Origin of the sequence: Lentisphaera araneosa HTCC2155 (assembly GCF_000170755.1) — a bacterium.
GTDB lineage: Bacteria > Verrucomicrobiota > Lentisphaeria > Lentisphaerales > Lentisphaeraceae > Lentisphaera > Lentisphaera araneosa.
In genome coordinates this window covers 230,687-342,512 of record NZ_ABCK01000004.1, presented here as the reverse complement: position 1 = coordinate 342,512, position 111,826 = coordinate 230,687, and the positions used below count along the sequence as shown (strand labels likewise).

The following is a 111,826-nucleotide window of genomic DNA, read 5'->3' as shown; positions in this document are numbered from 1 at the left end:
ATTGATGCTGATCATTGCTTGAGGCCTGACTAGCTGTCACTCTAGGGAGCTCAGTAATGTCGAGCTCTTTTTGAACTTCAGCGGGGCGTTCAAGAGCCTGATCGGTGATCTGCGCAACTTCATCCAATAATTGATCAATTTTCTGAATGGCCGAGTTTTGATTAACGCTGCCTTCCTGAATCAATGCTTCGAATTCATTGACTTTATCAATTCTCTCTTGAATAAAGTCTTTTTCTTCACGAGTAAGATTCACTTGCTGTTGATTAGTCGACATAAGCAGAATTATATACTTCCAATCAGAAATTTACTTTTGCGCTTTCCGCAAAAGAGCTAAGGATCAAAAGAGCAAAAATAAGAACAAATTTCATTTGAGACCAATAAGTTGTTTTTGATTAAGAGTTTGCTCAGAAGCTTTTTGCTTGAGAGCTTTATCCATTTGTTTGAGAACTTTTGCATATTCCGGATCCTTGACGAGATTATTATACTGCTTGGGATCCTTGTCCATGTTGTAGAGCTCTACGTCTCTATCGCTTCCCCAGTGCGCATAAACCCATGAACCCTTGCGAATAGCACGGCCCATAAGTTTGCCGCGAGTCACAACTGTATAAGCTTCGTTTCTTACCTGAAGACTTGTGTCCTTGGTTACGGGAACGAGGCTTTTTCCCTGAAGTTTATGACTGGGTTGTGGAAGCTTACAAAGATCGAGGAGAGTGGGGTAAACATCAATAAGTTCAGCTAGGCTATCGCTTTGTTTACCAGCACCTGGATTGCCTGGGTAGATGATGCCGAAAGGCACGCGAGCACATTCTTCGAAGAGAGTCACTTTACCGTACATGAAGTGTTCACCGATTTGGAAGCCGTGATCACTCATGAAGACAATAACGGTGTTGTCCATTTGGCCACTTTCTTTTAAGGCATCCATGAGGACTTTGACTTGAGCATCCATAAAACTGATGCAGCCGAGGTAGGACTGGAGATAATATTTGCGGTTTTCGCGATCATTCACACCCAATTCCCCTCTGAAGGCCTGATAGCGTTTAACACCGGCCACTTTTGGTTTGTTGTCCCAGTCATTCTCAGGGACGTCATCGAAAATAAGTTTGTCTTTGGGGTAGAGGTCGAGGTACTTTTTAGGTGCGTAAAAGGGGGTGTGGGGCTTAACTATGCCACAAGCCATAAAGAAGGGCTTTTCTCCAGCTGAATTATTTTTAATCCATTGAGCGACGCGGCGGGCATTGCGTCCATCGCCGTGCTGATTATCGCGGAGTTCAGTCCCGTAGCCGAGAACCAGGTCGGCTTGATCTTTGACTTTATTTTTGTTGAAATAGGCTTTGAAATCACCGGGCTTGCCTTCTTTGATCCAGCGTTTTTTGAGGAGTAGGAGTTGAGGGTTTTCAGCATTACTAAATTTTTCATACTCATCTAGGCTGGTGCCTTTTTCCATCATGCCATAAGTACTGTGGAAGATCTTGCCGGCTGCACCGGTCCAGTATCCGTTATTGCGAAAGTGTTCGAGCATATTATCGGCACTGGGATTAACATCGCGAAGGTACTGAGTGTTGGTTATGACCAAGCTGGATTCAGGATAAAGGCCGGAAAGAAATGATGCACGTGAAGGACCGCAAACGGGGTATTGACAGTAAGCCTTGTTAAACTGTGTGCTCATGGCCATGAATTTATCAAGATTAGGAGTGATTGCCTGGGGATCACCGTAGGATTTGATGTAGTGGTTTAGGTCGTCGGAAACGATCATCAAAACATTAAGTTTTTTGTTTTGGGCTTTTATGGCCATTTTTTGTGGAGCAGTGACGAGTTTGATGTCGGCGATTTTTGCAGTCCCATTTCTCGTGGAGAAACTTATATGATGCTGCTTGAATTCTTTGGCGAAATTCACATCGTCAAGTTGAACGGAATAAGACTTCCAGGTCTTGCTACCACGGCAAGAGATCATATCAACAGTTCTTTTTCGCAAAGGAGATGCCAGCATGGCGTAGAGCTCTTCGTTTGTGGAATAATCAATCGAAATGAGAGTTTTTTCATCGTCGAAGTAATCAAAAGTGAGTATTAGATCAGAGCCCTTTGGGAAAGCATTGGCTTTTACATTGAGGGAGAAGCTTTTTGCCTGGTGGGCATTGTTACGCTCTTGTAAATTTTTAACTTTGCCCTGTATAGAGAAATTATCTGCATAGAGGCCTAGAGAGAAAAAAAGTGCTAGTAAAAGTTTTTGCATAGTTTACCTAGTTTAAAATTAAAGGACCCGGCAATCAAATAGTTAAATTAGGAGTCCACCCAAAAGCCGGGAAAATGTTTTCTTACCTAGTTTATATGATTAAGTCGACAGATATTACTCTCAGCCACCAAGAAAACTGATTGTTTTCATGCATACTACTCACAGGGTGAAGTGTTTTTAAAATGCTGTTTTCTTTGAATTATTTCTTATTTAAAATTTTGTTTTAAAGCTATATCTGAGTGAATATATGCCCCATATGAATAACTGAAATCTAAAATGCTTCCGTCAATATATGAGCCAAAACTTTTCCCATTGTAATAGTACCCTATTCCTGTACGAGTATTTAGCTGATTGGAGGAATAGATAATAGCTGCTGTTGTTTCATTGGCCTGGCCACCACCAGGCGTCATAAAGGGCTCAATTTTTCCTAGGCCAGTCAAATTATTGAGTTTTGCTTGAGTGTCATTCTGAAAATATCGATTCATTGAGTAGTCGCCTTCGCCTGCAGCATTGTGAATAGTTTCGTCACGATTTTCTCTGACTATCGGGCAATTTAATAAATTATCGTAATTGGATACCGCCATTTCGTCGGCCGCACTTGGGTCTAATGAAAATTTAGTACCAGTCATGTCTTCATAAATTAGACGTCTCCAATGAACGAAACCAGCAGCAATTGGGTAGGGATTATTGATGGGGTAACAAATAGTGCCATCGTAGTTATCAGCATACATTAAAACACCAGTATAGAGTTGTTTTAAATTATTTTTTGATACCACTGTTTTTGATGTCTTTCTAGCTTTTCCAAGACTTGGTAATAGAAGTGAAGCAAGGATACCAATGATAGCAATGACGACGAGTAATTCAATCAATGTGAAATGTTTGTTTTTCATTATTTATAACCCATAATTTAGCGTTAATTCACAGACAGATATCAAGTCGTATTACAAACCTTAATGGATAAGTTACTTTTTTTCAATAATTTTTACTGCAGGGGGTAAATGACTGAGCGCGTCTTCGTTAAATTGGCCAGGTCTAATGATGGCCACATTAATATCTCTTGTGGATTCATGGGGGTGTAAATCGTAAACAGGGGTAAAACGTACATCAACACTTTCGACTTCCATTCCCCTTATGTTGCTAAGGGAATTGATTCCTGTATGCTTGAGATCGAGATGATTGATTTTGAGGAATCGTAAAAAACACAGCCGTGATGACCAAGGATCTTCATTGTTAAGCCGAGTTAATTTTTCTCCTCTTAATAGGAGAGTCATTTTTTCTAAATTATAATCTATCTTATTGAGGTCCCAGTTCGGATTCCATGTTTTTATAATTTGTTTGACGACGTTATGGCTCATGGTAATGGGTTTTTCGACATCGTTGCGATAACACACGGCTCTTTCCATGAATTGCTGTTTAAATTCCACAAAGTTATCTGGTAGCTTATTGACGGAATGTAGTAAGTTTATAAAATCCATGCGATCTTTAAGTAAGCCATCAGGTCTTTTGGGCATTTTATTAAATTGTTGAGCTATGCGTATGAGCTCGTACGGGGCCTTAATCTCTTCCTTTAAGATCGATTCAAAATCCTGTCTGATCATGTAGATCATAAATATTTCTTTATGGAAATATTTTGCAGATTTCTGACGCTTATAAATTTCCAAGGCCTGCTGAGATGACTGGGCGGGGGAGCTGAAGAAAACAGGGTAGAGCATAAGGTTTTTTGCAATGCTTAATTCCCTTTCCTTAAGTTCAGTATTAAGCCTTTTCTCTTTGTGTACTGAATCCTGTAGTTCTCTGCCGGTCTTTTCCAGTTTTAAAACCGCTTCAGCGAGAGAAATGTTCTTGTCTTTGAGGTTCATGAGCAGGTAGGAGGAAATGCCAGTTATGAGGAAAAAAGCGATAATAATTGTCCAGCAGAGCTGGAGATTACGACGAAAGAGTAATTTAAGTTCTTTCAGAAAGCCGGCATCTTCAGCAGCAGTTGCGAAGCCTCCCATAAAATTACTGATTTCGTTTTGGAGTTCTTGCACTTTGCTATAACGTAGGTTTGCTTCTTGAGCCATGGCTTTTTTAATGACTGCAGAAATGCTTTGCGGAATTTTGTCTTCCGGAGTTTTGGAGTACAGGAATTTCAGTAAGGTTCCGAGACTGTAAATATCAGTGGCAGGTCCTAGTAAAGCACCAATGCTCACCTGTTCAGGAGCCATGAAACCCGGTGTGCCTCTTTTGCTTTTACATTTTAGATTTGGTTCAATTTTTTTACTAAGTCCCCAATCACTGATGAGAACTTCACCGTGTGAGCCGACCTGGATATTAGCTGGTTTTAGATCCAGATGAATGACCCCTTTGGAATGAGCATAGGAAATTGCATCACAAATTTTGAGGAAAATCTCCAAGTTTTTGGGTGAGTTTTGCTGCTGCTTTTTTATATAATCATTAAGAGTACTATTCTGCATTAACTCCATAGTGAAATAGGGTGTGTCTTCTTTTCGTATACCGAAATCCAGGATTTTAATGATGTTTGGGTGCTGAAAAGAAGCGGTTAGAAAAATTTCATTAATGAAACTTTCGGCTTCTCGTTCTGGGATGTCTTCTTGTAGTTCAGCAAGAGCGACCTCTCTATCAAGTTTTGTGTCATGAGCCGAGTAAATGTTTTTTTGACCACCTGATGCAATTAGAATTACATCTGTGTAACGTGAATCATCTCTTTTGGATAGGGGATTTTTTTCTGCCCAATCATCCTGATCATCGAAAAGAAAGGTGTCGAGTGAATCTGGGAATTCCTGACTCAAAGTTCTAGGTGCCTACGAATATTTTCCACTTCTTTCTTAAAGGCTTTTTTAACGCGGCTGCGAAGTACAAAGACACTATCTTTAGTCAGCTCGAGTTCATCGGCAATGGTATCGCTGTCTTTGCCCTCAAGGCTTAGGAAAAAGACCTGAATGGAGCTTTCTGAAAAGGATTCACGCAGTCGTTCAAAAGCAAGTTTTGTGAGGTAGCCCTTCCATTCACTCTCAATAATTTCTTCAAGGCCATCGGCTGAGGTCTTATTATCGAGCTCATGATAAGCGTTTTCGCGTTGCTTAGTAGCGTTGATTTTATTGTAATGCCTTGCAATGGCATTGCGAATAATGGTGCTTAACCAAGTTCGAAAGCCGGCTTTTTCTTTATTGTAGCTGGGGATGGACTTCCATATCTGTAAAAGGATAACTTGAGATATATCGTCCTTGGCACTGTAGTCAACTCTATGTTTGTTGAGAACCATGCCAATGAAGGGCTCATAAAATCTTACGAACTCTTCCCAAGTTTCAATATCCTCGGGTTCGGTTTTGGCTCTTTCAATTAGAGTGAGCTTAGTTTTCCATTGATCAGTCATTCAGAACTTTAGCAGTTGGAGTTAAAAAGAGAAAATGAAATTTATAAACTTCCAGCAAATTAATATACTGTGCTATTCAAACTTGAATTTTTCCACCACAGCTCATTAAGTTTTCTAAAATGACTTTATATATGACGGAAAATTGCATATAAAAGGATCAATTATGATTAGTTAGCTCAAGAAATTTCAAATAAATGCCCTATTAAGTGATCCCGCAATATCAAATATTGCTAAATCTAAGGGCTTAAATTTAATTAGTGGCCCCATGTTGGGTGATATACAAGATGATGCTGTGAGCCTATGGTTCCTACGCCGATTACAATGTGGGGAGAGTCCTTAAAGCTCTGGAAGAATCACCCTATACAAAAAATACTATTGTCATCCTTTGGAGTGACCATGGCTGGCACCTGGGAGAAAAAGAGCACTGGCGCAAAATGTCCCTTTGGGAGCAGGGAACCAGAGTCCCTTTCATCATTAAAATGCCTGGGATGAAAGAAGCAAAACTTATCAATGATCCAGTGAGTTTACAAGACATCTACCCAAGCCTTGTTGATCTCTGTAACTTAGATTTATCTCAAGAATTAGATGGTAATAGTATAAGTCCTCTGCTGAAGGAGAAAGATGTCGCATGGGATAAACCTGTTCTGATCAGTTTCGGCCCGGGGAATTTTGCTGTGAGACAGAATCAATGGAAACTCATTCGCTATGCCGATGGTTCCGAAGAATTTTATGATATTAGCAAAGATCCAAAAGAATATACCAACTTAGCCAACAACCCGGAATTTGAGACGCAAATGGAAAAGCTCAGAAGTTCAATTCCCAAGACCTGGAAATATATCATATGTCCCCGAACCAAACCCTTCGAAGATACCTTGGCTAAACCAAAAAATTAATAAAAAAATACGCTAGTTTTAAAGAAAGGTACTAAACTCTTCAAATATAGAATGGTGACTTTATCTAATCGACCCTGAATGATCTATTTTTCTGGGTCTACTAATGAGTAAGCTCAAGAAAAGAGACTTCAATAATTGTGATCCATTAATCACTTCAACAGAAATGCTGACAATGTGGAAAATGCTTCAGGAATAGGTTTACAGAACGCATTGGCACAGCTGGTTTTTTAGTACGTTCTCTTAACTCATCAATGCGAAATTAGCAAAAACTTGTAAGCTTAATTTGAAAAAGAATTGAAAGTGAAAGTATTAATTTTCGATAAGTTTTAGGTTTTAAGCAAGATTATTTTCTTTGTATGATTTTTACGGCTGGTGGTAAATGATTGATGGATTCTTCGGGGAATTGACCTGGGTTTATAATCACAGTGGAAATATCTCTTGTTGCCTTGTGTGGGTGTAGATTTTGAACCTGAGTTTCTCTTATATCCAGGGTTTGTAAGTCCAGGCCATTGAGATGTCTCATTACTGCAATATTACTTTCTCTTAAATCCAATTTTTTAAACTTAAGAAAGCGTAGGAAGCTGTAGTGAGAAGAGTAAGGGGAGTTGTCTGAAAGTACACTCAGTTCATGGCCTCTAAGAGTTAGACTGGAGTTATGGATGCTGTAGAATAAATTATTCGTATCCCAGTCGGGGTTCCAGGTCTTTATCAGTTGTTTAATGATAAGGGGGCTCATGATGATGGGCTTTACAACATCATCACTATAGTAAACAGCCCTCTCCATATATGCCTTTTTTAAATTTGAAAAGGGTTTATTTGGCAAGTTATTCATCGTTTGAAGAAGCTCTACAAAATCCTTGAGTTCCTTTAAGACGCCATCAGCACTCTTAGGCTTTTGGGCGAATTTTTCTATAATTTCCATAAGCTCTTCAGGCGCTTTTAGCTCAAGCTCAAGGATTTTATCAAAATCCTGTCTTATTAACAAGATTATTAAGAGTTTTTTATTGAAGGTTTGGGTATTTTCCTGTCTTAGATAAATATCGAGTGCTTTTTGTGAAGAGCTTGCCGGTGAGCTAAAATAAAGTGGGTACTGCATTAAATTTTCAGCCACCTTGAGCTCACGATTCACTAATTCCGTATTCAACTGCTTTTCCAGAATAACCGATTTACTGAGTTTGCGACCGGTAATTTCCAGCTCTTCAATTGACTGAGCAAGATTTACATTTTTATCTTTAAGGTTAAGTAAAAAGTAAGCCGTTAAGCAAGTGATTAAGATAAGAGATGTAAATATGGTTATGCAGAGTTGGCTATTGCGACGAATGAGCAATTGCAGTTCTTTTATGAAACCGGCCTGCTGTGCATTGGTAGAATAACCCGCAATAAAATTGCTAATTTCATGTTTTAGGTCTTCAACTTTTTGGTATCGCTCTTCGGGGTCCTGAGCCATTGCTTTTTTAATTACCGCATGAATTCCCTGTGGGATTTCGTTTTCAGGAACTTTAGAGAATAGAAAGCTTAGAATTGCTCCTAAACTGTAGATGTCAGTAGCAGAACTTAATTCAGCCCCACTAGCTGTTTGTTCAGGGGCCATAAATCCCGGAGTGCCCTGACTTTTGCTATTTTTTAAGCCTGATCCTAGTTTTTTACTCAGTCCCCAATCACTAATTAGGACTTCACCAAAGGCTCCGATTTGAATATTATCGGGTTTTAAATCCAAGTGAATAACGCCCTTGGAATGAGCGTAGGCTATGGCATCGCAAATCTTTAGAAAGATTTCTAAATTTTGAGTAGCGGGAGTTTCATTCTTTTTTATATGATTTCTTAAATTACTATTGAGCATAAGCTCCATAGTAAAAAAGAGTGTATCCTCTTTGCGGATGCCAAAATCGAGAATTTTAATAATGTTTGGGTGTTGAAAAGACGCCGTTAAAAAAATCTCTTCAATAAAGCTCTCTGTTTCCTGGTCAGGAAGGTCGCTCTTTAGTTCAGCTAAAGCTACAGTTCGATGAAGTTTTGTGTCAAAAGCTGAAGAGATGTTTTTCTGCCCGCCTGAGGCAATATGCTTAATATAAGTGTAGCGGGCTTCCTGTTCTTCTTTTTTAGGAAGTTGATTCTCCTCTTCCCAGGGGTCATCTAGGTCATTCAGTAGACCCATGAGAGATTGTTTGGAGCCCTCTTTCACAGCTCGATATGCCGACGAATATTTTCGACTTCTTTTTTAAAGGCTGTTTTTACTTTGCTTCTCAATACAAAGACTGATTCTTTATTGAGCTCGAGTTTTTTAGCAATATCTTCTGTGTTATATCCTTCCAGACTCATTGTAAAGACTTTCATTGAGTTTTCGGAGAATTTTTTCTCCAGCCTTTCAAAGGCTAAATTGGTTAGATGCTCCTGCCATTCGCTTTCAATGCTTTCCTCGAGCTTAGTTTTATTGTTCGTGTCGAGCTTATCATATTCAAATTCTCTTTGGCGATCCTTGTTTGCTTTGTTTATATAGGTGACTATTTCATTGCGAATTAAAGTACTAAGCCAAGTTCTAAAGCGCGCTTTTTCCTTGGTGTAAGATGAAATAAACTTCCAAATTTTAAGCAGAATGATTTGGCATAAATCATCACGATTACTGATGTTTATTTTGTGTTTGTTGAGAAGCATAATGATGAAGGGTTCATAAAACTTAATAAACTCATCCCAGGTATCTATATCCTCGGGTTCAGCTTTAGCTCTTTCTATAAGAGTTAGTTTTGTTTTCCATTGATCATTCATGTAGGAATTTAACCTTTAGGGCTTTTAAATAAAACTTAGAATCATATAAATATTTTTTTATAATGACTTTATCGTAAAAAATGCTCTTATTTTATAATGCTAATAGATAAATTTCATGAAATTATTTAAGTAATCGACTGCTTTTTGCTTCGCGAATGGTATTGAATTCTTTCTCCAACTCCATGGCAATTTCGGGGTACTGCTTATATATGTTATTTGTCTCTAAAGGGTCTTTACTTAGATCAAACAACATTTTGTTGCCGCGTGTGTTTCCTTTCTTTTTACCATTCTCGGGAAAGTAATTATCTATCAGTTTCCATTTTCCTTTTCGAAAAGCCTGACGGCCAAGAGCATCGCGGTGAACAAGGGAAGGACGTACTTCAGATTCTGGGGAACCGATGAGCAGGTGAGCAAAACTAAAGCTATCCGGTGCAATTTGTGGAGCTTGGGGGAGTTGCCCAGTAATAATTTCTGAAAATGTACTAAAGAAATCAGCCGTTGTTACCAAGTGGTCTGATTCTTGTCCTTTTTTAACTTTTTTTGGCCAATGAATGATAAAGGGAACTTTAAGACCGCCTTCATATATTTGGTGTTTGTCACCACGAGTTTTGCCATTGTAATGAAAACCCATATCATAAGCCTGATACTCGGGCCAGTCTTTGTTGCTGGCAGGGATATCTCCGCCATTATCACTGGTGAAAATAAAGAGGGTATTTTCCATGAGACCTTCTTGTTCTAAAGCCTGGATAAATTGACCTACTGAATAATCTAAATCTTGGATGAAGTCGCCATATAAACCGGAGCCACTTTTACCTTTCATTCTTTTGGAAGGGGTGATAGGGTGGTGGACTGCAGCGGCTGCGTAATACATAAAAAAGGGCTTGGACTTATCTTTTTTGATCCAATCTAAAGCTTTCTGTGTCGTGTAGTCCATGACTTCTTCGCAAACTCTTTGCGGTGCATCGTAACCCTTGTAGGACTGACCACCATAAAAACTCGCTCCCCAGGCTTCAATTTTGTCTGAGCGCAGACCGTAGATACGATCATTTTCGATGTAGACTTTATGGAGGTCATCCAGGTTGTTGGGTACGCCAAAGTGATAATCAAAGCCCACGTCATTGGGCCCAGGGTAAATTTTCCCGAGTAGGTTATCAAACTTTTTATCAGTGTAACCTAAATGCCATTTGCCGACCGCTGCCGTTCTATAGCCTTGAGATTGAAGCATTTTACCCATGGTGATTGTTTCAGTCGAAATGATGAGGGGATCGTTATTATTAACCACACCTTTTTTGAGTCGTGTTTTCCAGGAATACTGACCTGTAAGCATTGTGTAACGGGTAGGGCTACAAACGGAGGCTGTGGTGAAAGCATTGGTGAATTTAATGCCGTTTTCTGTTAGTTTATTGAGGTTAGGAGTCTGTACAAATTTTTCATCGGCACCCAAAGCATTTATACTTGCGAGCCCAAAGTCATCGGCCACATAGAGAACAATATTGGGTTTTTCATTGGCCTGAAGGCCGAATAAGCCAGTGAGTAAAAATAGTCCTGTAAGAAAAGATTTGTGCAACATAAATGAGTTTCCTAAGTAATAATTTTACTTATGATACTAAGTCAAAAGGGAAAGCTTAATGCATTCATGAAAAAAAATGATTTAATTTGAGAATAACTGATCACGTTTATCACTCCTAGAGGAAACGGGGAACTGGGTAACTGGGGGATAGACTACTTATCCATGTCGCCGGAGGCGGCAAACGTGATTAGCTCCGGGGTTTAGCCCGGAGGAATGGATATAAAAATCCCTCGGTCGTCGAAGACGGCCAATATGTATGTGGGCTCATTTTAGTCTTTTTTAAAAGTTACTATCATTGATCATACAAGTGAAAAAATGAGTGTAATTATGTGGACACAAAATACTAATACCTAGTATTGATGAGATTTTTAATAAATATCTGCCTTAACTTATTAAGCTTTAGCAAAGGCTTCAGTATAGGTATGTTAAAACAAATTATTTAACACTATCTTTTCAGAACTAGTAGATATGCGCTACTTACGGAACGTTACCACTGGAGAAAGAGTAGTAGCTTGTCCGAATCAAAGGAGAAAAAATGAAAGTAAGAACAAGAACGCCCCTTAAACCAAGTAGATTTATTTTTAGTTTACTTTTGATTCTTCTTAGCGTGACATACTGCATGGCGGCTAGTGCCGACGGTGTGGAAATTCATTTTCCCAGTTCTAAGGACCCCAAGGTTACCTGTACCTTAACGGGATTGACGGGGTATAATTCAGCTGATGCCCAGAAGGCCATCAACAAGGGGAAATTTGGCGACTACTTGAAAGGTCTTAGCTCTGCAAAGCTTGGAGGAAAAAGAAACTACGGGGTTGGCGATTCTAATGTTGACGCCAACGAAGCTCTTGTATTGACGGTGACTGAGGTGAACATAGGCGAAGATGAGGCTCTGTTGTTTACAGGAGCCGCGACCCAGGGTTATGACGATGAAGATTCTTCGGATTTTATCTGTTATGACGTCAGTGATAATGAAGTCCTGCATTCTGAATTTGATCGAAAAGGGAAGAAAAATAAATGGTTTCGTTCCGCTCAGTTTCTTGAAAAAGGTGATGTCATTATCCTAGCTGCTGGCGCATCGGGCAAACCTCAATGGAGGTTTATGAAAGCTTATGCAAAAGTAACAGTGAAGAAGACTCCCGGGGGTAAATGGCGGGTGATTCCGGAAGATCCACGTTTTCCGACGGATGATGTTATAGTGGCGTTTTGCGATGTAAGCGATGCCAGATATAAACTACCTGCTAATACAGAGAAACAAGATTGCACAGCAGCGATTCAGGCTGCACTGGACGATGCTAGCGCTGCAGGAGGTGGAACCGTGTTCCTGCCCGAGGGGAAATATCGTGTTGAGGGAACCTTAAACTTTTATCCAAATGTGTTCCTCAGGGGACGATGGCGTAAAATAACAGCAGAGAATAACTTTGCAGGATCGCTTATTATTGTGCATAATAAAAGTGATCAGCCCACCATTCAACTCAAAGGGGGTGGATGTGGTCTCGGTGATTTATCATTTTGGCGTCCGGACCAGAAAGTAACCAAGGATACAGCATCAGAGCATCCGTTTATCATATCGAGTGCAGCTTCGCCTGTCACCCTTGAAAATATTAATTTAATTAACCCCTATAAGGGGATCGATCTATCACGATCCGGGACCTGCTGTATTCGCGGTCTTTACGGCTCTCCGCTAAATGTGGGCTTAACCGCAGACAGGAGTTTCGCTGTTTCGCGTTATGACTCAATTCATTTTTCACCAGATTATTGGACATGGTCCGGTCTGCCTGGGAGCCCCGGCAAAGATGGGGCACATCGCAGTTATATGAAAAATCATGGGACGGCTGTGAACATTAAGGAGATGGATGGGTTTTATTTTGGTTTCTCTAAAATATCAGGCTTCAAAAAAGGACTTCATTTTGAGAAAGGTGCTTCAGGGGATGATGCCAGTGGAGAGATATGTTATGTATCAGTTACAGATTGTTATGATGCTTTGTATGTTGATGATTCTAAGGGTTTTCTGATTGTAGGATCTACTTTTGAAGGCTCTAATTACGGCATATGGGGAAAAGACAATACCAAATACGAGCTCCTTTCTTGCACGCTTAAAGGGGGTAATAAAGCTATCTCAATTAAAAATGGCGCTGCAAAACTGTTGAATTGCAAGGTCTTAGGTGAAAAAAATATTACCGGTAGACGAACGTCTTTCAGTGAACACACTTATGCCGATAAAATACCGGTGTTTAATAATAAATACGATCGGGTGCGTAAGCCGGCAAAGACGACACTATTTAATGTGAAAGATTACGGTGCAAAAGGGAATCGTTCTTCAGATGACACGAAAGCTTTCCAGGCCGCTATTGCAGCAGCTAAAAAGAACCTTGGCGGTATTGTTTTAGTCCCGGGTGGTGAATACCGGGTAAGCGATAACCTGGATCTTGGTAAGGGGATTGAATTGCGGGGTAATTCCGGTGGGCGCTATATAACCAACGGCAAACCGGGCCAGCAGCTGGGCTCCCTTATTTTTATTGAAGTAGCTGAAGGCGATGAAAATGACACAGCATTTGTTACGATGGGTGATGGCAGTGGATTGCGCGGGATCGGGTTTTTCTATCCCAAGCAGGATTTTAAGAAATTCAAGAAATATCCATTTATGATACGAGCAAATGGGAAAAAGAACTATATCATTGACTGCTCAGGCGCTAACCCATACCTGGGAGCAGAACTCAATGGTGATGATCACCTGGTTGAATACAGTTTTTTGGGCGGGATGAGAAAGACATATCAGGCAAATAATTGCTCTGGAGGTCGGATACAAAATGTTCATATCAAGCCGGATTTCTGGCGTGGCGTCTGGTTGCCCGGCTGCCCGAAATCATCTGATCTGGAGCAGTTTAAATGGGAGGTTAATAAAATTTATGAAACCATCACGCTGAAAAATTGCGATAATTATTCACTCCTGAGTATTTTTAATCATTCATCTGGTACTTTTGCCACCATTGATAACTCCAGCGGACAGACCTTGATGATTGGCGGTGAGCAGCAAGTGCATGGGTATACATTTAAAAATGGCGCAAAGAGCTTTGATCTTATTGCTTCCAAGTGCAATATAAATGTCATTGGAGATAGAAAAGGGAGCTCTGGCATAAAGCTGCTTCCGAGCTTTAAAGGGCAGGTGCGATTATTGGCTTGTGAAACCATGGGGACTTCTGACGAAACCTGGCATGTCGATGGCGGTCATCTCTTTACGCAGCTTTCCTTCATAACCGGCCCCTGCGCTCGTGCTGCTGCCAATATTTTCTGCGGGCCTAAGGGCAAAATAACTATGCAGTCAAGCGGGGCAAGATCCCATTTTACCGCCTTTGAGAACAAAGGTCGTGTTTCAATGAAGGACTGTTTATTTTCGTTTGGTTTTTTGAACTCTGCCGCAGATGCCTACCGCACTGATAACAAGTTTGAAACTGTTTTTGCTCTTGCCGACCTTAATCAGAAAGATCCTAAAATGTACGGTCTTGAAATGGATATGAAGAATATCAAAAAGGAGGAAGCCATGAGTATTGTGGGAGGCAAAAACCCTAAAGACGGGCGCCGCATTGTTTCAGTGCGAAGCACCGATGGCTCATACCGTTTGAAGGTAACGGACCCGGATTTTAAAGCGGGGCTTAAGAAAGATCTCTCTATTGTGATGGAGTTTTACCTTGATACTGACTGCACGCTCAAAACGTACTACCGTACAAAAAGTGGCATAAAAGCCGGAAAGCCGAAGAAGTTTGTCCATGCTAAAAGCCCCAAATGGACGCGGCATACTATAAAGATCAATGACGCTCACTTCGGTTCAAAAGAAGACATTCGAATTGAATTCGACGGGAAAGTTCCACTTTTGGCGATGGTCGCCATTGTGAGTTCAGAACAGTAATCTTTTAGCAAATAAAGCACATGTACTTATAGCACTTTTTTCGTCTTTATTTTTTAGATACTACACAGTGGGGTGTAAAAACTCATCCTCAAAAAAACAAGCCAACAAATGAAATGAGTGCACGAAGTGGCATAATGCTTATCAAAAATGATCCCGTCTGCTCTTATTTTATCCATATCGCCGATGGTGGCAAATGTTATTAACTCAGGGGTTTAGCTCGGAGGAATGGATATATCCCCTCGGTCATCGAAGACGGCCAATACCTCCTCCAGTACGCCCTCTGCGAGGACGGATATATAGGCGTGTTATATCTCGGGGTTCACTGCGTCCACCCCAAGTTAATGACGTTTATCCCTCTCAGAGGGATACTGTGACCTGAAATTGTCTCCAAGTTACATTGCTTTTCGAGGGATTGATTTAGTCAGTTTATGTCGCCGAAGGCGGCAAACGTGATTAGCTCCGGGGTTTAGCCTGGAGGAATGGATATAAAACCCCCTCGGTCATCGAAGACGGCCAATACCTCCTCCAGTACGCCCTCTGCGAGGACGGAGCTGAGTTTGTAGATCACTCTCTGGCTTCACTGCTTTCGCCCCAAGTTGATCACGTATATCCCTCTTCGAGAGAATAATATTACTCTCTAACCCGAATATTGACTCTAAGTTTCCGATTTCTTTGATTTCTCGATTAGAGCCTTTATCCGATCTACGAACTGTTGGTCCCCTTCGATTGTGATCTTGAGAGAGGAGAATTCCTCAGAGAATTTTAATCGAACCTCTTGAATTCCGTTTTCAAAGGTGGCCTTAATGGTTTTTACCTCATTGAAGGAGGAACTGGATCGACTCAATGAGGTCATATTCTTGCCTAGTTCTTTTTCTAGAACGGAAAATTCGGTTTCCCGAAAGGCCGGATAAGTTTTTGTTTCAGCGATCAGTTCAAAACGGTTCAATGACAAGCTGACGCCGGTGATTTCATGAACTTTGGCGATCACCTTTTCGACAAAATCTTTTGTTCCCTTTATGTAGAAGTTGACCATTTCCGGAGTCTCTTCCGAAATAAAGACTGCCGAATTGCTTCCCGAGCCGGACACCTTGACCGTTTCTTTATCATTGACTTTTAAGTAGCTCCTACTTGCTCTGCTGTCTCCGACTGGGATCTTCTCCTTGATTTTTTCCATGTCTCCAGGAGACACGCTGACAACACCCTTTGCTGCATCTATTTTGATTATTCCATCCACGGGATTGGGATCACGGGAGCAGGACGTTCCAAAAGCGATTACTAAAGTCACCATGCAAGCAATGAAGTTTACAACTTTTACTGGTTTGTATTGTTTTATCATGAGGTTTGTTTTTATCTCCTATTTAGTCTTATCTTGAACTTAAAATTTAAGCTCTTTCATGACTCTCCTTCAGCCATTTTAATGTTTAACTTTTTCTACGACCTCTTTCAAGTAGACAAAGGTTGCTTTCTTGGGGTTGAAGCGATAAATCTTGTGGTGCCAAACTTCCGATCCCCATGAAGTAAGAAGCCATAAATCCTTATACCCATCTTCATCTAAATCTTTCATTTTTAGATAGCTTCCGTTTGCAAGCACGCCGGAGTCGATATGCAGGTTATCGGTATCTTCCTCCAAGGGAATGGTTTGAATTACCCTATTTGGAGCTGGAGTGGAAATACCATCATATACAAAATGCGACTTCTTTTTTATTATTGTCATGCTTGAAGTGCATTCATTGACCCAATTGATCTGCACAAGATATTCGTCAAAGTTAATTTGAGTAAGATGCCGGATCTTATTGTCCGTAGTTTGAACGGATAAGGGATCATTTTTAGGGTCGATCTTTTCAACCGTTGTTTTCCATTCCCCTTTTCCGTAATCATTTTCATTATGCTTATATCGGTCAGCAAAGGTTTTTGTCTTGGGGTTGAAGCGATAAACATTGTGATCATGTACTCCCGTTCCCCAATTAGTATAAAGCCATAAATCCTTGTGCCCATCTTCGTCTAAATCTTTCATTTTTAGATAGCTTCCGCTTGCAACCACCTCAGAATCGATCCACAGGCTGTTATCTCCCAAGGGAATAGTTTGAATAACCCTATGAGACTTCTTGTCGATTATTGTCATACTCGAAGTAGTTGCCGGCACCACGCCATTCTGAACCCAATTGATCTGCACAAGATACTCATCAAAGCTAACTTGAGTAAGGTGTCGGTTCTCTTTATCCTTGGCCTGTGCGGTAGTAAAGAGGTTTAAGAGAATCATTAAGCCAAGAATTATTTTCATTGAATTTTGCCCTATATTGTTATTGTCGAAATCTGTCTTCTAAGAAGTTATTATACTGTAACTGTGAAACATACTATCTGTAATAAAGTGAAATCTTTGTGAATATTTGATGATTTAGATACTAGGTTTTTAACAAGTTTGAAAAAGATTATAGCGTCTTTGCTAGTATTGACTTCATTATTTGAAATCACCAAGAATCCTAATGCCCGTATCATGAGAAGAACCTTTTGATATTTAAAGGAAAAGGTTTTTGCCATCAATTTAAGAGGAAGGTATTTTTGTCTTTATTAAATTGAGAGTTATGCAAGGTAGGTTTATCCCAGGCCTGGGTAACAATACATAATTTGTTTCTTATTTAATTTCACTGTCAAATCACCGATGGTGTTTTTGAGTTTATTTACTTCGTTTTTTAAACGTTGCTCTGCCTTATTTACACCACCATGAGCAAAGATTTTTGAGCCCTCAGAAAGGAGTTTATCTCTCCACTTATAATATTGTACTTGCGAGATCTGGTGACGATTGCAGAGTTCAGTGACAGTGCAGTCGGCTCGTAACCCTTCCATTACAATTTTGAGCTTCTCCTCTGGTGTCCATTGGCGTCGTTTCATATAGCACTCCATGTCTTAATATTGTCTAGTTGAAAGCTTCTGTGTTTGAGTGCTGTAAGCACAATTAGAAGCTTTGAAGACTTAAATTATATTTTTTATTTCCGTTCATTTTCGGCATAAAATGTCTTTAACAATGGTATACTGAGACATTTACTAATCTTTAATGCCTTAAGCGCTGATTTTTTAATTAAACGATGAATGTATCGAGTTGTTATTTCTTAACTGGTTAATCGTGTTAAAAAATATCAATTTCTTCTTCGCCTGTAGCGGCATCCTTTTGTTCTTTACCAGGCTTATAACCACCTGATTTTTTGATAACAGATGATGGTAGGTAACGGTAATAAACCGTTAACATCAAAGCACATTTTGTGGTTGAGTATACTTGATTATCAATTAACTGATTACCACAATGGTTTAATTCAAGTCGGGTGGGACTCAACCAGTAGCCATCAGGATGTTGATTATCAATTAATATTTTTTGGAATTTTTTATTCCATTCATTCCATCCATCTCCTCCACGTTGAAACAAGACCTGAGTTGTGTAGTACCAAAAATAAAGTGCTATTACTCCCTTATTATCTTTCCACTCAAGATGCTGGATATCGTGCATGGCAATATAATCGCCTACTCGTTTCGCTTCTTTACAATTAGGTTCGCCAAGTAATTGCAGACATAAAACGCCTACGCCACGCATTGCTGGCGCGCGTATATTTCTTGAATTGGTACGGTAATAAAAACCTGTATCAGTGGCATGTTTTTTAAGATGTGAAATAGCTTTATTAATAGCCACCGGGAGATCTTGTAGATCACAACCAGCTGCTATTGCCGCCTTTAAGGCTTGAAAATTATATGAGGCAGTAGAAAGGTTTGAATGACCATTATTTGCATATGCGTAATAAAATCCACCATTAGGATTCTGTTTATCACAGATATATTGAATGGTACGATTCAGGGGATTAATCAAATCATAACTACCTGTCATAGCGTAGGCTTCGGCAATTGCATAAGCCACAAGGCCATGGGTATAAGCCGTTCCTTTTTCTGGGTTTTTATTATGAATCCCAATAGGAAGTTTACTTTGCTTACCCCATTCTGCTAATTTCATAATACCCTTGCGAACATGGGTGCCATAAGTTTTTGATTTAGGTGTATCTCCATGGGCAAGAAAACTTAACACGGCAAGTGCGGTCATGGATTCCTTATTCGCAGCGCCCCAAGTTCCATCCGGGTTTTGATTCTTTGCCAGCCAATTCAGCGCTTTCCTCAGTGACTGTTGCGCCACAGCTGAACCACCATATTTACGAATGGCATTGGCTTTGGCATTCGGTGATCGAGAAGAAAACATTTTTGCAGAAGTGAGAGGTGAATTTGAGGGCTTTACATCAGACATGAGTTCTACGTCATCCAAAATCTCAGCCGCTGGGGGTTCATCACTTACTTCTTCAACCTCCGTGGCAATATCTTCCGTCACATCGACGGTCTCGGTTACATCAGGATTTATAGTTTCCGACTCAGTTTCGAGTTCCGGCTCGGGCGGAGGCGGAGGCGGAGGCGGCGGTGGTGGCTCTTCAAGAACTTCTTCCATTTTCTGAGTAACTTCAACGTTGGCATTGCCAGCCTTGGTTTCGCCCTTAAAAAGCGAGGCTAGAAGAATTAAAATGATGTGTACGCAGGTGGAAATAATCGGTCCAATTAAAGTCTCCTTTAATTTTTGCTTGCGGTACTGTTCCTGAATTTCTTTTAATTCCTCCTGGGTCAAAGCTCCAAACTCTTCTTCTTGGCTCTCTAATCCGAAATCTTCTTGCTCTTCACTCATTGCTTATTCACGATTCTATAGTTGACGATGTAATGATGTACTGAACGAAACTGTTAAATTTAATGGATTTATGAAAAAAATATCTCAGTTTTTGATATGGCCTACAATGTCGCCGTAGGTGTGATTAACCCCGGGTAAGGGCAGGGTCCGTAACCCGGAGGAATGAATAAAAAAAATCCGGTCATTTAAGATGGTTTAATGTGTGTTTTCCACCAAGGTGCTGCCAGCCCTCGAAAGAGTGGCTATTAAATAATTTTTTCCAATCTGAATCATCACATAAGCCCTGTGTGATGAAGAGTAAAGAAATAAGAATTATCTGTTTAAGCACCTTTAAATCTCCGTTAATTTATTTGACTACTTCCAAAGCTCAGCTGCTTCGTAAGGGCCTTTTTGGTCTTTGACTTCCTGGCGGACTTTCTTCACCTGTTCTTTAGATACGGCGGTTTTTCCACCACCCCAGCCTTTGCGAAGGAAGGTCGTAATAGAAGCGATTTCGCTATCTCCTAATGAGTCGCCAAAAGGAGGCATGGGAGCTTCGAAGTGCTGAACTTTACCGTTAATTTTAATATCGCCTTTTAGGCCTTTGAGTATGACTTTAATTAAGGTCTCTGGATTACCTTTTACCCAATCAGAATGAAGAGTGGGAGCGATATTAGTTAGACCTTTACCCTCAGGACCATGACAGCCCATACAGAACATTTTGAATAAACCTTCGCCTGCTTTGATTCGATCTGGAACAGTGAAAGCAGTTTTAGCACTTACTCCTTTGGTTCTTGTGCGCAGTTCAGCTGTAAGCTTTTTCTGAGCTGGTTGAGGCGAAGCAAAGCCCGCTTTAGCCTTGTCTAAATGGAGGAGTGTGGCAAAGGTATTGACTTCGACCTTTCCGTCAGACGTTTGGAAGTTACCGTAAATGTGAGTCTGCATTGCAGGTAAGATATCTGGGATTTCTAAAAAGATGGATTTTCCATCAGCTAGAACTTGAGCGCTTGTCACTTTTAATTGATCATGACCCTCTGAATCAGGATTTTTAATAGAGTACTCAAGTGAGCCATAGCCCGGTGAGTATTCATAGTTCCATTGCTGGACAAAGTAGTTCTTGGCAATGGAGAGAGCTTCGCCTTTTAATTTTGAACTGAATTTGAGTTCTACGCCATTTGCATAGCCATGGACTTGTTCAAGCATGGGAAGATCTTTACCTGTGTAGCGAACCCGCTCAAGTGAGCCATCATCTAAGGCATAATTACCCCAACCCTGCATGCCAGTTAGGTAGAGCATGCCATCTTTAGGATTAATTTGACTGTGAGTTACACCTGCTCGGAATTCACCTGGTAGTGGAACGATGGCTCCCTGAGCTCTACCGTAATCCTTGTAATTATCATTGCGAAGAACTTGGAACCAACTACCGTAACCATAGCTTAGGCCAATATTTTTTTCACTCAAGGGGCCAAAGCGTTCTGATATAGGAAAGCTAAAACCACCGGTCGAGTTATCGATGCCACGTGGGAGGTAAGCTAGGGAAGGGGCGATCTTGTGCCCTTTTGTACCTAAACCTTTACCATCTTCAGTGCTTTTTGCTCCCATGCCGTAGTAATCGCCTTTATGAATTTCTAGAACAGAAGATGATGGAGTCCAAACACCTTCCTGGGGACCTACAAGGAAGAGGCCATCTTGACTAGCTCCAACTGCCATGGCGTTGCGCAGGCCACTAGCTAATATTTTACCAGGCTTCTTCCAAGGCTTTACATAAGCAGTGCCGCCATTGACTAGGTAAAATGTTTTATCCTTATCCACGTGAAAACCAAAGCTTGTGGTGTGGCCAGTAGGGGCATAGCCGAAGCTGAAATGATTTTGATAGTAATCGGCTTCATCATCAGCATTGAGGTCATTTAGGCGAATGATATTACCGCGTGTAACAACAAAAGGTGAGCCATCAATGATGCGCAGACCAAAGGGCTGATCCAAGCCGGTTGCAAAGCGTTTCCATGTCGCCTCCGTCATGCCATCTCCCAAACCGGAAACTTTCCAGACATCGCCCATAAGAGTAGAAATATAAGCAGTGCCATCTTTGTCAAAATCGATGCCGCTTAAAAGCATCATAGATCCCCAGGGGTTTTCAATGGGTACACCAATGCGGTCGATAACGTAAGCTTGGTCATCCTGTGCTAAAGTTACTTTTTCTTTAAAAACTTGAGGCCAGTTAGCTTTTCCACCCCTGGTCCATTTCGCCAAAGAGTCGATTTTTTGATCGGAAGTGATTGATGAAACGACTTGTTTCGCTTGTGCTGCAGGGCCTTCCCATAGATAAAGTTTAAGTGCCTTAGTCTTTGCTGTCCATTTACCATTTTTCATTGAAGGTTTGACAAAAGATCCTTTACCATTATCAAAAGCTTTTGCGGCGGCAACGATGACTTTTTCACCTTTCTTTGCAATAATAAAGTTCTTAACAGTTTTGACTTCCCAATCATTAAGTTTTTTGAGATCAAAAGGAGCTGAAATCTCTTGGCTGTTATCCGTTTCGATAGTTCGAATATAGCAAGAATTATCCATACGAGCTACATTCTCTAGGATGAGGGCATCAGCTACTTTGTACTGCATGACGACTTTTTTACCATAGATGTAATGGCCATGGTAAGGACCAATGTTTTGACCACCTATAGAGATCGCAGAGAACCAAGGGCTCAAATCAAGAACCTTGGCCTTTGCATCTGGACCAGCACCTTTGATGAGGCCCCAGCGAAGGGGGTCAAATTTTGGACGACCATCCCAAGCACTAAAATAAGCAGCAGTTTTTTTGTTAAAGGAAATCGTTTGGCCGCTATCCAAAAGAATATTTAGGTTATGTCCCAATTTCTTTTTTTTATTCACTGAATATGTAGCTGTCATTGCAGGGCCATAATCCATAACATCCCAACGATAATCTTTGTGGCCATTCATGCTGTATTTACCCCAGTGGCCAAATTCACCGGCATCTAGGTCTGGGTAGGCAGGTAGTAATGATTGATTGTCATTAGCTTTTAAATGATACTGTGCCTGACGTTTATAAAAATCGTAAACTCGGTGAGAGTTTGTTGTTTCGCCTGCAAATTTGTAGCCTTCTCTACCTTCAGAGGTTTTCATGTAAGGATATGAGGAACTGTCAGTTTTTTTGTTGCCACCCACAAACTTAGCGTTGGGGTCATCTGCAAAACTTGTTGAGGCAAGCATCATAATGAGCGTTGAACTTAAGAGTGATTTCATTGATAATATTCCTTATTGACTTAAAAGGGTGTCAAAGTCGAATACCTGAACTTTGTCCCACTTGTCTTGGTGTTGGTTTATAAAAGTGTTGTGAGTTGGATCATCTTGATATTTGTTTTGATTTTCGATATCATCAAAAATCAATAAATTTGCGTAGCTGTAAGAGTCCTCAATGACAGATCTTTTTAATGTAGAGGCCGGTGGACCATAACTACCACTTTTCACAAGTGAAATTTCCTGGAGGCTTTGTAGGCTTTTTTCAAAACCCAAAAGTTCTTCTTTACTTAAGCTCGGTTTTAGCCAAAAATAGGCAGTGTGATATATCATAGAATTTTACTCTTTATGATCTTATTAAATTATTTGTTTTAACTTTAGTACTGAGACGATTTCATTTGTTTAATAAGTTTTTGAATAAAATTTATAAGTGGACTCAATGGGGGGCGGTCGGTTTTGGTTCACTATCTACAGAATTGGGGGGAGGGCGCAACAAATTCAAACTCAAGAACGCCTTTTTTTAGAATTGTTTTTCGTTTTTTATTAAGGTTCCTGTTATGCCTCAGTATTAGTTTTTATATGAATTAAATTTTTTTTAGATAATTAAAAAACATAGGGCTTTATAGATGGATATATATATGAACTTTGTCTTGTGGACAACACATGTTAGTGAGCAAGAATTTACGCTGTTTAAAGAATTAAAAGACATGGGCTACACAGGTGTGGAAATTCCCGTTTTTGGAGGAGAGAGGGAACACTATCAAAAAATGGGGAAGGCTATTAAAGAAGTGGGCTTAAAATGTATTGCAGTCACTTGCGTGGGTGCTGACAATGATCCCGCATCACATTTACCTGAAGTTCAAGAAGAGGGCCTCAATCAGCTAAAATGGGCGGTGGACATGTGTACTGAACTTGGTGCCACTTTACTTGTGGGTCCCTTCTACGCAGCGCACGGAAAATTTGATATTGTGGATGGCATCGACGAATGCCGTAAACGTTCGGCAAAAGTTGTTAAATCTGCGGCTCAATACGCCCAAACTAAAGGCATCACTTTCAGTCTGGAGTTCCTCAATCGCTTCGAGATCTTTTTGCTCAATTGTGCAAGTGATACAAGTGATTACCTTAAGCTTGTTGATGAAGAAAACGTTGGCATTCTTTACGATACCCATCATGCCAACATAGAAGAAAAATCCATTACAGAGACTTTTGCTAAGTATGGGCATCAATTTAATCATATCCATTTTAGTGAGAGCCATCGCGGTATCTTGGGGGATGGTCAGGTTAATTGGCAGGAAACTAAAGAAGCACTCGCGAAGATCGACTATAAGGGTGATGTCGCCATCGAAGCCTTTGCCCATGACCTTCCTGGTTTCTCCGAAGTTGCCCACGTTTGGCGAGCCCTGTTTGATTCCAAGCTGGATTTATGCAAAAGCTCAATCTCTTTTGTAAAAGAGACCTTTAAGTAATTTAGTAAATTTATAAAGAAAAGCAGTGTTATCTTGGGTCTAAATTTTAGGTCAATTCACTGCTTAAATAAAATCGTTTAAACAAGGACATTCGATGAGATTAATTGCCCTCTTAATATTTTTCTGTGGCACACTTTTAGCAGCAGATGCACCCCATGTGGTTTTTGTCGTAGGAACCCCACATTACAACCCCAAAGATTCAATGGCGGGCTTAGCCAAACAAATGCAGGAATTGGGCTGGAAAGCCACGGTTATAGACACCGATTATAATGCGGAAGATAACGAAGTTGGTATCGAGGGTTTAGAAGCCCTCAAAGATGCAGATTTAGCGGTTTTTTATCTTAGGTTTTTGAACTTAAAGCCTGAGCAATTTGCTCATATTGAGAATTACTTAAAATCAGGTAAACCAGTATTTTCCTTTAGAACGACGAATCATGGCTTTCGTTTTCCTCGTGATTCCCAATTATATCCCTGGGGGAAAGAGTTTGGCGTACGAGTGACGGGCTCAAGATATTATCCTCATAGTAATGGTAAGACGATGGTCTCTGTTGTTAATCAACATGAGATTCTTACTGGCGTTGAAATATCACCATCTCGTCAGGATCAAGGTAGTCTCTATGTGGTTGATGCTCCCAAGAATGCTACGGTCTTGTTAGAGGGAAAATCGTATTTTAATAACAAAAACAATAAGCATGCGAAAGTCAAAAAAGCCCTCAAGGAAATGGACGAGGAAGGAAATGGTAGAGATGATGTTTTTTGGACTTGGGAAAATGAATGGGGCGGCAAAGTCATCTATTCCAGTATTGGTCATCCGGTTTCCTTCCGCGATAGCAATTGGGTGCGTTTATTCGTTAATGGCTTTCACTGGTTGTTAGATAAACCTGTTCCATCGGTGGACACCAAGATTAAAGCCATTGATGCCGGCACGGTCATGAACACAGTTTATGAAAAGTAGCTTTTCTTACAAAATTTTAATAAAATAGACAGTAGTACACAAAAAGAGATACTTATGAGTTTGGGGTTTGGACTTGCGATGGCAAGTCAGGTCCAAGAGAAAATCAAAGTTGTAGATGTGTGTGCGTCAAATGTCTATAAAAACTATACCGTTGCAAAAGCGTACGATGGCAAAAACCTGATCAGTCACGCTGGATTGGAAAGACAGATAAAGGTGACACGCTTCGACTTAAGTTGAGCTTGGTAGACAGGCAGGAGTTTAGCGACGTACACCCCCATAGTTGCTATGGAAACAATGATGCCCCTTGTATGCTAAGCATCATGCTGTGGGTAATTGTGAAAAAATTTGCATTAACTCATTAAACTTCAATAAAGGGCTAAGTATATAAAAATTAAAGAGCCGTATTTACCTACTAAGATTTTTGTTCAAATAGGAAAAAAAATGAAACCATTAAATTTATTATTACTTACTTTTGCAGTACCTATATGCTGGCTTTCAGCAGATGCTAAGCCAAGATCCAATAATTTGCCATCCCTGTCAAATGCCAGAGAAGCAGGTCGCCTTAAGTCAAATCTACTTAATACAAAAGATCAGAAGATTACGGTTTCAAATTTGGAGCCGACAGCCAATCTTACTGAATTTAATGAAGGCATTGCACCATTATTTAAGAACAAATGCCACGCTTGTCACGGCCCGGAAAAAGTTAAAGGCAGGTTTCGTATCGATAAACTCGATCCCAACCTTTTAAAAGGTCAGGATATAGCCAAGTGGCTCGAAGTCTATGAGGTTTTAAGCCACTCGGAAATGCCCCCCGAAGATGAGCCGGATTATCACTTGAATGATGGCGATCGTAGTAAAATCATCGACTGGCTTGGAGATGAAATTGCCAAGGCTTCGCAGGTGCGCCGCAATGATAAAGGTCACTCATCATTTCGCCGTATGGCAAGGTACGAATATAACCACGCTCTGCAGGATCTACTGGGGTTGCCCTATGATTTTGTCGATCGTTTAGTGACTGAGACTGTTTCTGAAGATGGTTTCAAAAATAGTTCAGAACACCTCCAAATGACGGCGAAGCAGTTCCAAATTTATAGAGATATTGGCCTTCAGGCCCTCAAGAAAGCTACTGTTACGGGAGCGGAACCCAAGCCTTTATATTATAGGGTTCCCATGGCAGATGTCATAGAGCCGTGGCTTAACAAATCCAAGCATCCCAAATTCATCGATAAGGAAACAAAAAAATCTAAAATCGAAATATTCAATAAAAATGATACTGACTACAAAAATATTTCAAAGCAGATGCATGTTGTCAATCATCAAACCGGCGACCTTATTATTCTACATGAAAAAGGAAATAGGAATAAACCAAGCCTATCATTCTCACCAAAGCCAAAAACTGCAAGAGGGATCGATTCGCCTCAGCCTGTCTCCCTTGTCCTGAAAAATGGTCACGAATTTCAATTGAACTTCAGTAATAGCCTTCCGGATGAGGGTACTATGCGGGTTAGCATACGTGCCTCGCGTACGACAATGAACAAAAATGAGTATGTCAGTTTACGTCTTCTTTTTGGAGCCCATACCAGTAATAATGCAAATTTCATGGAGGTCATAAGTAAGGAAGATATGCCGGTAACAGCTTTGCCGGATAAGCCGCAGATGATTCATTTTGAAATTCCCCTTAGCGAAATTCGTCGTAACCCCTTCCGTAAAAATAAAGAAAAATTTCCCAGTCGCTCTGAACTTATGAGACTAAAGGTGATTTCAAATGATGATAAAGTCAATAACGATCAGGAAGCTCTTTCTGTGCTCATTGATCATATCGAAGTAAGTGCGCCTTATTATGAGCAATGGCCCCCAAAAAGTCATACGGCCCTTTTTATTGACAGTAAAAATAAAAATAATGAGCAAGTGTACAGTCGTGAAATCCTTTCAAAATTCATTCAACGCTGTTGGCGTCGTCCGGCAAATGCTGATGAAATAGACCGTTATGCTGCTTTATTTGACAATTATCGCCCCCAATTTGAAAGCTTCGAAGAAACAATGCTCGAAGTACTGGCCACAGTTTTGGCATCACCGGAATTTCTTTACCTGTCACAAACTAAAGAAACTGCCGTGGCGCGATCCGGAGGAAATATTAATGATCTTGAATTGGCCAACCGACTGTCTTTTTTCCTGTGGTCAAGTCTGCCGGATCAGACATTGCTAAAACTAGCTGATCAGGGGAAACTTAAAGATCCCAAAGTTTTAAACGCTCAGATAAAACGGCTATTAGCTGATAAACGTGGCGAACGTTTCTCAAGAAATTTTGTCCAGCAATGGCTCGGGCTCGATGGCATTCAAAATGTCAATCTGAGCAAAGATCTCAACGACGATCTGCGTCAGTCCATGCTCATGGAACCCATTGCTTTTTTCAATGAAGTTTTACAGAGTAATCGTAGTATAATGGACTTTATTCACTCGGACTACGCGATGATTAATGAGGGGCTCGCCCGCCATTATAAAATCCCGAATGTTTATGGGCCGCATTTTCGCAAAGTCGCCATCACAGCCCAAAATAATCGCGGCGGTGTTTTAACCAATGCTATCATCTCAACAATGAACGCCAATGGCAAAGAATCTAACCCCTTAAAGCGCGGTATCTGGATGTTGGAACACATATTAAATGATCCACCGCCACCGCCACCGCCAAATGTCCCGGAAGTCGATCTTACCGATCCAGAAATTTTAAAAATGACTGTTAAGGAACAGATTGAAAACCATCGCGACAATGCCGCCTGCCGTTCCTGCCATGCAAAAATAGATCCTTGGGGTATCGCCTTTGAAAACTATGATGCCTTAGGTGCCTTTCGCAGTCAAATTAACAAAAAGCCAGTAGATGCCACTTCGATTCTTTTCAATAAACAGGAACTAGACGGTATGATTGGCTTAAAGCGTTATCTGCTGGCTGATCGCCAGGATCAGTTTGCCAAAGCTTTCGTCCATAAAATGCTTACTTACGCTCTAGGCCGTTCCTTGAGCTTCAGTGATAGTAGCGATGTCGAGAGCTTAAGTAAAGAGCTAAGAAATAATGGCGATCGTCTTGGTAGTTTAGTCAGTATCATCGTTAACAGCAAAATTTTTCAATCCAAATAAAGGGACTCATTATGAACAAAAATAGATTTACACTTAATCGTAGAAATTTTATTCAAGGAGCGGGGATTGCTTTAACACTTCCATGGATGGAAACTTTTGCGGCAACTTCTGGTACTGTGAGTAAGACTCCAAAGCGCTTTTTCAGCGTCTACCACCCCGATGGTGTTGGTTTACCTCTTAAAAAAGATCCAGCCTGGGAAGACTGGAGTTGGTTCCCTCGTGGAGGAGAAAGGGACTTTAAACTGACTAAAGTTCTCGATGTTCTGGAGCCCCTTAGAAATGATATTACCATCTATTCTGGTTTATCACACCCGGCTCATAGATCTGTTCATGGTCACTCTAATGCCGACCAGTACTTGACTGCTGCAAACTATGGTGGTTTTGGAACTTATAAAAATACTATCTCAATGGACCAGGTCTACGCCAATCATATCGGCGAACACACCCGCCATTCTTCTTTGGTGATGTCGACCAACGGAGGTACAGGTGCTCCGCGCGGAGCTCAGACTTCATCTTTTAATGCTCAAGGCCGTGCTATTCCGGCCATGAACAGTCCAAAGCAGATCTTCGATATGCTTTTTGTGACCAGTGGGAAAGATGCATATAACAAATTAGCCAGAAGCAAAAGTGCTTTAGATGTTCTTCTGGCCGACAGCAAAGCCATGCAACGAAAACTGTCCAGACACGATCAACAGACACTTCAGCAGTATCTCGATGCTGTGCGCGACACAGAAGTCAAATTAGTGAAAGCCCAAAAATGGATAGATACCCCCGTGGCGAAAGTCGATGCCAGCCATTTAAACCTCACGGCTGAACCCCAAGATGCTCGAGCTTATCTTCAGTCCATATACGGTTTGACCTACCTCGCTTTTCTCAGCGATTCCACTCGGGTCGCGACTTACATGATGGGCCGTGAAAATGGCGCCGGTCCCCATGACCTATTGGCCAATGCAGTGGGTCATGATAGCGCCCATGAGTTAACTCATAGAGTCAAGAAACCAGGTGGTTGGAAAAACCTCGGTACTTTCAATCGTTTCCAGCAAGAAGAGTTCGGTCGCTTCGTTCAAAAACTGAAGGATACGCCAGAACCCGATGGCAATGGATCTATGTTGGACAATACTTTTGCCATGCACGGTTCAGCTTCCAGTAGTTTTCACTTGTCTCGCAATTATCCGATCATTTCTGCCGGTGGTAAAAACTTTGGCTTTAATAATGGCCGTTATCTCAAGTTCGGTTCCGATAACGAAGATAATCAGGCGGGTGCTGGTCAAGCGTCGGATGTTGCTTATAAAAGTGAAATCAAAGTTAAAGAAGAGCCTCTTGCGCACCTTTTCGTCACAATTCTTCAAAGGCTCGGGGTGGAAACTGATGAGTTCGCCGGTTTCAAAGGTGGTCTGAATAGAGTTTGATTCTGCTTGTTGGACATGGGAAAAGGCGGTGTAGTAAAGCCGCCTATTCAAGCATCGGTCATCCGCTTTCTTTCCGCGATACAAATTGGGAGCCTTTGCTTGTCAATGGTTTTTATTGCTTGTTAGATAAACCGGTTCCATCGGTGGATACCAAGATCAAAGCCATTGATGCAGATACCGTCATGAACACAGTTTATAAAAGGTAATATTGCACGCGTAAAAGAGCTTGTGGTATGGGGGAGACAGGAAAGGCTATCCCAAGTATTTAAGGCGATTCCGGTTCGCATACCTCGACTGATATAACACAAATGCAATAGAAGGGACTATTATGAAGAAACTATTAACAACATTATTAATATGTTTTGCCGCAGTAACTAGTTCTGCCGCAGACAAGCCGAATATAATCATTATCATGACCCATGATATGGGATTCTCGGATATTGGCTGTTACGGAGGAGAAATTGAAACGCCCAATCTTGATATGCTGGCGAAGAATGGGGTTCACTTTTCGCAATTTTATAATACCAGCCGCTGTTCACCTACACGTAGTAGCTTGATAAGTGGGCTTTATTCCCATCAGGCAGGTATGGGGCTTTTAACCAATGACCAAGGGGAGCACAATCCGGGATATCGTGGAAGATTGATGGAGCGCTGTGTGACAATTGCCGAGGTTCTTCGTCCTCAGGGCTATCTCAGTATTGCAACAGGCAAGTGGCACATGGGACATGAGAAGAAGGAGTGGTGGCCTTTGGGACGTGGCTTTGACCGTTTTTATGGTTGCCCTCAAGGAGGAGGTTTTTTCTTCCGTCCGTCATCCTGGGGGAATCGAACTGTTGTCAGAGGTGATGAAGTCATCTACGACAAAGAGAGGGACCCTGCGGAGGGGTGGTACGCGACTGATGCCTGGACGGATGAAGGACTTAAATATGTTGAAGAAGCTGTTGCTAAGAAGAAACCGTTTTTCTGGTATCTGGCACATAACGCGCCTCATTTTCCTCTGCAGGCAAAGCCTGAGGATATAGCAAAGTACCGGGGGAAATATAAGGCTGGATGGGACGTCATCCGCGAGCAGCGTTATCAGAGGCTTGTTAAGCTCGGTCTGATTGATGAAAACCACAAGCTAGCACCGCGTTATAAGCACGTTCCTGCTTGGGATTCTCTATCTGAAGAGGAAAAGGATACACAAGACGAACGGATGGCGATCTATGCTGCAATGGTAGACTGTGTTGATCAGAACGTGGGGAAAATAATTGATTCATTAAAAAGATTAGGAGTGTATGATAACACGCTAATTATCTTTCTCAGCGATAATGGCGGACAGTCTGAAGGAAAACGCCCCCTTGGCTTTAACCGGGGCAAAGGAGCTCCAGGTACTGCAGAGTCTAATACACATTATGGAACTTGCTGGGCAAACGTATCTAGTGCTCCGTTCAGGAAATTTAAAAACTTGATTCATGAAGGCGGAATATCCACCCCTCTGATCGCTCATTGGCCTAAAGGAATTTCAGCTTCTATTCGTGGATCAATTATTAAACAAACGGCTCATGTTATCGATATTATGCCGACATTAGTTGAGCTGTCGGGAGCACAATACCCCGACAAGCACAAAGGGCATGAAATTATCCCCATGGAAGGTGTCAGCCTGAAGCCTCTTTTTGACGGTGGTAAGATTGAAAGGTCTGATGCTATCTATTTTGAGCATACGGGAAAGAAAGGAGTACGTTATGGAAAATGGAAATTAGTGTGTACGTACGGTCTAAAATGGGAACTCTACGATATGGAGAACGACCGCACAGAGTTGAATGATTTGGCCTCAGAAATGCCCGAAAAGAAGGCTCAGCTTGCTAAAATGTGGGAAGCCTGGGCTGCACGCTGTTTTGTTAAGAAAGCAAAACGTACAAAATAAGTGCACGCCTTTACTTTAAATAACTTTACTTTAAATAACAGGAAATATTCTATGAACAAAGAGATACTGATGAGCTTGGGTCTTGGACTTGCGATGACAAGTCTGGCCCAAGAGAAAATTGAAGTTGTTGATGCCAGTGCGTCAAATGTTTTTAAAAACTATAGCGTTGAAAAAGCGTATGATTGCAACATATCCGATAAGTCGCGCTGGATTGGAAAGGCTGATACAGATGGTCAGGTTTGGCTTGAGTTGAAGTTGGGAGAGAAGCAGGAGCTCAGTGGCGTACACATCTATAGTGGCTACGGAAACAATGATGCCATTGAGGATTTTCATTTTGAATTCAAAAATGATGCAGGGGAATGGGTAAAGATTCCATCGGCGGTGATTTTAGGAAATAAATCGACTGCTCTGAGCTTGCCTTTTGATACAACTATTGATGTTGTCACGGATACACTGCGACTTGTCGTAAGCAAGTCAAAAGGAAATATTGCACGCGTAAAAGAGCTTGTGGTATGGCCGGCTACAGGAAAGGCTATGCCAGGTATTAAAGGATTGCCCGGTTCGAACCAGACCGAAGCTGAAGCCAATACAGACATTCCTCTAATTTACCTGAATCAAAGCGGATTCAATCTAGGGAAGACCAAGCGCTTTACGGCACCCAAGACCGAGGATGGAACACCATTTGAGGTGATTAATAAACGAACAGGTTCGGTGGAGTTTTCTGGTAGTGTTACCAATCACACCGGTGATTTTACTGAGTTTAATCCGGATAGTAATGATGAATTTGTGGTCAAAGCCGGTGAACACGAGTCGTTTCCATTTCGGATCGGTCATTGGTGGTTAGAGCGTGTTACATATCAGAATGCAGTGACTTTTATGGATCAGAGCCGGCACTATTTTGGTACTCATAAAAAGGAGTGTCGAGCTTCTTACGGTTGGCGTGATGACCACCATTTTGCTTGGGAATTAACTACCTTGGTGCCGCAGTATTTATCTAACCCGAGTGCTTATGACCGTATGCCTAAAAACATCCGCTACGAACAACGCGATGAATTCAATGGAGCCTTGGAGCCGTTCAAAGAAAATGCGCCTGATATTGTAAAACTGATTCATTTCGGAGCTGACGTTATCGTCACTCAGGAGCTTAAACACGCTTATCTTAAAGAGCAGTTGGCGTTTTTTCTCTACGCCTGGCCGGCACTCGAACAATGGCTTCCCAAGCAGAATTACACAGTAGTTCGAGATTACGTGTTCGGAGTTTGGGCTAAAACATCGGTTGACCATAAATACCCGTACCCGGGAAAAACTAAATCTCACAATCTGTTCAAGGTTGATCCAAACTATGGTTCAAACAAAGGAGAACTACCTCCAGGGCACTCTGTGCTCCCGAATCTGCTTATGTATGAAGTGGCTAAACGTGAGAAGCGCGATGATGCCGAGCGTTATTTTGAGGCAGCCTATAATCAGGTTGACTGGATGGTGAAAAGTCTGGACTGGAACGATCCTAAGACGACTAAAGGACAGCGGATGTCTGAGCATGTGACAATGACCGGCCTGGCTTTGATGCTGAAACAATATCCGGATCGTGCTCCGCAAGGTCTTGAACAAAAAATTGAAGAGTGGAAAAAAATTGTCATTGGGCGTTCTGAAAACATGTGGGATTTCCGCAAGCTGTCCGATATTCAATGGGTTCCGACCGGGCCAAAACGCACCATGTGGAATGAACCAGGTAATTTGATCGGATTCCCCGCGTGTGCACTTGCTGCATTAAGTGTTACTCCTGACAGTTCGCCAAATGAGCGTTTACGCGAGATTTCAAAGGCACAGATGGATAATGCCTTCGGCCGCAACCCGACGGGTCGCCATTTTTCATATGATGCGCCTCGAGAGATCGAAGGGTGTGAACTTGGCTGGTATAAATTTCACCACGGCGGAATAGGACAACTTGCCAATACTCGCTTTGTATTTGATGCTGCTCCTAAAAATGAACACTACCCGTACAACCCAGAGGTGGGAAATGTTGGCTGGTATGAAGGCTGGGTCAACTTCAATACATGTTTTAATTTAAGCTTGGCTTATATGGCCTACGATGATACAGAGTTGCTTGTTGATAAGAAAAAAGGTGTGATTCGCTTAAAAGCTCCACTGAATTTCGATTATGATAAACTTGAGAAGGCAAGGGTTCAGATTGTCCGCAATGGTAAGCTTGAGGATATTGAACTTACAGAGGAAAATGTAAACTCTGCGTGGCTATCTATCAGCGGAGTTGATTTCTCTGGTGTAACTGAGGTTTCGTATGGTTATGGATATTTCAAGCGTTTCTGGAGCGGGGAGTCATCTGATTTTCACAATCAATTAAAGAGAAAAATAAATAAGTGAGTATATGAGACTAAGTTCAAACCTATCGATGCAGGAACAGTTATGAATACGGTTTATAAAAAATAAATTTTTGTTAAGGCTTCACAGTCGGTAAGTTTGAGATGTTTTTTTTCTTTTTTTAAACACAAGGTACAAAATAATGAAGATAGTAACTCTATTAATAATAATGATGTCAGTTTCTGTAATAGCTGAGGATAAAACAGATAAGCCTGTTCATCTTTTTGTTCTCTCAGGGCAATCTAATATGGCCAGGATGAACCCCAAAACAGGCTTTATACCCGAAGCTGAAAATCTTTTTAAAGATGAAAAAATTGTGTATATAAAAAAATCAATGGGTAGTCAGTATATTCACCGCTGGTTACCAGAGTGGGACGAGATTGCGAAAAGCAAAGGTTTGGAGGAAAATCATAGAAAAAAAATCCTCCGAGATGGCAAGGTCTTATATTATCAGCCAATCCTTGATCAATATAAAGAACTTCTAAAAAAATATCCTAAACCAGCGTCGGTTACTTTCTGTTGGATGCAGGGAGAGAGTGATGCGCAGGGTCGTGTTTCTGTCGCTTACAAAGATTCTCTTAAGTTATTAATTTCTAATTTTCGCCGTGATTTAAAACGTCCGGATATGAATGTCGTTATCGGGCGTATAGCAGATTATGCATTGGATAAAAAGGAATGTGTCAAAATTCGTCGTGTCCAAATTGAAATTGCTAATGAAGATCCCCATGGAGCTTGGGTCGATACAGATGATTTAAATAACATAGAAGTGAACGGTGTGTTGAAAAATGACATTCATTATAGCAAAAAAGGTTACGTCGTTTTAGGTCAACGCTTCGCTCGCCAGGCTCATGCACTTATAACTGGCAAAGAACCAGCAAAAGATGGAAGACCATGAGAACTTATAGGGCACCAGAGCCCGAATATGTACAATACTTTAAACAAAAAAGGAAATTAGAATTGTGAAAGCTTTCATCATTTCAGTGCTCATCGTTACCGCCTTTCAGACAGGTTTCGCCAACAAAGAAAACACGGGTCTTGCTAAGGATCCCGCTGAAATTGTAGACTTCATACTTAAGAACACCCAGAGTAAAGTTCAAACACCGGCAGAAAAAGTGATTGGAGATAAGAACTTTATTCTACGTGGTGATTACTCAAACAGCCGTATTCAGTTCGAAAAAAACAGAAAGGGTCACGTGGCTTTTATCGGTGGGTCTATAACCGAGATGAATGGATATCGACCTATTGTCTGTGAGATGCTTAAAAAACGTTTTCCAGAGACCGCATTTACGTTTACGAATGCTGGGATTGGTTCCACCTGTTCAGATACCGGAGCATTCCGCATGGGGCGTGATGTCCTGTCTAAAGGTCCAGTTGACATGCTTTTTGTCGAATTTGCGGTAAATGATGATCAGGATGGTGGCTATAGCCGTCAGCGCTGTATACGCGGTATGGAGGGGATCATTGCTCAAGCCCGTAAACACAATCCGAATGTTGATATTGTTATAACACATTTTGTGAATGGATCAATCTTGAAAAAACTGAAGAAAGGAGAGGCGCCGATATCGGTTCAGGCTCACAGTGATGTAGCAGAGCAGCATGGAGTATCGGTTAATAATCTGGCTCAAGAGCTGGCTGATCTGACTACTGCAGGAAAGGTTGACTGGAAAACATTTGGTGGAGTTCATCCTAAGAAATACGGGAACACAATGTGTGCAGCTATGATCAGTAATGCGTTGCTTGATGTTTGGAGTAAGCATCTCGCAGCTGGAGCAAAGATAAGTTCACATAAGCTTGTGTCATTACTTGACCCGAAGAGTTATAGTCGTGGGCGTTTTCTTGATGTCTCAGCAGTCGCAATGGATGAAACATGGCAGGTCTCTGTTCCGCGATGGAAGGAAGATAAGATTGCAGGTCTTGTTCGCCCACGTTTTCAACAGTCGCCACTGATCCATAGTTCAACCGTTGGAGGTAAGCTAAAGGTCTCATTTTCAGGAACGGCGATTGGTGCATATGTTCTTTCGGGTCCCGATGCGGCATTGATCCGCTGTAGCATTGATGGGAAACTACCGGTTGAGATTGATCCGCTTCACAGGCACAGTGGATTCCACTATCCACAGACAATTATGTTTTTTGATGACTTGAAAGATGGTGAGCACGTAATGGAGTTAGAGATACTAGATAATCGATCAGGACGCAGGAGAAAAGGTGGAACAGCATTCAGAGCATTGCATTTTACCGCGAATTAATGTTTTTGGGAGAGATGTTGAATGCTCTGTAATCGCAAAAAAAAAAAATAAAGGAAATGAGAGATGTTTAAACAATTGTGTATTGTGATGGCTGTGTGTGTCTGTGTACTTAGTGTCTCGGCAGAGAAAGGAAATGTGGCTAAAGCGACAACTATTTTATGTATCGGAGATTCAATAACAGAGGGAGGTAAAAGCTTCTCGGTCTACCGATATCCCCTCAACAAAAAGCTAATGGATGCTGGTTATAATATAACGTTTATAGGACCAAAAAGTGCAACAAAGGGCGGCGTTACACTTTCACATGCTGGATACGGTGGTAAAAAAACGGCTTCTTTAGACAAGCTATTTAATGGCATTTATGCCGCACATACTGCAGATATTATTTTGATTCATTCAGCTCATAACTCTTTCCATCATCACAAACCTGTAAAAGGGATAGTGGCAAACCTGGAGTCGATTGTTAATAAGGCCAGGGCTGTAAACCCTAAGGTTACCATACTCCTAGGGCAAGGGATCACCAGCGGCAAACTCCCCAAGTATTCTTATATTCCACAACTGAATGTTGAGGTTGGTAAATTGGCGAAACGTTTACATACTGAACAGAGCCCTGTTATTGCAGTAGACCATGCTACAGGCTTTGACTGGAAAACCGATACGACTAAAGATAAAGTTCATCCCAATGCTCAAGGTGCTGAAAAAATGGCGTCAAAATGGTTTGAGGCTCTTGAGAAACTGCCGCAATTGAAGAAAGGCTCAGCGGCAGCGAGGTAACCTGGCCGGTTCCAGATACTTTTCCCGACCATAAGAGCATCCAATTACAGAAAGAAGATACTTAACAAGAGCGCGATTTGCCGAAGGTATTGATCATAGGCGACTCAATATCCATCGGGTATATCCAAAGCAGATAGTAGCGTACGATGAGAAAAGAAATACTGATGAGTTTGGGGCTTGGGCTTGCGATGACAATTCTGGCGGAACAGAAAATAGAAATTGTGGAGACAACTGCATCTGCAGTTTTCAAACAGTACCACACATCCCATGCCGTTGACGGTGTGATCTCAGATGAATCCCGTTGGATTGACGGCAAAGATGAAAATGGCAAGATCTGACTTGCTTTAGAACTAAAACAACATAGTAACGTACGATGAGAAAAGAAATATTTATGATTTTGAGCCTTGGACTTGCGATGACAGGTCTGGCGAAAGAGAAAATTGAAGTTGTGGGAGCCAGGGCATCTGCAGTTTACAAAGAGTACCAAGCATCAAACGCCATTGATGGTGTGATCTCAGATAAATCCCGTTGGGTTGGTGTCAAAGATGAATATGGCAAAATCTGGCTTGCTTTAGAATTTAAGCAGAAGAGCTCTGTCAGCAGTTTTCAACTGTATTCAGGTCGCGGAAAGACGGATGCCATAGATAGTTTTCATGTAGAAATTAAAAATCAGAGTGGAGAGTGGGTGAAGGTCCCCGGTTCAGCAGTAAGCAAGAATAAAAGTATCCAGCGTGAAGTTGTTTTTGAAGCTCCAGTGACTGTTAAAGAACTCCGTGTAATGATTACTAAGACACTGGGTGACATTGCCCGGGTGAAAGAGGTGGTGTTATACAGTGATACTCCTTCTAAAAGTAAAAAAAGGATACTTACAATATAGGTTTACCCCAAGTTAATAATATTTATCCCCCTTTGAGGGAGGCTATGAATTGAGCATAATTAAATCAGACCTTTCTTCGAGGGAAGTTTTGAATCAAAAGTTTATACATGTCGTCGAAGACGGCAAATGTCATTAGCTCTGGGGTTTAGCCCGGAGGGTGGAGTAATAAAATTTCCGGTCGTCGAAGACGGCGAATATGTCTGTGATAATATGTACGCCCTCATCGAGGACGAATGATTTTTGATACCTTATGATCTCGGGGTTCACTACGTTCACCCCAAGCTAATGACGTCTATCCCTCTTCGAGGGATAAAATGAATAAGAAAACTCTATATGTCGCCGGAGGCGGTAAATATCATTAGCTCTGGGGTTTAGCCCGGAGGAATATATAAAAATACCTTCCCGGTCGTCGAAGACGGCCAATAAATAATTGCATTAGACATATCAAAATAATACCTTGATTCCAAAAGGATTATTGGAGGTATCATGTCTTACGTACAATCTTATTATCATATAGTTTTTTCGGTTAAAGAAAGACTACCCTTATTAAAGCAAGATATACGAGAAGATATTTATAAGTATATATGGGGGATATGTAAGAATAAGGGATGTTATTTATATCGAATAGGTGGAATAGAGGATCATATCCATATGCTTATTAATCTTCATACTAGTCTATGTCTTGCGGATTTTATTCGAGACTTAAAAACATCTACAACAACTTGGATAAAGTCAGAAAATATCATATCAAAATTTCCAGGCTGGCAAAGTGAATATGCAGCTATAAGTAAATCGTTTAATGAACTTCCAGTAACAATTGAGTATATAAAAAATCAGGAAGATCATCATAAAAAGATGACATGGAAAGAAGAGTTGATCACTTTATTTGATAGTGCTGGAGTGGATTATAAAAAAGAATTTTTGAAGTAGTACGCCCTCTCCGAGGACGAATCAGTTAAGACCTCATGATCTCGGGGTTCACTACGTTCACCCCAAGCTAATGACGTCTATCCCTCTTCGAGGGAAGTTTTGATTCAACTTTCTATTTAATGTCGCTGGAGGTGGCAAATGTGATAAGCTCCGGGTGAGGGCATTGCCCGTAGCCCGGAGGACATGGTTACAAACAAATCCGGTCGTCGAAGACGGCCAATGTTCCATTAAAAATAGGGTCGTGGCATTAGATGACTAATTCGTGTATATATCTTAATTTTTAAAATAATGTGATTTTTTTGAAAAAACTTATTAAGCTTTATTAATCGCTTCAGTATTTAACTCTAAAGAACAGCTTTTTGAACTTTAATTGGAGTCATACAAATAATGAAAAAGAATCGGTACGTATCTTTGATAGAGATTTTAGTGGTCATCAGCATCATTGCTATCTTGGCTTCAATACTTCTTCCAGTCTTAGGTAAAGCGAGAAGAACCTCAAAAGTTGTCTTGTCAATAAATAACTTAAAGCAACTATACCTTGGGGCCAATATGTATGTTTTAGATAATGATGGTAAATTTTTTAGGTGTTCTGTGAATCCCCATGAGAATGAAACTAGTGTTTGGTGGGGAAGAAAGGTCTACGAAGCCATAAAACCTGGTTCGAGTTATATAATGGGAGCGGGTAGTTCATACCATGATTTGCATGCTTGTCCAATCATTACTACAGAGGGGCAGTACAATCTTAGCGGTAATTGGCGTGGTTTTTCATCTTATAGCCTGAATAGATATTTTAATGATAGTCATAGAAAAATGTCGGATATTGCTGGTGAAGGTAAGCTGGAAGTCTTTATGGGAGCTGCCCAACCCTTAACTAATTGGCGGGCATATCCTAGGCTAGATTCTACAGATATCACAAATTCCGGTAGCTGGACGGGGCTTACTTATGTCTACCCAAAGAGTAAGTCTTTAGGCTCTTTTATTGATGGAAGTGCCAGATTAATTAGTGTAGGTGAAGGTGCCATGATGTCGCCCCTGGTGGGTGACGGTAGCACCTTTGAGTGATGATCAAGCTTTCAGTCGTCGAAGTTGGTTATTATGTACGCCCTCTCCGAGGACGAATTATTTTTACTTCCTTATGATCTCGGGGTTTACTACGTTCACCCCAAGCTAATGACGTCTATCCCTCTTCGAGGGATATCATGATCAGAGGATGTTTCCCATGTTTATCCCTCTCCGAGGGTTTTTTTGATTCAACTTTCTATTTAATGTCGCTGGAGGCGGCAAATGTCATTAGCTCCGGGTGAGGGCTCTGCCCGTAACCCGGAGAAACATATATAACCTATGCGGTCGTCGAAGACGGCCAATGTGTCTGTGATAATATGTACACCCTCTCCGAGGACGAATTATTTTTACTGCCTTATGATCTCGGGGTTTACACCCCAAGCTAATCACATTAACCCCTTTTCGAGGGAAGTGATATATGCTAAAATAGAAAACAAAAAAAGGAATGAAAATGAAAAAAATATTACTAAGTGCAATGTTTATACTGACAACTTTTGTTTATGCAGAAGTTCCCAAGTCCCTAGAAGGTAATTGGTCTCTAAATAAAGAGGCTTCAATTAAAGAGTTAGAGTCGTTGGATGAAAATGAAAAAACCTTAGCGATGATGCGTTTGAATGTTATGTCAGACATTAAATATGTAGTAGATGATAATTCAATAAAGATGTCTAAGAAAGGTAAAGTTATAAATGAATCCACTATAACAAAAGTAGTTCAAGATAAAAAGAATGTTATCATTGAAATATCATTTTCAAATAAAGGCAAAAAAGGAAAACAAAGCTTAACTTTTATTCCCAAAGATAAGGGTAATTATTTTATCGACTCCGGTAAATTTGGTAATATGAACCAATTTGTTTGGAGTAAAAATTAAAGATAAAGCATAATTGCCTCTTTAAGAGGGTGTTTATGGACCACTCGCTTAGCTTTTTTAGTTAATCGCTTTTGTAAGGAATGTCGCCGAAGGCGGCAAATGTCATTAGCTCCGGGTGAGGGCAGGGCCCGCAACCCGGAGAAATGGATACAGAAAGCAATCGGTCGTCGAAGACGGCCAATATTATCTGTGAGAATATGTACGCCCTCACTGAGGACGAATGATTTTTGATGCCTTGTGATCTCGGGGTTCACGTTGTTCACCCCAAGTTAATGACGTCTATCCCTCTCCGAGGGATTTTTTGATTCAACGTTTTATTTAATGTCGCCGGAGGCGGCAAATGTGATTAGCTCCGGGGTTTAACCCGGAGGGTGGAGTAATAAAATCTTCGGTCGTCGAAGACGGCCAATGTGTACGCCCTCTCCGAGGACGAATTGTTTTTGATGCTTTATGATCTCGGGGTTCACTACGTTCACCCCAAGCTAATGACGTCTATCCCTCTTCGAGGGATATCATGATCAGAGGATATTCCCCATGTTTATCCCTCTTCGAGGGACTGATTGAGTCAGTTTCCTTATCGAAGTCGCCGAAGGTGGCAAATGTCATTAGCTCAGGGGTTTAGCCCGGAGAAACATATACAAACCTCTCCGGTCGTCGAAGACGGCTATTATTTTTCTCTAGGTTTAAGGTAACCGTCTTGGATCTTGCCATCTTTATCAATCTTTCCAGATGTCCAAAGGATTGCATTGATGATCATTTTTTTATACTCAGGCATTTCCATAGTGCTATTGTGATGCCCAAGAGTGGTTCCAAAAACGCGAATTCCATCAAGCTCGTGTGCAAAGACACAAATTTGGGTATGATCGCTTTTATTACCAGCTAAAGTTGTTCCCTTGGCTATGGCCACTGTACCTTCATTTAATTTCGTACGATATAATTCGCCCTCACTTGTTTTAAAACGATCAAGATTTATCGCTTTTGATACGGGGTGTGTTTTATTGATGAATTCAACGTCAATAGGAGCTTTGCGCCCGTGTGTTTTGCAATGGACACCACAGAGACGATCCCAGGCATTGGTGTCTCTAAAGCTATGAAAACTTCCATGGGTTAAAACCACGCCAACTTTATTTTTGATATGATTATCAATGACTTCGTTAATTTTGATGTCATCTTTAAATCCCACATGGCAATGATTGTGAAATACCACATCGTAGCCCTTGGCGAAATCCGTCGCCATAATCTGAGGTAGGACCTCAGTTTTTGGTTTGACAGGGTGCTCTTTTGTACTGGTCCACTTAATATCTATGGTAGCATTTATTTGTGATTCAATAGTCTTTTTTAGTAAAGGCGCTTGGGTTTTGTAATCATGCCAGCCACCGCCAGTGATCATTAAGACTTTTATCGGTTTTACTTGCTCGGCAATCACCGTGTTCAGCATGAGTAATGAGAATAAAATGAATAAATGTTTTTTCACAGTTTTTCCTTATTATTGTTAGAGTTTTTACTTATATTGCGTGTTCACAATTACTTATTGAGTTTTTTGATGTATTCGATCAAGTCGGCAAATTCCCGTAGAGTCAGGCTATCAGCCAAGTGCATTAACATCATGCTTGGACCAGGCTCCGTTGATTTTATATCTGCTGTTTTAATATTTGTCTTTATTCCGGCAATATTAGAAATGGTCACTTCACTTTTAGTCCTCTTTAATAAAGTTCCGGTATGTTCGGTACCGTTCTTCAGAGTAATATTTACCCAGCTCTTTGAGATAGACTCTGCAGGTCTAACAATAGACATAGCAATATCTTGCTTTGAAACCTTAGTCAGTTTAGTCAGGTCTGGACCTTTTACGACTTGACCAGCTTCAATATTATGACAGCCAATACAGCCAATTTTATTGATGACTTTTTTACCCCTGCCTACATTACCTTTGTGTTTATCTAATGAGGCCATGAGATCTTCCAAAGAAGTTTTACCAACAGTTTGTACTTTCTTCTTTTTCTTAGGTGATTTAGAGATTGCCTGACAGCGTTTCATTTCCTCAGTAATCACATCTTTTTCTGCCTGATTCAGGGGTTCCATGTAGGACTTTAGGAAGACGTTTATTTTATCTGTAGCATCCCAATTTTCATGGTAGTAGTAGGGGCCATGTGGATTGGGGCGTGTTTTCCACCATACATAGCTAGTATCAAACTGTTTTTCTTTTTGATGAAGACGAATGAGGGTCTTGACAATATTATTTTTAAATTCTGGCTTTGTTGTAGATTTAACTCGCGCTATTAAAGCATCCACAACTTTATTACTGTGAAAGTACTTCATGGTAAAAAGAGCGGCAGCCTGCAGATTTTCGTCTTTTGAATTCAAGGCAGAGATTGTCTCATCCTGGGCATCCAACAAAAGTAAGGATTGACGAGCAACATGTCCCAAAAGTCTGTCATGCATTGGAGTTGAATGATACTTTTGTTTTTGCGACTGATCACCCATGTTTTTAAGCAGCTCGGGATTTATTGCTGGAGGATTCGCCAATGCTAAAAGGGCAGGGGCTACCGATTTATTTCCAGTGCGGCCCAATGCTACAGCAGCAGCAACTTTTACACGATCGTTAGAGTCTGAAAGTGCTTTAATTAATAAAGTGGCATCAGCTTTTTTAGCCATTGCCAACTGATCGCCCATACAGCGAACAAGATGCTCGCGAAGTTCAACTACGGGATAGAGTTTCTCCAGTGTAGGAAGTGCCTCTTGTCCTCCTAATTGAGCTATGGTATAAACAGCTGCGACACGAGCTGCAAGAGAAAGCTTGGCATCTTTTGCTTGAGTAGCAATTGCAGGCAATAGCTGACTTGCCTTGCGAGCTAGAATCTCCTGCTGTGCATCCACACGGGCAGTTTGACTCTCAGATGCTAAGTACTTAAGAAGTTCCTGCTCGCTGACTTCACTTAGTTTAGGGAATGGCTTATATTCTAGACCTTCTGGAATGTAACTTTCTACATAGCCTTTTGCATTATGACCTTTGAAGCTGGCACCTGCCCAGGCTGAGATATAAACTCGTCCAGAAGCATCGACATCAATATCGGTTACTTGTCTGGATTTGACAAAAGTCTCGGGTTCCTTTGCAATAAATGAAGGACCTTGAGCTTTTACATCGTGAATAAAGATCTGGGATCTACCCCAATCACAAAGAAGAGCTTTGTTATTATATTTGTCGGGCCAGCCCGGTTCACTCAAAAATAATGCTCCAGTTCCTGAACCTCCACCGTATTCATTCAAAGCGGGAATGATGTCCTCCGGAAAGTTCATATAGAGAGAAGGGTAACCATATTCACCACTTTGTATGTAATGACTGAAGCGAATCCACCAACCGACGCCGTCATTATTATTTTCACGAGTAAAGACATTCATAAAAGGATCAATGGCAACATCGTATACATTTCTCGTACCGTGAACAAAGTTTTCCAGTCCACTGCCATCTGGACGAACGCGGACAACACCGCCCCCCTGATAGTTGAGAGACTTTCCATCAGCGCCAATGGCATTCTGAAAGCCAAAGTCACCAACTGAAATATAAAGCCAGCCATCAATGCCAAGGCGAAGACCGTTGGTACTATGGTCGGTCCCACGTCCTTTGAGGGGCGCGTGATTGCCGATATCCTTAACTAAAGTTTTGGGAGGGCCATCCGCAACTCCATCATCATTGGCATCAGTAAAAACGGAAATGTATTGGTTGTCGATGAATCCCTCTTTCCCGAAAACAGAATGCAAAACGAATAGTTTATTACCTACAGCCACAAGTCCGCGGGGATTATCAACTTTTGCATAAAGGGTATGTTTATCTGCGACACCGTCATGATCACTGTCAATTAAACGAATAATCTTACCCAAACCACCTTCTTTGCCAAGAGAGCCCTGCATATCCACACCAACATAAACTTCACCTGTGGCAGCTGCACAAAGAACGGCTGGAGATGGCGTGATTTTACTGTCAGAAAATATTGTTTTTATTAATTTGGTTTCTGACCATGCTGGGGTGATCAAAGTACTTAGTAGTGCTGTTAGGATTATTTTTTTCATAGTTCTCTTCTTTTAGAATTAATTCTTCTTGCCATTCTTCTTGCTATTTTTCCTCTTTTTCATATACCTCGGTATCATTCTGGAGGCCCATTCTTTATGTAAGGCCAACATTTCCTGAACGACTTCCGGGTTTTGATCAGCCACATTAGTTGTCTCACCAATATCTGTTTCGAGATTGAAGAGATTTATACCGCTAGGGTAGGTCATTTTTTTACCTGGAAGCACTTCGCTATTCTCACCGATTGTAAATCCTTTGTGTCCCCAACCTGCATTTTTGCTCAACTTCCATTTCCCTCTACGTAGTACCCAACTATTTTCGTTCTTTGCCCAGGCTACCCATTCATGATGCTGTTTCTTTTCCTGTTTTAATACAGGGAGCATACTTATGCCGTCAATATCTTCCGGTGCTGCTATTCCAGTTAATTCTGCTATTGTTGGCATTATATCCATTCCAGAAACTAGAGCGGACTTATTTACTATATTCTGCGGCAGAGTACCCGGCATAGAGATGATCACTGGAACACGAATTCCACCTTCACCAAGCATGTACTTCGATCCGCGCAAGGGAGCATTATTTGAATATGTATTAACTGTTCCTCCGTTATCAGAAGTGAAAATAATCATGGTATTTTCACGCTGGCCACTTTTTTCAAGAGCATCGAGAAGACGAGAAATTCCGTAGTCAAGAGCAAACAAATTAGCTAAATAGCAGCGACGTCCTTCGCTATCGTACTCCCCCATGTGGCCCCATTTTTTATGGAATGTTTTATGAGGTTCCTGTGCAGGATCCCAGTACGGGTATTCCCATTTTGCTGCATTGCGATCCCATGGCACATAACGGGCTCCAACCTTTTTAGCCCATGTTTCTTCGACGACATAGGTCGGCATGTGTACGGCATTGTAGGAAAGGTGCAGATAAAAGGGCTTACCCCCTTTATCGCGCTTAATAAAATTAATAGCTTCATCCGTAAAGATATCTGTGGTAAAGCTATTTTCGTAGGAAACTGGTTTAAGCTCTTCGTTGCCCTGTCCTTCAGCTTTCACCAATGGACCAATGACCTGACAACCAAAATCTTTAAACTCTTTTTTCTTTTTATAAGCATCTACATCTTTCTGACTGAGACGGATATAATCCCAAGTGTGATGCATGAAACCGAGGTATTCATCAAAACCATGCATTGTAGGAACCTTTTTCTCCCAGCCGGAAAGGTGGGTCTTCCCATATTTTGCCGTAGCATAGCCATTACTGCTTAACATCTCTGGTATGGTTACTTTATTATTAGGGAACTTACCATCACCATACCAGTAATTGCCCCAGCGCTGTTGATATGAGCCAGTCAGGATTCCTGCACGCGATGGGCTGCAGATCGGTGAGGTGGCATAGGCATTTTCGAAGTAGGTCCCGGTCGCAAAAAGCCGATCAAATCCCGGAGTTTTGTAGTGTTTAATATCTGTCGGAGCTTGAGGTAGAAAGGACATGTCCGCATATCCAAGATCGTCGACAATGATCACCACGACATTTGGTTTTTGCTGTGCCTGTAAGCTGGTGCCTGTTAGCATTAATGTTAATACTGGCAGTATTATATTCTTTAGAGTAAGCATATTATCTTTTCCTTTTAATGGGCTTAAGTACTTGAAGGAAGTAGCGGCGGCTGCTCTTCGCCACTTTTGATGTCAGTGGGGTAGTTTGCCTTATTATCTTTGAGGTGTTTAATAAGCTTACGTGCAAGCCTGTCACTTATCTCAGGAAATTTCCTAAGCAGATTGTTCTTTTCACCTATATCTGCATTCAAATCGTACAACTCCCATTGCTGCTTGGCATAAAAATAGATCAGTTTCCATTTACCCTCGCGAATGGAAGATTCTGGCCCACTGCGCATCCAGAAATTTGGTTCGTGCCAGAAGAATAGGTTAGGGCGGCTATCTATGTCCTTACCGCTGAGCAGTTCGGTAATATCGTAACCGTCCAACAGATCAGGTTTGGGATGTTGAGCCCCAGCAAGGCTAAGTAGAGTCGGCATCCAGTCCTGATGAATATACGGGCGGTTCTCGACACGGCCTGGCTTAAGTGGCATTCGTTTCTGATGAACTCGCGTTTCGTCCTGTGCGCCCCAGGCAACCATGTTCGGTATGCGGTGGCCGCCTTCGTAGGCATCATTCTTTAGCCCCTTCATTGGCGCGTTGGATCTGAGACCTCCATTATCAGCAGTCCAGATAAATAGTGTATCTTCAGCTATGCCCAGTTTTTCGATATGATCCATCACATCACCCAGACTCTTGTCGGCACCTTCTACTAGGGTGACATAAGCTCGGATCTTTGTGTCGAGATTAGGATAATTTTTACTGAAGCGTTTATCCTCAATGATAGGAGTATGGATTGCGTAATGAGACAGATAGAGAAAGAAAGGTTTCTCCTCTTTGACCGCGTCGCTTATTTCCTTTTTTGCTTCAAGTGTCAAAGCTTCACTGAGGTGCACCTGCTCTCCATCGCGTTTCACATGATAAGGATCACGTCCTCCGAAACGTCTGCCGATGGGCGATCCTGATTCATTTGCATAATGTTTACGATCAAAGCCCAAGTTCAGGGGGTCAGCACTGAATCCCATTCCGAAGTGGGCTTTGCCGATGCAGATAGTGCGGTAACCAGTTTCTTTTAAAAGAGCCGGCAACAGAATATCACCTTGCTGAATACCTTCGATATCCTGTTTGGCGGACTTCAAGGTTTTAGAGTTCTTTGCGTATCCGTACCTCTCCCCGGTAATAAAGGTAGTGCCGTGTCGTACTGGGTTCTGTCCGGTAAGGATTGATATACGGGAGGCCGCGCATACACTACTGGCTGTGTAGGCGTTGGTGAACTTGACTCCTTGATCTGCCAGTCTTTCCATATTTGGTGTGCGAAAGATCTTATTGAGTTCGGTCTGTTCTGTCCACATCGGCTCCGATGTATCCTGCCAGCCGTAATCATCTGTGATAAAGAAGACAATGTTTGGCTTCTTGTCTTGCGCTGATACTTGTGTACCAGCCAACGTGAGGAAGGTTCCCAGTATAGTACAGGATTTTATGAAATGATTCAGCATAACTGTCCTTATTTCTTTTTCTTTTTGCCGTTTTTGAGCATTGGTTTGGCAGTAGGGGTGTACTCGGGATTTAGTGTCATCTCCTGTGCACCAACATCTTTACGCCATTGCTGCATCTCTTTTAGTAAAGCCGTCGCTTTTTCCGGATGTGATTCAGCCAGATTATTCTGTTCTCCCTGGTCTTCTTTAAGATTGTAGAGTTCAAGTTTACCATCTTCAAAGAATTCAATAAGCTTCCAATCACCGCTACGGATTGCACCATAAGGCTTAGTCTTATGGTAATGTGGATAATGCCAGAAGAGCGAACGCTCTTTGATTGAACCGCCTTCGGTTAAGATAGCTTTGAAGCTGACTCCATCCTGATGTTGATCGGGTTTGAGTGGAAGACCTGCAAGATCAAGCATGGTGGGATAAAAATCAGTGCCTATTACCGGTACATCTGATTTTCCTCCTGCTTTGATTCCAGGACCTGATATTAGATACACTTCGCGTGTACCACCCTCATGTGCTTTGGCTTTTGCCCCTTTTAGTCCTCCGGTGTATAAGTTATTACCCGAACCATTGTCTCCGGTGAAAAATATATAGGTGTTATCCCGTAAACCGGTTTCCTCAAGCTTGGCAAGGACTCGGCCAACACTTTCATCCAGGCTTTGTACCATCGCTGCATAAGAAGGACTGTATTCTTTGAATTTGTTTACATTGCCATTTTTCTTCTCTGTATACTTCTTCACCAATTCCGCTTTGCCTTGAATGGGTGTATGGACTGTGTAGTAGGAAAAATAAATTAAGAAGGGGTTCTCCTTATTTTTTTCAATGATATCTACCGCGTAGTCCGTAAGACGATCGGTTAGGTAATCACCTTCTTTACTGCTTACATTTGGCATATCAAATGGATGAAAATATTTACCTTTGCCTTTAGGTTGTCCCCATTCCCTACCACCAATGTTTATATCAAAACCATGGTCTTCTGGATAGTGTTTTATGTCGCCCGCCCTATATTTCTTCGGCATAAGGTGCCACTTGCCGATAAAGTTGGTACGGTAACCATTTTCCTTAAGGGCCTCCGGAAGCAGGATACGCTCGTGATCCATATACTTCTGCCAATCTGGAATTTGAAGTTTTCTGATAAATTTATTATGTCCGGGAATCCAGTCGGTAAGCTTGGTACGTCCCGGATAGGCTCCGGTGAGGATTGCCGCACGACTGGGTGAGCAGACGGTGCATGCCGCATAACCGTTAGTGAATTGCATACCGCTTCCTGCCAGTTTATCAATATTGGGAGTCTCGAGAAATTCATCACCCATTGCACTTATCGAAGCCCAGCCAAAATCATCCACCAGAAAGAAGACAAAATTTGGTTTTGAGGACTTTGCCGAGACAGTTTGGATCATAAATGTAGTACTGATTAGTCCAAAAATCATCAATACGAGATTTCTCTTTTTGCTGATGTATAAAGGCATGAAGTAGATGTCCTTGTTTTTATCTTGAATATTGTTAGTTCCCTTCTCTATACTGAGGCCTTTGCTAAAGCTTAATGAGAAGGGATGATTTTTATTTGTTTGTTAAGATATACAGACCCTTACATAAGCGTTGTATTTATCTATTTCTTTTTGCTCTTTTTAGCTGTAGGTTTGGCTGTAGGATCGTATTCTGGATTTGGTTCAGTTGGAATCGGAGCATTGATTGATTTGTGCCAGGCCAGAAGTTCCTCAAGCATCTCGTCACGCTTTGTCTTGTTGCTCAATGCGAGGTTATTTTTCTCGCCCACATCCTGTTTTAGCTTGTAAAGTTCTACGCAATTGTTGGTGTCGATTTTTTCCCTGCCGCCATCCAAGCTCCACTCTTCCAAGAAGAGGTGTAGCTTCCAGTCGCCTTTGCGAATAACACTCACCGGTTGCTGACGATAGTCTGGGGTACGGGTTTCGGTATACTTTTTATCCCCCCTCAAGTAAGCTGGGAAATGCCAGAAAATTGCTCGTTCTGGCATATTTTTCCCAGTCAGCACAGGAAGCAAACTTTTACCATCAATCGGGTATCCGTCGAGGTGATTTTCTATATCTTTTACACCTGCTAGCTCCAGCATAGTCGGGTACAGGTCTATGGCCATTGCTGGTACATCCGTTTCTGTAGGTTTGAATTGCTTTGGCCAGCTTATAAAAAAGGGTACTCGAATTCCACCTTCATAATAGCTGCCTTTCCAGCTACGCAAGGGTTTCTGGTGGAGACGTGTCGGTATCCCTCCATTATCAGAGAGGAACATGATCACTGTATTGTCTTTTATCTTTAATTCTTCAAGCTTGTCTAGCAGCAAACCGATACTTGTGTCCGTGTCTGCGAGATGTGCAGCATAACTCGTATTAACCTTCTCCTCGTACTTCCCCATCGACTTCTTATCAGTAAAATACTTACGGGTCTCCGTCCTAGACCCAACATCATTACCAGTATGTACAGCATGGTGTGCCAAATAGATCATGAAGGGCTTGTTGTCCTGAGTACTCTTTTCAGCAAACTCAATCGCCCGCTTGGTATAGGTGAACATCTGCTTCGGGTCACCATTTTTCTTAAAAAGCGAATCGAGGTCCCGGGCTGAGTGATCAATGACATCATCAAATCCCTGCATCTGTGGCGAAACCCCGCCGTCGACACCTGAACCATATCTACCATGACCACTGATATGCCATTTTCCGTACATCGCCGTAGAATAGCCGACCTTTTTGAGCGCCTCGGCAAAAGAAACCTTTTCGTCAGCAAAAACCTGTCCGTTAATGACATCTTTCAGGCTTAAGCGATCTTTGCTCCTATCCCCACGATGAATACTCCAGACATTATAAAAATGGGTCCGAGGAGTGTACTGGCCAGACAGGACTGCACAACGTGAAGGGGCACAGTTAGCCGCATTGACATAGCCATTGCTAAATACAACACTCTCATTTGCAAGACGATCTATTGACGGAGTTTCTATAAACTTGTTACCGTGACGCCCCCAGTCATGGTAACCCATATCATCGATAAAGAAAAAGACAAAATTCGGCTTCGAGGACTTTGCCGCGGCCGGCTGGATTGTTAAGATAGCAGTGCCTAAGCAAACTGCCGCGACGATGATAATTCGCCTAATTACAATACCTAGACATTGATTATTGTTTCTGTTACGCATAAAAAATAACATCTTCATTGTTGTGGTCTTTGGGTGGACATTCATGAAACATATTGGCAATTCTTGCATTTAGCAGACTCGAGAGCATCACTTTTTATCCTGCCAAGATTTATCTATTTTAAGTTCATAAATAGGCTTAGATGTTTTTTCGGCCTGTAAGACTTTGATTTTATCACTGTAAAAATCAATCTGGTACCAGGCATCCGCATCGCCTTGCATCCCCCGCAAATTGAAGTGATGTCGCTTGCCCATGAGTTTGTAGTCCCCACCGTGAGCGTGACCGTTAAGGTAGAGACAAATATTGGGATACTGATCTAATATCTTTAAAATTTCAGTATCATTCAACAAACTGTGCTGCCCGGATTTATGAATGGGATAATGACACATGATTACTACTGACTCCTGCTTACTCAAAGCTCTATCCAGAACGTCGATCAACCAGGTTTGCTGTTCCTTTGAAATGGCGGCATTCCACCACTTCTTCTGCGGTCCCTTGAAATTACGATAATAATTGTAAGCCTTCTTATAATTGGGGTGCTTCGGAGAGTAATTTAGATAGTGGAAATCACCATCTAAAACCACAAAGCGGAAGCCCTTTGATTCAAAGTCGTAATAGGCTTTGTCTTTAAAGCCGAAAGCGCGATAAACATTATAGGGTTTAATCGTACCATCTTTATCTTCGTTCGGCACGTAGTAGTCATGATTCCCCAAAACCAAATAGGTGGGGAAGTCTGCCTTTCCCCAGGCATTTAGGATCGCGTTCTTGTGTATCCAACCTATGGGTTCTTTAGCAATGATTTTATGAGGGAAGCGGCCATACTCGATATCGTCCCAATCAATTATATCTCCGAGTATCACGCCCCAATCGATGTCGCGCTTATTGAACTCACTCACAGCGTGATGCATACGATTCAGTGCCTTCTTCGGTTCGCGACCACCACGGCGAGGTGCATCTGCGTATTGAGGATCTGCAACTGCAGCAATGGAAAGTAATGGCTTATCTTTGGCCATGACAAGCCCGTTCGAAAGCATTACCGCTAGAGCAGATGTTATTACTAATCTAATTTTGGTCATCATTACTCTCCTTACTTATTATTAGATTTTTTCTTATCAGAATTCTTTTTCGACTCAAGGTTCCACCGTGGATGAGGAGAATGCTCCTTCTTCATGATCTCTTTCATGCGCTGAACTATCTCCGGGTGCTGAGCCGCGATATCATGTTCTTCGCCGATATCCTTGCTCAAGTCGTACAGTTCCAGCTTACCATTCCAGCCACCAGAGCGGTATGCCTTCCATTTACCCATTCTGACAGATTGCTGTTTTCCACCTTCGTAGAATTCAAAATAGATATACTCACGCTTCGTCTGCTTATCTCTTTCACCACGCAGAGTCGGCATAATGGAGATGCCATCCATTTCGCTGGTAAGTTCTTTACCACCAGCGTCGGCCACCGTCGGCATCACATCAACCTGGGTGGTGATCAGATCACAAGTGGAATTCGGTTCGATTTTTCCAGGCCATGCAGCAATCATGGGGACACGAATCCCACCTTCGTATAGTGAGCGCTTTACTTTCTTGAACGGGCCATTGCCATCAAAGGTTTTCGTGCGCAAATAATAAGAGGATTCATCGCCATTGTCAGAAGTCCATATCACAATCGTATTCTGATCCAAGCCCAATTCCTTGATCGCAGATCTAATGCGACCAACACTCCGGTCGTGGTATGTCATCAAGGCGCAGTAAACTTGCTCACTACGAGTCAGTCCTTCCACTTTGTCATAGTCCAAAAGATCAGGAACACGCATTCCTCCAGGGCGCCCCCCATGGGGTACTGTACTGGCAAAATAGATGAAAAATGGCTTTTCTTTATTCTCCTTCATAAACTCGATGATTTTGTCAGTGTAAAGGTCTTCAACAAAGGTTCCTTTACCTATGCCGACAACGCCTCCAGTTCCTTTTCCCTTATTAAGGATAGTTCCATGAAGAACTTTTTTTGTATTTTTAGGCAAATCAATCTTCTCACCATTCTCCCAGATGTAGTTGGCATAGAAGTCACGGACATCCACATGACCCAGGTAGCCGAGCCAATAATCCCAACCACACAAGGTGATATGCTCAGGTGGATGATGTCCTCCGACTGATACTTTACCAAATGCAGCTGTTTTGTAACCAGCATTGCGGGCGACTTCACCCAGCATCGGGTATTTCGGTGGCCATTGCTCTATTGTAGGATCTTTTGAATTCGCACGCCAGGCGGCATTTCCCGGATGTTTACCGGTTAACAGTGTACAACGGGACGGACCGCAAACAGCATTCCCGGCATAGGCATTGGTGAACAAAGCCCCATCCCTACGCAACTGATCCAGATTTGGCGTCTTGATAATCTTCTGACTGGCCTCATCCATTTGATAAGAGGGGACTTTGCCAATACCCCAATCATCGGTATTGATATAGATAATATTCGGCTTCGAGGAGTTCACCACAGGTGCTTTGTCTGCGGCATTGGCCGATGTAGTCAATGCTAGTGCGACTACAATTGTAAATAATTTGCTCATAGTGTGTTGTTCCTGTATTTGATTATATTTTTTTGTGAAATTGTCTATCAAGGCCTTTTGTTGTTTAATTCCCTAAACCTTTTAATATCTCGAAGGCTACCTTTTCAGCAAGGTACGCGTACCCTGCTTTAGAGAAGTGAACATCACCATTTTTCTTTTGAATCTCGGTTTGTTTCTTCAAAGCATGGCCATGTAGCCTGTTAATTGAGATGTCCTTTCCAGCGATAATCTCTTCAACAATAGTATTGTATACAACGCCATCACCAAGCTTGCGGCCAGCCTCATGTTCCGGAACCGGAGTGGTTTCACACCAAATAAGTTTTGCCCCGGTCTTTTTTAATTTAGCCACAATACCTTCCATGTTTTTTCGGTATTGCTCAGGTGTAGCTGTCAATTTGCCGTTAACTTTGTCGCGATGCCCCTGGGTTTTTGATTTGGGATTGCGATAACACAGGTCCCATAATCCCCAGTTAAAGTGAATAATGTCGTATTTAGTCTTGCCAAGCATTTTCTCAAGTCGTTTAAGACCATGGGCGGAATCTCTTCCGTTACCACCAATACGGTAAACATCTGCTTTTCCTTTAAGCAGTTTTCGAACCTCTACTGTATAGCCAATCGAAATTGAATCTCCGATTAATAAAACATTTGGTCGAGATGGGTTATCTTTAGGATTCACGAAGGCTTCTGAGAATTCCTTTCCTGTATAGAGTTCATCTTTACTTGCTAAACCATCTGCTCCCTGTGTGTTGACAGTCGTTAATAATAGTAAAGCTGTATACATTATTTTTTGTAAAAATCTAAGCATAATATTTCCTCAAGTTTTATTTATGAAGCGAAGCTTAATATCTGATATGACTTAACAGTCATTCTTGGCGTTAATAATTTTTACTTTCAATTTGGAGACTTGCGCATTGAAAACGTCTCGAAAGTAAACATCGCCATGGCTCACGCAGTCTTTTATTCATCGTTAAATACTCTCATGAGTTCCTTATTCTTTGTTAGAGAGTGTCTCACCATTGGTAACAATTTTAAGCAGGCCCGATGAAGGGATCGTAAACCAGGAAATCGTCTCACCATATTTGACAGGAATACGCGTTTTTGCTTTTCCGCTTTTTGCCAGTTTATCGATATTGGGAGTCTCGACAAATTCATGGCCCATAGCACTTATCGAACCCCAGCCAAAATCATCCACCAGAAAGAAGACAAAATTTGGTTTTGAGGACTTTGCCGAGACAGTTTGGATCATAAATGTAGTACTGATTAGTCCAAAAATCATCAATACGAGATTTCTCTTTTTGCTGATGTATAAAGGCATGAAGTAGATGTCCTTGTTTTTATCTTGAATATTGTTAGTTACCTTCTCTATACTGAGGCCTTTGCCAAAGTTTAATGAGAAGGGATGATTTTTTATTTCCGAGTACAGATGAATGTCCGTTTTAGCTTCTTTTATTTTTTCTAGAGTACGCCCTCTCCGAGGACGAATATATGGACGTATTGCACCTCGGGGTTCACGTTGTTCACCCCAAGCTAATGACGTCTATCCCTCTTCGAGGGACTGATTTAATCAGTTTCCTTATCGAAGTCGCCGTAGGCGGCAAATGTGATAAGCTTTGGGGGTTAACCCGGAGGACATGGTTACAAACAAATCCGGTCGTCGAAGACGGCCAATATGTGCACTCCCTCACCGAGGACGGATGACAGGGGGAGCTCTCTAGTGGACTCACACATGAGCCCTAAAAATATAGAGGGGAGCAAGGGGCAGGATGTGCTTATCTCTTCCTGTCGCTTCTATAGCTTCTAAATCCCTATATCAAAAGACAGGAAGAGTAGTTGAGTATGAAATCGATAGAAAACATTCAGTGCGGTGAAATAAATCTTGCGATTTTAGTTTTACATAATGTACACAAACGTGTATCTTTAGATATATACTTAATACAGCAGAGGTTCAAATTATGGAAATTACAACAAGAGAAGCGAGAGCACACTTTTCAACATATCTTGATAGTGTAGAGCAGGGTGAGCGAGTAACAATAGCACGTAGAGGACATGCAAAAGTAGCTTTAGTCACAGAGGCGGAACTAGAGAGATTGACTAGCTATCAAACTACTTTGAAATCTAAACTCTTTGACCTGTTCATGACTAAAAGCCCCGATGAGCTTAATGATATGCACGATATTTTGTGTACTCTTATGGATGCCGATGAAATCACAAACACTGATGTTATAGCTTCAATTGAAGATGCAGAGAAGGGTGAGACAGAAGCTTGGATTATGCCATAAATGGAAGTCAAGTGGACTAAGAAAGCTATCAAGGATGCTCAGTATTTACACTCGAAGGATGCGGAGAGTTACAGGAAGCTTAAAGAACTGATTGCTGAAATTGAGAAAAGCCCTTTCACCGGGATAGGTAAACCCGAACCCTTGAAAGATAAGCTTAAAGGATGGTGGAGTAGACGTATAAATCAGAAGGATAGATTGGTTTATCGAGTTAGCGGGAAAACTCCGCAGGTATTAGAAATAACTTCATGTAGAGGACATTATTGAGGGAGCAAAAGAGAGGCTAAAATACCGATAATCGCAATGACTGCGAGAAATGATCTCGGGGTTCACTACGTTCACCCCAAGTTAATGACGTTGATCCCTCTTTGAGGGATTGATTGAATTAAAATTCATACATGTCGCCGGAGGCGGCAAATGTCATTAGCTCCGGGGTTTAGCCCGGAGAACATGGTTATAAATAAATCCGGTCGTCGAAGACGGCCAACATCCCTCCAGTACGCCCTCTCCGAGGACGAATATATGTACGTATTGCACCTCGGGGTTCACTACGTTCACCCCAAGTTAATCACATTGATCCCTCTTCGAGGGATATTATGACCAGAGAATATTTCCCATGTCTATCCCTCTTCAAGGCATTTGTTGAAGTTTAATGACTTTAGAAAGGTATTAATTCATTGACTACCTGCTTATTGGATCGGGAGAATATCTGATGTCTTTTAGTAATATATTTGTGGAGATTGTCTGAGAGGCTTTCAGATCTACGCCTTTAGCATCTAGGATAACCACTACATCCCACTCAACAGAATCCATGCCATCGTCAAATAAGTCAAAAACCGCTTCAGCTGTTTTGACGACTTTAGAATTTGCTAATTCAGATTTATGCTCCTTTGGGAGAGGTAATTCAAAGTTATAAGTAGCTACAGATCCCGCTTGATAAGTTTTGTTTTGCTCAATGGTAATTTCATCTCTATAAACCTCAGAAGTACGCTTTTTGGTTTTTCCATCTTTGTAGGAAATGCTTATGTGTTTTCCAATAAGTCTGACGAGTAATTTATTACCTTGAATAGTTTTTTTTGTATGAAGTTCAAAGTTGCCATTTATAACATCATTTAAATTGAATACTTTTATTGGGATCGTTAGTGTGATTTTTCCTTTCATGAAACGAAGGACGTGATATATAATACCCCCAATTATTGCTAGAATGATAAAAGTTATTATGATGTAGAGCACATTGATGTCTTGCATATTTACCTCTTTTGTTGATGAAGATTTTGATTTTGTAAACGCTGTTATATTTTTTTGAGTTTAGGGTTTAATGAGTTTTTGTTCAATTAGTGAATTATTTGCGAATCACGCAATGGGGGGCCAAAGTGAATATGATTTTTTATTGTTGTGAACGACCCATACAGGCTGGCCAGTGAAGTAGGTTAAAGCAATGGGATCGTGTGTATCTTTAACGCCCTTACACATTTGGCCACCGACTTCGAAATAAAAATAAACTCGAAAGCCAAGGCCTGAATCAACTTTTCCCATCTCGGTATTTTTAGGTTCATTAGCTTCGCCAATTACTTGGACCCTCTCAACCTTTCCTAGTAGGGCGTTGCCGTTCTTGAGAGCGTGATAGCTATTGTTTAAGCGTGTGTAGTTATCGATGAGTATGGCAATAGCAATTAAAACGCCGATAAGACACAAAGGCATTAAAACACTGAGGATTGAAAACAAAATAAATAAGAAGAGTCCAACCCTAAGAGTGATGTTTTGTTTTATAAAAAGTTTATACCAGTAGCCCGAAGGAAGTTTTCTTGGATCTTTGGGGGGCTTCTCTCCAGGATCAGCACAGCCAGGCATGGGCAAAGTTCCACCGCAACTATCGCAATTAACGCGATTATCTCTTGTCTTATAATATTCGCCACACCAGCAACATGTAACGGGACCTTTAACCCGATCTCCCAGAGTAGTGGTGTCGATGTTGTGGCTTAATGATTGGGCTTCCATCAACTCATCAATGCTATTTAGGAGTGGAGACCATTTTTCTTGACCATAAAGCTCTTTTTTTGTCTCACTTTTGGGGAACTCTAATTTAGCCCCACAATTCGTACAATTATTTGGAACTGATTCATAGGGGTACACACTATGACATACTTTACATTCAACGGCGCCGTGATAATCGTGATTCATTTTTTTAGCTCTTTAATTATGTCTATCCCTCTTCAAGGCATTTGTTGAAGTTTAATGACTTTCTATTATGTCACCCATTTCGGTGTTTCTTTGTTGTAAGGAGCCGCCCTTGACCTTGAGGAAAAAGCCACCGTAGGGGTTTTCGGTTGCGCCTTGTTTGAAGAAGACCTTTCCACCTTGCATATCTACCCCAAGATTAATCTCCTTACGGCCGTAAAACTTGGGGCTGATAAAGTTGATGGGATTATTAGCTACGGTCGAATCTATTTTTACCGCCATGCCTTTGGGAAGATGACCTTCTGGAATGTCTTTTTCTTCAATGTAGGGAAGGCGGGTCATGGGATTTAGACTGAAATTGGTCATGGTGACGCCTTTTTTACCGATGTCTTTAAACCAAGCTCCCCAGCCCGCTTCGCTACCGCCAATGAGGATATTGGCGCTGCCACCGCCACTGCCGTCGTGGTCAATAAAATCAAAAGCCCGAGTCGCACCATTGGTGAAAAAGGCGGTGATTTGAACATTTGCACCACTGGCAATTGTGATGGCTCCAGCACCACGCAAATTGGGGATTAGGCTATGTTCAGTACCGCGGAAGATATCGCCTATTACAGGTTTGTTGTATCGATCGCCGGGGATGTCAAAAACAAAGCCTTCTTTAGCAACATTGCCATTGCGATGGACCACGCGTTTTTCTGATGCTAAAAACCAATCCTGAGGGCGAATGTGACAATTATCAACCCAGCCAATAGTTGGGCTGTTTCCTACCATGAAGGCGCGATTTAGAGCCGAGCCACAGACACGAGAAATCAGATGTTTATCATTATTATGAGTGGCGAAATCGATGGCGTTGTAAGAATTGCCAAGGTAAACTCGTTGGACCCAGCACTTAGGACCCAGGCTACGAATCGTCCAGGGGTAAGCCTGAATATTTCTAAAATCCTGATGTTCATACCAAATGGCTAAACCGGTCACACCGGAACCACCTAGTTTTGAGTTGGAGTGTAAACTAATCAGAGGCGAATTATTTGGCTTGCCTTTATCTTTTGCGATGTCCGCAATCAGTAGAGTTCGAGATTGAGTGCCTCGTGGCATGAAGTCGTTGATGCCGCGTAATTCAACTCCAGGTGGAACTGTGAGGTGATTAGTTAAACGGTAGCTTCCTTGCAATAGGTAAACAGTACCGCCACCATCTTTACCGGCTTTATTGAGAGCGTCTTGAATAGCTGTACTGGCATCAGCTTTTTTATCAGTCATTGTCTTAACGATGTATAAGGAAGCTTTTTCTGTACGAGCAGGTAGTCTGTTAGGAATAGCAAGAATATCTGGCATTGAAGGGCCGCTATTTTTTGCCGGCGTGTGATCAATGATTGCGCTATTTGAAGCAGGGAGTCGCAAATGAGGCTTACTAGGGAAAGTATTGCCGACGAAGGATAGGCTTGCTTTGGATTTATCGATGTAAAGATGGTTTTTGTTCTGCTTAAAAATTGAATCATAAACGTCAATTTCTCCGGTTTCGCAATAAATAGCATAGTCCTTTTCTTTAGAACCCCATTTGTTGAAACTACATTCTTGCAGGTTGAGTTCTTGGCGAAAAGATCCATCGAGATGAATATTTGTTCCATTGCTCGAGAACTCACAATCATATATTCTCAGTAAGGCCTGGTCTTTTTCTATACCATATTTTCTGCCACTCTTACTTAATTTATTCCACTGATCCTGCCAACAGTCTTTTTCCATTTTCATTAAAATGCCAAACTGTTCAGCGTCTATAGAGCTCTGTGTCACGTACATGCGCTGAAGGGAACCGCCAGTGAAATGAATACCGACTTCCACATCTTTTATTTTGAGGTCATGCCAATAGGTCCAACCATGGGGTGGCATGACTTTAACGGCTGTATGGTAGTTATCGATTTTTATATCCATAAAAATTCCTGCATCCTGACGGTTGAGTTGGATAGCATAGGCTTTTCGTTCTTTCATGACTTTGGCCAAATCTTTGAATTTCGGAGCCTTTTTGTGACCACAGAAACTCCAGTAACGCGGAGATAGGTGAATGTTTCTGCAACGTGGTACAGCACCGGCGTTTAACATAGTTATACCGACATCTAGAGTCGTTCCATAAAGGTTCATGATAGTGGAGAAATGACCGGTTAACACACCTTTATACGAATTTATTAGAGTTACATTTCTCATGGCTGCATTGCCGTTCAAATGAACTGTTACGGGGTAGGGGATAATACTTTTGATGTTTTGCTTCGGGTAAAAGATTGAGAGGTCTCGAATCCCACCTTCTTTAACATGGATCAGTGGGGCGCCATCCTTTTCTCCATGGCCAAAGTCGGCAAAGAGAATGGTGCCGCCGACCTTGAGGTTTTTAGCTGTAGGCTGTTTCCAATCTCCGCGAAGAGTAACTCCAATGGGGATGTGCAGTTGTTTTTGAATAAGATATCTTCCCACCGGGAGGAAGACGGTGCCACCTTGTTTTTTGGCGTCTAAAAGAGCCTGGTTTATCCCTTGGGAGGCATCTGTTTTTCCCGTTTTATCAACTGAGTAAGGAGGGAGTGTGACATCATAAGAAATGATGGGGACGAGATCCTCAGAGGGATACTTTAAATCAACTAAACGGGGTGAGCCGGGATTGGGCTCTTGGGTTAAGGCTTGTACGGGGGAGAACAAGGAAAAGCTCAGAGCTAGTATTAGTATTATGTATTTTGATCGCAAAAGAGTATCCTGATTGTGATTGATGACTTCATTTCACTTATAATACTTAGCTGAAAATGATTTCTTAATAGTTTTTTTAAATTGATTAAAAGGATTGAATCAAATCAGGCTAGTGTTCTTACTAATGAGTTATTTAGCTATTAAGATCTCTAGATCTTCTCAGTATATATATTTAATATTTTAAAAATTTATTTGACCCTTATGCCTTATCTCTTTGTTTTACTTTCTTGTTTGCTGACTCTGACAGCTTTTTCTACACAGCGATATAATGTGATCTTGATCATGACGGATGATCAGGGTTATGGTGATTATAGCTTCATGGGCAACCCCATTTTGGAAACTCCTCATTTAGATAAGTTGGCCAATGAAAGTGTTCTCTTTAAACGCTTTTACGTCAATGCGGTTTGTACTCCCACACGTGCCAGTTTATTCACAGGACGTTCGAGTTACAGAACTGGAGTTACGGACACTTGGATAGGGCGTTCTATCATGAAAAGCGAAGAGTACACTCTAGCAGAAGCCTTCAAGGACAATCAATACAGTACAGGGCTGTTTGGCAAATGGCATTTGGGGGATTGTTACCCATACAGAGCAATGGATCAGGGCTTTGATTATAGCCTTATTCATCGAGGAGGAGGTCTCGGGCAACCGGCCGATCACCCCGAGAATAATCGAGCTTATACCAATTCCATGCTCTATCGCAACGAAGTCGCTTTCAGATCAGAAGGTTTTTGTACTGATGTCTTTTTTCGCGAAGCTCGCAAATGGATTAGTGAAAAAGTAGAGAATAACAAGCCTTTTTTTGCCTGTATTATGCCCAATGCACCTCATTCACCTTTTCATGATGTTCCTGCAGATTTACTGAAAAAATACAAAAACGCCGATTGGTCTCAGCACAAGGGATCCGATAAAGATAAGGTGGCGGCTATTTACGCCATGGTGGAGAACATTGATCAAAATATTGCTGATCTTCGCGATGAGCTTAAAAAACTGAATATTGATAAAAAGACAATTATCCTATTTAGTTCCGATAATGGTGGTTGGGGAGAGCGTTTTGACGCTGGCTTAAGGGGGAGTAAATCCAGTTCTTTTGAGGGGGGTGTCCTGAGTCCACTTATGCTTTTTGTTCCAGGTCAAGCATCAAAGCAGAGCACTGAAGCCATCGCCCATTATGATGTTTTGCCAACGCTAGTGGATTTATGTGATTTAAAAGTCGATTTTCCCAATGAGCTTGATGGGCGAAGTTTTCTTCCGATTCTATCAGGAGAAAGTTTGCCGGAGCGCAGCATCATTCTGCAATCACATCGCGGAACAAAGCCTGAATATATGAGAAACTCTGCTTTGATTCAGGGAGAGTGGAAACTCGTTTCTCCAGATGCCAAGACTTTACCAAAACTTTTTAATTTAAGTTCAGACGCAGGGGAACTGCAGGATGTGAGTTCTAAGTATCCTGAAAAATTAAAAAGCTTGGTCGCGGATTATGATCAATGGTTTAAGATTGTAAAACAGCAGGCAAACAAGCCCTGTGCAATTATTGCTACAAAACACGAGGTCTTCACGACCCTGACGCGTCAAGATTGGGTGAATATGCAGGGGCAGGGGGGCTGGCTTTCTGATAAAGTGAATGGCGAATGGTTAGTTGAGGTAAAAGAAGATAAGGAATTTGAAATATCCTTTAGAACGAAGGCCATTTTCAAGCAGGCCTCACTCCTTATCAACGATAAGAAAATTCAGACTATCGACTTTCGCAATCAAGCTCAACATTATTTTAAAGGGATTCACCTAAAGCCCGGTCTAAAAACAATCAAAATCACCTACAGCCATTCAAGCGCAGGTCCCTGGCAGGTGGATATTCATAGTCTTGAATGAATTGATTTTTTTGTATCTCTATAGTTGACATGCGACGCATTTGAATAGGCCTCCCTAGCTCTCACTGCAAGGTTTTATTGTAAACCTTAAGGCTACATAAGAATTTACAATGCCGTTATGAAGAATCACCAATAATTCTTCTTCGTACTTAATTTAGTTAAATTCGGTTCGGTTGATAAGATATAATGCTTTGGTATCAGAAATAGTTTGTTATATTTTAAACTATATATATAGTTAAATATAGTAATTAATATAACTTTTGTAAGTGAATAAATGAACCAAGATCAGGCACTAGAATTTCTCCGATCAAACAATGGAATTCATAGAACCCGTGACATTCTTAATGCTGGGATTGCACCTAAAACTCTTTACAGACTAAGAGACCAAGGTCACATCTACTCCCTTTCTCGAGGCCTCTATCGAATTAATGAAGAAAGTATGGGTGCTCACTCTACTTACGTAGAACTGGCTCATAAGATCCCTAAAGCGGTTTTCTGTCTCATATCAGCTCTTCACTTTCATGAAATAGGTACTCAACTACCTTACGACCATTGGATATCACTGCCTCAAGGAGTCAAAGAAGCCAAGCTTGAGGAATATGACATTCAGTATATTCACCCCAGTAAAAAACTTTATCAGTTGGAAATTGAAGAACACAATATTTCAGGTGCTACTATCAAAGTTTACAGCCCTACTAAAACAGTGGTTGACTGTTTCAAACATCGAAATAAAGTCGGTATCGATGTTGCCTTGGAAGCTCTAAGAGAAGCTATACAACTGAAAAAAACATCTCGTAAAGAGCTTATTGAACTTGCCACTAAATGCCGTATGAAAAACGTAATGATGCCATATATCGAGTCCATATAATGAGCAAAGCTGCATCCGTTCAACAACTTCTACGTAATCAAGCTAAAGCTCAAGGTATTAATCCTAATATCCTTCAGGTTCGTTATTCCTTAGAACGTTTTCTTTATCGATTGGGTTTAAGTGAACACAAAGATCGATTCACTTTAAAAGGTGCGATGCTCTTTATCTTGTGGAGTGATAAATCTTTTTGACCAACTAAAGATGCTGACTTTCTAATCACAGGTGACATTTCTCCTGACAATATTCAACAAGTTATCGCCGACATTTGTAATACCGAAGTAGCAAAAGATGATGCAATGGAATACGATGCAGAAAGTATCAAGATCTTACCCATTAAAGAAGATCAAGAGTATCAGGGACTTCGAGTAACTTTTAAGTCTAAGCTTGGACATATACCCATACCTGTGCAGCTTGACATGGGAACAGGAGACATCGTAACTCCTCATGCAATAGAAACAGAATTTAAAGTCCTTATAGACACTCTTCCTGCGCCTCAACTCAAGGTATATAATCGTGAAACTGTAATAGCGGAGAAACTCCAAGCTATGGTGTTATTGGATTTGGCAAATAGCAGAATGAAGGACTTTTACGACGTTTGGGTCATTTGTACTCAATTTGGTTTTGATGAAGATATACTTAAAGAGGCTGTTGTATCAACTTTTGAGCGACGTGGCACAGACTTTCCTTCGGAGGGCATTAGTTCACTTACAGAATATTTCTACGATGATCCTTCTATTAAAGTTCGATGGAAAGCTTTTACTAAAAAGCTTAAAATTGAACTTACTTTAGAACAAGTCTGTAGGGATATTAAGGAATGTTTGGAAGCTGTTTTTAATTAAGAAGGATGGTGCGACGCTACGATTTAATGATGGAAAAACCCTCAAAATAAGATTTAAGTTTATCTATCAATAAAAGGAGGGAAATGCCTATAGACCTCAATACTGCGGGAGGTGGCAAATGTCATTAGCTCGAGGGTTTAGTCTGGAGGTAGGGGTAAATATATAGAATTTGAGTTGGTTTTAAGCTTTAGATACTTAGGAACTACAATATTTTTTCGTAGTCGATTTCCATGAATTCTTCGACGTTAGGTAGCCAGATTTCTTCGACAAATTTTACGTGGTCGGGATGATTGTTGTAAAATTCATAGGCTTGCGGGTTTTTGAAGTTCATGAATAATCCAAAGTCAAAGTCGTTTTTGGGACTGGTTTCTTTGACGACTTCGAAGTTTACAACGGTATCAATCTTTTTTAATTTTAGTGCTTGGCTAAAAAACTGTTCTTGTGTGAGGGGAGAGTTTTTCTTGAGGGTGAATACTACGCCGTGCTTAATCATGATATGATTCCATTTTATTAAATAAGCCTTCGTGGAGAAGGCTTATAGTTTTAAAGTTATTTAATTATAGTGAGCTTACAGTCTTTTGCGTTTTTTCTTTACCTGTTATGTCGAGCTCGTGTATGGACCAGTAGCCGCCTTTCTTTTCGAGGATGCTAAGCCTAATAAATTTAGCTTCTGTGTCCTTAAAGCGTGCTATTGAAAGCTTCGCGGTTCCTTTAAACTCACCGACACTCTGCCAGTCCTTACCATTTAGCGACGTTTCAATTTTGTACTTTGGGGCATAGTCGTTTTTAGATCTTCCGTGGTTCATGTTGATACCATTGACTAATTTTGGCTTATCAAGTTCAATACTGAGCCAGTGACCGACTTTTTGTCCTTCATTAGTCGACCAGCGTTTTTTATCATTTTTATGGTCAATGATCGATCTGAAGTTAGGTTTTTTGCCAACTGAAGCCGGGGAAGATCACAGGGTAGTGCTCGAGATTTCTTTCAGCGCACCATTTGACATCGGGTTTAATGACCTGCTGAGCATGCTCTGTGGCTTGTTTAGGAGTCCTGTAACGACCGGGTGTCCATGGACTGATAATATCGGCTTTGGCCAAGACTTCGTGAAGACGAGAGTTTTTTAAGGCATCTCGAGTTTCTTCTCTCCAAAAACTAGGGGTTCCGACTATGACTGTATTGCCACCATAAACCGGATCATTTTTTAGAAAATCAATGAGCTCTTCGGTTTCTTTTACCTAAGAAGTACGAATTGTGTATAAAAGCTTCACTGGGTGGGTGAAAAGTGGAGTTTGGGTTAAATTAGCTTCGACCAAAAAACCTCAACCCAAAAACCACGTACTTACGATGCCCAAGAAAATCAAAAAAACTAGAAAATCCAAGAAAGAATGTCGAAGAAAAATCAAAAAAATTGGAATCACCACAAACTGCTTAAGTTCTCAAGCAGGATTAGCACCTTTTGTTAATTTCATTAATGGCACAGGTATTTGTGATGAGCTCGCACAGGTATTTAAAGATCTAAGAAAAAGCAAGAAAGGCATAGAGCTTGAAGAAGCTTTTTTACAGCTTGTACTCTTTTTTGCGGACGGTCGTGAAAGTAGTTTAAACACCTTTGATACGCTGAAGGAAAACGAAGCTTGGCAAAAACTTTTAGGCTGTGAAGTTGCTCTAGGTACGGCTGCATTAAAAAGAATCCTTCACAAAGCTTATACAGTAGATGTTGAGATGATTCGTCCTTTAATCCGCAGGGTTTTTCTTAGTGCGCTCAAAGCTAAAAATCCGAATAAAGTCATTCTCTTTCTAGACTCCAGTGTCTACGATAACGACGGCGCTAAATGCCGCGCGGGAGTAAAATGTACCTACAAGAAAAAAGAAGGCTATCACCCAATCAACCTCATATGGGACGGCATGTATATCGATACTTATTTCCAATCAGGTCATTGCTCAACAAATCACGATGGGGTTGCTATTGAGATGTTACAAGAAATCGTACCAATGATTCGTGAAAATCTTGGAGAAGACATTCAGGTCATCGTTCGAATGGATGGTGGTTATTACGATCAAAAGATTTTTGCTGCTTGCGACGCGCTTAAAATCAACTTTATTTGTGCAGGGAAACGCTATTCAGATCACAAGATTCATGCCAATACAAAACTCGAAAACTTCGATGGCGTCTATCGTAAAAAAGCTTGTACTTGGCATTACCTTACTTTTCAAGAACGTCGTAAATCTTGGCCCAAAGAGATGGCGTATCGAGCTTTGTTTTTACGGCCTACAGAAGAGAATGGCGAAGCTTTATTAGGTTTAGAAAGTCGTATTATCCTTACAAATCTTGACGTAAAATCTTGCTCCGATCAAGAAATAATTGATTATGATCATTCCCGCGGAGCTGATGAACTCACTCACCGTGCAGCTAAAGATTTCGCAAGTGAGAGGATGCCATGTCTCGACTTTCACGCTAACTCCCTTTGGTACTCAATGGGTATTGTATCCTTCAATCTCTTTCAGATTTTCAAACGCAACATTGCGGGTTTTTCTTGGAACTGCTACCCCACTACGGTACGTCGTAAACTTTTTGATTTAGCAGGAAAAATCATTAATAAAGGACGCTCATTGACACTCAAAATTACCCCATGGAAAATGAGGGAGTTGAAATTTGATCAAATATGGGAGAAATCACTTACGCCTTGGGTTCTTCCTGTTCTTTAGTTGCTGAATATACATTTTAAAAACGGGTGCTTTTCAATAAGCGCCAGGATCCTCACGCCCAAATAATGGATGAAATACACAGAAATCACAATCTGAAGATCGAAAAACTCCATAAACTGATCTCTGGAGCAATGGAGTCAAATTGATAAACGAGATGGACTTCAAGGAGAAAAATCATCCCTTTTGTAATGCCTAAAATAGTCTATACACGCGTATCACGACCTTTGGGAAATAAAATCGTACGATTTAGGTTTTAGGGAGTATTTCCGGTCATCATCAAAGCCAATGCCCCAAACAGAAATGACCGGCTTGCCTTTGTGATGCAGGTAACTGGGGTCTTCAGTTATTTTCACTTTATCTTTTAGAGCCACCCAATCTGGAATTAAGTGTTTTTTGATATCGCCCGCTTTAAAGCCTGTAAGGTCATACATCATTGCCCAGGTTCTTCCGTGTTTATTGGCGGCACTTTGTACATGATGAGTTATTACGTTGCGTCGCTTGTACAAATCCGGACGTTTTAGGTTGACGCCAAAGCGTTGAAGAAAGACGCCGTTAATTTTATAATCTTTCATCCAGCCAAAATGGCGGTCGACAGTTTTGCCATTGTAAGAGCTAAATAAATAAGCTGTGGAACCATCGGCATGTTTAAAGGGAGTAGGGTACTTTTCATCTTTATCCATCTCGCTCATGTCAGGCCATAAATCGATGGTTATGGAGCCGGGCTTCAGCTCCTTGCCAGCTTTGTAATGTGTCCAGTCACTCCCTGAGCCATCACCTTTTGCGGTAAACCAACCCTGATAGCCACACATGATTTTTCCATGAAGACCTTGATTGTCAATCTTGCTGTTCTTAAAGCCTCGATACGGGCTCATACTTTTGCGGATAGCAAGCAATTCTTCAAGTTCAGATTTGAGCTTGTTTAATTTGTTTGTTTACATGTTTCAGCCTGTGTGCTGACAAGGTTGAAAATTGGCCGCAACGCCCAGTGAAAGTTATTGTTCCTTTTGGTGCAGGCGGTAGCAGTGATACTTTTGCGCGTCAGTTGATTCGCGTTATTAAAAAGGAAAACTTATTTCCTCAGCCCTTAGTGGTGATTAATGTCGGTGGTGCAGGCGGGACTATTGGCAGTCGTCGAGTGCGTCATGCTCGCCCAGATGGTTACACCATGCTGATGCTTCACGAAGGCATCTTAACTGCCAAACACGCGGGTAAGGCAGTTTACGGAGCGGAAGCTTTTGAGGCTGTGGCAGGGACGGGAAAGAGCCCCAATGTAGTGGCAGTAAAAAGTGAATCAGCTTTTGATTCTCTTAATGACTTAATGGCTGAAGCTAAGCAATCTCCGAATAGCTTGAATTTTGCCGCGAACATAGGTGCCCCGAGTCATTTTGTAGGTCTGATTTTAGAAAAAGCAGATGCAGGGACTCTGTTTAACTTCGTTCAATATGGCGGCGGGGCTGAACGTTACGGTGCGATTATGGGAGGCCATGTTGATATGAGTGTTTTCTCCATCGACGAATACCTACGTTATAAAGATGGTGGCCTCAGGGCCTTGGCCATTTTCTCCGATCAACGCCAAGCGGCAGTGCCGGACTTGCCAACCGCCCTTGAACAGGGCTTTGATATAAAGTCTTCTAACATGAATTTTTGGTGGATGCCCAAGGGAACTCCGGAAGGAATTCAAAATAAAATGGCAGAAGTGATCGCCAAGGCGATGGCGTCTAAAGACATGCAGGAATTCATGAAAACTAGCTGGATTGAACCCGTGACTTTGGAAGGGACCCAATTGAGTGCGGAAATTGCTGCGCGGGAACAAACTATTAGCAAAGTCTCGATGCGAAAAGTCGATGTTCTTCCCCATTTTGAGCGATGGATCTTTGGCTTTGTTGTGGTCTTAAGTATTTTAGCTTTCCTGCAAAAGACTGATTCCCAAAGTGAAGAGCCTCTTTGGAATAAGACTTCCCTAAAGGTTTTTGCGCTCAGCGCAATCTATGTCAGTATTTTATCACTGACCTCCCTTTCTTATCCTCTTATAAGTAGTGCTTTTGTTTTTGCCTTAGGCTTGATAATTGCGGATGAGAAAAAATCATGCGCAACTCTCGCTTAAGTTTATTTGCTGAGTATCTACATGTCGGGGACTAAAGTGATACTTTGAGCGTTTTAATTTCGAATGCGCGGAAATGGAGTGTGATGCCTTTTTCTGTTTGTTCGAGTTCATTAAGTTCTTCTTCGAGCATATTGCACTCGTGAATTGCGGAGCCCGCAGAACTGAGCTTAAGTTGACATTGACTAGCGGTGCCTTCGGCTTCGTAGAGGCGAAGCACGTAACCGCTGTTATCGTCGGCCCATTTGATGCTTTCAATGATGATGTTGCTTTCGCTAACTTCGCAAAGTGAATCATTTGTCATTTGATTTGCGGGGAGTAGGACTGGTGGATGATTGAGTTCATAGGCTGGGCAAATGACTTCTTCACTGGAAAGCTGGCCGTCGTGAGGGAGTAGGCTATAAACCATAAAGTGTTGGCCTTTGTCACCGCGTGGGTCGGGGTGGCCACCACTTTTGAGGAGGCTGAGCTTGACGCGTGAGCCGTTTGCATCTATAGCGTATTTGCCATCATTAAGGAACGCTACACCAAAGCGCGTTTCCGAAATATCGCTATACTTGTGTTGAGAGAACTCAAAGCAAGCTCGATCCACCATAGAGTTATTGTGAGTCGGGCGTTCGATGTAACCAAAGGGGATTTCGCATTTGATGCTATTGGAGAATACATCGAGGTCAAAGCTCGTTTGCAGGAGCTTGTGATCTTCATTCCAGTCCACGAGGGTTTCGAAATCAATTCTTGCGGACTCCGCATAAAAAACGATATCCTGTTGGATATGGGAAGCGTTACCAATTGAGTATTTGCTTCTAATACGTAAGTGTAATTGACCTTGATTGACGATCTTTGTTTTAATATGTTGAGCGCTTACCTGCATTTTTACTTGCTGATCAAAATCTATATCCCAGCTATCCCAAAGCGCGGGTATATCTTCGCCAATGAGGAATTCATTGAAAGCTTGGCTTTCTTTTGTGAGTCGGCGTTGGTGTTTCAGTGAAATAAGGTCTTTGATTTCACCATCGGGCGTAAGTTTAAATTCGTAATAGGGAGTCGACACTTTTTCTTTGATTGAGAAAGGACTGGAGTTTTCTATCTTGCTGTTTTTCACAATTTCAATATTTCTAGTGCTGAGGCCATCGACATCGCTTTTGATGAGTAAGTGATCCGTCCCATAAAGGTCATTATAAGGTTCTGAAGCAAGGTTCTTCATAGAAAGCTTTGTTGAGTCCACAGCTATACTGAAGTAATCATTGCGATTCCAGTTGAGGGTGTTGAGCAAACTGTATTCGCCGCTGCCGTAGCTTTGGGGGATTTCTGCTAATTCTCGGCAGGCTTCCATTGCTTGTTCATATTGTTCTATTGCCAAATCGTGAACTTCTGGAATTGAAGTTCCAGGTAGGATGTCGTGGAATTGATTCACTAAAAGAGTTTTCCATAATGCATCTAAGGTTTCTTTTGCTATGCCATCCCCACCGCTAAGCTTGCTTTGTACGTCTAGATATTCCAGAAGGCGCATAGCGACTTCTAGTTTGCGATTGTAGCGCTTAATTTTGTGTTGATGTGTGAGTGTACCACGATGCAATTCCAGGTAAAGTTCGCCGCGATGTTCAGGAAGTTGGGGACTCGTTTCGACCATGTTATCCATAAACTGGCTGAGGGTCATGTGCTGAGCTTTTGGGACACCTTCCAAATCTTCACAGCGACGTGCCATTTCTAGCATTTCGTACATGGGACCACCGCCGCCATCACCAAAGCCGTAGGCAATATATCTCTTGTCAGTGACATCTTTATGGCGAATGCTGAACTTATTTCCAGTGTATTTACCTTCTTCGAGTCCGTTTAAACGACTTAAAAGAGTTTGGGGGTCAGGCCAGCAGTGAGTCTCGTTAAAATGAGCGACAACTTCGGAGCCATCGATACCCTGCCATTTAAAACTGTCGTAGGGGAAAGTATTGGATTCATTCCACGAGAGTTTAGTGGTTAAGAAATATTTGAGCCCACAGCCTTTGATGATTTGGGGTAAGGCGGCGTTGTAACCAAAAGTATCGGGTAACCAATAACTATCAGGTGTGTAATCAAATTCATCTTTGAGGAACTTCATCCCACGGGTGAATTGACGTATTTGGGCTTCTCCTCCAGTGATATTGCCATCGGCTTCGACGTAGGAGGCTCCATTGGGCTCCCAGCGTCCTTCGGCGACGCGTTGTTTGATCTGCTTGAAGATGTTAGGGTAGTTAGTTTTGATATCCTCGAGGTGAAGAACAGAACTCTGAAGGAACATGTATTCGGGGTATTGCTCCATAAGGTTGAGAGCATTGGAGAACGTTCTGGCACATTTGCGTTGTGTTTCTTGCGTGGTCCACAACCAAGCCGTATCCATATGACTGTGACCGATGATTCCCGCGATCGGAGCACTTGGGCTATTTTTCTTTTCTAACTCTGGAGCCATGACTGAACGTGCGACTTTTAGTGAGTTGCGAAGTTGTTTTGATTGGGTGTCGACAGGGCTCTGAGAAATAAGTAAAAAGACTTTTTCCAAACAGGCGGCTACGGTACCTTTTCGGAAGCTCTCTTCAGGGAGGTGCTGGACAATTTGTAGAAGCGTTTTGAGGTCAAAAACAAAGTCTTTAATGAGTTCATCGCGCTCGACTATGAAGCAGGATTGAAAGGTATGGATATACTCTTCTTTAGTAAAGGTCGTGGATTCTCTTTCATCTCCGGGGTGACAGCCAATGCAGGGGTGACCGGCATAACATTCCAATGCAAGTGCAATGTTTTTGCCTTCCGAATAATTATCACCGATAAATAGCGTGTGGTGATAACCGCGAGCACCAACTTCTAATTCTTTTGAAATGATACCTTTGGCTTCATTATTGACCCATAGCATCGTCTCTCGGCCTTCAGTTTTCGGCTGTAGATAAAGTTTTTTGCCAATATGGTCTTTGCTTATGGTGAACTCAGTTTTGAACCAGGAGTTATTCCATACGGAACCCCACTGATGCGGTAAAGCAATATTTTCGCTAGATTGATCAGGGACAGAACGGAGGTGTTCTTGGCATTCGAAGAGCTCAAAAGACTTGATCTCGCTAAGAGGATTGAATATTTTTTCTTCGTACGTGCTTACGATTCGTTCAATTTTTTGAAGAGTTTTTTGTGTTAAGAGCATAATAAGACCTTTATTTCGCGTATTTACCTATAGTATACATTTTATGGACTACTTTCAAAGTATATAAGCTAAAAAAGATTAATATTACCCTCTAATTAAAAGAATAACCAAAAGAAATTGTGCTTAAAAAGAGACTTTGTGATATTTAATATACCTTTACTGGTATCTTTTTTGTTTTGTGTTATTGTGGTTTTAATAAATAATCTATAAGGAGATAGCTTAATGCGTTTTATAATCTTATTAACAAGTCTAAGCCTCATGGCGTCCTGTTCGAGTGTGGATAGGATTGATAGCTCAAGTTTAAAGGGCAAAGTTATGTGTGGTTACCAGGGTTGGTATAGAGCCCCAAGTGATGGTTCAGGATTGGCTTGGGTTCACTACAGAAATCAAAAGTCTATGTACTTCTGGCCGGGAGAGGCCGGCATTGATTATTGGCCCGACATGAGTGAGCTAGACGAAGATGAAAAATTTAAAACGTCTTTTCGTTATAAAAATGGGGAAGCAGGCTACGTCTACAGTTCACACCATCCTAAAACGACTGCCCGCCATTTTAAATGGATGCAGGATTATGGTATAGATGGCGTCTTTGTTCAGCGCTTTATTATGGAAACGACCATTGATGGAGACCAAGAGGCTATTTTAAGTGGCCGTGCGTACAATAAGGTTTTGGAAAACTGTCGTGCGGGAGCCAACCAGTATGGTCGTACTTATGCAATTATGTATGATCTCACGGCAATGCCGGCCAATTATTTAGAAAAATTTAAAAATGATTGGCGTTACCTCGTAGACGAAATGAAAATTACTCGCGATGCAGGTGATAAATCTTATCAAGAACACAATGGTAAGCCAGTGATTGCTCTCTGGGGTATAGGCATTGATGATGGACGAGCTTATGGTTCTAAGGATGTGGCTGAGCTTATAGATTTTTTCAAAAATGACCCAGATTATGGCGGCATGACAGTGATGCTTGGTACCTCAACCGGCTGGAGAACAGGTGAACGCGATGCTGGAGAAATCAAAGAATGGGAAAAAGTTTACTCAGCAGCCGACATTATTTCTCCTTGGACAGTGGGGCGCTTTGGCGGTCAGGATGCGGCGCGTCGTTATGCGGCAGACACAGCCAAAAAAGATAAGCAGTGGTGCGATCAACGCAAACTCGAATTTATGCCCGTTGTTTTTCCTGGCTTTTGTTGGGCCAATCTGAAAAAGGGTCAGCCAAATGCTAATCCAGGTGCTTTCATTGATCGTGAAGATGGTAAGTTTTTATGGGCACAATACGAAGCTTTATTAAAAGAAACGGGAGCCACAATGGTTTACCAGGCGATGTTTGATGAGCTCGATGAGGGAACTCAAATTTATAAAATTGATAATAATCCGCCAGAAAATGATATACCCTTTAAAACCTATGGGGATTTACCAGGAGATCATTACCTCTGGTTAGTGGGGGAAGCGAGCAAAATGGTTCGTGGGGAAATAGCACATAGTAAAGAAATGCCAGCACGAAAAACACAAATCTCTAACAAATAAGGAACAGCATCTTGGGTTATTTTGGAACAATTGATTATATATTTATGGGGATATACGTCTGCGTACTCGTAGGCCTAGGTCTCTATCTCAAAGGTAAAGCATCGGAAAGTATAGAAGACTACATTACGGGTGCGGGTAAAATTCCTTGGTGGGCCATGGGCATTTCGGGTATGGCTCAATTCTTAGACTTGACGGGAACGGCGCTGATTGTTTCCTTCCTCTTTATGCTCGGCCCACAAGGTCTCTTTATTGAGTTCCGAGGCGGCGCTGTTTTGATCCTCGCATTCATGATGCTTTGGGTGGGTAAATGGCATAGACGTTCGGGCTGCTTAACAGGTGCTCAGTGGAATATTTTCCGTTTTGGTGATTGTTGGGGCGGTCGTTTTGCTCAGCTCATCAGTGTTGTTGCCGTTGTCTTGACCACAATTGGTATGTTGGCTTACTTGACTAAAGGCGTGGGTATCTTCCTTTCTACGTTTTTACCTTTTTCACCTGAGTACTGTGCTTATGGACTTATCTTTCTAGCAGCTGTCTACACCATGTTTTCTGGTTTTTATGGCGTTATCTTTACTGACTTGTTCCAAGGAGGCATTATTCTCGTTGCCGTTATTTACATAAGTGTGAAAGCTTTTGCTCTTGTGGGAAGTTCTGAAGAAATCTCTGCGGTGGCGATGCAAGTGACCAATAACCCCGATTGGATGAGTGCGGTTCCCAAGTGGAACGCCAATATGCCCAAAGGCTATGAATCCTATAAACCTCTGATACCGCTGATGCTGTTCTACCTATTTCGAAATGTTTTTCACGGTATTGGCAACATCGGTGATCCCAAATATTTTGGTGCAAAAAATGACCGTGAATGTGGTAAGCTCACAGCTCTATGGACAATTATGATGACTTTCCGCTGGCCAATGATGATGGGTATAGCTGTTCTCGGTCTCTTCCTTGTCAAAGATTTATTTCCCGATATGTCAGTACTCAGTCAAGCGGGTGAACTTATTCACAGTCATTTCCCTGATATAAAAGAGCAGGGCTGGGGCGCGCTTATCTCCGGTATCGCTAACAATCCTCAAAACTACTCGCCTGAACTGATTGCTAATCTTCAAGGCCTCTTAGGTTCTGAACAATATGTGGAAAAACTCAGTCTTATTTCTTATGATGGCACAGTGAACCCTGAAAAGATTTTACCTGCAGTATTGATTTTAACAGTTACAGAGGGCTTACGCGGGATTGTGGTACTAGCCTTAATTGCGGCTTCGATGTCGACTTTTGATAGCACAGTTAATATGGCGACGGGGATGACCGTCAATGACCTCTACCGCAAGTATTTTAGACCAGATGCTGAAACTAAAGAACTCATCCGCGTCAGTTGGGTGACTGTAGCTATTTTAGTTGTCGGTGGTGTGATCTTTGCCAATTCAGTTTCAAGTATTCACGAAATTTGGGGTTGGTTGATGATGGGCTTAGGTGGCGCATTTCTCGTTCCGAATTTACTGCGCCTTTACTGGTGGCGCTTTAACGGCACCGGCTCCGCTGTTGGCTCATTAGTAGGGATGACTGCTGCCGTTATACAACGTATCATATGGCCAGAAATGAATGAGTTTGAGCAATTGGGCTATTCTTTAGTCGCTGGTTTAATTGGTGGTGTAATAGGTACTTTCATGGATAAGCCGACTGAACCTGAAGTCTTAAAGACTTTTTACATGAAAACCCGTCCTTTTGGTTTTTGGGGACACCTCAAGCGCATGCTACCAGAGGAAGAACAAAAGAAAGTCAGCCAAGAGCATTTTTATGATCTTATTTCAGTGCCTTTTGCTTTGGTTTGGCAAGTCTCCATGTTCTTAGCACCCATGCTTTTAGTTTTACACTATTGGACAGCATTTTGGGGAACTATGGTTTTATTCTGCATAGGTGGTACTGGGCTCTATTTCTTTTGGTGGAAAAAACTACCTGAGGTAAATTTCTATGAAGATAACGACACCAGTCTCCTAAATGATCAAGAGGAGCTAGCTAGTGAAAACAGTCCTTAATTTACTTCTTGTAATTAGCTTATGTTTTTCTTGTACGTCTGATAGGGGAATGTGGGATGACCGCATAGAGACTCTCGCAAAACCAGGTGATGACCTACAGGAGATCCTCGACCGAGGCTATGATCTGCACTTGCAAAAGGGGCAGGTTTACCGCCTAACAAAAGCTTTAAAGTTTAAGAAAGATGGTCAAAGGATTTTAACTGCAGGGGCTAAAACCATTGCTGACTACGCAATTTTAAGGCCTGCGGACAATTCGGTACAACAATTGATCAATGGCAATGCCATGGATCATATCCTATTAAAAAACATAGCTTTAGATGGTTATCGTCGCTTCTATTCGGGTTCGATTAAAATACATAATGTACCCCAGCCAGCCTTGGCTTTTTTCGGGGGAAATGGCGCGAACTATCAGACAGTCGATAGCTGCCTCTTTATGGACACGCGAACTTGGTCCACATTAAAGATTCACGAAGGTGGTGATCACTGTGTCGTTAAAAATAATATTATTCTTGGTGCTGGAGTAGGTCCACGTGGTAATGGACGCGAAGCGAGTGAGAAACCCTTTGCTTGGGGCGATGGCATTACTTGTGCCTCAAAGAATACTCTGATTGCCAACAACCTCATACTCGACCCCACGGATGTGGGAGCCGTGCTTTTTGGTGCTCCAGGAAGTGTAGTAAGAGATAATGTCATTGCGACAATTTCTCGTGAATCACTCGGCGGGATTAACTTGGTTGATCCCCTAGGCTATTACAAAATGGACGAAGAGGTTTTACGCACAGATTACCGTGGCTCGAAACTTATCAATAATTATGTGGATGCTTGGGGCGGACGCATTCATATTGCTTTCCCCATGGGTGCAGGCATTTGGGTGCCATCCAAACAAGATAAAATTTTACACGGTGCCGAAATCCGTTCAAACACAGTGGCAGGTGGAGCGGCGTCTTATGGTTTTGTGGCTCACAACGTGGAAAACTTCACCATCTTTGATAATAAGAGTACAGCAATTTACTCAGGACTTGCCGATGGCTTAGGGGATCAACTCCCAGAAAAACCAGGTCCATTTATTTATGATGCCGAAACAGTGAAAGACTCAAAGCTCCAAAAAGAATTCAAGAAATCAGAGCGTCATGTCTTACACCTACTACGCTGTAATCATGGTAAGACTAATGAATTGGGTTACAGAGTTTATCGCTATGGTGATGATGAAGTTGAAGCAGTGGTCACGGCTGCCTATGAAGAGATCTTAGGACGCAAGCCGACTTTGCGTGAATTGACGAGGTATGTAAACATCCTTCAAAAAGAATTGAAAAATTCGGACTGGCTACGTCGTGACCTAATGAATAACAAAGAGTTTAAAAAGCAATTTCCAGGTATACCGGAAAGTCGTCTACAGAATTTTCGTTGGGCACTTTGGTTAAGCTTGATTGACCAAGAACAGAGAAAGAATAGGGGGGATTCCGCAATGGATCTCTACTCAGCCTTACGTAAAAATATTTTAAAAGCAGATATTAGAACAGAATTACAAGAAGATATTAAAGCCTTTGCTTTGGAGAAGGCCTTTTAAGTACGGGTGAAACTATTTTTTTTTAAGAAAGAAGTTATTGTTTGGAAATAGAATAAAGAGGTCAAGTAATGCTACGCAATAAAGATATCACAGAGATGCTTAAAAAGCGTTTTAAAAAGGGTTATTACGCCATGAGTGGAATTCCCTCTGAGCGTGACTTGGCAGATGAACTTGGTGTAGCTCGTATGACTGCTCGTCGTGCTTTAGCCAAATTGGTAGAAGAGGGCTACTTAAACCGAAAGTCTACCGGACGACTCGAGTTCAATCCAAAGCTGGTGGTTAAGAACAAGCAAATTTGCTTCTTGGCTCCAAGCGGAAGTTCAAATGATGTGGCCCTTTGGTTAAAGGACCTTTACAGCGCTGCCTCAGAACTCGCAATTAATATTCGTCCGGTCTTTTATTCTAGTTGGGATGACATTGTCTTTCATAGTGCTTTTGAAGGCTTTGATGGCCTATTTTTTATTCCCAGATCAGATAATATTCCTGCCTGGATCAATAAAAAGCTTCAAAAAACAGCAACTCGCTTAGTAGTTCTTGGTTATGATATGTCGAACATGAACTTCCCTTCACTGAATATTTTCTCCAATATTTTTATTTCTCAGCTTCTCGATAAGTTCGTAGACCTCGGTCATGAAAAAGTAGATTGCTTTAATGTCCAAGCTCATAATATAACGATAAGTAAACGTATAGAGCATTGGGGCGTATGGAAGAAAATGCATAATATCCAAGGAGACCTTTTGGATATCAATGGATCCAATGACCATGAAGGCTCAGTTTGTCGAGATTATATTTCCGAGCTCATTCAAAAGGGTGAATTTAAGAGTAAGGCACTCTTTTGTTTAACAATGCCGGCCGCGATCGGCGCTTGTCGAGCTTTGCGCGACCATGGTTTAGAGGCTGGTAAAGATGTGGCTATTTGCGTAGCTGATGGTGAGTTACAGGCAGAGCTCTACTGCCCCTCAATTACTTCGCTCGAACGTCCAGATATGAAACCCTATCTAAAGGTTTGTATTGACTGGATCTTAGACCCTTCGAGTGAATGGAATGGAAACCTGCTTTTCGAAGCATCTAACGTAAGACTTCATCAAGGCGAATCGACTCAAAACTAATTTAGTCTTTATTAAGAACATAGATTCCCCATAAATCAGGGCATAGCCCCTCGTTGCCTGGTCAAGGGTCTTGCCAGACAGATAAAAGTATTTACCTATACAGCAGCATCTTGTATGGGTCGCATTATGCCTGTGGATGACAGCAAAAACCAATTAAATATCTTAGTTTTTTTTTATTCTCAACTTATTATAAACTAACACCTTATAGTCACCGCAATGACTTTAGATTTATCCCTGTGGCTTTTTTGGAAGTCATAGCCACGAGTGCCGGTGCACCTCCACGCAGATACAAAGGTACCGAAATAAGATTTCTGGACCGCTCTTGGATCGCATTGATTTACACCTAGAAGTGAACCCTCTGAGTCAGCAGGAACTGATGAATAAAGCCAATGGCGAGAGCTCGGAATCCATCCGCGAACGCGTTGAAAAGGCGAGGGCGCTGCAGTACCAACGCTTTGGCGAGAGCCGCACAAATGCTAGCCTCAATGCCAAAGAGCTCCAGGAACTCTGCGAACTGGATTCGGGAAGTCGAGCCTTGCTCGAACAAGCGATCTCGAGTCTCGACCTCTCAGCTCGAGCCTACGACCGCATTTTGCGAGTCTCGCGAACCATAGCCGACCTGGAAGCTAGCGAAACTAACCAAGCTCAACATATTGCCGAAGCAATCCAGTACCGCACCCTCGATCGTAAACTTTAGTGAAGCATTTTATTGGATTGCATATCCTCTAGAGAATGGGATTTTTAAGAAATATGATTTGGCTCTTGCTGTAAAAGGAAGGGGGATGTTTCCTTTATTACGTACAAAAGCTTAGGCTAAAGGGAGTAAGTATGGAATGACACAGTGAATCGAATTGTGAAGTCGTTTAAAATTTAGGCGCTTTCGAGAATGATATTGGAGTAAGATGCTGTCCCACCTGTTCTTATAAGACCAATGGCTTTTGGTACGAGCTTTTTAAATTCGTCGTGATCTTTGAATTCACGCGGAATATCTGAAAGAACTGCGGCAAATTGTTTTTTTGTTTCTTCATTATTCCATGAATTAAATTCTTCAGCCATCCAACATTTACCCACTGTAAAATGAGGTAGAATGACTTTGAGAACATCGAGGACTGAAGGTTGATCATCTGCCAGGGAGATGTCGATAGTTTCGATCTCTGGCCAGAAGGGGAAACCTTTGTCTGAAATGACTATGGTGTTAGTGTGGCGAACTCGCATGAGCAGTTCGTGAAGTGCTGGATTGAGTAATGGATGATTGAACATAAGTATCTTGTTTATTATTATTTATGGGTAGCGCCTTCGGCTTAGGTAGCGCCTTCGGCTTAGGTTTAGTAACAATACGAATTAAGATTTTGTTTTAGTGTGCAAGACAGGAGCTCGGCGTTCCAAGCTATGTGGTTCTCAATTCAGCGTGAGGTTTAAGAGTTTGTTTTAGGGCACCAAGCAGGAGTTTGGTGTTCGCAGTTATAAAGCGAGGTTGTCAGCAACGATGTCGGGATTCACCATGCTAATGAGTCCACGGTCATCGTGAGCCCGGGTCGAAATATCTTTGTAACAGAAATTATGAAAGAGGGCGGTGTTTGCGGACTCTGCACCATTTGAGCTGGCGTAAAGTGCGATGTAGGCTCCGGTGAAACCACCCGCAATTTCCGTTGCAATATGGCGAACTTCGGCCTGGCCGAGCTCATAAGTTTTTCCCTGAACTTCTGCACTAAAAGTATACCAGATATCATCACTTGTTAAACGGAGTTTGACTTTTCCTGCTGCGGGGATTGGGCTTGAATTGACCTCGAAACGAATGGAGCCTATAGCGCGTTTTAGTGTAATAAAACGTTGATTATTTTTATAATGAATGCTCAAAGCGTGCCAATGACTCTCATTCATACCAACAGTGAGTCCGGCTTCTTCTTTATCTTTTGGGGCAAAGCTTAATTCAGTTTCCGCTAGGCAGTCAAAATGCTGTTGACGACGTCCTACCCAGGAGAGCTGGTCGCTGGAATCGAGAGTCGTTTCGGAGCATTTTAGTCGCAGTCCCTGGCTTTCCAAGGACCAGCTATTTGGAATTGGATTACGTCGAAAGTTCCAAGTTAGGTCGAGTTCGTGAGTGGAGAAATTATCAATGAATTCAAACTTATTTTGTTCTTTATGTGGGGCAGGTAAGGATTGGGGCACATCCATGCAGAGCTGCAGATAATCACCTTCAATTAGTGGCCAGTCGCCATCCCAATTAACTGGTGCAAGATAGGATTCGCGTCCTAAATGATGAACGAGTGGGTATTGACCGTGACGAACAGCTAAGCAAACCATCCACCATTGGCCATTTTGATCTTCAAAAAATTCAGCATGACCAGTGGATTGTATGGGTTCAGCGGAACCTCGATGACTAAGTATAGGATTATTAGGGCAGGCTTCATAGGGGCCGTATATATTGTTAGATCGAGCCATGGTCACGGCATGAGTCAATTCTGTACCTCCCTCAGCCATTACGAGGTAATAAAAATCATTCCTTTTATAAATATGTGGAGCTTCGGGGTACTTACCTCCAGTTCCACCCCACATGAAAGTCGGGCCATCGCCAAGTAGTTCACCCGTTTTTGGGTTCATTTCGCGAATCCAAGCACCTTGCTGATCAGCCCAATGAAGGTGGTTCGAGGCAAAATAGCATTTTCCATCATCATCCCAAAAAAGTGAGGGATCAATACCACCCTGGGCGACTTTAATTGGCTCGGACCACTCACCTGCAGGATCTTTTGCGCTTACATAAAAATTGCCAATGCCTGTGGTGTCGGTCGTGACCATATAAAAAAGTCCCTGATGATAACGAATTGTGGGGGCATAAATCCCTCCTGATGCTTTACAGCCAATGAGGTCGAGTTGGCTTTTACGACTTAAGCAATGGCCAATTTGTTCCCAATCAATGAGATTTTTACTTTTAAAGATTGGTACAGCAGGAAAGTATTCGAAGCTGCTTGTAACCATGTAGAAAGTATCGCCAACTCGGCAGGCACTGGGATCCGGATAGAAGCCAGGGAGGATAGGGTTTTTATATTTTGTAATCATGGGACTTGTGTGCTTTTGGTTTTATCTCTTAAAGAACTGCTTTTTATAATTTTAATAAAATACATCAAAATACATTGTCAAATCATTTTGTATGTTATATAGTATTTTATAATTAAAATTAATTAACGATGTGTAAGTCACGTTTAAAAGGAATTATTACTATGTTTAAAACTCGAAATTCGTTTATCGACCTTAATGGAACTTGGAAGTTTAATCCAGATCCTTACCAACGTTGCAGGCAGCAATCTTGGTGGAAACAAGAAGGGGATAATTCAGGTTTTTTCCCTTGCTTCAATATGGATGGGATGTGGGATACGCAGGTGCCATCAACATGGAAAAAGGAATTTGAAGAACTGAAGTGGTACGATGGCCATGCCAACTACGCACGTGACTTCGACGTCAATGAAATTCCTGAAGGGCATGAGGCCTTTTTATGTATTGATAGTGCGACCTATCGCTCAGAAGTTTATCTCAATGGTGAGCATGTAGGTAATCACGAATGGGGTTATTCTCCTTTTCAATTTAAGGTAACAGATTTACTTAAAGAAGGCAGTAATCGTCTATTTGTGCTGATCGATAATTTCATGCAGGAGGATCGCGTACCTGGTATTCGTACCGATTGGAATAATGATGGTGGTCTCACGGGTTCGGTTAGAATTATTTTTGTGCCAAAGAGCTATGTAGAGAATTTTAGAACTCAGACAGTTTTAGAAGATGGCAAGGTCAAGGTTCAGGTCGAGATATTTGCGCAGTCAACTGAAGGTGAAACGACTTTGGATTACGAGTTTAAAATTGATGAATTGGCTTTGAGTCATAAGGCTTCTGCAAAAGTCGGCGAAAAAGAAAAATTTGAATTTGTTTTAGAGCCTTCACAGATTGAACTTTGGGATCAAGAAAATCCTAAGCTCTACGATACAATCATTGAAACGGCAACAGAAACTATTAAAGATGAAATTGGTTTTCGCGAAATTAAAACTGAGGGAGAAAAAATCCTTCTCAATGGTAAAGAGATTCGCCTCTATGGTGTCGCAGTCCACTCTGAATTCCCTGATACAGGTCGCGTTCCCACAGCTGAGGGCATAGAGCTGATGCTTGAAAAAGCACGTGAACTAGGTTGTAACTTTTTGCGCTGTGCACATTACCCTTATGCCGAAGAGTTTGGCAAGGCGATGGATCGCGCGGGTATGCTATGGTGGGAAGAAGTTCCTGTATATTGGTTACCCAAGATTCATGAAGAACCTTTGTTGAGTAAAGCCCTTGGGATGATGAGGGAGGCTGTATTACGCGATTGGAATAGAGCTTCATTGATTTTTTGGTCAGTTTCCAATGAGTGTGCCGGAGATGGAACTGCAGCGGGTTCAAATAGCGACTTAACGACAGGCAATTATCCCTACTGGACGAAAGCATGTGCACAAATTCGCGATTTAGATCCTAGTCGACTCATTAGTTCAGCTGACTCAGGTCACAGGAAAACTGAAGCGAATAAGGACTGGACTCCAGATGCAGGAGATCACTTTGACACGGAAATTGCTAAAGAAAGTTGGCATCCAGGCCATCCAGATGAGTTTTATGAATTGATGGATGTTTTGGGGGCAAATCTCTATGTTTCCAATCCAGGAGATAACCCCATTGCGACACAGAAATTTGTAGATATGCTCAAGCGCTTTAATAAGCCACTTATGATTACGGAGTTTGGTTCTATGTCAACTACAGAGGAAACTGATAGACCAGAGACTGATCTTGGTCACCCGGTACGTCACGAAAAAATCTTGCGAGAGGCCTACGCCACTTACCATGATCATGAAGAAATTGTGGGTTATGTGCCTTGGGCCTTGATGGATTGTCGTGTGCCTATGCACTGGCGTTGGTATAATCGTGGGTCGGGAACCTTTGCCTATGGAATGTTGGATAATAATTACCAAAAGAAACATGTCTTTGACGTCGTTCAGGATGAAATCACCAAGCTACGCAAAAGGTTTAATGATTAGTGAAGAAAATTAACTTAGCTCTTTGGGGAGATAATGGTCATCAGATTTATAAAGACCTAGAATTATATCCAGAGTTTGAGCTTGTGGCAATTGGTGCTTTTGCAGAGTCCGCAGAAAGTGATCTTTTGCAAAAGTACTCTGATATCAAACTTGAAAATGATTTTGAAAAGTTAATCCATGACTATGGCGTCGAGATGATTAGCTTGTGTTCAGGGCACCGTTCAGAACAGGCTGATTTAGCTGTGCGCGCTTTAGATAAAGGCATACATGTCTATGCAGAAAAGCCCTGTGCTCTAAGTGAAAAAGATTTAGATAGAATTATTGCGAGCGCCGCAAAGTCAAAGGCGCTCTTTCATGAGATGGCGGGTACACTTTGGGAAGAGCCTTATTGGTCCATTCGCAAGATTGTGCAAAGTGGTCAGATTGGAGAAGTGGTTCAGGTTCTTGCTCAGAAATCGTATCCCTATGCAGATTGGCGACCACGGAACGAAAAAGTGGATGGAGGTCTATTGGCTCAAGTTGGAGTTCATGCCGCACGTTTTGTGGAGCATGTTGCTGGACAAAAGATCAAAGATATTTATAGCCAAACAAGTACACTTGGCGAAGTCCGCAAAAATTCAGACTTGAAAATGGCGACTAGCTTCAGCGGTAGGCTTGAGAACGGAGGGCTTTATTCTTGTATAGCGAATTATCTCCACAATCCCGGTATGGGTAGCTGGGGCAATGAAATGCTACGGATCTTTGGGACCAAGGGAATGATTGAAAGTTGTGACGCGGGAGCACGTACAAGAATGATTATCGGCGATAAGGATTTTGGTGACTTGGATTTGTCGGATGAAAAGCTTGACTTTTTAGCCGAATTTATTAAAGAAATTTGCGAAAGTCGCAAAATGCTACTTTCTCTTGAAGAAGAACTCAGCCCAACGCGCTGGATGATTAGAGCTAGGGGTTTTCAATAAAATCACTTAATCTTTGTCCTTAGTTATTGACTAATGGCACTTGGAGATTAATGTATGATAATATGTATTTTTAATAAACTTGAAAGCTTTTTATATAGTCATTTTTTTTCTTTTCTAGCTATGGGGTTTTATACAAGGTATAATGATTAATTTATAGGATAAATATATGAGTAAATTTTATAAACAACTAAGCTTCTTGCTTTGTCTAATGTGTTTTGTCCCGCTAAATGCGGCAGACCAACATTTAATTATTGAGCCATCTGATTTTAGTTTTGGTTCACTCAGTAAAAACTCCTTAGTATATCAGCTTGGCGAAATACCAGTTATTATAGATCCTGAAAACAACACAATTTCTTATAAAAAAAATAATTCTTGGGAAGCTCAGGATTTTACAGAATTGCCAAAATTTGCAGCCTATGCCGAGGGCGTGGACAAGATCTATATTGTAGGTGGTATTATTGCAGGCCAGCAGAGTAAAAAAGTTTTTGACTTGAGTCTAGTGGGAGATAAGCTTCAACTAAATCCTCTGCCAGACATGCCTCATGGGGTTTTGAATGCAGGTGCGAGTGTATTTAAAGGTGCTCTTTATGTCTGTGGTGGACTAGAATCTGTTTACGCTAATGAAGCCTCGAAGAAAGCCATTCGTTACAATTTTTCTTCAGACACCAAAGCCTGGGAAAAGCTTGATGATTTACCCGAGGCTGTTTATTCCCCCAGTGTCATCGAAGGTTTTGAAGAATTATTGTTCATTGGCGGTAAGGTTTTTGATCAAGCAGGTGTGGTCGTAAGTACTAATAATGTCATGGGGTTTCGTCTTGCCCCGATTGATGGGCAGATCAAGAAAGGCTGGCGGGAATTAGCGCCAATTCCTCAAACTTTATCAAATAACTGTGTAGCGAAATTGGGGCAATCTCATATCCTATTACTCGGAGGAGAGAGCATTAAATCAAATGAGAAAAGTGAGCTATCCAAGCAGGTTTACTTTTATCACAATATGAGTAATACATGGATGACAGAGTCTGTTGACATGGAAGCGCGAACAAATGCTTTTTTAATTAAGCAGAATGATACTTTTTTGTTATGCGGTGGTCGCAATAGTGAAGGAAAAATTCAAGAAAAAGTCCTAGGAATTCAAGTTCAAAGAGTCGTCAAAAGCTTAGGTGCTATTGATTATGCGGTGATAGTTGTCTACTTCATTATCATGGCCGGTATAGGCGTGTTTTTTGCTAAGAAACAAGATACAGCAGAGGAGTATGCCCTTGGTAATCGTGGGGTTAAGTGGTGGGCCGCAGGTATATCGATGTTTGCCACAGCAGCAAGTTCTATCAGTTTCATGGCAATACCAGCCTTGGTGGCGGCCACGAGCTTGGTACACGTGAGTGGAGTCTTGTTAATTATTCCCGCTTTCTTTGTTTCAGCTTATTTGACCTATCCCTTACTCAGACGTTTGAAAATCACTTCTACCTTTGAATACATGGAATTGCGTTTTGGTAAGAGTTTGCGCATAGTGGGTAGTATTCAGAATATTACTTATCAATTAGCGGGGCGAATGAGTGTCGTTATGCTCTTGCCTGCCCTAGCGATTAGTGCTGTAACTGGCTTAGATATTATGCTCAGTATTTTACTCATGGGTGGCTTAACGACTTTGTATACTTGTTTTGGTGGCTTTGAGGCAGTGATTTGGTCCGATGTTATGCAGGGAGGCATGATGCTCCTTGGCCTCTTGATTATAGCCGTTTTTGGGATATGGGCTTTGCCCGAGGGCTTCACAACTTTTTATGAAGTCAATCAGGCGAACCACAAGCTCAATGCCTTTTTATTTAGTAGCGATATGTCCTTGCCCTTGTTTATCTTTTTTGCTTTAAATACAATCATAGTGCAAATGAACTTTGTTTCAGATCAATCCCTAGCTCAGCGCATACTTTGTACACCAGAAAAAGATGTTCCAAAGTTGGCTGGAGCAATGACGGCATGCAGTATTGTCGTGGCCTTGCTCGCCGGTTTTGCAGGATTAAGCTTATTTGCCTACTTTGCGACTTTCCCTGATAAAATGGATGTGATGATGAAAAATGATAGCATGGTTCCCTTATTCATTGTCCAACAACTTCCCGTGGGTTTGGTGGGGCTCATAATTGCGGCTTTATTTGCGGCATCGATGTCGACACTATCTAGTAGCATGAATAGCTGTGCCGTTTTAATTTCTGAAGACTTTTATAAGCGCTTTAGTAAAAATCCCGACGAGCAGAAAGCCTTGAAAATTATGAAGATTTCTACTTTTGCTTTAGGCGCAATAGGGACCAGTTCAGCTCTGATTTTATCTAGAATAGATACACCAGCTTTGATGCAAGTTTGGGCCGAGATTTGCGCAGTTTTATCGGGTGGCTTTATCGGTGTAGCTATCCTTGGTGTATTCACTCGGCGCACCAACTGTGGTGGAGCAGTTGTGGGTGTTGCGGCGAGTATCATTGTTTCGCTTTTACTAAAAAATTATAGTACAATTCACTGGTCATCATTTGCCGTTTTTTCTACTTTAAGCTGCCTGTTTTTTGGTTATTTTAGTAGCTTTATTCTTCCCGGAAAGAAGAGGGATCTTAGGGGCTTGACGCTGTGGGATATGTATCCTTCTGAGGAAGATGATCAGAAAAGCGCAAATCTTGAGCCTAAAGCAGTAGAAGCTTAATTTATTAGGCACTAATGGTCGATTATTTTTATTAAATATTTGGAGCAAATTTTGGATCTTAATTTAACAGATAAAGTGGTTATAGTTACTGGTGGTGCTAAAGGGATTGGCGCGGCTATTTCACAATCTTTTGCAGCTGAAGGTGCTAAGCTAGTTATCGCCAGTCGTCCTTCTGCAATGGCATCGGAGTTCGTGGAAAAATTAAAAGATATAAGTGAAGTTCTTTATATAGAGGGCGATCTTACCAGTCCAGGAATATGCCAAAAGATTATTAGCCAGACAGTTGAGACCTTTGGTCAAATTGACGTTCTTGTTAACAATGCGGGCGTTAATGATGGCTGTAATATCGATGACTCATTAGACAAATTTAAGCAGTCATTAAATACGAATTTAATTCAAGTTTTCGAGCTGGTTCATTACGCTTTTCCTCATCTTGAAAAATCTAGAGGCAATATTGTTAATATTGGTTCCAAAGTGGCTGAGACTGGCCAAGGTAATGCGACGGGTTATGCCGCCGCCAAAGGTGCAGTCAATGCCCTTACTAGAGAGTGGGCACTGGAGTTTAGAATGAAGGGAATTAGAGTTAATTCAATTATTCCTGCTGAATGCATGACTCCACTTTATCGCAGCTGCCTAGATAGACTTCCCAATCCAGAAGAAGAGGAGCGCCGTATTACGAGTATGATTCCTCTCGGTGAAAGAATGACTACGGCAGAGGAATTAGCTGACCTTACTGTATTTATTGCCTCAAGTCGCTCGTCTCATACCACAGGGCAAATTATCTATGCCGATGGCGGTTATACCCACTTAGATCGCAAGTGTACTGTTAAAGATTGATAGGCCTTCGGGTCGCTCACTTAGTGATGTGTAATCTTGAACTATGAGTCAATAATCTTGGGTCCGTCGAGCAAAACAATTTTTAATTATCTTTTGTTAATTATGTGTCAGCCCTACAGGGTTCCGATTTATTGTTTATGGTATTCCTAGGGTCACGACCCTAGGCTATTATTGTGGCGTCTCTTCAGGACTCATTTTATTGTATATGGTATTCCTAGGGTCACGACCCTAGGCTATTGTTGTGGCGTCCCTTCAGGACTCATTTTATTGTATATGGTATTCCTAGGGTCACGACCCTAGGCTATTATTGTGGCGTCCCTTCAGGACTCATTTTATTGTATATGGTATTCCTAGGGTCACGACCCTAGGCTATTATTGTGGCGTCCCTTCAGGACTCATTTTATTGTATATGGTATTCCTAGGGTCACGACCCCAGGCTATTATTGTGGCGTCCCTTCAGGACTCATTTTATTGTATATGGTATTCCTAGGGTCACGACCCTAGGCTATTATTGTGGCGTCCCTTCAGGACTCATTTTATATAGAAATGAGTTAAAAAATTAGTTTACTAGAAATCTTTTGGCAGGTGTGGGAAAAACAATTTTTAATTGTTAATTCTCAATTTTTAATCTGCTACCTGCTACCTGCTACCTGCTACCTGCAACCTGGTACGCTAATTCTATAAACAAGCAAATCTTTTAATTATCGTTCCAGTTCCACTTAGTGCCAGTGGGTACAATATTGTCTATACCACTTTGAATAAAGTGGCCAATTTCATTTGTTTGCCAAGTTCCTCCCGTGGAGAGTTGGTACTCAGGAGAACTAATCAAAGAATTTGTTTTGATGAAACTGACAGAGCCATCAATAGCAGCAACGTTTAAACCACGGTTGTCATGGTAGCCGGTAGTGATCATATTGAAGGCAAAGCCTTTGATGCCGAATTGCCCTGGATAATCAACGGCATCGGCCCCACCGGATCCTCGGCGATAATTTTCGTAAACAGCGATAGTGTCATTTTCTACCTCATTAAGCTTAAGGGGGTAAGTAGCTTTAAAAAGACCCGCCTTTGAACGAGCTAATTGACTATAACTCGTAGGGGAATCACCCGGGCGCCAGTTGTTAGCGAAATACGATTTAATGCTTTGTACATCTCCCATAGTTCCACCGGTACCAATACTGACGGATAAAGGACTAATGCTATCTACAGCAATTGAGCTAGGGGTATTTTCAACAAATTCTAGAGTGTTGGGACAGTAGGGCATTTCATTGGGAGTATTCATGTAATGCCAACTCCAGAGGTCAAAGCCATTGTAACCATTTTGGTTGCCAGGATTGAGCATGTGGTCCATCATCGTATCGTCATTATCGCCGGCATATAAAAAAATTGTTAGCGCAGTTTGTTTGAGATTGTTCACGCAAGTTACCTGACGCGCCTTAGCTCGAGCTTTACCTAATGATGGCAAAAGTAAGGAAGCTAAAATACCAATAATGGCAACTACCACAAGAATTTCTATTAAACTTATATGCCGTTTTTTCATTATTTACTTTCCTATGCTTTAAATATAATTTTGTATTTATGTGAACGCGATTCAAGACTTGAGTGATAATTATTTATAATTTAATGTATTTTAATAGTTTATAGATAGTATTATATAGAGATTCTTTTTGGTTTGTGCCATTTCTTAGCCACAATCCGAGCTATTAAATTTTACTGCGAATGATAAAAAAACCGACCATAATAATGGCCGATAGTGTACCTAGTCCCTTGAAAAGTTTTTTGTCGTCCATATTCATAAGTGTTTGTTGCAGATCTTGCTGTGGTTTTTTAGATTTAGTGAGGCTGACGAGAGCAATGCTACTTTCGTGATTGTCATTTTCTTTATTTGCTAGACCAGTTTGTCTACGGGGCTTAAGTAGTTTATGTCCATTAGCTTTAGATTCTTCTGTAAATGAATCTTTTTGATTGCCAATGGTGATGGTGAAAGAATTTGCGGTCTCAGCAATTTCGGGTAGGGGGTCGCCGTCCTTAAAGGGGTAGATAATTACTCGAAAAGAGGCCGTAGCTGTTTTGTTTTTAAATTTTAGGTTATGTGGCATTTGTTCAGTTGTCAGATTCATTTTAGCGCGATCCACATCCTGAGTTGGCAAAATATGTTCAAGCACAAATTCACCTTTGCCTTTGTAGCCAAACATTTTTACCATGAGATGTTTTGATGGATCTTTTGGATCAGTCAAAATAGCGGTGTCGCCATTGATTTTATGGAGCGCCATATTTTTCTTTAGATCATCGGGAAGAGCGGCATGCCATATGTACTCGCGTTCTTTGTTATCCTTTTTAAAATCATCGGCAATGATGATGTAAGGGTGATTACCACGAGCAAAAAGGGCGGTTCTGTAGGCGTATTCGAACTCCTGTTTGCCTTTATAATTGACAGGATCAAATTGATCGTAGTCATCATAAACTGGAGCATAAGGACGATCTCCGAGGTACCAATGAGTAAGGTATTGCTTGGGCATATCAAACCAAGGGCGAGGGTCGGGTTTTAAGCGCGTGTAGTTGAGATTTGGCCACTTGTTGTCAATTTGACGATATGATCCTGTGAGTTCACTGCTGAGAATGTCAAATTGTGCATTTTTATTTTCTGCAGCGCCGCTATAGTTTAATGAGCGAGCCATAGTTCCATCTTGTCCTTCACCATCAACTGTGATACAGGAGTTGGTACGGCTGTGCTGGTTAGCCCTACTGCGAAATTCAAACCACTGACGTTCGAGGGCATTGACAACAAAGTAGCCCTTGGTTGGTGCTGAATGACCACCTTTGATAACACGTGGGACGAAATTGAGTTGCAGTGCATCTTTTTCCCAGCTACTGCGACTGATCATTTGACCGCGAAAGTCACTAAAGTAAGCTAGGGGTTCACCGGCTTCTTTGACCGCTTGTTTTAGGTGCTCTTGTAGATTGTCTGGGCCTTTCCAGTCCTGAGTATAAACAGAAGAAATCATCCATGATTCCTGGCCAAAAGTACTAGGTCGGTGTTGTGTATAAGAGCGTGCTCCATCATCTATTGTGTGTTTGAGGTAGTTGATTATGGGATCGTTTGGATATGCATAATGCAGTACATTAATTGGTGCACTAGGGATACCGGCATTGCCACCATTTTTTTGATCATACATGACTGTTTTGTGAGTCCAAGGTAGACCAATATGGAGATGAAATTTAGCTACATTATTATACAGGGCTTTACTTGAAATGATTTTCTCACCTTTAGGCTGCATGCGTGAAAGAACGGACATTTGAGTCGAGTTGATGTTGCTTTTCCCCATACCCTCATAGTGAGCTCCTGATTCAGGGTCGTTCATGATTTCGGCACAATTATTTACTGCTTGAGCTGCTTGATCATAAGTAAATTGACAGAAACCATCTTCACCATAAATGGATTGCAGAGCTATGAGCATATCGCCGGTGATCCATGCCTGCCAGTTTGAGCGATTGGCGTAAAGAGCGGGCATAGCGTACATTCCAATACTCCAATTTCCTGCTGTGGCAGTGGCAATGACTTTGCGTATCGTCCTTTTCTCATCTTCAGTCATCCAATTATAGAGGTAGTCATACATGATTTGAGTTGAACGTCGTCCAAGAATATTGTGATAAGCATGTTGCCAACCCGGATTATTTTGACTACGCCAGTAATCAATAGTTTGTTGTTGTAGTTTTGCGGAAATGATCATTTGCTCTATAAGCTTACGAGCTAATTTAGTATCAGCTTTAAGTAAAGCTTCCAAAGCTAAGGCAATACGGGCGCTGGAACTGTGGCTATGCTCATTAAAAACATATTTTCCGTCGATTGTAAAGGCATCTTTTTGGGCATATTGAGGCTTTTTATCTACCAGCTTGGAGTTGGGAGTATAATTGCTAAGATCATGACCAAATTGAGTTCTAGTATATAGATACATAAATGAATGGTTATTGTTTCCGTGACGACTCTTTAGAAATGATTCCCGAATACGCGGTAAATCATTCATGGTCATATTTAGGCGAGGATGGGTATATGGGGAGAGCTCCTTGCCATCGAATCTATCTTCGGAAAAGTGTTCAGTTTGATAAGTCGGTGTGGGTTTCGGAAAGTTTTTTGCGATAAAGTCGTCTCTATAAACACGAGACGTGTAGGGGTCATAAACGATGCGGTCTTTAAGCGCTAAAGCACCTGTGGGACTCTTGTAGATTGCGGCGACCTCTTCGTTATTTAAGGTCGTATCGTAGAGGGCATAATCGTCGATAATGGCACCCTTAAGGTTGCATAGTAAAGAGGCTTTTCCCGAGGCATCTTTTTCAAGTGGGTGGAGGCTATAGACCGCTAAACGACCATCTACATAGAGTTTTTTAACATTGCCAGTTTTGGCATAGGTAAAAACATAGTGGCTCCAACGTTTATTTGGTTTAACACTTGTTGATCCCTGCCACCATTTAACAATGATGTCAACCAGTCCAGTGCCTTCTGGATCTAGACGATATTTTCGATAGTGATTATTCCAGTAATGCTTACCGTTTTCTGCTTGGATCTTAAGCAGATCCCCTCCTATTTTTCCTTCGCCGTGATAGACCCAGAAAGAGGCAGAAAATTCATTTTTTAGTTCATCGAATTGACCTAGCGATAAAGGGCCATTGAGAATTTTGATAGCCTTGCCAAATTTGCCGTTCTCAACTAGCTCTATGTTCTTTTTATCAAGACTTAGTGCATGTGCTTTAGAACCAAGAGCCGAGAATTCATTATTTTCGATCTTATCAAAAGACCAGTATGAGATCGGCTTGAGTTTTTTATTGTTTAAAGCTGCCGCTCTATCTGGGTGATAAGCGACCATATGTCCTTCAATACGGTCAGGGGGGAGGGTGTAAAGCTTCGCGCTCTTGGGGCCCTTATCTTTGGCGAAAACGACTCCATTGACTAGTTTTTCGTCTTTGCCAGCTTCGTTTGAAGTCGTCAGTTTAAACTTGTAGTCACCGATTTTATTAGTCGAGAAAATTGTCTTGGGATCACTAGCATCCGCAAACTTCCCTTTCGCACCTTTGGGTTGCTGCATAATGCTCCACTGAAATTTAGTTTCTCCAGCATTATTTCCTTTTATAAGCTCAGTTCCCTGCATTTTAAATTGTGCTTTTGAGGAGCTGAACCATGATCCTTCTTTAAGGAAAGTTGTGTAGCCCATACCAGGATCTGCAATGGGAATAGTTTTTTCTTTTACGTAAAAATCTTTTGTGGCCAATTGTTTGATTTGATCAGCATTTAGTGCACTGCTGTAAAGTCTGAATTCATCGAAGTTGCCTTCGGAGCGGTTGTGTGGAGAGCCATTAAGACCAGAGAGTGAGAGCTTAAATTTTGTAGAAGGATTCCAGGGACTTGTATGCTTCACAGTTTGTGCTTTACCATTTAGATAAAAAGTGACTTGTTCAGTTTCATAAACCAATGCCAAATGATTCCATTGCTTAGAACTCATTTTGTCTTTGAAGAAGCCAAGGATCTGCTGTTTGCCATCATTGTCTAAATTAATGCGAAAGCTGTGGTGCTGACCTAAAGATAAAATATTCTTCTTGGAGTCATGAGAACTATGAAAGCTAATCATATGATCAAAGCGAGTTTTATCATCCAAGGGCTTAAATAATAAAGACATGGTCCAATTCTGAGGTAGAGAAAGAGTTTTCTTAGTGGATATAGTACCCCTTACTCCTCGGGGCAAATGAGCTGATCCTTTTAAAAAACCCTCTTTGCTCTGCCAATGAAGTCCACCGTAGCTACCAATTCGATCCCAGTGTACCACGCCATCATTACCGCGACCGGAAGCATCGTATTCAAAAGCTCCGAATTCGTAGGGTGAATCAAATTTCCAATTGAGGAGTAATGAGTCTTCAGCAGATAAGGCCATGGGTAGGACTAGGCAGAGTGCTGAATAAAAAAGATTTTTAAGTATTTTCATGAATAATTCCAAGCTTTTTAATTACTGAATAATGATTTGGTTTTGAGTTTGAGACATATCCTGGATATCGACTTGCGTGATTCCGTTCTCATCTTCTGCAAAAGTGATTTTATCGACCTGATTAGCAATGGTGACCGTTAGCGTTTGGCCACTCCACTTTAACTTAGGTTGTGGTGTCCCTTTTTCATAGGGATAAAGTAGGGTCTTAAAACGTGGGTTAACACTTTTTGCCGTGATGCGGATTTGACTCACCTTGGTGCCCTTAGTGGGGTTGCTAGGATCAGTTCCAAGTTTGGAGTTGAGCAGTTCAGGTTTCTTAGTTAGGCCATCGGCTTGCAGGGCAAGGACCAAGAGCTCATTAGCCTTGTCGACTTCGCCTTTCTTTTTGAGCCTGATGCTATTTTCACTATTCTCAATCATTTCTACTGTGCCCATATCAAAGTTGCCGACCCATTCGTAGAGTCTTTGTTTTTCGTCTTTTTGGTAATCATCGATAATGATGGCGTAGGGATACCTTCCCTTGACCACGAGGGCAGAACGAAAGGCTTTTTTAACTGGGTTCAGGACGTAGAATTGCTGTTTAGAACCATGGGAAATATATAAGGGCTTAGAGCGCCAGCTCGGCATTTGATCAAGTTGTGAGCGATCTTTGCCGTAGACAAAGTCAGCCCATAGGTAGCCCGTTTCCGAGAGTGGCACCGCTTTAGGCTTGCCCGGCTTTTCTTTAAATTCACTACAGGTAAAATCGTAGAAGGCCTTTGCATCACCGGTTGATAAAGTATAGAGGGCGTTATTCTTGTACTGCACGATGTGGCCCGGCAAGTTAGGCCAACTGAAAGAATCGCTGGAGCCGTTACCGCCGCGACCATCGATAAGGATGGTTTGGTGACAGTCATTAAAGTACTGATATTTACCACCGTCGTTGAACCAAGTGGTGCCATTGTGATAAAGCTCAAATGAGTTTACATCTGCGTGCATGTGGCCGAGATTATACTTGTCTTGGCGGCTACGAAAAACTAGATTGAGGGCATTGTCATCCCAGGAACTGCGGGCATTGACATAACCTTTGTCGGGGCAGAGTTGGCTTTCATTTAACTGTAATTGTTTTGCGGCTGCCTTTTGAGATGGAAAGCTTTTTGACTGACTTGGGAAAAGCACGGCCATGAGGTGAAATTGTCCCTGTAATTTGCCATCTTCTTGATGGCTGAGCCATTCTAGCCTTTTGCCATAGAGTGTATTGATGGCGGGATCATTTGGCCAAATGTAGCGGTACAGCCAATCAATGGGTGCCATGCCGGCAATTTTCGGTGAACCATCGCCATGCCCCGTGACCCAATGCATACCCGGTGGCATGCTGCGGAACATCATCATAGCTCCCTTATACAGATTAGTTGTTTCGTAGAGGTTTTCGTCGCGACGGCTTAAAGCGAGAGCTGATAGCGCTGCAGACTCCATGCCCATGCGGAAATAGGTGTAACCTTCGTGAGCATAACCAGATTTATAAAGTCCGTGCTGAGTGAGGAAATGGCGCAATTTATGGGTGGCTTGATCAATTAGGCCGGCATCATAACCTTCTTCCCCCTCAATGGCCAGGGCACAAAGAACAATTTGATCGTGATGGGTGAGCCAGTTTGTTGAGATATTTTTTTTGTCGTCCAGTTTAGCTGAACCCAAACTTTGGCGCCATTTGGACATTTTTGATAAGAGTTTGCGCGGGGCTTTACGTTGATCTTCACTCATATTCGAAGCAAGTAAGTCATAAGCTATAGCAAGACCGCCACTGGCGTCGTGAACGAGCTTATTGGGATAGTTTGGACGATAGTATTTTAGATGTTCGTGGGCAGCGCGAGAAAGAACTATGGCTAATTCATTAAGCTGATCTTGATCATTTTTAATGAGGGCAATAGCGGCTGCACCGCCTAGCTGGCCGTAGAGCCAGCTTTTTCCAGCCCAGTAAGTTCTGGTGTCATTACTACCGACAACAAGTTTGACGTCCACATCCTTTTTACCTTCTTTAAGGCCTTGGTAAGTTATACCGATATTACTTTTCGGGTTGAAAATTGAATGGGCATACATGGCGCTGAGGTTTTTGGCTGCTCGCTGGGCGTAGGGGTCGGCCATGAAGCGTAGGCGAATTTGTGGTAAATCGGCGGCATTGAAAAAGAGGCGAGGGTGCTGACCGGCAGGTGGCAGTTGACCGAGTTCTCTTGTAGCGGGTACTTTGTTCTTGTAAAAGACCACCGCGAGCTCGTCGGAATTGGACTTTGCGATTCCCGCAGCTTTTGCAGTGAGGCGAAAAATGTAGAGCTGATAATCGGGATTGTGATGATCAATACTCAGCGGGCCAAAGTTCACTTTTGTTTGAGCGGAGTTGGGGTCGTCAAAAATTACTGGACCCGGGCCGTCAATTAATTGCCATTGGTAAGTTAAGTTACTGTCTTCAGCTATGTTTTCTCCTAAAAGAATAGCCTCTTTTTTTCGAGTAAAAATCATGTCTTTCCCCGCGTTAATTGTCGGCTTTTGCGCACTTAGCAAATGATCCGCATTGGGGCCGTTAAATAAGTAGGAGATTTCCTCTTGATTGAGTGAACGATCAAAAACGGCGATATCATCCAATTGTCCAGGGAAGTTGATTTCTCCCTTGCGACCACGATTTCCCCAAAGTTGGCAGTGATCTGTTCTGGTTTTGATAAAAGACTTATCGAATGTATATGACTTTTGCATAGCTATTTTTCCATCAATGAAGAGAGTCACATTGTCGTAATCCTTGCTAAAGTCAGCATTGATGAGTACATGGTGCCATTGGTCATCAAAAAGCTTGCTGAACTCCGTGTTGGGTTCGGTGTTAACACCCACCAAATCAGCCAGGTTTATGCTCACACCTTGACTGTATTTGTGGCTACTCATGGAGATGATACCATTACCAAAAAAGCTGCCTTTGTATTCTTTGGCTTTGAACCACAGGCTCATGGCTAGGCCCTTGGTGCGCTTGACGTCACCCAGACGAGCAATATTGAAGCGATTGTGGACTTTTACACTGGACTTAGTATTATTGAAGTCCCAGCTTAGGCCTGTAAAGGGGCGAGCACCTTGCTTAAGTTTGGGCAGGATAGTGGTATCTGCAATTAATTCTGCAGAACTTGCTTTTGCGAGTTCCGCAACACCGGCGGATTCACGATTGGCAGGGGAGTCAAAAGCTAGCAGGTAAAGCGGGTTGAGCATGAGGGCGTAGTGATTGTCACTCTGTTGCCCCACTTTAATAGTGACAGTGTCTGAAGAAGAGAGTTTGCCATAGCTTGTGCTAAGTTTAAGGGTGTAGAGGCCTTCTTTGCTAAAGCGAACTGCCGAGTTGGGCTGAGTAGCTTGTTTGAATTGCACGGTTCCGGGGCCGGAGATCTTTTCCCATTTGACTTTGACCCCGCGCAGATGGTCGCGGCCAGGAAGTTTAATACGCGGTTTGAGCTGATAGCTCTCTTGAATTGCATTCAGTTCCACTGCATCACCAGCATAGACATCTGGAGCGGTGGCGGGGTGGACTTTTACTTGCAGGCTTTGGCTTTGATGGCCTTTGACTTTGAAACTTAGGGTATAATCACCGGGCTTAGAGAATGTGACTTTAGCATTTGTGCGAGTCTTGTTATTAATGCTTACATTGCCAGGACCGGAATTTTTTAACCAAAGAACTTGAGCATCTGCAGGTGCGATAGCATTGAGTTGAAGTGCTTCAGGCAGATAGTGAACTTTTGCGGAGCCCGCAAAAACAGGGCCATGATACATTTCTAAAATTTGATCGGCATTCAAAGGGTAGTCATAGACGGAGACATCGTCCAAAGCACCAGGAAAACTATTACCGCCATTAGAACGGGCACCGATAAACATTCTTTTCGCGTGATTAAAAGATTTGTTGGAGGCGCCGTCATTGGCCGTGACGAATTGGCCATCTAGGTAGAGTTTGACGTTCTTTCTGCGACTTTGATAATCCACCGTGATAACAATATGGTGCCAGTTACCATCAAAGGCGATGTCTCTTTGCTCCATGTATTTGGTGAAGCCAACACGAAAGCCGGCACCCATATGGCCGCTAAGTCCGCCATAACCCCAGCCGGAAAGACCCGGTTCAAAAGCCGGATGACCAATAATGCGATGATTTTTTTGGATTTGGTCTTTGTGCAGCTTCATCCAAAAAGCAAGAGAAGTTCCCCTGGTGTTATTGATGTCGCCAATAGTGGCTAGCCTACCACTGTCGATTTGAGTCATGATGGAGCTACCTACATTAGAAAAATCTAATGCCTGCCCCAAGAAATCTCTAGCACCACTTACTTGCTTTGGTAAGCCCTTAGTTTTATCCCCGTTTACGCGAACCTTGTATTGACCAGAAGTTTCCTTAGGTGGCTGTGATTCAATGTCCTGGTCCAGAGTCCAAATCGCCACAGGGTCGTAACGGTCTAGGTAATGGGGTGTTGCGTTTTGAGCAAACAGAGATGAACTAAGTATAAGAAGTAGAGTAAAGAATTTTTTCATAATAAAGATTAGAGTTCCGCTAGTTTTTTGTTATTGCGGCGGATAGAAACTTTATTGCGACCATTGTCTTGCATGGTGAAAGATATCACATCCACCTGCTTGCCAATAGTCACTGTGACTTGATCACGGGATTCATTCCATTCATACTTTGGCAATTTGGCACCCTTGTAATGAGGGTAGAGTAGGACTTTAAAGTTGGGCTCAATCGCACGGCTGGGAATCACTAAGCGTTTCTGAAGTTGAAAGCCGCGACCCTTTGGCCAGCCACGGGCATCTTTGAGTTCAAAAGTTTCTAGTCGAATTTGAGGGTTAGTATAAATATCTTCGGGAATGGTGCGATCCAGTACACTCACCAAGCACATGGGGACTTTACCGCCGATTTTGCGCTTGAGGCCTGGCTTCATTTCCACATTGGGGTGACTTTCATCAAAGAGCATGATTTCGTGTGTGTTAATTGAGGCGATCTCGGTGTTCGGCGTGAGCATCATCAGCCATTCGTAGAGGCGCTCTTTATCATCTTTCTTGATATCGTCAGTAATGAGTACGTAGGGATATTCGCCTCGAACGAGCATGGCGCTGCGAAAAGCTTTCTCTACAGGATTATGCTCAATACGCAAAGGACGGGCATATTCATCCCAGATTCGCGGGTCACCCTTTTCAAAGCCCTTGTAGAACTTTTCCAGCTTGGGGTGACGATCGACGTGGTCCTGCCATTTAAAGTCGGGATTTTTTGCTAGGAAGGCATCGGCTTTCTTTGTAAAGTTTGCGTAGCGAGCAAATTTTCTACGGGGATCATTGAGGTCGACATAACCACAGAGCTCGCCAGGCCAGCGCCAAGCATGAGAATAGGCGGTATCAACTGCGGCAATAGTTACATCTTCATTGTCTTGCATGCCAAGCCAAGTGGAAGGCGGTGTGAAGTAACCCTGTCCCTTACCGTCGATGATGACGAGACTGTGGTGACGGCCTTCTACTGAACGAAAGCGCTCATCAGCCCAAACACGTCCTGCACCTGTGAGCGTGAAAGCCCCCTTGTCGGCGTGTTGGTGATTGGGGGCATGACCATCGTCACGCGCTTCGAATTGCAACTGCAATTGATCGGTCCCCCATTTATCACGAGTGATAAGAGAGTTGCGGTCCGAGTCAAAGAAAGTTTTGGCTAAACCGAGCTTATCACCATCATTATAGTCCTTTTTAGAACTATCTGCCGCAATAATCAAATCCATGTGGGGGTAAGAGTTATAAAAAGTCTTTTTGTTTGGGGGTGGGAAATTGCCGTTTTCGTCTAGAGTCACTTGGTTGGTACGTTGCAGAACATAATCAACCACTGGGTCATTGGGGTAGAAGCGTTTGAAAGCTTGCATGGTCATAGTGGAAGGACCACCTTGACCACCGTCACCGTGACTAATGAAACGTTGACCGGAGTCATTGCCCTTGCCAAAGGCGTTGGGTTGCGATGATTGAGCGTACCAATTGACGGAGTTTTTCCAGCGATTGAGGTTCCAGATATTGTCACCGCGACGTGCCATGCCAATAAAACCTGGAATGGCCCAGCGCAAACCAAATTGTGAATAGCCTATGGCCTCATCTGAAGAGCCCATATCAGACCAGCCGTACTTGACGAAGTCGCTAAGGATTTCTCTGGCGTGATCTATAACGCGTTGATCATTGCCAGGTTCACCTTCAGTGGCTAATGCTGTGAGGTAAAGACCGCCGGAACCAATGGCAATCCAGTTCCAGTTGCGGAAGTGGTGGGGCATATGTGAACCCATGGTCGTCTTGCCAAAATGATATTTATTTAATGCTTTGCGGCAGTTGGAACGTTGCTCTTCGTTCATCCAATGATACGCATAATCATACATGAAGGCAAACCAGGGTTCACCATCAATTGCAGCACGTCTATTGCTGCGCCAGACATCGCCGTTGAGCTGAATGGTCTGTTCATTTAAACGAAAACCGTGGAAACGATCAGGCGTATTATATTTATCTGTGCTAACCTTTCCTGCTTTGAAACTTTCATCCATTGCTACAAGGCGCTTGTAGTAGATTTTTGAAAGGGTAGAAATAGCCGCGGCAACTTCTTTGCCCATTTTTTCATCTTCGCGAATTAATGAATCCAATGCCTCAGTCATGAGCACATAAGCAAAGCCGTAGCGATGACTGTATTTTTGTTTACGGGGAAACTTGCTTTCCTTTTTCATGATTTTCATTGCTAAGTCTTCATTGCCAGCGGCTAGTGCTTTCAGTAGCTCATAGGATTCAGAACCCTTGTTGCGGATAGACTCTTTTTGATTGACAGTAATCTGATGATAAGCATAAGCTCCTGCGAGAGTGTTTTTGATGCCGTCGCGAATTCGTGGAAGATCTTCTGGCGAAATAAGTATGCGTGGGTGAATTCCAGGAGCAGGGACTTTGCCAAAGGCATAGGGGTCGAAATTTTTATCATCAACTTTACTTAAGTCAACTTTTGGAGAATTCGGCCACATGTATTCGCCATCGAGGATTTGATCAGCAGTCTGTTCTCCAGGCAGTTGGGCCATGGGTTTATCGGCATTCACTGTGAGAGTGCTCAAGAAAGCAAAAGCTAAACCAGTTGTAAGTAAAGTTTTTTTCATATGAATTGTCCTTAAGGTAAATGTGCTAAAAATTAAGCACTATATATTGGTATCTTGTGTATTACAATACGTATTCTAAACAATGTTATTGTGTCAATTTTTAATTCAATTAAATAAATTTTAAAAAGGCTAGATAAATAATTTTAGAACAACACTAAATTTTTTTATTTAGAGCAGGCTTAATACCAAGAAAATACTGAGAAGTCCACAAGCTTAAGAGTTGTTTATAAGAGCTAAGTCTTTCTATTTTGACTAATTACTATTGACAATGGCAGTGATATTTAAGCCATTATCCCCCAGGGGGCATCAGTATTCGCCGTGCTAATAGCAAGTAGGTAGCTTATTGGTGCAACGTGGTCATCTAGTTAAAGAACGTTGGATTTATCCTCATGGCGAGAATCGAAATTACCAGGGTAAACGCCAGCGTCTTGATTGTTTTGCTCACTGTAATGAAGAAAGTTAGAGGGTGAGCTGATCATGTTATAAGAAATACCTCGAAAGCCAAGGCTATTGCCACTGCCACCTCCTATCCCATTATGTCCATAAACAAGATCTGCTCTGATGCCATTTGTCGTAGCTGCGGTTCTAGCAACTGCTTCATGACAGGCCGCATTGACTTGGAAATTATTTTGATCTTGGCGATAGTAAGGATAATATTCTTTGAATTCACTGTTTTTGTACCACCAATTTCCATTGTTATCTCTATAAGGAACAGGGTAATTATCCCAATTATCTCCATAAATAAAATTAGCCATGCCAAGAGTTTTTAAATTGTTTTTACACAAGACGGTTTTAGCTGTACGTCGAGCTTTCCCTAAGACAGGTAAGAGCATAGAAGCTAAAATACCTATAATTGCAATTGCAATTGCAATTAAAACTTCAATCAGAGTGAATTTTTTTAACTTTATCATTGCTTACTATCCTGATTTTTGAGTTAAAGTAAAGTGTAGTTCAGTGAGTATTTTTACTTTAAATACTCTGTATGCCTGATTGTTTATTGATGACTTTGTCATAGATTTTTAGTTCATCTATAAGACCTTCATAATGCTGTTCAGTGACCGATTTATCGCCATCATAGTAAGCGGCTCCAATAAGAATGTCTTGATGGTTATATTGCTCTTTCTCGGGGCATGGAGATGTATCAATTAAGACATTATCGATGTAGAGTTTAACTTCCTTCTTATCGCGTGTCACTAGTATGTGAATCCACTTTCTATTGTATTTTTGATCTTTGAGAGAGTGCATAATTCTATGGTGAGTTCCCGCCCCGATACTTAAGGTGTACTCCTGTTTAAAACGGATAGAAATCCCCTTGTGGCTACCAATACTGATAAGGTTCTCGTACGATTTTTTAATATCTGATTTTTTGGGCTTGATAAAAAAGGACACAGAGACGCCCGAATGGCCCTTTTTGAAGGGAGTGGGTAAATTGATCAGGCTTGATTCGCCATCGAAAGAGGCCGCTTTTCCCTCTTTGCCTCTTGTGAGTTCGATGTTTTTAAAAGTTTTCTTATTTAACTTATCAAAGTCTTCTTCGATAAGTGCTTTATCAGCTAAAAGGCTGATGTTAAAAAAGATAATTACGAATATGAATCTCATTGTATATCCTTGGTTTTAATTAGGGTGTGTAGTGACGTTTGGAAATTTTATTGATGAGTTTGTGCAGGGACTGAACCTTTTCGGGATGTTGAGTCGCCAGGTTTTTCATTTCCCCTTCATCTTTTTCTAAATTATAGAGTTCAAAGCGTTCAGCGGGACTTAAATCTTTTTTGCGATTGGCAATGAGCTTCCATTCTTTGACGCGAACGGATGACCAAGATTTCCAGGCATTAAATATATAAGGACGTTGCGCCTGCTGATGGCGGTTCCCCAAAAGGCTAGGAAGGTAGCTCACGCCGTCACTATGCTCAGGAGTTTTGATGCCCGCCACATCACAGGCAGTGGCCACGAAGTCACAATAAGCACTAATATGACCTGTTTTCTGACCTGCTTGAATAGTTTTAGGCCAGTAGGCAATAAAAGGTGTGCGGGTTCCTGCTTCATAAATACTGCGCTTATCACCTCTGAGTTTGCCAGAACTCTGAAAGAACTCCAGCGTTTGACCGCCTTCGGGAGAAGCGCCGTTATCGCTACCAAAGAGTACGAGGGTGTTTTCTTCTATTTTGAGTTTTTTGAGTAGATCTAGTATGCGTCCCACATCTCGATCCATGCGACTGATCATTCCGGCGTAGGCGGCGTGGGGGTATTTTTGTCCGCAGTAACCTTTGACGTACTGACTGCCATAGCCGGGGTCTTTTGAACCGCCGCCACCGATAATTTTTGGAGTTTCAGGCCAATTGAGTTTTAGATAGGGTTCAACAGAATCATGGGGTACAGTGATCTCTGCATGGGGGATAGTGTAGGGCAGGTAGAGAAAAAAGGGTCTGTCTTTATTTTCTTCGATAAACCCTAATGCGTCTTTGGTAAATTCGTCGTGACTGTAAACCCCATCGTGTTTTTCTTTGATATAGCCGTCTTCCGTAAGTAAGTTCTTGTTGGTGGGGTAATGGATTTTTTCGCCATTGCGCCAAAGGTATTCGGGGTAATAAAAGTGTGCGAAGCCCTGATTATCGTAAGTGAAGACATGATCAAAGCCGTGTTTTTCGGGGCTATTGTCGTGGCCTGGACGACCCTTCATACCCCATTTGCCAATCATCGCTGTCTTATAGCCGGCATTCTTAAGCAGCCCAGCAATAGTGATGGAAGGTATTCTATCACCCATGGGAAGGTTGGCGATATGTTTTCCAGTCATGAGAACTTTGCGAGACATGGTACAGGTGGTGTAACCCGAGTAGTGATTAGTAAAGCGAATGCCACTAGCAGCCATTTTGTCCAGTTCAGGAGTTTTGATTTTTTCTTGACCATAAGAGCCGAGTTCACCATAGCCGAGATCATCTGCTAAGATAAAAATGATGTTGGTCTTTGTGTCTGAACTTAAAGCGCTTAAGGAAATAACAATCAAGAGATATTTAAAAATGGATAACATGAACTTGGTCCTCGGATCTGATTAGTATTATAATAAGTATTATATATTGTAATAATTTTACTTTCAAGTAGTTTTTTTGAAATAAATATTTAATTTATCTTGCAGGTAATAAACAATATGGACTTAGTGATCGATTTCTTTTGTCAAATCAGTAATGATAAGGACTCGACTTAGCCTATTTTTGACGTTTTCCTTATTTGCAAATCAGGATAAATACAGGAGATTTTGTATATTCATGAGAGACTTTTAAATCCTTTTTTGACTTTCTTGACATAAGAAGTTTCAAAAGTAAAAATGGATCCAGGTGAAAAAATAATGGAGATAAGAATTTCATGAAGAATGTACTCATTGTTTCAGGTGGTTGGTTGGGGCACAAGCCCTATGAATTTGCCGATTTTTTTGAACAGCTCTATAAAGATCAAGATTTTGAAGTGATCCACAGTCATACTCTGGATAGTTTTAATGATTTGAATTTTTTAAAAAGTTTCGACATTCTTATGCCCAATTGGACCATGGGGGAAATAAGTGATGAGCAAGAGCATAATATTTCCGAGGCTATAAAATCTGGCGTTAATTTAGTGGGCATTCACGGTGGTGCTGGCGATGCTTTCCGTTCCTGCTTAACTTATCAGTGGATGCTTGGAGGTCAGTTTCTAGGTCATCCTTATGTAGGAGAATACGAAGTGCGGATCACGCAAAAAGACCACCCCATATGTCTTGAAATAAGCGCTAGTTTCACTGTAAATACAGAACAGTATTATATGCTTACAGAGCCTTCAATAGAAGTTTTGGCAGAGACAAGATATATCTACGAAGGTCAGACAATGATTATGCCAGTTGCTTGGGTGAAAAACTGGGGGCAGGGCAAAGTCTTTTATTCAGCTTTGGGGCATGAACCGTCCGAATATGATGTGTACCCCGAAATGAAGCAATTATTGACTCAGGCCATTAGGTTTTTGACTTAGTCTTAAAGATCGCTCAGGAATTGATTCAAGAATTGAAATCAGAGCTTAGATGACTTGTGATCGTTTGTAATAATGAGTGCTGTTTTCATTTCTCGTCATCCACATATCCAAATCGAAGTCGGGCTGAGCACTTATATAGCGCCAAAACTTAATGCGATTGAAGAGCTCACGACGGTGACTTTGGCCATGCCATAGATAAGTTTGATTAAGAAGTTTGGATATTTCAGGATCATTAAGATCTGAAGTATCAAAAAGTCTTTGCTGTTTCTCCATGGGGTTAAGGCGCAATTTAAACATATAACGAATTTTATTTTCGCTGATATTTGGCTGAGCCGCATGCCAGAGGCCAGTATGCCAAACCAGAACCGTGCCGGCTTTGCATACCATTTGTTGCATACCCCGTATGTGTTGATAGCGTCCGATAGTGCTCTCGTTGACTTTTCTAAAATGGCTCGAAGGTAAAAAGCGCGTGCCTCCCATCTCCAAGCTGGTATCTTGAGGGTAAAGAGAGATCTGAATATCGAATTGATGATCTCTCCTGTCGTACTCAGCATCTTGGTGCAGGTGTTGCAGGCCTTTTCCGGGGTGAGTCTTATGGGGAAAGTGATGATCATAGCGAGGCTTTTTTCCTACGAGGCTATGAATGATTTTTATCATGTCAGGATGATGAATGATTTTTCCTATGGAACTTTTTTTATCCCAAACATCCCACAATAACTGTCCCTGAGGCTGGTATTGTTTTGAATCGGGGTTTTCCATATAGCTAAAAAATTCTTTACAGAGGTCTTTATCAATCATTTCATCAAAGCGTAAAAATCCTTGCTTTGTGAATAGCGCCATTTCTTTTGAATTGAGTAAATTATTCATGAGCTTTCTCCACAATTTTTTCTAAGACAAATTCAAATTCAAGATAATCGGTTTCAAGCTCATTGCCTTTTTGCCTTCCCAGTGACGGGTATTGGATGACTCGCCAGCCATCACGCATGGCATCGAGAACTGTTTCGTAAGGCATGGGCGTATCCACTTCATGGGGAGGCATATCATCGGAACTGCCATCGTACATTGAATAGCCAATAAGGGCTGCATCGGGATAGCTATTAGCCGTGTAGAGTATGAGTAATTGCTGACGTAATTTTGACATATTATTTTTCTCCAACTTTGTAGACTATTGAAATAACTTCAGCTTAACTTGCGAAGGTCGCAAAGTGAAGCAAAAAGAGTTTTGATTTTATCATTCATAAAGGACCCTTTGGAAAGTTATTTAGTTAATAAAAGTTGAGTGAATAAACTTACTTAGAGATTGATCTGTAAGGCTGAATTGAAGTTGCTCGAGTATTTTGAGCTTAAATGGCTACAAGCGTTTAGGAAATTGCCTTAATTATGAAAAACTCATTCATTTAAATCTGCCATGGGCCGGGAATTTTCATTTAAATCCTTTAGGTGTTCATCTAGTTTAGATTGTAAGTACTGAGCAACTTTGGGGTGTGTATCAATGAGATTATTAGATTCTGCAACATCGTTTTTTAGATTGTAAAGGGCGGGTAGCGGTCCTTTCCTCATCGTCATGTGATGCTCCTTGACGACGAGCTTCCAGTCACCACTTCGCACTGCCTCATCACGGAAAAAAAGGTGACGATGTATAACATGATTTTGACTTTTTAGAAGTGGTGAAATATCTTTCCCATCAATTTTCCGATCTTGTGGCACCTGAGTATTTACGAGTTGTGCAAATGTGGGGAGTAAATCAATAGTTGAAGCCAGCTGATTACACACTGAGTTGGCTTTAATCAAGCCTGGGCCCCAAAATACAGTGGGCATGCGAACACCGCCTTCGTAACTTGTGAATTTTCCATCTCGCAAAGGTCCAGAACTCCCACCCTCGTCGCCGTAGGATAACCAAGGTCCATTATCTGAGGTGAAGATTACAAGGGTGTTTTGATCTAATTCTTTTTCTTTGAGGTGCTTGATTAAGCGGCCGGTATGGAAATCGATCTCTTTTATAACATCACCGTAAAGGCCTTTTTTACTTTTTCCGCGAAACTCCTTTGAGGCGAATAGAGGGACATGAGGCATGGCTGGGGTTAAAAAAATAAAGAATGGCTTGTTTTGATTTTTATCAATGAATTTAATCGTTCTGTCAAAATAACGCTGAGTTAAGCTGGCTTGGTCAGCGGGGAATTCGACGATTTGTTCGCCCTCTAAAATAGGAACTAAAGCTTTGTATTCCGATTTCCAAATGGGGCCTCTCTTATTGACGTGAGGAGCGATGAATTTTTGTAGCTCCTTAGCTTTTTCTAAAGTCCAGTCGCCATTAAATTTTGCGTTTTCCGCAAAGGTCTGGTGAGGTGCAATAAACATGTCATTTGAATAGGGGATACCGAAGTATGTATCAAAGCCCTGAGCACTTGGGAGGAGGCTAGGTTCATCGCCTAGATGCCATTTCCCGAAGCAAGCAGTAGCATAGTTTTGCTCCTTAAGTAGCTCAGCAATAGTGATTTCATCTGGATGGAGCCCTTGCTTTGTTCCTGGAAAAAAGGCACTTTTTATACCGATCCGATCGTTATAAGTTCCGGTTAAAAGGGCAGCACGAGATGCTGAACAAACGGCTGCAGAAACATAAAAGTTATTAAATTTCATGCCTTCTGTGGCCATTTGGTCAATATGAGGGGTTTGCACCCCTTGGGGATTAAAGCAGCTTAAGTCGCCATAGCCCTGATCATCGGTGAATATGATGATAAAATTAGGTTTAATATCATTTGAATACACTAATGGTATTAGGCTTAATAAGGTTATGAGTAGCTTTTTCATTGTTATAATAACTTAATTTAATTAAAATAATCACATATTATAATATGTATTATATATTGTTTTTCAAATTCGATTACCACAATACTGATGATACAAAGATTATTTGTTTCTAAAAATAAAAAATCCGAATATGAAAATCGCAAACATTACTAGGCTCATGATCGCGAGTAGGACTTCGTAGTGATTGAATTTTAAATTCATCAATAAGTAAGTTCGTCCTTGGTATAAGTCTAAAAATTTCATACAGAGAATGGAGCTGACGCTCGTTCCCAGTGCCATTTGCATGAAGCTCATGGAGATGCCAAAGGATTTATCTCTTTCATCAACCACATGCATGGCCTCTCCGCTGATGCCGATATGCATGGCGGAAATCCAGGTATTAATTAAAAAAGCAATCAGGGCCGTAGTGAGCATGTAACTTACAGGGAAGTGACGGGTGAAAGTAAAGCAAATGAGGAAGAAGGTGATGACTAGGGTAGATATCTTAAAGAGGCGATCGTGAGAGTATTTATCGCTGATCCAACCCCCTAGCCAAAAGCCAGCAGTGGCGCCGGCCATATTGATATAAGAAATAGTGAGGACATTGCTTTCGCTAAAGTTTAAGGCACCAATTTGGTAGAGGTTGAGAGTGGTGGCTAGGCTTGATCCTAAGAAGGCAATAAGAAAACAAAAGATACAAAAATAGATATACTTTTTATTGTGCAGAAGGTGTTTGCAAGCATCGCTAAATTTATTAGCTTTTTCTCTACTGGTTTGGACTTCGGGAATACGCCCATAGAAAATGGCTCTTATTAAGCAGAAGATTGCCAAAATTATAATGATACTACGGTAAATATTGCTGTCATCTGAAAGGGAAAAAGCCCACGAAGAGAGCATAGTGGCAATAAGGGCAATGACTTGCCAAGAGCTTCTTAAAACGGCGAGAAAGCGTCCGCGTTTCCCTTTTTCAATCAAGGGTTCCATGAGGGCGAACCAATTAGAAACGGTAAAGATATGGCCCAATTGATAGACGATTAAGCCAGTGCTTACGATAAGTAAAAAATGTTCCTTGAAATAGGAAGCAGACAAGATGATTAAATAGGCTATGGGGCAAAAGACATTGGTGAGATTTCCTAGTTTCTTTTTGCCAAATTTATCTGAAAGATTAGCCACTGGTAGGATGAGTAGGACCATCAAGATATTGGGGAGTACAGTGAGCGAAAGCATGACGTCAGAATCACTAAGTCCAAACTTTTTACAGTAATTGAGCATGAATCCATTGATGAGAAACATCAGGGGAAGCATGCCCGTGCACTGACACCAGATAATATTTTTTCTGGCCGCAGTGTAATTAATTGAGCCCTTAAGTGATTTATTCATGCAGGCAAGAAACTTCGTCGGCCTTGTAATACAAGGCCAGTAGAATTTTATGGTTTATCAATATTATAAACTTTTTTAATCTCTTCGGCATTGAGTGCGCGATCAAAAAGGCGGACTTCATCTACTGCCGTCGGCTTATTATTACAGTGCATAAATTTACCGCCTTGGAAAAAACCGTTGCCCTTACGACTGGAGTAATTTAGTACCTGCTTTTGAGCAATTTTTTCTCCATTAAAATAGATAGTTACATTTTTACCATAAGTGGCGGCAATATGAAACCATTTATCTGCAGTAATCTTCTTTTTATCAAGGCTGACATCAACATTGCCAATATTTCTATTCCAATTGGCAATGAAACGATTAGCGCGGCAGCGTAGGTTTAGGTTGCCATAGGCTTCTCCCCATAGAACAATATCCTGTGGTCGATCTTTGTATTTAATCCAAGCTGAAATAGTGAATTCATCTTCACGTTGACGTAGACCACTAAAGGTGATGCGGCCAGCTTCGCCATAAATACCAAGGGCTTTACCTCTAATTCCATCATTGATAACTTGTCCTCCGGATACCACTGTAGAAGCGCCCTTACTATCAAGAACTGGGCTTGATCCCGAATCTAATTTATCACAGGGCATATAAGCGATTAAACCTGCTGGGAAGTCTTTGTTTTTCCCGGAGGTTAGTTTTGGGAGTTTGTAATGAGAATCGTAGGCGAGAGCTGCGGGAATTAAGGTTTGGAAGTCGCTTTCACTCTCATGTTTCATTCTTATCAGGGATGAGCCCATGGCAATTTGGAAACGGAAGGGGTGGAGGCCTTTGCTGAGAGCGATCTTGCCATTGACTTTTTCTGCGTTAACTCGACGACGAACAATGACTTTGTTGGTAATAATCAGTTGAGAAGCATTTTCGCTACCCTTAGCCAAATCAAATTCGTAAACGCCGTCTTTGCCAATGCGAATGTAGCCCTCGTACTCCAGGAGTTTTCGGGGAGAATTACTGCTTATCATTAGATCTGCAATGCTCACAGAGTAGGGCTTTGCTGAACTGACATCGAAATACTCTAATGGTAATCCGGAGGCGGGGATGAGTTTAGCTTCAGATCTACCTTGAGCTTGTTTAGCCTCTTCAGTTAGGATGATGTCGAGACGATCATATCTTTTTTGAATGAGTCCAGGAAGTACATCAAGCTTTTTAGCAGCGATATTTTTTTGACTAAACTTTGAAGGGCTCAAAGCCTCAAGTTTGTCGGCATTGCGACTGAGTGCTGAATCAGCAAGAGCTATATATTCACTAGATCTTGGTGCTTTAAGAGCGAGATTTATTTTATAGTCTTCTTCCATGTCACCTTTCCAGAAAACTGGGTCACATACCGTGAGCTCAAACTTGTGCGTACCTTTAGAAAGTGCGATGTCGCCATAGCGTTTTTTGTAGGAAAGACCATACTGCTTATCTACGAGAATGAGGCTTTGGTCGGACACTTTAAAGTCAATGGGACCTGCTGATTCGAGCTCGAATGAGTAAACACCGCTTTCAGGTACTTGGATGTATCCACTGAAATTGTAGAAAGCTTTAGTCATCCATTTGCTGTCTACCGTATTGTTCATTTTTGGGATGTAAAAACCTTTGACCGCATGGGTCATGAGCGCTGTGTACTTTTGAATGTTGGGAAGTGAATTTTTATCTCCCTGAAAGAAGCCTTTCTGATCGAATTTGGTTGTTTTTATCTCATAGCCTTTAAGTAAGAGTCCCTCTGATTGAGGCTTTGATGCCAAGCCTTGCTGAGGTGTTTGTTTTTCGAAATTTATACTTACCGTTTCACTCCAATTCTCTTTCCCGTAGCGCCAGTCTGCCTGGTAGGTTTTTGCCTTTAGGGTACAGCTTTTATTGATAGCTAAAGTGCCATCGTAAATTGCGGACTTCGCATTTGGTTCACTACCGTCAAGGGTGTAATAGACTTGAGCCCCAGGTTTAATGTTTTTAAATTTAACTGGATAAGTATCGACCAAAATTTGCGGTGCGCGCCAATTGGGGCGGTTTTGATCCACGGTGAATTTACTACTGGAGACAAAAACCGGTTTTGGGGGACGTGCGTTTGAATCAATAATAGATTTGCCATTGCGTTTCATTGAGTAAACTGTTCTTTCGCGATCAGTTTGGCTAAAATCGTAGGTGTCGACAGTGTCAGCAATTTTGACTGTTAGGCGGGTTCTGTCATCAGACCACTCAGTTGTAGGCAGATTCTCACCATATTTGTAGGGGTAAACCATAACGCGGTATTCCGGGCTTTTGCCAAAGGCGGGGACCGAAACCATATTCCAGGAATATGAGCGCTGGACATTGGGTACCGGGAAAGCGTAATTGGTATTTCTCCACAGAATTCGGACAAGTAACATGGGGTCGCCTTTCTTGGGTTTAGGCTTCATTTCAATGTAGCGCAAGCCCCATGCGTTACCGCCATGTCTATTTATGTTTTTGTCAGCCATGCAGAAAATAAGATCTGTTCCAATTACACCATCGGTACTCTTGCTTGTGTGTCGACCTTTTGCTTTGGGATTTGAGCTATAAATAGCGGCATCA

Annotated in this window: 78 protein-coding genes and 2 pseudogenes (1 of these 80 only partly in view); 35 read left to right on the top strand and 45 right to left on the bottom strand. The window is 41.7% G+C overall.

Going from position 1 to position 111,826, the window contains the following annotated elements; all coding sequences use genetic code 11:
* From LNTAR_RS05735 to LNTAR_RS05715, 5 genes are all read right to left on the bottom strand, one after another.
* A partial coding sequence (locus tag LNTAR_RS05735; protein WP_007277706.1) for a hypothetical protein occupies nt 1-274 on the bottom strand: 274 nt, incomplete at its 3' end.
* Between the two features lie 90 nt (nt 275-364).
* A complete protein-coding gene (locus tag LNTAR_RS05730; protein WP_007277705.1) occupies nt 365-2,230 on the bottom strand; it encodes a sulfatase in 1,866 nt (621 codons plus the stop codon).
* A 206-nt stretch (nt 2,231-2,436) separates the two neighbouring features.
* Nucleotides 2,437-3,120 (bottom strand): type II secretion system protein, encoded by a 684-nt coding sequence (locus LNTAR_RS26535; protein ID WP_007277704.1) that lies wholly within the window; start codon nt 3,118-3,120, stop codon nt 2,437-2,439.
* Nucleotides 3,121-3,192: 72 nt separating this feature from the next.
* Nucleotides 3,193-5,022, bottom strand: a complete 1,830-nt coding sequence (locus tag LNTAR_RS05720) for a serine/threonine-protein kinase (protein ID WP_007277703.1) — start codon at nt 5,020-5,022, stop codon at nt 3,193-3,195.
* On the bottom strand, nt 5,019-5,606 hold the full coding sequence (locus LNTAR_RS05715; RefSeq protein ID WP_007277702.1) for a sigma-70 family RNA polymerase sigma factor: 588 nt from the start codon (nt 5,604-5,606) through the stop codon (nt 5,019-5,021). Before LNTAR_RS05715 ends, LNTAR_RS05720 begins: the two co-directional genes overlap by 4 nt.
* A gap of 317 nt (nt 5,607-5,923) precedes the next feature.
* On the opposite strand from LNTAR_RS05715, the pseudogene LNTAR_RS28360 reads away from it, so the two are divergent.
* A pseudogene (locus tag LNTAR_RS28360) lies at nt 5,924-6,499 on the top strand (sulfatase/phosphatase domain-containing protein); the annotation flags it as partial.
* A 343-nt stretch (nt 6,500-6,842) separates the two neighbouring features.
* Here LNTAR_RS28360 and LNTAR_RS05705 read toward each other — a convergent pair.
* The 3 genes from LNTAR_RS05705 to LNTAR_RS05695 form a co-directional block, all read right to left on the bottom strand.
* Entirely contained in the window at nt 6,843-8,654 is a 1,812-nt protein-coding gene (locus tag LNTAR_RS05705) for a serine/threonine-protein kinase (protein WP_157473282.1), read from the bottom strand.
* Between the two features lie 23 nt (nt 8,655-8,677).
* Nucleotides 8,678-9,262 carry a sigma-70 family RNA polymerase sigma factor gene (locus LNTAR_RS05700; RefSeq protein WP_007277699.1) on the bottom strand — a complete coding sequence of 195 codons (585 nt, stop codon included), beginning with the start codon at nt 9,260-9,262 and terminating at the stop codon, nt 8,678-8,680.
* Nucleotides 9,263-9,383: 121 nt separating this feature from the next.
* A complete protein-coding gene (locus LNTAR_RS05695) occupies nt 9,384-10,832 on the bottom strand; it encodes a sulfatase family protein (RefSeq protein WP_007277698.1) in 1,449 nt (482 codons plus the stop codon).
* A 535-nt stretch (nt 10,833-11,367) separates the two neighbouring features.
* On the opposite strand from LNTAR_RS05695, the gene LNTAR_RS05690 reads away from it, so the two are divergent.
* Nucleotides 11,368-14,733 carry a glycosyl hydrolase family 28-related protein gene (locus LNTAR_RS05690; protein WP_007277697.1) on the top strand — a complete coding sequence of 1,122 codons (3,366 nt, stop codon included), beginning with the start codon at nt 11,368-11,370 and terminating at the stop codon, nt 14,731-14,733.
* 655 nt (nt 14,734-15,388) lie between these two features.
* On the opposite strand, the gene LNTAR_RS05685 is transcribed toward LNTAR_RS05690, so the two are convergent.
* The 6 genes from LNTAR_RS05685 to LNTAR_RS05660 form a co-directional block, all read right to left on the bottom strand.
* Nucleotides 15,389-16,069 carry a hypothetical protein gene (locus tag LNTAR_RS05685; protein WP_007277696.1) on the bottom strand — a complete coding sequence of 227 codons (681 nt, stop codon included), beginning with the start codon at nt 16,067-16,069 and terminating at the stop codon, nt 15,389-15,391.
* A gap of 78 nt (nt 16,070-16,147) precedes the next feature.
* Nucleotides 16,148-17,014: a hypothetical protein gene (locus LNTAR_RS05680; protein ID WP_007277695.1), complete on the bottom strand. Its 867-nt coding sequence runs from the start codon at nt 17,012-17,014 to the stop codon at nt 16,148-16,150.
* Between the two features lie 314 nt (nt 17,015-17,328).
* Nucleotides 17,329-17,622 (bottom strand): transposase, encoded by a 294-nt coding sequence (locus tag LNTAR_RS25215; RefSeq protein WP_007277694.1) that lies wholly within the window; start codon nt 17,620-17,622, stop codon nt 17,329-17,331.
* 235 nt (nt 17,623-17,857) lie between these two features.
* The gene (locus tag LNTAR_RS05670; RefSeq protein ID WP_007277693.1) at nt 17,858-19,438 is read right to left on the bottom strand and encodes a prenyltransferase/squalene oxidase repeat-containing protein; all 1,581 of its coding nucleotides are present in this window, start codon (nt 19,436-19,438) and stop codon (nt 17,858-17,860) included.
* Between the two features lie 354 nt (nt 19,439-19,792).
* Nucleotides 19,793-22,675 carry a c-type cytochrome gene (locus LNTAR_RS25210; RefSeq protein WP_007277691.1) on the bottom strand — a complete coding sequence of 961 codons (2,883 nt, stop codon included), beginning with the start codon at nt 22,673-22,675 and terminating at the stop codon, nt 19,793-19,795.
* A 12-nt stretch (nt 22,676-22,687) separates the two neighbouring features.
* Nucleotides 22,688-23,002, bottom strand: a complete 315-nt coding sequence (locus LNTAR_RS05660; RefSeq protein ID WP_007277690.1) for a Dabb family protein — start codon at nt 23,000-23,002, stop codon at nt 22,688-22,690.
* 293 nt (nt 23,003-23,295) lie between these two features.
* On the opposite strand from LNTAR_RS05660, the gene LNTAR_RS05655 reads away from it, so the two are divergent.
* The 15 genes from LNTAR_RS05655 (at nt 23,296) to LNTAR_RS05590 (ending at nt 40,667) form a co-directional block, all read left to right on the top strand.
* Entirely contained in the window at nt 23,296-24,135 is an 840-nt protein-coding gene (locus tag LNTAR_RS05655) for a sugar phosphate isomerase/epimerase family protein (protein ID WP_157473278.1), read from the top strand.
* Between the two features lie 94 nt (nt 24,136-24,229).
* The gene (locus LNTAR_RS05650) at nt 24,230-25,090 is read left to right on the top strand and encodes a ThuA domain-containing protein (protein WP_007277688.1); all 861 of its coding nucleotides are present in this window, start codon (nt 24,230-24,232) and stop codon (nt 25,088-25,090) included.
* Between the two features lie 54 nt (nt 25,091-25,144).
* The gene (locus LNTAR_RS05645) at nt 25,145-25,327 is read left to right on the top strand and encodes a hypothetical protein (RefSeq protein ID WP_007277687.1); all 183 of its coding nucleotides are present in this window, start codon (nt 25,145-25,147) and stop codon (nt 25,325-25,327) included.
* 204 nt (nt 25,328-25,531) lie between these two features.
* Complete coding sequence (locus LNTAR_RS05640; RefSeq protein WP_007277686.1) at nt 25,532-28,222, top strand: DUF1592 domain-containing protein; 2,691 nt, start codon at nt 25,532-25,534, stop codon at nt 28,220-28,222.
* An 11-nt stretch (nt 28,223-28,233) separates the two neighbouring features.
* The gene (locus LNTAR_RS05635; protein ID WP_007277685.1) at nt 28,234-29,631 is read left to right on the top strand and encodes a DUF1552 domain-containing protein; all 1,398 of its coding nucleotides are present in this window, start codon (nt 28,234-28,236) and stop codon (nt 29,629-29,631) included.
* Between the two features lie 328 nt (nt 29,632-29,959).
* Nucleotides 29,960-31,537 (top strand): arylsulfatase, encoded by a 1,578-nt coding sequence (locus LNTAR_RS05630; protein ID WP_007277684.1) that lies wholly within the window; start codon nt 29,960-29,962, stop codon nt 31,535-31,537.
* Between the two features lie 51 nt (nt 31,538-31,588).
* Nucleotides 31,589-33,916 carry a discoidin domain-containing protein gene (locus LNTAR_RS05625; protein ID WP_007277683.1) on the top strand — a complete coding sequence of 776 codons (2,328 nt, stop codon included), beginning with the start codon at nt 31,589-31,591 and terminating at the stop codon, nt 33,914-33,916.
* 139 nt (nt 33,917-34,055) lie between these two features.
* The gene (locus LNTAR_RS05620; RefSeq protein WP_083799963.1) at nt 34,056-34,808 is read left to right on the top strand and encodes a sialate O-acetylesterase; all 753 of its coding nucleotides are present in this window, start codon (nt 34,056-34,058) and stop codon (nt 34,806-34,808) included.
* Between the two features lie 64 nt (nt 34,809-34,872).
* A complete protein-coding gene (locus LNTAR_RS05615; protein ID WP_007277681.1) occupies nt 34,873-36,159 on the top strand; it encodes an SGNH/GDSL hydrolase family protein in 1,287 nt (428 codons plus the stop codon).
* 63 nt (nt 36,160-36,222) lie between these two features.
* Nucleotides 36,223-36,930, top strand: a complete 708-nt coding sequence (locus LNTAR_RS05610; protein ID WP_007277680.1) for a GDSL-type esterase/lipase family protein — start codon at nt 36,223-36,225, stop codon at nt 36,928-36,930.
* Between the two features lie 146 nt (nt 36,931-37,076).
* A complete protein-coding gene (locus LNTAR_RS27095; RefSeq protein ID WP_007277679.1) occupies nt 37,077-37,268 on the top strand; it encodes a hypothetical protein in 192 nt (63 codons plus the stop codon).
* Between the two features lie 35 nt (nt 37,269-37,303).
* A complete protein-coding gene (locus LNTAR_RS05605) occupies nt 37,304-37,807 on the top strand; it encodes a discoidin domain-containing protein (protein WP_083799962.1) in 504 nt (167 codons plus the stop codon).
* A 486-nt stretch (nt 37,808-38,293) separates the two neighbouring features.
* Nucleotides 38,294-38,737, top strand: a complete 444-nt coding sequence (gene tnpA / locus LNTAR_RS05600; protein WP_007277676.1) for an IS200/IS605 family transposase — start codon at nt 38,294-38,296, stop codon at nt 38,735-38,737.
* A 387-nt stretch (nt 38,738-39,124) separates the two neighbouring features.
* Nucleotides 39,125-39,799, top strand: a complete 675-nt coding sequence (locus LNTAR_RS27090; RefSeq protein WP_007277675.1) for a prepilin-type N-terminal cleavage/methylation domain-containing protein — start codon at nt 39,125-39,127, stop codon at nt 39,797-39,799.
* 451 nt (nt 39,800-40,250) lie between these two features.
* Nucleotides 40,251-40,667, top strand: a complete 417-nt coding sequence (locus LNTAR_RS05590) for a hypothetical protein (protein ID WP_007277674.1) — start codon at nt 40,251-40,253, stop codon at nt 40,665-40,667.
* Between the two features lie 667 nt (nt 40,668-41,334).
* On the opposite strand, the gene LNTAR_RS05585 is transcribed toward LNTAR_RS05590, so the two are convergent.
* From LNTAR_RS05585 to LNTAR_RS27650, 10 genes are all read right to left on the bottom strand, one after another.
* Nucleotides 41,335-42,141, bottom strand: a complete 807-nt coding sequence (locus LNTAR_RS05585) for a ThuA domain-containing protein (protein ID WP_007277673.1) — start codon at nt 42,139-42,141, stop codon at nt 41,335-41,337.
* Between the two features lie 50 nt (nt 42,142-42,191).
* Nucleotides 42,192-44,732 (bottom strand): DUF7133 domain-containing protein, encoded by a 2,541-nt coding sequence (locus tag LNTAR_RS05580; RefSeq protein ID WP_007277672.1) that lies wholly within the window; start codon nt 44,730-44,732, stop codon nt 42,192-42,194.
* 18 nt (nt 44,733-44,750) lie between these two features.
* On the bottom strand, nt 44,751-46,334 hold the full coding sequence (locus tag LNTAR_RS05575; protein WP_007277671.1) for a sulfatase family protein: 1,584 nt from the start codon (nt 46,332-46,334) through the stop codon (nt 44,751-44,753).
* A gap of 23 nt (nt 46,335-46,357) precedes the next feature.
* Nucleotides 46,358-47,809: a sulfatase gene (locus LNTAR_RS05570; RefSeq protein WP_007277670.1), complete on the bottom strand. Its 1,452-nt coding sequence runs from the start codon at nt 47,807-47,809 to the stop codon at nt 46,358-46,360.
* 8 nt (nt 47,810-47,817) lie between these two features.
* Nucleotides 47,818-49,269, bottom strand: coding sequence for a sulfatase (locus LNTAR_RS05565; RefSeq protein WP_007277669.1), 1,452 nt, complete (start codon nt 49,267-49,269; stop codon nt 47,818-47,820).
* A 140-nt stretch (nt 49,270-49,409) separates the two neighbouring features.
* Complete coding sequence (locus tag LNTAR_RS05560; protein ID WP_007277668.1) at nt 49,410-50,981, bottom strand: sulfatase; 1,572 nt, start codon at nt 50,979-50,981, stop codon at nt 49,410-49,412.
* Nucleotides 50,982-51,050: 69 nt separating this feature from the next.
* Nucleotides 51,051-52,040 carry a metallophosphoesterase gene (locus LNTAR_RS05555; RefSeq protein ID WP_083799961.1) on the bottom strand — a complete coding sequence of 330 codons (990 nt, stop codon included), beginning with the start codon at nt 52,038-52,040 and terminating at the stop codon, nt 51,051-51,053.
* Nucleotides 52,041-52,048: 8 nt separating this feature from the next.
* On the bottom strand, nt 52,049-53,482 hold the full coding sequence (locus LNTAR_RS05550) for an arylsulfatase (RefSeq protein ID WP_238527717.1): 1,434 nt from the start codon (nt 53,480-53,482) through the stop codon (nt 52,049-52,051).
* Nucleotides 53,483-53,582: 100 nt separating this feature from the next.
* Complete coding sequence (locus LNTAR_RS05545) at nt 53,583-54,323, bottom strand: SGNH/GDSL hydrolase family protein (protein ID WP_007277665.1); 741 nt, start codon at nt 54,321-54,323, stop codon at nt 53,583-53,585.
* Between the two features lie 183 nt (nt 54,324-54,506).
* On the bottom strand, nt 54,507-54,833 hold the full coding sequence (locus tag LNTAR_RS27650) for a hypothetical protein (protein ID WP_007277664.1): 327 nt from the start codon (nt 54,831-54,833) through the stop codon (nt 54,507-54,509).
* 637 nt (nt 54,834-55,470) lie between these two features.
* Here LNTAR_RS27650 and LNTAR_RS05530 point away from each other — a divergent pair.
* Complete coding sequence (locus tag LNTAR_RS05530; RefSeq protein WP_007277662.1) at nt 55,471-55,797, top strand: type II toxin-antitoxin system Phd/YefM family antitoxin; 327 nt, start codon at nt 55,471-55,473, stop codon at nt 55,795-55,797.
* Complete coding sequence (locus LNTAR_RS28355) at nt 55,798-56,061, top strand: Txe/YoeB family addiction module toxin (RefSeq protein WP_007277661.1); 264 nt, start codon at nt 55,798-55,800, stop codon at nt 56,059-56,061.
* A gap of 414 nt (nt 56,062-56,475) precedes the next feature.
* Here the strand turns inward: LNTAR_RS28355 and LNTAR_RS05520 are convergent, their stop codons facing one another.
* The 3 genes from LNTAR_RS05520 to LNTAR_RS05510 form a co-directional block, all read right to left on the bottom strand.
* Nucleotides 56,476-57,042: a hypothetical protein gene (locus LNTAR_RS05520; protein WP_007277660.1), complete on the bottom strand. Its 567-nt coding sequence runs from the start codon at nt 57,040-57,042 to the stop codon at nt 56,476-56,478.
* A 105-nt stretch (nt 57,043-57,147) separates the two neighbouring features.
* A complete protein-coding gene (locus LNTAR_RS05515) occupies nt 57,148-57,975 on the bottom strand; it encodes a hypothetical protein (RefSeq protein WP_007277659.1) in 828 nt (275 codons plus the stop codon).
* A 51-nt stretch (nt 57,976-58,026) separates the two neighbouring features.
* On the bottom strand, nt 58,027-60,696 hold the full coding sequence (locus tag LNTAR_RS05510; protein WP_157473272.1) for a glycosyl hydrolase family 28-related protein: 2,670 nt from the start codon (nt 60,694-60,696) through the stop codon (nt 58,027-58,029).
* 201 nt (nt 60,697-60,897) lie between these two features.
* Here LNTAR_RS05510 and LNTAR_RS05505 point away from each other — a divergent pair, with 201 nt between their 5' ends.
* From LNTAR_RS05505 to LNTAR_RS25195, 4 genes and pseudogenes are all read left to right on the top strand, one after another.
* Nucleotides 60,898-62,565, top strand: a complete 1,668-nt coding sequence (locus LNTAR_RS05505) for an arylsulfatase (RefSeq protein ID WP_040914290.1) — start codon at nt 60,898-60,900, stop codon at nt 62,563-62,565.
* Nucleotides 62,566-62,838: 273 nt separating this feature from the next.
* Complete coding sequence (locus LNTAR_RS05500) at nt 62,839-63,432, top strand: type IV toxin-antitoxin system AbiEi family antitoxin domain-containing protein (RefSeq protein ID WP_007277656.1); 594 nt, start codon at nt 62,839-62,841, stop codon at nt 63,430-63,432.
* The gene (locus tag LNTAR_RS25200; RefSeq protein WP_007277655.1) at nt 63,432-63,623 is read left to right on the top strand and encodes a hypothetical protein; all 192 of its coding nucleotides are present in this window, start codon (nt 63,432-63,434) and stop codon (nt 63,621-63,623) included. Before LNTAR_RS05500 ends, LNTAR_RS25200 begins: the two co-directional genes overlap by 1 nt.
* A gap of 15 nt (nt 63,624-63,638) precedes the next feature.
* A pseudogene (locus LNTAR_RS25195) lies at nt 63,639-64,271 on the top strand (nucleotidyl transferase AbiEii/AbiGii toxin family protein); the annotation flags it as partial.
* A gap of 202 nt (nt 64,272-64,473) precedes the next feature.
* Here LNTAR_RS25195 and LNTAR_RS05490 read toward each other — a convergent pair.
* Nucleotides 64,474-64,764 (bottom strand): Dabb family protein, encoded by a 291-nt coding sequence (locus LNTAR_RS05490; protein ID WP_007277653.1) that lies wholly within the window; start codon nt 64,762-64,764, stop codon nt 64,474-64,476.
* Nucleotides 64,765-64,828: 64 nt separating this feature from the next.
* Entirely contained in the window at nt 64,829-65,185 is a 357-nt protein-coding gene (locus tag LNTAR_RS05485) for a discoidin domain-containing protein (RefSeq protein ID WP_238527718.1), read from the bottom strand.
* Between the two features lie 338 nt (nt 65,186-65,523).
* Between LNTAR_RS05485 and LNTAR_RS05480 the strand changes: the two genes are divergently transcribed.
* Nucleotides 65,524-66,978, top strand: coding sequence for an IS1380-like element ISLar2 family transposase (locus tag LNTAR_RS05480; RefSeq protein ID WP_007277650.1), 1,455 nt, complete (start codon nt 65,524-65,526; stop codon nt 66,976-66,978).
* 215 nt (nt 66,979-67,193) lie between these two features.
* Here LNTAR_RS05480 and LNTAR_RS05475 read toward each other — a convergent pair whose 3' ends face one another.
* The gene (locus LNTAR_RS05475; protein WP_157473269.1) at nt 67,194-67,850 is read right to left on the bottom strand and encodes a glycoside hydrolase family 71/99 protein; all 657 of its coding nucleotides are present in this window, start codon (nt 67,848-67,850) and stop codon (nt 67,194-67,196) included.
* Nucleotides 67,851-67,963: 113 nt separating this feature from the next.
* Between LNTAR_RS05475 and LNTAR_RS05470 the strand changes: the two genes are divergently transcribed.
* Nucleotides 67,964-69,082 (top strand): tripartite tricarboxylate transporter substrate binding protein, encoded by a 1,119-nt coding sequence (locus LNTAR_RS05470; RefSeq protein ID WP_007277648.1) that lies wholly within the window; start codon nt 67,964-67,966, stop codon nt 69,080-69,082.
* Between the two features lie 31 nt (nt 69,083-69,113).
* Here LNTAR_RS05470 and LNTAR_RS05465 read toward each other — a convergent pair whose 3' ends face one another.
* On the bottom strand, nt 69,114-72,239 hold the full coding sequence (locus LNTAR_RS05465; RefSeq protein WP_007277647.1) for an alpha-mannosidase: 3,126 nt from the start codon (nt 72,237-72,239) through the stop codon (nt 69,114-69,116).
* Between the two features lie 222 nt (nt 72,240-72,461).
* Between LNTAR_RS05465 and LNTAR_RS05460 the strand changes: the two genes are divergently transcribed.
* The 5 genes from LNTAR_RS05460 (at nt 72,462) to LNTAR_RS05440 (ending at nt 79,166) form a co-directional block, all read left to right on the top strand.
* Nucleotides 72,462-73,766, top strand: a complete 1,305-nt coding sequence (locus LNTAR_RS05460) for a glycoside hydrolase family 99 protein (protein WP_007277646.1) — start codon at nt 72,462-72,464, stop codon at nt 73,764-73,766.
* An 11-nt stretch (nt 73,767-73,777) separates the two neighbouring features.
* The gene (locus LNTAR_RS05455; RefSeq protein WP_007277645.1) at nt 73,778-75,793 is read left to right on the top strand and encodes a sodium:solute symporter family transporter; all 2,016 of its coding nucleotides are present in this window, start codon (nt 73,778-73,780) and stop codon (nt 75,791-75,793) included.
* Complete coding sequence (locus tag LNTAR_RS05450; protein ID WP_157473266.1) at nt 75,777-77,360, top strand: right-handed parallel beta-helix repeat-containing protein; 1,584 nt, start codon at nt 75,777-75,779, stop codon at nt 77,358-77,360. Before LNTAR_RS05455 ends, LNTAR_RS05450 begins: the two co-directional genes overlap by 17 nt.
* A 68-nt stretch (nt 77,361-77,428) precedes the next feature.
* Nucleotides 77,429-78,469: a GntR family transcriptional regulator gene (locus tag LNTAR_RS25190; RefSeq protein ID WP_007277643.1), complete on the top strand. Its 1,041-nt coding sequence runs from the start codon at nt 77,429-77,431 to the stop codon at nt 78,467-78,469.
* Between the two features lie 226 nt (nt 78,470-78,695).
* A complete protein-coding gene (locus LNTAR_RS05440; protein ID WP_274377917.1) occupies nt 78,696-79,166 on the top strand; it encodes a magnesium chelatase subunit ChlI family protein in 471 nt (156 codons plus the stop codon).
* 173 nt (nt 79,167-79,339) lie between these two features.
* Here LNTAR_RS05440 and LNTAR_RS05435 read toward each other — a convergent pair whose 3' ends face one another.
* On the bottom strand, nt 79,340-79,729 hold the full coding sequence (locus LNTAR_RS05435) for an RbsD/FucU domain-containing protein (RefSeq protein ID WP_007277641.1): 390 nt from the start codon (nt 79,727-79,729) through the stop codon (nt 79,340-79,342).
* A 201-nt stretch (nt 79,730-79,930) separates the two neighbouring features.
* On the bottom strand, nt 79,931-81,526 hold the full coding sequence (locus tag LNTAR_RS05430; RefSeq protein ID WP_007277640.1) for a glycoside hydrolase family 43 protein: 1,596 nt from the start codon (nt 81,524-81,526) through the stop codon (nt 79,931-79,933).
* A 161-nt stretch (nt 81,527-81,687) separates the two neighbouring features.
* On the opposite strand from LNTAR_RS05430, the gene LNTAR_RS05425 reads away from it, so the two are divergent.
* The 4 genes from LNTAR_RS05425 to LNTAR_RS05410 all read left to right on the top strand — a co-directional run bounded on the left by LNTAR_RS05425 (nt 81,688) and on the right by LNTAR_RS05410 (nt 87,990).
* The gene (locus tag LNTAR_RS05425; protein WP_007277639.1) at nt 81,688-83,514 is read left to right on the top strand and encodes a glycoside hydrolase family 2 TIM barrel-domain containing protein; all 1,827 of its coding nucleotides are present in this window, start codon (nt 81,688-81,690) and stop codon (nt 83,512-83,514) included.
* Nucleotides 83,514-84,473, top strand: a complete 960-nt coding sequence (locus LNTAR_RS05420; protein WP_007277638.1) for a Gfo/Idh/MocA family protein — start codon at nt 83,514-83,516, stop codon at nt 84,471-84,473. Before LNTAR_RS05425 ends, LNTAR_RS05420 begins: the two co-directional genes overlap by 1 nt.
* 166 nt (nt 84,474-84,639) lie before the next feature.
* Entirely contained in the window at nt 84,640-87,153 is a 2,514-nt protein-coding gene (locus tag LNTAR_RS05415) for a sodium:solute symporter (RefSeq protein ID WP_007277637.1), read from the top strand.
* A 51-nt stretch (nt 87,154-87,204) separates the two neighbouring features.
* Nucleotides 87,205-87,990 carry an L-fucose dehydrogenase gene (locus LNTAR_RS05410; RefSeq protein WP_007277636.1) on the top strand — a complete coding sequence of 262 codons (786 nt, stop codon included), beginning with the start codon at nt 87,205-87,207 and terminating at the stop codon, nt 87,988-87,990.
* 697 nt (nt 87,991-88,687) lie between these two features.
* On the opposite strand, the gene LNTAR_RS05405 is transcribed toward LNTAR_RS05410, so the two are convergent.
* The 7 genes from LNTAR_RS05405 to LNTAR_RS05375 all read right to left on the bottom strand — a co-directional run bounded on the left by LNTAR_RS05405 (nt 88,688) and on the right by LNTAR_RS05375 (nt 104,120).
* Entirely contained in the window at nt 88,688-89,527 is an 840-nt protein-coding gene (locus LNTAR_RS05405; protein ID WP_007277635.1) for a type II secretion system protein, read from the bottom strand.
* A gap of 163 nt (nt 89,528-89,690) precedes the next feature.
* On the bottom strand, nt 89,691-93,959 hold the full coding sequence (locus tag LNTAR_RS05400; RefSeq protein ID WP_007277634.1) for a LamG domain-containing protein: 4,269 nt from the start codon (nt 93,957-93,959) through the stop codon (nt 89,691-89,693).
* Between the two features lie 21 nt (nt 93,960-93,980).
* Nucleotides 93,981-98,480 (bottom strand): laminin G domain-containing protein, encoded by a 4,500-nt coding sequence (locus tag LNTAR_RS05395; RefSeq protein ID WP_007277633.1) that lies wholly within the window; start codon nt 98,478-98,480, stop codon nt 93,981-93,983.
* Nucleotides 98,481-98,488: 8 nt separating this feature from the next.
* A complete protein-coding gene (locus tag LNTAR_RS05390; protein WP_007277632.1) occupies nt 98,489-101,095 on the bottom strand; it encodes a hypothetical protein in 2,607 nt (868 codons plus the stop codon).
* A 365-nt stretch (nt 101,096-101,460) separates the two neighbouring features.
* On the bottom strand, nt 101,461-102,006 hold the full coding sequence (locus tag LNTAR_RS05385) for a DUF1559 domain-containing protein (RefSeq protein ID WP_007277631.1): 546 nt from the start codon (nt 102,004-102,006) through the stop codon (nt 101,461-101,463).
* A gap of 58 nt (nt 102,007-102,064) precedes the next feature.
* Nucleotides 102,065-102,694, bottom strand: coding sequence for a LamG domain-containing protein (locus tag LNTAR_RS05380; protein ID WP_007277630.1), 630 nt, complete (start codon nt 102,692-102,694; stop codon nt 102,065-102,067).
* Nucleotides 102,695-102,713: 19 nt separating this feature from the next.
* Complete coding sequence (locus LNTAR_RS05375) at nt 102,714-104,120, bottom strand: arylsulfatase (protein WP_007277629.1); 1,407 nt, start codon at nt 104,118-104,120, stop codon at nt 102,714-102,716.
* Between the two features lie 332 nt (nt 104,121-104,452).
* Here LNTAR_RS05375 and LNTAR_RS05370 point away from each other — a divergent pair, with 332 nt between their 5' ends.
* Nucleotides 104,453-105,085, top strand: a complete 633-nt coding sequence (locus LNTAR_RS05370) for a ThuA domain-containing protein (RefSeq protein WP_007277628.1) — start codon at nt 104,453-104,455, stop codon at nt 105,083-105,085.
* A gap of 45 nt (nt 105,086-105,130) precedes the next feature.
* On the opposite strand, the gene LNTAR_RS05365 is transcribed toward LNTAR_RS05370, so the two are convergent.
* The 5 genes from LNTAR_RS05365 to LNTAR_RS05345 all read right to left on the bottom strand — a co-directional run.
* Nucleotides 105,131-105,952: a phytanoyl-CoA dioxygenase family protein gene (locus tag LNTAR_RS05365; protein WP_007277627.1), complete on the bottom strand. Its 822-nt coding sequence runs from the start codon at nt 105,950-105,952 to the stop codon at nt 105,131-105,133.
* Complete coding sequence (locus LNTAR_RS05360; RefSeq protein ID WP_007277626.1) at nt 105,945-106,226, bottom strand: hypothetical protein; 282 nt, start codon at nt 106,224-106,226, stop codon at nt 105,945-105,947. Before LNTAR_RS05360 ends, LNTAR_RS05365 begins: the two co-directional genes overlap by 8 nt.
* A 248-nt stretch (nt 106,227-106,474) precedes the next feature.
* A complete protein-coding gene (locus tag LNTAR_RS05355) occupies nt 106,475-107,893 on the bottom strand; it encodes a sulfatase family protein (protein WP_007277625.1) in 1,419 nt (472 codons plus the stop codon).
* A gap of 99 nt (nt 107,894-107,992) precedes the next feature.
* Entirely contained in the window at nt 107,993-109,252 is a 1,260-nt protein-coding gene (locus LNTAR_RS05350) for an MFS transporter (protein WP_007277624.1), read from the bottom strand.
* Between the two features lie 47 nt (nt 109,253-109,299).
* Nucleotides 109,300-111,826: the 3' portion of a LamG-like jellyroll fold domain-containing protein gene (locus LNTAR_RS05345; RefSeq protein ID WP_007277623.1), read on the bottom strand. It continues 2,183 nt past the right edge of the window; only the last 2,527 of its 4,710 coding nucleotides appear in the window; its start codon lies beyond the right edge, outside the window; its stop codon occupies nt 109,300-109,302.

Bases quoted from the DNA above. Each gene is read 5' to 3' on its own strand.
- LNTAR_RS05730 (WP_007277705.1), bottom strand. From the start codon at position 2,230: ATGCAAAAACTTTTACTAGCACTTTTTTTCTCTCTAGGCCTCTATGCA.
- LNTAR_RS26535 (WP_007277704.1), bottom strand. From the start codon at position 3,120: ATGAAAAACAAACATTTCACATTGATTGAATTACTCGTCGTCATTGCT.
- LNTAR_RS05715 (WP_007277702.1), bottom strand. From the start codon at position 5,606: ATGACTGATCAATGGAAAACTAAGCTCACTCTAATTGAAAGAGCCAAA.
- LNTAR_RS05705 (WP_157473282.1), bottom strand. From the start codon at position 8,654: ATGGGTCTACTGAATGACCTAGATGACCCCTGGGAAGAGGAGAATCAA.
- LNTAR_RS05700 (WP_007277699.1), bottom strand. From the start codon at position 9,262: ATGAATGATCAATGGAAAACAAAACTAACTCTTATAGAAAGAGCTAAA.
- LNTAR_RS05695 (WP_007277698.1), bottom strand. From the start codon at position 10,832: ATGTTGCACAAATCTTTTCTTACAGGACTATTTTTACTCACTGGCTTA.
- LNTAR_RS05690 (WP_007277697.1), top strand. From the start codon at position 11,368: ATGAAAGTAAGAACAAGAACGCCCCTTAAACCAAGTAGATTTATTTTT.
- LNTAR_RS05685 (WP_007277696.1), bottom strand. From the start codon at position 16,069: ATGATAAAACAATACAAACCAGTAAAAGTTGTAAACTTCATTGCTTGC.
- LNTAR_RS05680 (WP_007277695.1), bottom strand. From the start codon at position 17,014: ATGAAAATAATTCTTGGCTTAATGATTCTCTTAAACCTCTTTACTACC.
- LNTAR_RS25215 (WP_007277694.1), bottom strand. From the start codon at position 17,622: ATGAAACGACGCCAATGGACACCAGAGGAGAAGCTCAAAATTGTAATG.
- LNTAR_RS05670 (WP_007277693.1), bottom strand. From the start codon at position 19,438: ATGAGTGAAGAGCAAGAAGATTTCGGATTAGAGAGCCAAGAAGAAGAG.
- LNTAR_RS25210 (WP_007277691.1), bottom strand. From the start codon at position 22,675: ATGAAATCACTCTTAAGTTCAACGCTCATTATGATGCTTGCCTCAACA.
- LNTAR_RS05660 (WP_007277690.1), bottom strand. From the start codon at position 23,002: ATGATATATCACACTGCCTATTTTTGGCTAAAACCGAGCTTAAGTAAA.
- LNTAR_RS05655 (WP_157473278.1), top strand. From the start codon at position 23,296: ATGGATATATATATGAACTTTGTCTTGTGGACAACACATGTTAGTGAG.
- LNTAR_RS05650 (WP_007277688.1), top strand. From the start codon at position 24,230: ATGAGATTAATTGCCCTCTTAATATTTTTCTGTGGCACACTTTTAGCA.
- LNTAR_RS05645 (WP_007277687.1), top strand. From the start codon at position 25,145: ATGAGTTTGGGGTTTGGACTTGCGATGGCAAGTCAGGTCCAAGAGAAA.
- LNTAR_RS05640 (WP_007277686.1), top strand. From the start codon at position 25,532: ATGAAACCATTAAATTTATTATTACTTACTTTTGCAGTACCTATATGC.
- LNTAR_RS05635 (WP_007277685.1), top strand. From the start codon at position 28,234: ATGAACAAAAATAGATTTACACTTAATCGTAGAAATTTTATTCAAGGA.
- LNTAR_RS05630 (WP_007277684.1), top strand. From the start codon at position 29,960: ATGAAGAAACTATTAACAACATTATTAATATGTTTTGCCGCAGTAACT.
- LNTAR_RS05625 (WP_007277683.1), top strand. From the start codon at position 31,589: ATGAACAAAGAGATACTGATGAGCTTGGGTCTTGGACTTGCGATGACA.
- LNTAR_RS05620 (WP_083799963.1), top strand. From the start codon at position 34,056: ATGAAGATAGTAACTCTATTAATAATAATGATGTCAGTTTCTGTAATA.
- LNTAR_RS05610 (WP_007277680.1), top strand. From the start codon at position 36,223: ATGTTTAAACAATTGTGTATTGTGATGGCTGTGTGTGTCTGTGTACTT.
- LNTAR_RS27095 (WP_007277679.1), top strand. From the start codon at position 37,077: ATGAGAAAAGAAATACTGATGAGTTTGGGGCTTGGGCTTGCGATGACA.
- LNTAR_RS05605 (WP_083799962.1), top strand. From the start codon at position 37,304: ATGAGAAAAGAAATATTTATGATTTTGAGCCTTGGACTTGCGATGACA.
- tnpA (WP_007277676.1), top strand. From the start codon at position 38,294: ATGTCTTACGTACAATCTTATTATCATATAGTTTTTTCGGTTAAAGAA.
- LNTAR_RS27090 (WP_007277675.1), top strand. From the start codon at position 39,125: ATGAAAAAGAATCGGTACGTATCTTTGATAGAGATTTTAGTGGTCATC.
- LNTAR_RS05590 (WP_007277674.1), top strand. From the start codon at position 40,251: ATGAAAAAAATATTACTAAGTGCAATGTTTATACTGACAACTTTTGTT.
- LNTAR_RS05580 (WP_007277672.1), bottom strand. From the start codon at position 44,732: ATGAAAAAAATAATCCTAACAGCACTACTAAGTACTTTGATCACCCCA.
- LNTAR_RS05575 (WP_007277671.1), bottom strand. From the start codon at position 46,334: ATGCTTACTCTAAAGAATATAATACTGCCAGTATTAACATTAATGCTA.
- LNTAR_RS05570 (WP_007277670.1), bottom strand. From the start codon at position 47,809: ATGCTGAATCATTTCATAAAATCCTGTACTATACTGGGAACCTTCCTC.
- LNTAR_RS05565 (WP_007277669.1), bottom strand. From the start codon at position 49,269: ATGCCTTTATACATCAGCAAAAAGAGAAATCTCGTATTGATGATTTTT.
- LNTAR_RS05560 (WP_007277668.1), bottom strand. From the start codon at position 50,981: ATGAAGATGTTATTTTTTATGCGTAACAGAAACAATAATCAATGTCTA.
- LNTAR_RS05555 (WP_083799961.1), bottom strand. From the start codon at position 52,040: ATGATGACCAAAATTAGATTAGTAATAACATCTGCTCTAGCGGTAATG.
- LNTAR_RS05545 (WP_007277665.1), bottom strand. From the start codon at position 54,323: ATGCTTAGATTTTTACAAAAAATAATGTATACAGCTTTACTATTATTA.
- LNTAR_RS27650 (WP_007277664.1), bottom strand. From the start codon at position 54,833: ATGCCTTTATACATCAGCAAAAAGAGAAATCTCGTATTGATGATTTTT.
- LNTAR_RS05530 (WP_007277662.1), top strand. From the start codon at position 55,471: ATGGAAATTACAACAAGAGAAGCGAGAGCACACTTTTCAACATATCTT.
- LNTAR_RS28355 (WP_007277661.1), top strand. From the start codon at position 55,798: ATGGAAGTCAAGTGGACTAAGAAAGCTATCAAGGATGCTCAGTATTTA.
- LNTAR_RS05520 (WP_007277660.1), bottom strand. From the start codon at position 57,042: ATGCAAGACATCAATGTGCTCTACATCATAATAACTTTTATCATTCTA.
- LNTAR_RS05515 (WP_007277659.1), bottom strand. From the start codon at position 57,975: ATGAATCACGATTATCACGGCGCCGTTGAATGTAAAGTATGTCATAGT.
- LNTAR_RS05505 (WP_040914290.1), top strand. From the start codon at position 60,898: ATGCCTTATCTCTTTGTTTTACTTTCTTGTTTGCTGACTCTGACAGCT.
- LNTAR_RS05500 (WP_007277656.1), top strand. From the start codon at position 62,839: ATGAACCAAGATCAGGCACTAGAATTTCTCCGATCAAACAATGGAATT.
- LNTAR_RS25200 (WP_007277655.1), top strand. From the start codon at position 63,432: ATGAGCAAAGCTGCATCCGTTCAACAACTTCTACGTAATCAAGCTAAA.
- LNTAR_RS05490 (WP_007277653.1), bottom strand. From the start codon at position 64,764: ATGATTAAGCACGGCGTAGTATTCACCCTCAAGAAAAACTCTCCCCTC.
- LNTAR_RS05475 (WP_157473269.1), bottom strand. From the start codon at position 67,850: ATGAGCCCGTATCGAGGCTTTAAGAACAGCAAGATTGACAATCAAGGT.
- LNTAR_RS05465 (WP_007277647.1), bottom strand. From the start codon at position 72,239: ATGCTCTTAACACAAAAAACTCTTCAAAAAATTGAACGAATCGTAAGC.
- LNTAR_RS05460 (WP_007277646.1), top strand. From the start codon at position 72,462: ATGCGTTTTATAATCTTATTAACAAGTCTAAGCCTCATGGCGTCCTGT.
- LNTAR_RS25190 (WP_007277643.1), top strand. From the start codon at position 77,429: ATGCTACGCAATAAAGATATCACAGAGATGCTTAAAAAGCGTTTTAAA.
- LNTAR_RS05435 (WP_007277641.1), bottom strand. From the start codon at position 79,729: ATGTTCAATCATCCATTACTCAATCCAGCACTTCACGAACTGCTCATG.
- LNTAR_RS05430 (WP_007277640.1), bottom strand. From the start codon at position 81,526: ATGATTACAAAATATAAAAACCCTATCCTCCCTGGCTTCTATCCGGAT.
- LNTAR_RS05425 (WP_007277639.1), top strand. From the start codon at position 81,688: ATGTTTAAAACTCGAAATTCGTTTATCGACCTTAATGGAACTTGGAAG.
- LNTAR_RS05415 (WP_007277637.1), top strand. From the start codon at position 84,640: ATGAGTAAATTTTATAAACAACTAAGCTTCTTGCTTTGTCTAATGTGT.
- LNTAR_RS05405 (WP_007277635.1), bottom strand. From the start codon at position 89,527: ATGAAAAAACGGCATATAAGTTTAATAGAAATTCTTGTGGTAGTTGCC.
- LNTAR_RS05400 (WP_007277634.1), bottom strand. From the start codon at position 93,959: ATGAAAATACTTAAAAATCTTTTTTATTCAGCACTCTGCCTAGTCCTA.
- LNTAR_RS05395 (WP_007277633.1), bottom strand. From the start codon at position 98,480: ATGAAAAAATTCTTTACTCTACTTCTTATACTTAGTTCATCTCTGTTT.
- LNTAR_RS05390 (WP_007277632.1), bottom strand. From the start codon at position 101,095: ATGAAAAAAACTTTACTTACAACTGGTTTAGCTTTTGCTTTCTTGAGC.
- LNTAR_RS05385 (WP_007277631.1), bottom strand. From the start codon at position 102,006: ATGATAAAGTTAAAAAAATTCACTCTGATTGAAGTTTTAATTGCAATT.
- LNTAR_RS05380 (WP_007277630.1), bottom strand. From the start codon at position 102,694: ATGAGATTCATATTCGTAATTATCTTTTTTAACATCAGCCTTTTAGCT.
- LNTAR_RS05375 (WP_007277629.1), bottom strand. From the start codon at position 104,120: ATGTTATCCATTTTTAAATATCTCTTGATTGTTATTTCCTTAAGCGCT.
- LNTAR_RS05370 (WP_007277628.1), top strand. From the start codon at position 104,453: ATGAAGAATGTACTCATTGTTTCAGGTGGTTGGTTGGGGCACAAGCCC.
- LNTAR_RS05365 (WP_007277627.1), bottom strand. From the start codon at position 105,952: ATGAATAATTTACTCAATTCAAAAGAAATGGCGCTATTCACAAAGCAA.
- LNTAR_RS05360 (WP_007277626.1), bottom strand. From the start codon at position 106,226: ATGTCAAAATTACGTCAGCAATTACTCATACTCTACACGGCTAATAGC.
- LNTAR_RS05355 (WP_007277625.1), bottom strand. From the start codon at position 107,893: ATGAAAAAGCTACTCATAACCTTATTAAGCCTAATACCATTAGTGTAT.
- LNTAR_RS05350 (WP_007277624.1), bottom strand. From the start codon at position 109,252: ATGAATAAATCACTTAAGGGCTCAATTAATTACACTGCGGCCAGAAAA.